Raw genomic sequence first — 115,343 nt, 5'->3', positions numbered from 1 at the left:
TCGCCATCGAGCGGTACAGCCACGTGATGCACATCGTGTCCACCGTCACCGGCGAGCTGGCCGAGGGGCGCACCGCGTTCGACGCCGTGGTCGCCTGCTTCCCGGCCGGCACCCTCTCCGGCGCGCCCAAGGTGCGGGCGATGGAGCTGATCGAGGAGCTCGAGCCGACCCGCCGCGGGCTGTACGGCGGCGTGGTGGGCTACCTGGACTTCGCCGGCGACGCCGACACCGCCATCGCGATCCGCACCGCGCTGATCCGCGACGGGGTGGCGTACGTGCAGGCCGGCGGGGGCGTCGTCGCCGACTCCGACCCCGACTACGAGGACAACGAGTCGCTGAACAAGGCGCGCACCGTGCTCTCCGCGATCGCCGCCGCGCAGACGATGCGACCCGCCGGTGCGCTGGACCCCGGTGAGGACCGGGCCGGTGTCTGACCCCACACCCGACCCCGAGCCCGATCCCGCTTCCGACCGCGCCGACAAGCGTCCACTCTGGATCGTCGTGGCGGCGCTGGCGCTGGGCGCCGCGGCGTTGTGGGGCGCGTCGCGGCTCACCTGGCTGGCCGAGCCGAGGGCGGCCGGGGTGCGCGGAACCGTGCTGCACACCGAGGACGGCGCGCAGGCCGCGGTCGCGCTGGTGCCCCTCGCGGTGCTCGCGCTCGCCGGCGTCGCCGGGATGGTCGCCACCGGTGGCTGGCCGCGCCGGCTGCTCGGCGCGGTGCTGGTGCTGGCCGGGCTGGCCGCGGCCTGGATCGCCGTTGACGGCGCGCGCACGAGTGGTTACCCCGCGGGTGCACCGGTCGGCGAGATGCTCGCCGCGCACGGATTGGCGCTGGTCGGCGGGCTGCTCGTCGCCGCCGGTGGGGCGCTCGGTCTGCGCTGGGCCGGCCGGATGCCGCGGCTGGGCGCCCGCTACTCGGCGCCCGGTGCGAAACACCGCCCCGCCGATTCCGATGCCCACCTGTGGGAGGCACTGTCCGACGGGGAGGATCCGACGATCGGTCGCTGAGTTGCTCGACCCGGCACCGGTGAAGCGGTGCGCCCGGGTTAGCATCGGTTCGGCGGGAAGGGGAAGGTTTTTGTGAGCGACCTGGAAAGTGACACGGTGAACGCGGCAGCGGGTGGGGCACTCCGGTGAGCGTTCTGGAGGACATCGTCGCGGACGTGCGGGCCGACCTCGCCAAGCGGGAAGCCGAGCTGCCGTTCGACGAGCTCAAGCGCCGGGCCGCCGCGGTCGCGCCGCCGCGGGACGCGAAGGCGGCGCTGACCGACCCCGCGATCGGCGTCATCGCCGAGGTCAAGCGGCGCAGCCCGTCCAAGGGCGACCTGGCCCCGATCACCGACCCCGCTGCGCTGGCCAAGGACTACGAGGAGGCCGGCGCCAAGGTGATCAGCGTGCTCACCGAGCAGCGCCGGTTCGGCGGGTCGTTGGCCGATCTCGACGCGGTGCGCGACGCGGTGAACGTTCCCCTGCTGCGCAAGGACTTCGTCGTCAGCCCGTACCAGGTGCACGAGGCCCGGCTGCACGGCGCCGACATGGTGCTGCTGATCGTCGCCGCGCTGGAGCAGAACGCGCTGGTGTCGCTGCTCGACCGCGTCGAGTCGCTGGGGATGACCGCGCTGGTCGAGGTGCACAACGCCGAGGAGGCCGACCGCGCGCTGGAGGCCGGCGCGAGCGTCATCGGGATCAACGCGCGCAACCTGCACACCCTCGAGGTCGACCGGGACGTCTTCAGCCGGCTGGCCCCCGGGCTGCCGATGGACGTCATCAAGATCGCCGAGTCGGGCGTGCGCGGGCCGGGCGACCTGATGGCCTACGCCGGACACGGCGCGGACGCGGTGCTGGTCGGCGAGGGCCTGGTGGCCGCGGAGGACCCGAAGGCCGCGCTGGTCCAGCTGGTCACCGCCGGGTCACACCCCGCGTGCCCACGGCCGAGCCGGTGAGGAGCGCGATCCGATGAACGAGCCTTTGAAGGCGGCCCCGGATCCCGAGGTCGACACCACCGCGAAGCCCGATCGGCACGACCCGGACGAGCGCGGGCACTTCGGCCCGTATGGCGGCCGGTTCATGCCGGAGGCACTGATCGGCGCCTTGGACGAGCTCGCCGCCGAGTACGACAAGGCGAGGGTCGACCCGGACTTCACCGGCGAGTTCGCCCGGCTGCTGCGCGACTACGCCGGGCGGCCGTCGCTGCTCACCGAGGCGCCACGGTTCGCCGAGCACGCCGGCGGGGCGCGGATCTTCCTCAAGCGCGAGGACCTCAACCACACCGGCTCCCACAAGATCAACAACGTGCTGGGCCAGGCGTTGCTCACCAAGCGGATGGGCAAGAAGCGGGTCATCGCCGAGACCGGCGCCGGCCAGCACGGCGTGGCCACGGCCACCGCGTGCGCGCTGCTCGACCTCGACTGCGTGATCTACATGGGCGAGGTGGACACCGAGCGGCAGGCGCTCAACGTCGCGCGGATGCGGCTGCTCGGCGCCGAGGTGATCCCGGTGAAGACCGGGTCGCGCACGCTGAAGGACGCCATCAACGAGGCGCTCCGCGACTGGGTGACCAATGTGGACACCACGCACTACCTGCTGGGCACGGCGGCGGGCGCGCACCCGTTCCCGGTGCTGGTGCGCAACCTGCACAAGGTGATCGGCGAGGAGGCGCGCCAGCAGATGCTCGACCTCACCGGCCGGCTGCCCGACGCGGTCGCGGCGTGCGTCGGCGGGGGCTCCAACGCGATCGGCATCTTCCACGGCTTCATCGACGACCCGGACGTCCGGCTGGTCGGCTTCGAGCCGGGCGGCAAGGGGCTGGACAGCGGTGAGCACGGGGCGACCCTGACCCAGGGCACGCCGGGCACACTGCACGGCGCGCTGTCGTACCTGCTGCAGGACGAGGACGGTCAGACCATCGAGGCGTACTCGATCTCGGCGGGGCTGGACTACCCCGGCGTCGGGCCCGAGCACTCGTGGTTGAAGGACACCGGCCGCGCCGAGTACCGGGCGGTGACCGACGACGAGGCGATGCACGCGTTCCGGCTGCTGTCCCGCACCGAGGGCATCATCCCGGCGGTCGAGTCGGCGCACGCGCTGGCCGGCGCGCTGCGGCTGGGCGCCGAGCTGGGGCCGGACGCGCACATCCTGGTCAGCCTGTCCGGGCGAGGCGACAAGGACGTCGACACGGCCGCCCGCTACTTCGGGCTGATCGACAGCAAGGGGAGTCCGTGAGACACCTTCTGTCAACCTCGGGAACCGTCACCTCAGGGGACCGTGACGGAACCCAGCCACAAGTACGTGATCGAGCCGAACGCTCACTGTCCAACGCGACCAACAGGGCTAATTCCGGGGAGGCGGCACTGTGAGCGAGCTCGACGAGCTGTTTCAGCGGACGCGGGCGGAGCGGCGGGCGGCGCTGGTCGGGTACCTGCCGGCCGGGTACCCCACGGTGGAGGACTCGAAGCGGCTGATCGCGGCGACGGTGGACGCCGGTGCCGACCTGGTGGAGGTCGGGGTGCCCTACTCCGACCCGGTGATGGACGGGCCGACCATCCAGGCCGCGGCCGACGCGGCGCTGCGGGCCGGGTTCCGGCTCAAGCACCTGTTCGAGGTCGTGGAGTCGGTGGCCGCGCGGGGTGGCCGAGCGGTCGTGATGACCTACTGGAACCCCGTGCACCGGTACGGGGTGGACGCGTTCGCCCGCGACCTCGCGGCGGCCGGCGGGCTCGGGATGATCACCCCGGACCTCACCCCGGACGAGGGGGAGGAGTGGCTGGCCGCGTCCGCCGAGCACGGGTTGGACCGGATCTTCCTGATCGCGCCGTCGTCGTCGGAGGAGCGGATCGCGTTGACCGTGCGGGCGGCGTCCGGGTTCGTGTACGCCACCGCGGTGATGGGCGTGACCGGCGCGCGGGACGAGGTCGGCGCGGGCGCCGCCGAGCTGGTGCGCCGCGCGCGGGCACACACCGACCTGCCGATCGGCGTGGGGCTGGGCGTGAAGTCGGGGGAGCAGGCCGCCGAGGTCGCCGGTTTCGCCGACGCCGTGATCGTCGGCTCGGCCCTCATCACCAAGGCCGACGAGGGCGAGGTCGCCCTGCGCGCCTTCGTCGGCGACCTCGCCGAAGGCGTCCGCAAGCGCTGACCCCTCCCGGCGTGTTTGCCGCTCCCGTCACCGTGTTCGCCGTTCGCGTCATGGTGTGATCACGCAAGGTGCCCCACCAACGGGTGGTTCGTTCGCCGGAGACTCCTTCACACGCCTGGATTGTCGGCAGGACTCACCAAGCTGACCTCGTGAATCGCTTCCGCGGGGGGTCAGCATGGCACACTGGGGCCCACCAGGCGATCGGGACGTGGGCGGAGGTGAACGGCTATGGCCGCTCCACTTCGTGTTGTCCCTGCACCAGCCCTGCACCGCCGAGCTGCGCCTCGACGGCTGAGCGACGCGAGGTCAACCCACCGGCGCGAACGGCCAACGCGTTGACGGGGATGGCGAACACGGCGACGGGGAACGTGGGACTGAGCGTCGGGCGGGTTGTGGTGCGCGCTACGGTGGCCCGGTGAACTCGGCCGCCGCTGTCTTCCTCGCGAACATCCCGAGCCCCGATCGCGGGGTCTGGCAACTCGGGCCCTTCCCGCTGCGCGCGTACGCCCTCTGCATCATCGCGGGCATCGTCGTCGCGATCTGGTGGGGTGAGCGACGCTGGGCGCAGCGCGGCGGCCGCAAGGGCACCATCGTCGACATCGCCGTGTTCGCCGTGCCGTTCGGCCTGGTCGGCGGCCGTCTCTACCACGTCATCACCGACTACCAGCTCTACTTCGGCGAGGGCCGCAACCCGATCAACGCGCTGAAGATCTGGGACGGCGGCCTCGGCATCTGGGGCGCCATCGCCCTCGGCGCCGTCGGCGGGTGGATCGCCTGCCGACGCAAGGGCATCCCGCTGCCCGCCGTCGCCGACGCCGTCGCCCCCGGGATCGTCGTGGCGCAGGCCATCGGCCGCCTCGGCAACTACTTCAACCAGGAGCTCTACGGCGGTGAGACCGACCTGCCGTGGGGCCTGGAGATCTACCGCCGGGTCGACCCGCAGACCGGCCTGGACGACCCGCTCGGTGGCGTCGCGGTCAGCGACGTGCCGATCGCCGTCGTGCACCCCACGTTCCTCTACGAGTTGCTGTGGAACCTCGGCGTCGCCCTGCTCGTGGTGTGGGCCGACCGCCGCTTCCGGCTCGGCCACGGTCGCGCGTTCGCCCTGTACGTCGCCGGCTACACCGCTGGCCGGTTCTGGATCGAGCTGATGCGCACCGACCCGGCCAACGAGATCCTCGGCCTGCGGGTCAACGTGTGGACCTCGGTCCTGGTGTTCGCCGGCGCGGTGGCCTACTTCGTGCTCGCCGCCAGGCGCGGGCCGCGCGAGGACCCGGCCGTCCTGCGCGGCAAGGAGGACCCCGACACCGACGGCACCGACGAGCCCGCAGCCGGCACGAGCGACACAGCCGACCCGGCCGACGGCTCCGACCAGGACGATACCGGCGCCAAGGCCGACGAGACCGGGACCACCAAGGCCGACGAGACCGGTACCGCCGAGGCCGACGAGACCGGTGCCGCGAAGGCCGAGGTGTCAGGGACGGACGAGACCACGACCGGTGACCAGCGGAAGGTCGAGCCCGGTCAGTAGCCCCGGCGGCGCCTGCACCACCGCCGGGATGGCGTTGACCAGCCGCATGGCGGTGGCCTTCAGCCCGGCCGTGTTGTGGTCGCCGTCGGAGCCGAGCAACCGTAGGTCCAGCGTGTAGTTCGGCTCGCCGGTGACCTCCACCCGGTAGCAGCCCTGCCCGGCCGGCCGCGGCCAGTCGGGTCCGAGGTCGGGTCGCAGCCGGGTCACGTGCTCCAGCACGCACACCGGGCGACCGCCGCGCATCCCGGCCACCTCGAACCGCAGTGCCGCGGCCGTACCCTTCTCGATCGTCCCGGACGCGATGGTGAACGTCTCCGGCGCCGGCAGCCGCTCGTGCCGCTCGCGCACCTCGTCCAGCTCGACGTCCAGCCCCGCGGCGAGCTGCCGCACCACGCTGCCCCACGCCAGGGTCAACACTCCTGGCTGCAGCAGCATCGGCGGCTCGTCCAGCGGCCCACCGAAGCCCATGATCTCGAACAGCACCTTCGCGTTGTCGTAGGTCGAGTAGTCCAGGATCTCCAGGCAGCGCACCTCGTCGATGCGCTCGCACACCCCGGTGAGCACCAGCGGCAGCCAGTCGTTGGCGAAGCCGGGATCGACGCCGTTGACCCACAGCGACGCGCCGCCCTCGGCCGCGGCCGTGCGCACCGGCCCGCTGACCTCGTCGGGCACCACGCCGTCCGGGAACTGCAGGAACACCGGGCTGCTGGACACCACGTTCACCCCGCCCCGCAGGATGCGTCGCAGGTCGCCCAGCGCCTCGGGGATGCGGTCGTCGGCCATCGCGGTGTAGACCACGCAGTCGGGCCGCAGCGCGAGCAGCGCGTCGGCGTCCCCGCTGGCGGCGACACCCAGCGAGCGACCGAGCCCGGCCAGCTCCCCGGCATCGCGGCCCACCTTGGCCGGGTCGGACACCCAGACGCCGACCAGGTCGAGGTCGGGCCGGGCGGCGATGCCGGCGATGGCGTGCCGGCCCACGTTGCCGGTGCTCCACTGCACGACGCGGTAGGTCATTCCGGCGTCCCTTCGAGGTCGGGCAGGCCGAGGTCGAGGTTGGGGGCCTGCAACCCGCCGTCCACCTCGAGGACCTTGCCGGTGAGGTAGCCGCCGGCGGGCGCGGCGAGGAAGAGCACCGCGGCGGCGACGTCCTCCGCCGCCCCGATGGTGCGCAGCGGCGTCGCCGACTCCATGCGGGTGCGCAGCTCCTCGTTGCCGAGCACGAGGTCGAGCGCGGACGTGGCGACCGAGCCGACCGCGATGGCGTTCACCCGTACCCGCGGCGCGAGGTCGGCCGCGGCGAGCCGGGTGTAGTGGGCCAGCGCCGCCTTGGCCGTGCCGTAGGCCAGGAAGCCGCGGCCGCTGACCCTGCCCATGATCGACGAGATGTTGACGACCGCGCCGCTGCCGGAGCTCAGCATCGCCGGCACCGCGGCACGGGTGAGCGCGTGTGCGGTGGTGACGTTGAACTCGAACGCCTCGGCCAGGAACTCCGGCGTGGTCTCCAGGAACGGGCGGGGCAGGGTGCCGCCGACGTTGTTCACCACCACGTCCAGCCGGCCGAACACCTCGACCGCGGTGCCGGCGAGGCTGGCCGCCGCGTCCGGGTCGCTCAGGTCGGTGGGCACGACGTGCGCCCGCCGGCCGGTCGCGGTCACCCGCTCGGCGACCTCGGCGAGCTGGGACTCGGTGCGGGCGGCGAGCACGACGTCGGCGCCGGCCTCGGCGAGGGCGACCGCGGTGGCGGCCCCGATGCCCCGCCCGGCACCGGTCACCACGGCGACCCGGTCGGGCAACCGGAAACGGTCCAGGATCATGCCAGGAAATGTAACACGTTCTAGTCCTCGGTGGGGCCGCTCAACCGACCCGCCGTTCCCGCAGCCGAGCGAGCCCGAGCTCGGCGGCGAGCTCACCGCGCGCCGCCGCGTTCGACTGGTAGAACCGCAGCGCGGCCAGCACCAGTGCCGGGTCCACGGCGAGCCACTTCGTCGAGATCGCGAGGTGCGGCGCGAGCCTCGCCTCGGCCTGCCGCCACACTCGACTGGTGGTGCGGACCGTGGCCGACGTGTTGGCGACGACCAGGGCGCCGATGCCGGGGCCGTCCGCGCTGACGGCGTTCACCGCGGTGAGGTCGGACCACGGGAAGAACGGCGCGCTCGCCGGTGGGCAACGGGGTCGAGCGGATACGCTCGGCGCCCTCGGGCCGTCCCCGAGCGCGGTTGACGTACACGAGCGCCGCCGCGAGCGCCAGGAAGGCCGCGTGGCCGGAGTCGGGGCCGGTGAGGCCGATGACGCCGACCGCGGCCACCCCGACCGCGGCCAACGCGAGAACGGCGACGACCACGAGCCACAACGGCCGACCGGCACGGCGCCACTGCTCCGGCCACTCGGTCGTCGATCGGCTGGAAGCCGTCATCACCGCTCCCGTCCCTCGACCGGCCTGCTCCGGCGGTGTGCAGATGCTAGAAGATCGAGTCCCAGACCTTCTTCGCGCCGCCGCCGACGGCCTTGCCAGCCGCGGTCAGCCCTTTGTCGATCGGGTCGGTGACGCCCTTGGGCAGCCGGTCCCACGCGGCGTCCACGGCGCCGCTCGCGACCAAACCGACGCCCGCGCCGACGACGGCACCGACGGCGGTGCCGGCCACCGGCACGACCGAGCCGACCGCGGCGCCCGCCGCGACACCCGCGCCGATGCCGGCCGCGGTGGACACGACGGCCTTGCCCGGCGGCTTGCCGTTGGCGATGTCGTAGCCGGCGCTGGTGATCGCGATCCCGGTCCCGATGACCGGCAGCTTGCCGCCGAACCGGGCGGCGATCCGCGCGCCGCGCGCGGCCTGCGACGCCCCCCGCTGCGCCGCGTCGACGTTGCGCAGCGCCCTGCCCGCGTCGCTGCCCGGGATTCCCCGGTAGACCGTGCCCGGCAGCCGGGACTGGGTCTGCCGGGCCAGGCCGTCGAACATCCGGGCCCGCTCGTTGAGGCGGGTCTGGGCCCGCTGGGCCGCGGACGCCGCGAAGGTCGCGTCGGCCAGCGCCGCGCCTGGAACCACGGCTTCTGCGTGACCTCGTCCTTCATGTTCTTCCAGGTGTCCTTGGCGTACCGCCAGATCGCGTTGCCCTCCTTGGCCTCCGCCTTGGCCTCGACGAACGCGGCGACCTGCTTGGCGTGCGCCTGCTGGGCGCGGGCCGCGTCGGCGTGCGCGGCCCGCTGGGTCGGGTCGGCGTCGGCGGGCAGCGTGCCGGGATTCGGTGGGGCCGGGTCGGGATCTAGGATCTGGGTGGCGGTGAGCGTCAGCCCGCCCTCGGCGGCGATCCGTCGCGCGCTGGCCATCCGGGTCTGCGCGGTCTGCAGGTCGTCGGCGTACTTCTCGAAGGACTGGCCGGCCCGGTCGGCGTCCTCGGCGAGATGGTCGGCCCGCTTGCCGCCGGAACTCATCTTCGCGCGGAACGCCTCGGCGGCGGGACCGGTCCAGTCGGCCTCGGTGTTGGTCCGCGCGTGGTGGATCTGGGTGGTGCAGTCGTAGATCCCCTTGGACAGCGTGTGCCGCAGCCAGCGCGCGGCGGCGCGGATGCTCTCCGGGTCTCCTTCGATCTTGGTGTCGATGGGCATGTGCTCGCGCTCCGATGTCGGCGTCAGGACGAGAGGTCGGCGTGGGCGGAGCGTTCCTGCTCCAGGTAGACGTTCCGGGCGTGCGCCACCTGGTCGCCGGCGGCGTTGACCCCGATCACCAGCTCGCTCGCGCCGCGCAGGAAACGGGCCAGCAGGCCGGCCATGTCACCACTCAACTCGCCGGCGTCCGGCGTCCCGGGGTCGCCCCCGAGGCCGTCCAGCGTGGTTCCCGCGGTGCGTAGCGCGCTCGCCGCCTGCTCCAGGGTCGAGGGGTTCAGCTCGTAGCCGTCGGGCATCGCCTCACGCCGCCTTCCGTCGCAGCTCTTCGGGCATCTCGATGTCGATGAGGATCATGTCGAAGTGGACGTGCTCGGCGACCCGCTCGAGGTTGCGGGTGGGCAGCACGACCCACCGTTGGTGCGGACCACAGCAGTTCAGCAGGCGGTCGTAGGCCGAGTAGACGAAGACCGCTCGCTCGTCGTCCTTCGTGGCGCGGACGTGCACGATGAAGTCGTCGCCGTCGACCGAGTCGCACGCCAGGTAGACCATCGGCGGGATGACCGGCCTGTCCTCCATCGGATCGCCTCCCTCGAGATCGCTGCTGTGGCATACCTTCGAGGGAGCGGCGCCCGGTTCGGTTCCCTTCGAGGAACGGGACCGTAGGAGGTGACCTCGGCTCAGGTCAGCCAGTGCGACTGGATCCGGTCGACCGCGGGGTTCCCGGCGAACTCCTGGCGGGCCCGCGGGTTCGCGTGGTAGAAGCGCAGTGCGGCCAGCAGCACCGCCGGGTCCACGCCCAGCCACCGGATGGGGATCACCACGTCGGGCCTGAGCGTGTACTCGCGTTGGTGCCAGACCCGGGTCGACGGGAGCCTGGTGCCCATGCGACCAGAGAGGACTCGCAGGACGATCCGCCCACCGCCCGCGGCGACCGCGTCCACCGCGGTGATGTGCTCCCACTTCACGGTCAGCGAGAACGTCCACGACTTGTGGTGCACCATGTCGGGCTGGAGCACCACACGCCCGGGTGTGACTCTGTAGCGCCGTGCTGCCACGAGGAACCAGCCCGAGTAACCGGTCAACCCGAGCGCGGCGAGCGCCAGCACCGGCCCTTCTGGCGCTTCCGGCGTCCACACCACCGAGCCGACCAGCGACACCGCCCCGACCACCAAGCCGCCCGTCGCCGCCGTGAGGTACGCCGGGTAGAGCCACCGCGCGTAAGGGAAGGCGATGGCCGGATCGTTCGGCCCGGCCAGAGACACCACTGCGACCTGACTGCTACTCCGCGCCCGACGCCATCGCAGGTAGGCCAGCAGCGCGGCGAAGGCCAGTACCGGGCTGGCCAGCGCCAGGAACGCACCCCACATGGCGGTGGCTCCGGACCGGGTCGCGGCGGTGAGAAAGCCACCGGCGGCGGCACCGGCCGCCGACATCGCGAGCGCGCCCGCGAGCACGAGCCACACGGGCCGGCCGCGGCGCCGCCACTGGTCGGGCCACTCGACCTCGTGCGGTGCGGGTGTCGTCATCGTCACCCCTTTCCGTCGCGCCAGCGTGCCAGAAAGCGGAGCGCCACGGTGCCTCCTTCCCGAGATGGAGTCGGGATGGCACCCAGGACGATCCGGGGGTCACGGCGGTCGTGGCTACGGTCCCGGGCAGAGGACAAGGGGGTCGGATCACGGCCGCCCATCCCGCCGCGCCGTACCGGGGACCGCGGTGGCAGGCACCAGGCTTTGAACGCGGTCCGGCGCGCGACACGCGGGACAGATCGACACAAATCCCGTGACACGGACCTGGCGTGGGCGGTATTCTCGCCAGCGATCCGGCCCTCCTCGGCTCTGGACTACCGCGCTTCTGGACAACTGCGTTCCCGGACTACCGCGTTCCCCGAGGACTCTCCGACAGGGGCCGACCAGCGTTCGCGGCGGCGCGCTGCCGCGGCTTCGCCATCCCAGTGGGTCTCCAGCGCCGACGCCATCGGTGTTCCCTCGGCGTTCGAGGACCCTTCCAACTCAGGAAGTCCAACCCAGAAAGGCTGAACGGCCGATGTCAGTACTGCCTCGAGTGACCACTGGACCCGAGCGTCTCATGTTGGAGCACATGCTCGACCGCAACCGGCAAGCGCTCATCGACACCGCACGAGGACTGTCCGAAGTAGACGCCCGTCGACGCCTGGTCACCTCACTGACCACTCCGATCGGGCTGATCAAACACGCGGCCGTCGCCGAGCGCATCTGGTTCCAACGCACCCTGCGCGGCCTGGACGCATCCGAGTGCGACGGCTACGCCACCCCGGACGAGGGCAGTTTCGTCGTCGCCGACGGCGAGACCCTGGCCGACGTGATCGCCGAGTTCGAGCGCGCCAGCGATCGTTCCCGCGAAATCGCCGCCGACCTCGAGCTCGACGACACCAGGACAAACCCCCGCGCCGGCGATGTCAGCCTCCGGTTCGTCTACCTGCTTCTGATCGAGGATTTCGCACGTCACGCCGGCCACGGCGACATCCTCCGCGAACAGATCACCGCCGGGCGATGAGCCTGTCGCACGGGTCCATGCCCGTGGCTCGACAGCCGGACCCGCCCTAGGCACCCCGGCGCGGGGCGACCACCGGGTGGCCGCCGGCGGTGGTGAGGATTTCCGTGGCCGCGTCGTAGTGGTGGGCGAGCCGCTCCGGGGTCAACACCTCGGCCGGGGTCCCGGCGGCGACCACGGCGCCCCCGTCGAGCAGCAGCAGCCGGTCGGCGTACTGGGCGGCGAAGGTGAGGTCGTGCAACGTGGTGACGACCGTGATGCCGTCCTCGCGACGCAACCGGTCCAACCGCTCCAGCAACGCCTGCGCGTGGCCGATGTCCAATCCGGTGGTGGGCTCGTCGAGCAGCAGCAACCGGGTCCGCTGGGCCAGCACCCTCGCGAGCACGGCCCGCTGCCGCTCACCGCCGGACAGCGTGCGCAGCGGCCGCCCGGCCAACCCGTCCAGGTCCAGCCGCGCCAGCACCTCTTCCACAACGAACATGTCGAGGGCGCTCTCCCTGGCCAGCGGGCCGAGGTGCGGGGTGCGGCCGAGCAGCACGTAGTCGGTGACGGTGAGCCCGTCGGGCAGCGCGGGGGACTGTGGCGCGTACCCCACCTCCCGCGCCCGCGCCCGCGGCGTCAACGACCCCGCCGCGATGCCGTGCACCAGGATCTCCCCCTCGGCGCGGACGACCCCCACCACCGCCTTGAGCAAAGTGGACTTCCCGGCCCCGTTCGGCCCGATCACCGCGAGCCATCCGCCGTCGGGCACGTCCACCGACACGTCCCGCACGACGGTCCGCCGGCCGTAACCGACCCGCACGCCCCGCAGCCGCAGTGCCGTCACGGCATCCGCACCTGGCGCGAGGTCCGCAGCACCAGCACGAAGAACGGCGCCCCGGCGAACGCCGTCACCACGCCGAGCGGCAGCTCACCCGGCATCACCGTGCGCGCGATGTGGTCGGCGATGATCACGAACACCGCGCCGCCGATCAGCGACAGCGGGATGATCACCCGGTAGCTCGCCCCGAACAGCAGCCGGATCATGTGCGGCACCACGATCCCGACGAACCCGATCAATCCGCTCACCGCCACCGCCGCGGCCGTGGCCAGCGACGCCGCGGTGAGCAGCAGCAACCGCACCCGCCCCGGCCGCACGCCGAGCGACGCGGCCTCCGCGTCGCCCAGGGTCAGCACGTCGAGCAGCCGCGCGCACAGGCACAGCACCACGGCCGCCGCCGCCACGTACGGCAGCGCCAGCCACACGTCCTTCCAGCCGGTGATGTTCAGCCCGCCGAGCATCCACGTGTACACCTGCCGAATCGTCTCGGTGTTGAGCTGCTGCACGAACGTCTGCACCGCGGTGAGGAACGCCGCCACCGCCACCCCGGCCAGCAGCAACGTCGCCGTTCCCGTCCCGCCGGCCGACCGGCCCAGCATCCAGCTCAGGCTCACCCCGCCGATCGCCCCGGCGAACGCCGCGATCGGCAGCGGCCCCACCACCCAGTCCGTGGTGGACGGTGCGGCGACCACCACGATCGTGGCGGCCATCCCGGCCCCCGCCGCGGCGCCGAGCAGGTACGGGTCGGCCAGCGGGTTGCGGAACACCCCCTGGAACGCCGCGCCCGCGCTGGCCAGCGCCGCGCCGACCAGCCCGGCGAGCAGCACCCGTGGTACCCGGAGCTGCCAGACGATCGCCGCCTCCCGCTCCGACAGCGGCGACGTGCCGCCGGTGAGCTGGGCGACGATCTCCGCGAGCACCCGGCGCCAGCCCAGGTCCCCGGCGCCGACGAGCACCGCGAGCAGCACGAACACCACCAGCACGAGCAGGCCGAGCAGCAGGGTGCGCGGCCGCAGGGACGTCGTGGCCCTGCCGACCCGTTCGGCGCGGCGGCCGTTCCGAAGCACCTACGGCACCTACGACCCGGCCCCGCGTACCGCGTCGGCGACCGCGTGGACGAGGTCCACCACCCGCGGGCTCCACCGCGACGCGACGTCGTCGTTCAGCGGGTACACCCGCCCCTCCTTCACCGCGTCGAGGGTGTCCCAGCCGGGGCGGGCGGCGACGGTCTCGGCGTTCTGGCCGCAGCAGTTCGTGTCCGCCAGGAAGATCAGGTCCGGGTTGGCCCGCAGGATCCGCTCCGCGGACAGCTGCGGGTAGCCGCCCGAGGCGTTCGGGTCGTCCCCGTCCGCGATGTTGACCAGGCCGAACAGGCCGTACACCTGGCCGATGAACGTGGCCGACGTCGTCGTGTAGTAGGTCGGGTCGAGCTCGTGGTAGTAGGTCAACGGCGGGTTCGGCTTCGGCGTGTCGGCCACGATCTTCTCGATGTCCTCGCGGGTGCGCCGGGCCAGGTCGGCCCCCTCGTCGGCGTGCCCGGTGGCGGTGCCGACCAGCGCGAACTGGTCGTAGGCCGCCTGCAGCGTCCGCGCGTCGGGCAGCACCAGGGTGCGCACGCCGGCCTTGCCGAGCGCGCCGGTGAGCTGGTTCTCCCGGTCGGCGCTGACCACCACGAGGTCGGGGGAGTGGGCGAGGATCGCCTCGGGGTCGAGGTTGAGGCCGGACAGGTCGGTGCGCGGGGCCTGCGGCGGATGGGTGGACTGGTTGTCCACCGCCACCACCTGCTGGCCGGCGCCGACGGCGAACAACGTCTCCGTGGCGGAGGGGGACAGCGACACGATCCGCTCGGGCCGCTTCTCCAGGGTGACCGCGGGCGCGCCCTCGGCCCGCACGGTGACCGGGAACGCCGCGTCCCCGGGAGCGGGCTCGGCGGGCTCCTCACGGTTGGCGCAGCCGGCCAGCACGGCGACCCCGAGCAGGGCCAGCACGGGCAGCAGCGCGCGCAGCGGGGCGGGACGGGACATGGTGACCTCGGACTCCTTCGGCCGGCGCGGGCCGGGCCGAACCGCGAGCGGATCCGGACGCCGCACCCCTGCGCCGGAGGCGGGTGGCGTCGGCGAGCGGCAGGCGACCTGGCTCGGCCGCGGGAGCTCCCGCGGGCCATCACAGTTGCGGCACAGCACCGGGTTCGCACCGGATTTCGCTGCCGGTTCGCGTCCGGTCAGCGGGCGCTGACCAGGACCGGGACGCTACCACTAGGCCACCGGGCTGCCGACCCGCCGGGTGGGCAACACCACGCGACACCCACGTTCGCGGCCCGTCTCGTCGAGGTAGGTGATCCTCCACCCCGAAGCGGTCATTGTGTCGACGACCGCAAGGCGGCTTCGGACCGGGGTGGGGGAGGGGAATGGCTGGTGTCCCGCGCCTGGTGGGGCGCCCCGAGTTGGGTGGAGCGGTGGGTGCCCGTGCTCTCGTGCTCAGGCGGTGAAGCGGTCGACCAGTTGGGTGGGGAGCACGACGGGGTCGGCGGCGGGGCCGCCGCCGATCTGGGTGAGCAGCAGCTCGGCCATGAGGCGGGCCTGGTCGACCACCGGCTGCCGGACCGTGGTCAGCGGCGGCTCGGTGTGCCGGGCCAGCTCGATGTCGTCGAAGCCGACCACCGCGACGTCGTCCGGGACCCGGTGGCCGGTGGCGCGCAGGGTGCGCAGCGCCCCGGCGGCCATCAGGTCGTTGGCGGCGAACACCCCGTCCAGGTCGGGGGCCCGCTCCAGCAGCGCGGCCATCGCCCGCTCGCCGGACTCGCGGGTGAAGTCGCCGTGCTCCACCAGCTCCTCGGCACCCTCGACAGCGCCGAGCGCCATCCGGTAGCCGGCGAGCCGGTCCGCCGCGGCCGTCATGTCCGCCGGCCCCGCGATGGTCGCCACCCGTCGCCGGTCGCCGGACAGCAGTCGCTCGGTGGCGAGCTGCCCGCCACCCAGGTTGTCCACGTCGACGGAGGTCAGCCCCGGCACCGGGCGGGCCGGCCGGCCGCCGACCACCACCGGAACCCCGGACTCGACCAGGATCCGTGGCAGCGGGTCGTCGCCGTGCATCGACGCCAGCAGCACCCCGTCGACGTGCCCGCCGCGCACGTAGTCGGCCAGCCGCGCGTGCTCGGCGTCGTTCTTCGCGTTCATCAGCACCAACTGCACGCCGGTGCCGGCCAGCGCCTGGCTGGTCGCGATGATCATGTTGCCGAGGTAGGGGTCGGCGAGCACCGTGGCGTCCGGCTCGCGCATCACCAGGGCGATCGAGTCGGTGCGGCGCATCACCAGGCTGCGCGCCGCGTGGTTGGGCACGTATCCCAGCCGCGCGATCGCCGCCTCGACCCGCGCCCGAGCCTCCGGTGACACCCGGGGTGAGCCGTTGATCACTCGGGACACCGTGGCCCTGGAGACGCCGGCGGCCGTCGCCACCGTGTCCAGCGTCGGTGGTCGCCGCGCGACCGCTGCCGGCCCCTCAGTCACCTCTGGCCACGCCTTTCCCCCGGCCCGCCCCGGCGGCGGGTCGATCCCGGTTGATGCCGGTTGATGCCGGTTGATGCCAGGTGATGCCATTGTCCCGGATCACGTCGCGATACCAGTACGCGCTGTCCTTCCACGTGCGGCGCTGGGTCGCGTAGTCGACGTGCACGATGCCGAACCGCTTCGCGTAGCCGAACGCCCACTCGAAGTTGTCCAGCAACGACCACACGAAGTATCCCCGAAGATCGACGCCGGCCTCAATCGCCTCGTGCAGCACGGCGAGGTGCTCGTGCAGGTAGGCGATCCGCTCGGGGTCGCGCACCGCCCCGTCGGACCCTGGCCGGTCGTCGAACGCCGCGCCGTTCTCGGTGACCACCATCGGCACGCGGTAGTCGTCGTGCACCCGACGCAGGATCCGGCCGAGCCCGCGGGCGTCGATCGGCCACCCCATGGCCGTGGTCGGCCCGGACGGCGGGACGAACCGGACGTCGGCGCAGCCCGGCCACGGCGAGGGGCCGGCGGCCGGTGGTCCGATGTCGACCACGGTGGGCGAGTAGTAGTTGATTCCGAGCACGTCGATCGGCGCGGCGATCACCGCCTCGTCACCGTCCCGGACGAAGTCCCAGCCGGTGATCGCGGCGGTGTCGGCCAGCACGGCGGCCGGGTACCCGCCGCGCAGCAGCGGGTCGAGGAAGAGCCGGTTGCCCAGCCCGTCGATCCGGTGCACCGCCTCGGCCGCCGCCGGCGTGTCCGACCCGGCGGAGACCGCGAACAGGTTCAGCGTGACCGACACCTTCGCGGCGGAGGGCGAGGACGGCAAGGCCGCGCGCAGGGCCCGGGTGCCGAGGCCGTGCGCGAGCAGCAGGTGGTGCGCCGCGCGCAGGGCGAGCGCGGGGTCCTGGTGGCCCGGCGCGTGCTCGCCGGAGGCGTAGCCGAGGAAGGCGGCACACCAGGGCTCGTTCAGCGTGGTCCACCACGGGACCCGGTCGCCGAGCCGGTCGGCCACCAGCCCGGCGAAATCGGCGAACCGGGCGGCGGTGTCCCGAGCGCCCCACCCGCCGGTGTCCTCCAGCTCCTGTGGCAGGTCCCAGTGGTAGAGCGTCACGATCGGGGCGATGCCCTTCCCGGCGAGCTCGTCCACCAGCCGGTCGTAGTGGTCCAGGCCCGGTCGGTTGACCGGGCCGCGCCCGCCCGGCTGCACCCGAGGCCACGACACCGAGAACCGGTACGCCGGCAACCCCAGCTCGGCCATCAGCGTCACGTCCCGCCGGAACCGCCGGTAGTGGTCGGCGGCGACGTCACCGGTGTCGCCGCCGAGCACCCGGCCCGGTGTGTGCGCGAAGGTGTCCCAGATGGACGGTCCGCGGCCGTCCTCGGTCACCGCGCCCTCCACCTGGTAGGCGGCGGTGCTCGCGCCCCACAGGAACGCCGGCGGGAACCGCAGCCTCCCGTTCGTCGACCCGGTCATCCCTTCACCGCACCCTGCATGATTCCTCCGATGATCTGGCGGCCGAGCAGCAGGAAGACGATCAGCATCGGAAACGTCGCGATCACCGTCCCGGCCAGCACCAGCGAGTAGTCGACCTCGATGCCGCTGGCCGTGTTCGCGATCGCCACCTGCACCGTGGGGTTGCGGGTGTTGAGCAGGATCAGCGGCCAGAATAAATCGTTCCAGTAGGTGATGAACGTGAGTAGGCCCAGCACCGCCGCGCCGGGGCGGGCCACCGGCAGCACGATGTTCCAGTAGATCCGCCACGTCGACGCGCCGTCGGCCCGGCCGGACTCCACCAGCTCCCCCGGTAGCGCCGAGGACAGGTACTGCCGCATGAAGAACACCCCGAACGCGCTGACCAGCGCCGGCACGATCACCCCACGCAGGTCGTTGGCCCAGCCGAACCACTGGGTGACCATGATGTAGAGCGGGATGATCGCCAGCTGGGTCGGCACCAGCATGGTCGCCACCACGAGGGTGAACAGCGCGCCGCGGGCGCGGAAGCGGAGCTTGGCGAAGGCGAACCCGGCCAGCGTCGAGGTGAGCACCACCGACACCGTGATCGCCCCGGCAACGATGGTCGAGTTCACCAGCGCGAGGCCGAAGTTGCCCTGCTCGAACGCCGTCGTCAGGTTGTCCCACAGGTTCCCGCCGGGCACCAGCGGCGGCGGGTAGCGGCCGATCGCCGACTGGTCGCGCGAGGACACCACCACCGACCAGTACAGCGGGAACACCGACATCAGCACGATGGTGCCCAGCAGGGCGTACACCGGCCACCGGCCGCGGTCGCGCGCCGATCTCGGCCGGTGCCGGGAGCCCGGGTCACGCCGCGGTGGCGGCGCGGCCACCGCGGCGCGCTGTTGCACGAGCGTCATCGACCTCCCCCTCTCACTCCGCCGACCGGATCCGCCGGACCAGCGCGAAGTTGATCAACGCGATCAGCACGGTGAGCAGGAACAGGCTCCACGCGATCGCGGCGCCGTAGCCGTACTGCCCGTTGGCCCAGAACTGCTGGTACAGGTAGAGCACGACGGTCTGGAACTGGCGCTGCGCACCGCCGTTGCTGTTGCGGGTGGTGTCGAACAGGTACGGCTCGGCGAACAGTTGCAACGCGCCGATCGTGGACACGATCACCGTGAAGATGATCGTCGGCCGCAGGCTCGGGATCGTGATGTGCCAGAACTGCCGCCACCGGCTCGCGCCATCGATCGACGCCGACTCGTACCACTCGTAGGGCACGGTCTGCATCGCCGCGAGGTAGATCAGCGCGTTGTAACCGGTCCAGTGCCAGGTGACCATCACCGACACCGCGACCCACGACGACAGCGTTCCGGCCCGCCAGTCGATCGGCTGCTCCACCAGCGGCTGGAGCACCCAGTTCAGCAGGCCGAAGTCGCGGGCGAAGATCTGGTTGAAGATCAGCGCGACCGCGGCCACCGAGGTGATGTAGGGGACCAGCACGCCCATCCGCAGGAACAGCCGGCCGCGCAGCCGGCAGTTCAGCAGGTGCGCGATGCCCAGCGCCAGCAGCAGTTGCGGCACGGTGGACAGCAGCCCGATCCCGAACGTGTTGACCAGCGCGTTGTGGAAGTTGTCGTCGCCGAGCAGGGCCCGGTAGTTGTCCAGCCCGACGGAGACGTCCTCGCTGCCCGCCCTGCGCGGGTTCCACGCCGTGGTCGAGATGTACGCGGTGTAGGCCAGCGGCAGCAGGCCGAACACCGCGAACAACCCGAAGAACGGCGCGACGTACAGGTAGGGCGAGGCCCGGACGTCCAGCCGGTGCAGCCGGGTACGCAGTGCCTGGCTCATGCGGCCCGGCCTACCCCGTCCCCGCCGCCGACTCGATGTCACTCATCACCTGCCGCCACGCGGCCTCCGGGTCGGCGCCCTGCTCGACGCTGTTCAGCGCGTCGGAGAAGGCGTTGCCGATGACCCCGCTCTGCGGCCCGGTCACCTGCACCGGGGCGTTCTCCAGCGACGCGGGAAAGATCCTGCCGGCCGGCGCACCGTTGAAGAACTCCGGCGCGTAGTCGGCCACCTCGGGCCGTGTCCACGTGCTCCGCTGGCTGGGGAAGTTGCCGAGCTCCCGGAAGATCGTCACCGCTTGCTCCGGTGCGGTCAGCCACGTCGCGAGCCTCACCGCGGCCTCGACGTTCTCGCCCCCGGCCGGCACGGTGACGTAGGAGCCGCCCCAGTTGCCGGAGCCGCCGGGGATGGTGGCGATGTCCCACGTGCCCCGGGTCTCCGGGGCATTGCCCTGGATGTAGCCCATCATCCAGGCGGGGCAGGTCACCGTGGCGAACTGGCCCTGCTGGAAGCCGGTGTTCCACTCCGGGGAGAACTCGGCCAGCGCGGCCGACTGGCCCTCCCGGATCGCCGAGACGGTCAGGTCCCACGCCGCCCGCACCGCGGGGTTGCGCTCGACGATGAGCTCGCCGGCGGCGTCGTAGAACGTCTCCGACTCGTTGCCGAGGACGCCGAGGAAGACGTGGCCACCGGTGTCGAACCACTTCACCCCGTCCGGGGCGGAGGCGAGGAACCGCTGGCCGGTGTCGACGTAGTCCCGCCAGGTCGGCCACAGCGCGGACACCGCGTCCCGGTCGGTGGGCAGGCCGGCCTGCTCGAACAGGTCCGTGCGGTAGCACACCGCCAGCCCGCCGACGTCGGTCGGCAGCCCGATCAGGGTCTGCCCGTCCGGCGTGGACGCCCGCTGGAGCACCGCGGGTGTCCACTGTGCTGTGTCCACGCCCTCGGCGGTGAAGTCGACGAACTCGTCCGGCTGCCCGGTGAACCCGGCGATCTGGCCGACCTCGATCAGCTCGATGTCGGCGGCGCCGCTACCGGCGGTGAGCCGAGCCTGCAGGTTCTGGTGGTGGGTGCTGTAGTCGCCGCGGTTCTCCACGATCCGCACCCCGGGGTTGAGCCGCTCGTACTCGTCGTAGAGCGTCCGGTTGTCCGGAAGGGAGAAGTTGTCGCCGAAGACGTTGATCGTGAGCGTGGTGGTGCCGTCCTCGGCGGGGTCACCACCACCGCACGCGGTGAGCAGCAGCGCGGTGGCGGCGAGCAGTGCCGTCTTTCGGGCCGCCTCGGGGGTTCTGCGCACGGGACCCTCCTGGGTTATCGGGCGAAGGTGAACCAGTTGACGTTGACGAAGTCGGCCGGCTGGCCGCTGCGAAAGGTCAGGTAGACGTCGTGCACGCCGGTGATGTCACCGATGTTGGCGGGCACGGTGCGCCAGCTCTGCCAGCCGTCGGTGTCGGCGATGGCGAAGCTGCCCACCGGCGGGTTGCTCCGACTGTCCAGCCGCACCTCGACCAGGCCGCTCACCCCGCCGGCCGCGCCGGAGGCGACCCTGGCCTGGAACTGGCGGGCGGGGGTGCCGCCGAAGTCGACGCCGCGGTAGAGCGCCCAGTCGCCGTCGGAGACCGCGCCGAGGTGCCGGCCGCCACCGGTGTCGGAGGTGTCGCCGAGCGAGGCGCCGGACTGCTGGTGGTAGCTCTCCGCCTGGATGGTGGAGTAGGCGCTGACGCCGCCGCCCGGCGGCGGGTCGCCGGGGTCTCCACTACCGGCGCGGCTCCACACCGCCACGTAGTCGACCACCATCGGATGCCCCGGTACGGTCGCCGCGGTGGGCGTGCGGAAGCCGGCGACACCGTCCGGGAACGCTCCGCCGATGGCGACGTTGAGCAGGATGAAGTAACCGGCGTGGCTGGTCATGTTCCGCCAGGTGTCGGCGGGCAGCTGGCCCTGGCTGACGCCGTGGAACTGCTGGCCGTCGACGTACCAGCGGAGTTGGTTGGGGGAGACGCTGGTGTCCCACTCGAAACGGTAGGTGTGGAAGTTCCCCGGACAGGGCGACCCGGGGCAGGAGCGGCTGGCGCCGATGCCGTTGTTCTCGTGGCACGGACCGCCCGGGCTCACTCCACAGTGGAGAACGCCCCACACGCTGTTCAACCCGTTGACGTTCTCCATGACGTCGAACTCACCGATGCCCGGCCAGTTCCAGTAGTTGCCGCGGTAGGGCGAGCCGAGCGCCCAGAACGCCGGCCAGTAGCCGAGCGCGGCCTGCCCGGTGACGTTCGGCAGCCGCAGCCGGCTCTCGATCCGCAGCACCCCGCCCGCCGGTGGCGTGAAGTCCGCGCGGCGGGTCTCGATCCGCGCCGACGTCCAGTTGCCGGCGCCGTCCCGGCGCGGGGTGATCCGCAGGTTGCCGGTGCCGTCGAGGCTGATGTTGGCCGGGTCGTCGGTGTGCCGGGCGATCTCCCCGGTGCCCCAGTTGGCCGGGCCGCCGGGATAGTTGTGGCCGAGGTCGAAGATCCAGTTGTTGGCCGAGGGCAGGGTGCCGGCCGCGCCGGCGAAGTCGTCGGCCCACTGGAGGGTCCAGCCCGGCGGGGTGGGCGGGACCGACGCGTGGGCGGGCGCGGTGAGCGGGACCGCGACCAGCAGCGCCGCGCCGGCACCCCCGAGCAGCCGCCGCCAGCGGCGACCACGGCGGGTGTCCGCGGTCAGCCGAGGCCGGTCGGGGGTGCCCGCCCGACCTCGGCTGGTCAGGGGACGGGTGTGCGGGGTGGGGACGGGCATGGCGGTGACCTCCTTGTCACGGCCCGGCTGGGTGCCGAGGACCCGACGTGCGTCGGGTGCCAGCGGTGCGGCGTTCCTCCACGAGGCCCGGTGTGCGGCTACCGGGAGTGATGGGCGCCACAAGATTTGCCGCGACTCATGGAAGCGCTCTCACACGCCGATGTCAATGGGCCGTTCGTCGGAAGGGGGTGCGCGGCGGGGCCGGGTCGGATCATCGGGAGCCGCTAAGCCGGTAGGGACCGATCAGACCGAAGGCGGCCGGTCGCCGCAGGTCGCACGCCCGGCGCGAGACAGCTGCCGTCGATCTCCTTGATATAGTGGACAGATCAACCAGTTGCTATGCTTGGCAGCTCGGACCACCGCACCCCATTAGATACGACGTCGTCGTCGGCTGCCAGATCGTTACGGTTTTCGCGCGGAAACCCTCGTTCGAGCAGGTGCTGCCCTGTTTCCCGGGTGTTAAAGTCGCGCTCACGAGCGGGCCATCGTCGTCCCGTGCGCAGCACCACCGAGCACGAGATGACGACGTGGGAGGTCTCGATGATCTTCTCCGCCACGCCCGGCCGGCACGGCCTCTACGACCCCAGCACCGAGCAGGACTCCTGCGGCGTCGCCATGGTCGCCGACGTCCGGGGCCGCCGCTCGCACGGCATCGTCTCCGACGGGCTGACCGCGCTGACGAACCTGGACCACCGCGGCGCCGCCGGGGCCGAGCCGACCAGCGGCGACGGCGCCGGCATCCTGCTGCAGCTGCCCGACGAGCTGCTGCGCGCGCGGGTGCCGTTCGCGCTGCCGGAGCCCGACGAGCGGGGCCGGCACCGCTACGCGGCCGGCATGGCGTTCCTGCCGGTCGACCCCGACCACCGCCGCGCGGCGGTGGAGCTGGTCGAGCGGCTGGCCGCCGAGGAGTCGCTCGAGGTACTCGGCTGGCGGGACGTGCCGGTCGACCCGGACGCCGCCGGCATCGGGCCGACCGCCCGGTCGGTGATGCCGCACTTCGCGATGCTCCTCGCCGCCGGCCGGCCGGACGCCGAGGGCCACCGGCCCGCGGGACTGGAGCTGGATCGGCTGGCGTTCTGCCTGCGCAAGCGGGTCGAGCACGCCACGCCGCCCGGCGGCGAGGGCGTCTACTTCCCCTCGCTGTCCGCGCGCACCCTCGTCTACAAGGGCATGCTCACCCCCGAGCAACTCCCGAGGTTCTTCCCCGACCTCACCGACTCGAGGCTGACCAGCGCCATCGCGCTGGTGCACAGCCGGTTCTCGACGAACACCTTCCCGTCGTGGCCGCTGGCGCACCCGTTCCGGTTCGTCGCGCACAACGGCGAGATCAACACGATCCGCGGCAACCGCAACCGCATGCGGGCCAGGGAGGCGCTGCTGTCCTCGCCGCTCATTCCCGGCGACGTCACCCGGCTCTACCCGATGTGCTCACCGGACGCGTCCGACTCGGCGTCGTTCGACGAGGTGCTCGAGCTGCTGCACCTCGGCGGGCGCTCGCTGCCGCACGCGGTGCTGATGATGATCCCGGAGGCGTGGGAGAAGCACGCCACGATGGACCCGGCGCACCGGGCGTTCTACCAGTTCCACGCCAGCCTGATGGAGCCGTGGGACGGGCCGGCCTGCGTCACCTTCACCGACGGCGCGCTGGTCGGCGCGGTGCTCGACCGCAACGGCCTGCGCCCGGCCCGCTGGTGGCGGACCGCCGACGACAGGGTGGTGCTGGCCAGTGAGGCCGGTGTGCTGGACATCCCGCCGGCCGAGGTGGTCGCCAAGGGCCGGCTCAAGCCGGGTCGGATGTTCCTGGTGGACACCGAGGCCGGACGGATCGTCGACGACGACGAGGTCAAGTCGGAGCTCGCCGCCGAGCACCCCTACGGCGACTGGGTGCACGCCGGGCTGCTGTCGCTGTCCGACCTGCCCGACCGTGACCACATCGTCCAGCCGCACGCCTCGGTGCTGCGTCGGCAGATCTGCTTCGGCTACACCGAGGAGGAGCTGAAGATCCTGCTCGCGCCGATGGCCGCCAACGGCGCCGAGCCGATCGGGTCGATGGGCACCGACACCCCGCCGGCGCCGCTGTCCCAGCGGTCCCGACTGCTGTACGACTACTTCAAGCAGAACTTCGCCCAGGTGACCAACCCACCGCTGGACGCGATCCGCGAGGAGCTGGTCACCTCGATGAGCCGGATCATGGGTCCCGAGCAGAACCTGCTGGAGCCGGGGCCGGCGTCCTGCCGGCACATCCAGCTGCCCTACCCGGTGATCGACAACGACGAGCTGGCGAAGCTGATCCACATCAACGACGATGGCGACCTGCCCGGCTTCGCCTGTACCGTCCTCTCTGGGCTGTACGAGGTGGACGGTGGTGCGAAGGCGCTGGCCGAGGCGGTCGAGCGGGTGCGCCGGGAGGCGTCGGCCGCGATCGCCGCCGGGGCGCGCACCCTGGTGCTCTCCGACCGCGACTCCGACCACCGGATGGCGCCGATCCCGTCGCTGCTGCTGGTGTCGGCGGTGCACCACCACCTGGTGCGCACCAAGGAGCGGCTGCGGGTCGCGCTCGTGGTGGAGACCGGCGACGCCCGCGAGGTGCACCACATCGCGCTGCTGCTCGGCTACGGCGCGGCCGCGGTGAACCCGTACCTGGCGTTCGAGACGATCGAGGACCTGATCGCGCAGGGCGCCATCACCGGCATCGAGCCGACCACGGCCGTCCGCAACTACGTGCGGGCGCTGGTCAAGGGCGTCCTGAAGATCATGTCCAAGATGGGCATCTCCACCGTCGGCGCCTACACGGCGGCGCAGGCGTTCGAGGCGTTCGGTCTGGCCCAGGACCTGCTCGACGAGTACTTCACCGGCACCACGTCCAAGCTGGGCGGGGTCGACCTCGACGTGCTCGCCGAGGAGGTCGCGCTGCGGCACCGGCGGGCCTACCCGGACAACCCGACCTCGAGGGTGCACCGCGGCCTGGAGACCGGTGGCGAGTACGCCTACCGCCGCGAGGGTGAGCTGCACCTGTTCACCCCGGAGACGGTGTTCCTGCTCCAGCACGCCAGCAAGACCCGGCGGGAGGAGGCGTACCGGGCCTACACCGAGGAGGTGCACCGGCTCAACCGCGCCGGTGGCGCGCTGCGCGGGATGTTCTCCTTCCGCGAGGGTGCGCGCGAGCCGATCCCGGTGGAGGAGGTCGAGTCCGTGGAGTCGATCTGCCGCCGGTTCAACACCGGGGCCATGTCCTACGGCTCGATCTCCGCCGAGGCGCACGAGACCCTCGCCGTCGCGATGAACCGGATCGGCGGGCGGTCCAACACCGGTGAGGGCGGCGAGGACGCCGACCGGCTGTACGACCCGGAGCGGCGCAGCGCGATCAAGCAGGTCGCGAGTGGGCGGTTCGGGGTGACCAGCGAGTACCTGGTCAACGCCGACGACGTCCAGATCAAGATGGCGCAGGGCGCCAAGCCCGGTGAGGGCGGCCAGCTCCCGCCGAACAAGGTGTACCCGTGGATCGCCAGGACCCGGCACTCCACGCCGGGCGTCGGACTGATCTCGCCGCCGCCGCACCACGACATCTACTCCATCGAGGACCTCGCGCAGCTCATCCACGACCTCAAGAACGCCAACGAGCGGGCCCGCGTCCACGTGAAGCTGGTCAGTTCGCTGGGTGTGGGCACGGTCGCCGCGGGGGTGTCCAAGGCGCACGCCGACGTGGTGCTGATCTCCGGGCACGACGGCGGCACCGGCGCCTCGCCGCTGAACTCGCTCAAGCACGCCGGAACGCCGTGGGAGATCGGGCTGGCCGAGACGCAGCAGACGTTGCTGCTCAACGGTTTGCGCGATCGGATCACGGTGCAGGTGGACGGCGCGTTGAAGACCGGGCGGGACGTGGTGGTCGCCGCGCTGCTCGGCGCCGAGGAGTACGGCTTCGCCACCGCACCGCTGGTGGTCGCCGGCTGCGTGATGATGCGGGTGTGCCACCTGGACACCTGCCCGGTGGGCATCGCCACGCAGAACCCCGATCTGCGCCAGCGCTACACCGGCCAGGCCGAGCACGTGGTCAACTACTTCCGGTTCGTCGCGCAGGAGGTGCGCGAGCTGCTGGCCTCGCTCGGGTTCCGATCGCTGGACGAGGCGATCGGGCGGGCCGACGTGCTCGACGTCGACGAGGCCGTGGAGCACTGGAAGGCGCACGGGCTCGACCTCGCACCGGTCTTCGCGATGCCGACCGACACCCCGTACGGCGGAGCGCGGCGCAAGGTGCGGGAGCAGGACCACGGGCTCGAGCACGCGCTGGACCGCACCCTCATCCAGCTCGCGGAGGCGGCGCTGGAGGACGCCCATCCGGTGCGGCTGGAGCTGCCGGTGCGCAACGTGAACCGCACCGTGGGCACGCTGCTCGGATCCGAGATCACCCGCCGGTTCGGCAGCGCCGGGCTGCCCGACGACACGATCCGGATCACCCTCACCGGCTCGGCGGGGCAGTCGCTGGGCGCGTTCCTGCCCCCCGGCGTCACGCTGGACCTGGCCGGCGACGCCAACGACTACGTCGGCAAGGGCCTGTCCGGCGGGCGGATCGTCGTGCGCCCGCACCCGGACGCGCCGTTCGCCGCGGAGCAGCAGGTGATCGCCGGCAACACCATCGCCTACGGCGCCACGTCCGGGGAGATGTTCATCCGCGGGCAGGTGGGCGAGCGGTTCTGCGTGCGCAACTCGGGTGCGCTGGTCGTGGCCGAGGGTGTCGGCGACCACGCGTTCGAGTACATGACCGGCGGTCGGGCCGTGGTGCTCGGGCCGACCGGCCGCAACGTCGCGGCGGGCATGTCCGGCGGGATCGCCTACGTGCTCGACCTCGATCCGGCGCAGGTCAACACCGAGATGGTGGACCTGATGGCGCCGGAGGCCGAGGACCTGGCGTGGCTGAAGGACGTCGTGCGGCGCCACCACGAGGAGACGCGCTCGGCGGTGGCGGCCTCCCTGCTCGGCGACTGGCCGCGCCGGTCGGCGTCGATCACCAAGGTGATGCCGCGGGACTACGCGCGGGTGCTGGCCGCGGCGCGCGCCGCGCGGGCGGCCGGCCGCGACGTGGACGAGGCGATGATGGAGGCAGCCCGTGGCTGACACTTGCGGAGCTTGCGGAGCGACGGCCACGGGTGCCGACCGGGTGCGGGTGTCCCGCAAGACACAGGAGGCAGCCCGTGGCTGACACTTGCGGAGCTTGCGGAGCGACGGCCACGGGTGCCGACCGGGTGCGGCGGTGCTCGTGCGGGGCACCCGCGCCCGGGCCACGCAAGACACAGGAGGCAGCCCGTGGCTGATCCGACCGGCTTCCTGAAGCATCCTCGTCGCGAGCCGCCGAAGCGGCCCGAGGACGAGCGAGTGCACGACTGGCACGAGGTGTATCGCGAGCTCGATCCGGCCGAGCGGGACGAGACGGTGCGGGTGCAGGCCAGCCGCTGCATGGACTGCGGCATCCCGTTCTGCCATTCCGGGTCGGCGGGTTGCCCGCTGGGCAACCTCATTCCGGAGTGGAACGACCTGGTGCGCCGCGGCGACTGGGCGGCGGCGGGGGAGCGGCTGCACGCCACCAACAACTTCCCCGAGTTCACCGGGAAGCTCTGCCCCGCGCCGTGCGAGGCCGGCTGCGTGCTGTCGATCTCGCCGGACGTCGGTGGGCCGGTGTCGATCAAGTGGGTCGAGGCCACGATCGCGGACAGGTCGTGGGAGACCGGGGCGGCGCGCCCGCAGCACGCGGCGGTGTCCACCGGGCAGCGGGTGGCCGTGGTCGGCTCGGGCCCGGCCGGGCTGGCCGCGGCGCAGCAGCTCACCCGCGCCGGGCACGAGGTGACCGTGTTCGAGCGGGACGACCGGTTGGGTGGCCTGCTGCGGTACGGCATTCCCGAGTTCAAGATGGAGAAGAAGGCGCTCGACCGGCGGCTGGCGCAGCTGCGGGAGGAGGGCACCACGTTCGTCACCGGGTGCGAGGTCGGGGTGGACATCACCGTGCCGGAGCTGTGGGAGCGGTTCGACGCGGTGGTGCTCGCCGTCGGCGCGCTGCGCGGTCGGGACGACCGGATCACGCCGGGCCGGGAGCTGGCCGGCATCCACCTGGCGATGGAGCACCTGGTGCCGGCGAACCGGGCCTGCGAGGGTGACGGGCCGCCGGACATCGACGCGGCGGGCAAGCACGTGGTGATCATCGGCGGCGGCGACACCGGTGCCGACTGCTACGGCACGGCGATCCGGCAGGGCGCGCTGTCGGTGACGCAGCTCGACCAGTACTCGCAGCCGCCGACCAGCAGGGACGACGAGCGCTCGCCGTGGCCGACGTGGCCGTACATCCTGCGGACCTATCCGGTGCACGAGGAGACCGGGGAGCGGAAGTTCGCGGTGGCGGTGCGCCGCTTCCTCGGGGACGGCGAAGGGCGCGTGCGGGCCCTCGAGCTGCAGCGGGTGCGGGTGCGCAAGGACCCGGCCACCGGGCGCCGCGAGGTCATCCCGGTGAGCGACGAGGTGGAGGAGCTGCCGGCGGACCTCGTGCTGCTGGCGATCGGCTTCGAGGGCGTGGAGCACATGACGTTGCTGGACGACCTCGGGTTGCCGCTGAGCCCGCGGGGCACCGTGCCGTGCGGCCAGGACTGGCAGACCTCCGCCCCTGGCGTCTTCGTCTGCGGCGACGCGCACCGCGGCGCGTCGCTGGTGGTGTGGGCGATCGCCGAGGGCCGCTCGGTGGCGCGCGCGGTGGACGAGTACCTGACCGGGGCGTCGGAGCTGCCGGCGCCGGTGCACCCCACCGCGCTGCCGCTCGCCGTGGTCTGACGCCGGTATCACCGGAGGCGCCCGCAACGGTGGATCGCGCGACACCCGCGGGGTGAGCAGTACGGTGGCGCACTCGTGCCGAACGCCTGTCGTGTGGCCGGGTGAGGCGCGAGCCTCCTCGATGGTCCTTGCTCGGCCTCGTCGATTGTCTGGGGAACAGCGGTGTGCTGCCGATGATCCGCCACGCCGCGACGCCGCTCGAAAACGACCGGACGAAGCGGATTCTGGCGCACCCTCGGTACGTAGCCGCGGCGTTGTCCTGTTCGAACTGACAGCGGAACGGCGAGAACGGGCGTGGGGCGGCACAAAGTAGAGGTTGCCCCAGTCGATCGTCGAGCCACACTTTCGGGTGAGCTGTGATCCAAGTCACATACATACGAGGTTTGATGGAGTGTGGCTGGCGGTAATTACGCGAGACATATCCAATTGACGGACAGTAATGACACCGACGCGGTAAGTGCCCTAGTTGGAGACAGAAGTGCACCCTTCCTGCTCACCCGCCAGCAGGTGGGTGCCGGCGGGAAGTGAGGCGTCATGGAGCGAGGAGTCCGGCGATCGGCAGTGATCACGGCCGTGGCCGCAGTGTTGTCGGTGGTCTGCGTCGTTCCCGTGGCGGCGCGATCGGTGCCCGACTCGGACGCGGTGCATGCTGTGTCGACCCCGGCCGAGGTGGTCACCGAATACTGGACGCCGGAGCGGATGCGGGCGGCGGAGCCGATGGAGCGGAGGGTCGCCGAGGACGAGGCCGCCCCGGTGGACGGCTTCCCGCCGGACCTCAATTCCGAGGCGGTGGTCACCGGCGAGGAGTGGACCAACAACGGTCTGGTCGCCAAGACCACCGGCCGCGTGTTCTTCACCTTCGACGGGCGCGACAGCTCGTGCAGTGGCAGCGCGGTGAAAAGCGACAACGGCAGTGTGGTGATCACCGCCGGGCACTGCGTGATGTACCAGGGGAGTTGGCACAAGAATTGGCTGTTCGTGCCGGGCTACTCGGACGGGAACGCTCCCTTCGGTGAATGGCCGGCCCGGCTCACGATGGTTACACCGCAGTGGGAGGCCAACGAGAACCTCACCTACGACATCGGCGCCGGCGTGGTGGAGCAGGTCGACGGCCGCAAGCTCACCGACGCCGTCGGCGGCCAGGAGATCGCGTTCAACCAGCAGCGCAACCAGCGGATGTACTCCTTCGGCTACCCCGCGACCGGTCAGTACGACGGCAGTGCGTTGATCTACTGCAGCGGCCCCACCTTCGTGGATGTGGTGCTCACCCAGGACCACGGCATGCGGTGCGGCATGACCGGTGGTTCCAGCGGTGGCCCGTGGTTCCTCGAGTTCGACGAGGAGTCCGGCACCGGGAAGGTGGCCTCGGTGAACAGTTTCTACTACTGGTTCCTGCCAGGCTTCCTCTTCGGGCCGTATTTCGGCGCTGAGGCCCAGGCACTGTACAACCGCGCGCAGTCCGCCTAGCCGAAAAGCTCCTGGGCGTTCACGCGGTCGTGGGCGGCGGTGACGGGTTGGGCGAGGATGTGGTGGGCGGTGCGCCGGGGGTGGGTGGATCCGTTCGCGCTCGGAGCTCCGGCTGGGTACGGCCGAGGTGATCGCCCTCGTCGTGGACGCCGGGCAGTACGGCGATCGCGCTGGACTCGTCGATCAGGAACTGGTGCGGGCGTCCTGTGCGGACAGCGACCGCCGCGCCCTCTGCTGCCGGCGAGCGCGGGTTCTTCCACGGTGGCGGGCCTCGCCGCGTCGCCGTGTTGCGGGTGATCCGGAGGCGCCAGTGCCCATGGCCGCGCCGCGAACGTCCGGGTGAGCAGCCGACGCGTCCGTGTCCGGTCCGGTTCCCGACCTTGAGCGGCCGTGCTCGCGCGCCGACTCAGGGTGGTGGTCCACTCGGCCCTCCCCGCGCCGCCACTTGGCTGATTGCCAGAAGGTAACCGTCTCCTTACTGTCGGTTTCTGCCCCGAGATCGGCGGATCGACATCCCTGCGACCAGGCCGGCGCGGGGGCGGCGCCGGCCGGAAGTGAGGCGTCATGAGGCGAGCAGCCCTGCGGTCGGCACTGATCACGGCCGCCACCGGTGTACTGACGGCAGCGTTCGCCCTCCCGGCGGTGGCCCAGTCGCCGGTGGCGGGTTCCGCCGAGGCGCCGGCCGTACACCCGGCGCCGGCCGCAGCCGAGGCGGTCGCGAAGTACTGGACGCCGGAGCGGATGCGCTCCGCGGTGCCCATGCAACGGCTCCTCGGCGCCCGCACCGCCCCGACCGGGTCCGCACCGGTGGCCGACGGCGCGGCCGCGGCCGTCCCGCCGGTGAGCCCGCTGGCGTTTCCCACCACCGGGGCCGACTGGACCGGTGGCGGCGCGGTCGCCAAGACCGCCGGCCGGGTGTTCTTCACCTTCGGCGGCCGGAACGCCTCGTGCAGCGGTAACGCCGTGACCAGCGCGAACCGCAGCGTGGTCATCACCGCCGGGCACTGCGTGAAGTACCAGGGAAGCTGGCACACGAACTGGGTGTTCGTGCCCGGCTACGCGGGCGGCAACGCCCCCTTCGGGGAATGGCCGGCGCGGGCCACGCTGACGACGCCGCAGTGGGAGGCCAGCGAGGACATCAACTACGACATCGCGGCCGCCGTGGTGGGCCAGCGCGACGGGCGCAGCCTCACCGACGTGGTCGGCAGCCAGGGCATCGCGTTCAACCAGCCGCGCAACCAGAACATGTACGCCTTCGGCTACCCCGCCGCCGCGCCCTACGACGGCAGCAAGCTGGTCTACTGCAGCGGGCGCACGTTCACCGACTTCCTGCTCACCCGGGACCACGGGATGGGCTGCGGCATGACCGGCGGGTCCAGCGGCGGCCCCTGGTTCCTCAACTTCGACGAGGCGACCGGCACCGGGACGGTGGCCTCGGTGAACAGCTTCGGCTACAAGTTCCTGCCGGGCAACCTCTACGGCCCGTACTTCGGCCCGGAGGCCAAGGCGCTGTACGACCGGGCGCAGGCCGCCTGAGCCACTGCCCGGACAGTGGGAGGCCGCTCCCACTGTCCGGGCGACGGGCGCGGCAGCCTATCCTGAGTGCCGTGAACTGGACTGTGGACGTCCCCGTCGACGCTCTTCCCCAGCTGCCCCCGCTGCCACCCGAGCTGCGCAGGCGGCTGGACGAAGCGCTGGCCCTGCCCGCGGCCCAGCAACCGGAGTGGCCCGACCCCGAGGCGACTCGTCGTGTCCGCACGGTGCTGGAGAGCGTGCCGCCGATCACCGTGCCCGCCGAGATCGACCGGCTGCGGCGGCGACTGGCCATGGTGGCCCGCGGTGAGGCGTTCCTGCTGCAGGGTGGCGACTGCGCGGAGACGTTCGAGTCCAACACCGAGCCGCACATTCGCGCCAACCTGCGCACCTTGCTGCAGATGGCGGTGGTGCTCACCTACGGGGCCAGCCTGCCCGTGGTGAAGGTCGGCCGGATCGCCGGCCAGTACGCCAAGCCGCGGTCCAACAGCACCGACGCGCTCGGGCTGCCGGTCTACCGGGGCGACATCGTCAACTCGCTGGTGGCGAAGCCGGAGCTGCGGGTGCCGGACCCGGGGCGGATGATCCGGGCGTACGCCAACTCGGGCGCGGCGATGAACCTGGTGCGGGCGCTCACCGGCGCCGGCATGGCGGACCTGGCGCAGGTGCACGACTGGAACAAGGACTTCGTGCGGACCTCGCCGGCGGGTGAGCGGTACGAGGCGCTGGCCGGTGAGATCGACCGCGGCCTGCGGTTCATGTCCGCGTGCGGGGTCACGGACACGTCGCTGCACACCACCGAGATCTTCTCCAGTCACGAGGCGCTGCTGCTCGACTACGAGCGGGCCATGCTGCGCCTGGACAACGCCGACGCGACCAACCCGAAGCTGTACAACCTGTCGTCGCACTTCCTGTGGATCGGTGAGCGCACCCGTCAGCTCGACGGCGCGCACATCGCGTTCGCCGAGCTCCTGGCCAACCCGATCGGGCTCAAGATCGGCCCGACCACCACGCCCGAACAGGCGGTGGAGTACGTCGAGCGGCTGGATCCGCGCAATGAGCCGGGGCGGCTCACGCTGATCTCCCGGATGGGCAACGGCAAGGTTCGCGAGGTGCTGCCGCCGATCGTGGAGAAGGTGGAGAGCTCGGGGCACAAGGTCATCTGGCAGTGCGACCCGATGCACGGCAACACCCACGAGTCGTCCACCGGATACAAGACACGGCACTTCGACCGGATCGTGGACGAGGTGCAGGGCTTCTTCGAGGTGCACAGGAAGCTGGGCAGCTACCCTGGTGGGATCCACGTGGAGCTGACCGGTGAGGATGTGACCGAGTGCCTCGGTGGGGCACAGGACATCTCCGACCTGGACCTGTCCGGCCGCTACGAGACGGCCTGCGACCCCCGGCTGAACACGCAGCAGTCGCTGGAGCTGGCGTTCCTCGTCGCCGAGATGCTGCGCGGCTAGGTTTCGCCGTGGGCGCCTCGTCCGGCACGGAGGTGTCAGAGAGGGCCCGCCCTGGGGGATGGCTCCCCGAGGTGGTCGTTTCCGGGAGGGTCTTCGCCGAGGTCGTTCGCTTCGCGCGGCGTCCCGTCCTCGTGATCGAGCGCTGCCTTCCGCGTTCCGTCGTGGCATACGCGCCATGTGCGGGCTGGAACTGTCTACAGTGGAGGGCCTCGTGAAGACGAGGATGGCCGGGTTGTGGCAGGCGGCGCAGCGGGACAACCGGTTCACCATGAACGTGTACGACCAGGCCCTGCACGGCGCGGACTACTATCTGGTCTACATCACTCGGCAGGGGTTCGACCCGACCCGGCAGAGCTTGCGCTGGTCGGATTTCGAGCTGGTCGAGGAGGTGGGCCGGACCGCACCCGCGAACAACACCCGGATCGACGTCGACGCGGGAACGCGAACGGGACGGCACATCGTCTACACGATCTGGCAGGCCAGCCACATGGATCAGTCGTACTACCTCTGCAGCGACGTGACCTTCTCCGGTCGTCGCTGAGTCGCTGACCCGCCCGACCTCTTCCCGCCCGGCACAACCGGGCGGGGAGAGCCCGCGGGGTCAGCAGGGCAGTACTCCACCGCGCGCAGCAGCGCGGCCGTCGACTTGGTGACCGCGTCGCCGAGCGAGCCGATGTCGGCCACCGCGACACCGTCCGCCTGAAGTCCGATGTGGATGATGTTGCGGTAGCACGCCACGGCGATGCCCACCGCGTGGTGCGGCGCCAGCGGCACGAACGGGTAGACGTCCCGCACCACCGCCCCGTCGAGGGCGAGCGGCACGCTCGGCACCGGCACGTTCGTCACCACCGTGTCGAACAGCAGCGGTGCGGCGTGCCCGGCCAGACGCGTCGCCACCCTGTGCACCCCGGGCGGCACCCGGTTGGCCAGCACCGGCAGCGCCCCGGCGCCGCGCGCCGGCCCGGCCTGCTTGTTCCGGAGCATGGCCGCCCGCACCGCGTCCAGCCGGTCCACCGGGTCGTCGAGATGCACCGGCAGGTCGCACAGGTACCCGGACAGCACGTTGCCCCCGGCCCGGTCGGCCTCGCGGCCCCGCAGGCTCACCGGAACCAGCACGCGCAGCGGGCCGGCGTCGGGACGCTGCCCCCGATTGAGCAGCCACTCGCGCAACGCCCCGGCGAGGATCGCGAGCACGACGTCGTTGGTGGTGCCACCCCTGACCCCGCGGATCCGCCGCACGTCGGCGAGATCGACCCGCGCGAACCCGAGCCGGCGGCTGGCCGAGCCGGTCGCCGCGATCGGCGACACCGGGTACGGCCGGGTGGCCTTCAGCACGGAGCCGGCGATCCCCGCGGACTCGGTGATCCGGCTGACGGCCTCGGCGGCCTCGGCCCGCAACGCGTCCACCGGCGACCGGCTCGGCGCGGGCCGCCCGCGCGCGGCTCCGGCCCTTCGCGCGGCCGGCACCTCGTCGAGCAGCCCGAGCACCGTCTCCACCGCGCCGGCCCCGTCGATGAGCGCGTGGTGCAGCTTCACCAGCACGGCGAACGAGCCGTCGGGCAGCCCGGTCACCACCCGGGCCCGCCAGAGCGGCTTGGCCAGGTCCAGCGGGCGGGCCAGCCAGCGCGACGCGTGGGTGGCCAGCGGGTCGGGGTCGTAGCGCGCGGTCAGCCGGTGCGTGTCGACGTGCTCGGCCGGGTCGACGTCGGCGTCCTCCACCCAGCTCGCCCCACCCAGCGGCCAGCCCTGCCGGACCCGGCGCCGCAATCTCGGGAGGCGGGCGGCGCGCTCCGCGAGCAGGGCCGCGATCCGGTCCGCCCGCACCGGCTCGGTGGCGCGGAAGGTCACCACCGCGCCCATGTGCATCGGGCTGGTCCTGCTCTCCAGGCACAGGAACGCGACGTCCAGCGCGCTCAGCCGGTCACCGGCCATCGACGACCTCCGAGGGGCAAGGGGTGGGCCGCTCTCCACTGCACCAGACGGACGTGACGGGCGCATGGTCGGGGTGTTACCGCGCCGCTAATGCGCAGCAGGGTTCACCCCATCCGGCGAGCCTGTCACAAGATGTGCAACTTCACCTTGCTGCCGGCCTGCACCATGGTTCCCGGCTCCGGTTCCTGCCGGATGACGAACCGCGGGAGGAAGCCGTCCTCGTCGTCATCATCATTGCCCCGGCCACGCCCCTTGACGTCCGGTTCGAGCCCGGCTTCCTTCAGCACCTGCTTCGCGTCCTTCAGGGTGCGCCCCACGACGACCGGCACCTCGACGGCGTTGGACACGTACACCCCGACCTTCCGCACACCGGTGGTGCCGGCGGCGGGGTCGGTGCGGGTCACCGCGCCCTTCGCGACGTCCGCGGAGAACTCCGTCCCGGCCTCGTACGGCTCGAAGCCCGCCTGGCGCAGGGCCTGGAACGCGGCGTCCTTCGGCTGGCCGACGACGTTCGGCACCGGCGTCGGCGGCGGTCCCTTGGACAGCCCGAGCCGGACGCGGTCGCCGATGTTGGCCTGTGCGCCGGGCTGGGGGTCGACCTTGAGCACCGTGCCCTGCGGGACGTCGTGGCTGTAGTCGTCCAGCGCGGGATCGTGTCGTGGATCCAGCTGCACGTCGCGGATCGCCTGCTCGGCCTGGTCCACCGGCGTCCCCGGGGCGATCGCCGGCACCGTGGGGCGGCCCGCGGACACCACCACCGTCACCTCGTCGCCGAGCAGCGCGTCGGTGCCGGCGGGCGGCTCGGTGCGGATCACCGTGCCGCTGGGGGCGGTGTTGTGCCGTTCGGTGCGCACCACGGGCACCAGCTGCGCCTCGCGCAACGCCTGCTCGGCCGCGGCCCTCGGCTCGCCGTCGACATCGGGCACCGCCACCCACCGGCCACCGTTGAACCACCACAGCGCGGCGCCGATCCCGGCGGCCAGCAGCACCGCGAGCGCCACCCACAGCACAGTCCGGCCGCGGGGACGCCCCGGCGCCCGCGGCCGCGATTCGGTCGGCGGGCCCTGGACTGGCGGCTCCGCCGGCGCCGGGACGGGCGCGACGCGGGACAACGCGCGGGTGCCCCGCGGGCCGGGGCCAGGGGTGACCGCCGGGATGACCGGCACCGTCCGCTCGACGTCGGCGACCGCCGTGGTCACCGTGGGCGCCTCCGCCGCCGGCACCGGCACGGGCACCGGCTCGATGCCCAGCTCGGTGCGCAACCGCTGCAGCTCGCGCAGGAAGGCGCCGGCGTCGGCGGGCCGGGCCTGCGGGTCGCGGCGGGTGGCGCGCAGGATCAGGTCGTCGAGTGCGGGCGGCAGGCCGGGCCGCGCCGCGCTGGGCGGCGGGACGTCGTCGTTGACGTGCCGGTAGGCCACCGACAGCGCGGTGTCCCCGGTGTAGGGCGGCTGGCCGGTGAGCATCTCGTAGAGCAGGATGCCGGTCGAGTAGACGTCGCCGCGCTCGCTGGTCGCGCCGGTGGCCACCTGCTCGGGCGAGAGGTAGGCGACCGTGCCGAGGATGACGCTCGAGCTGGTGGTGCCGGCGCTGGCCACCGCCCTGACCAGGCCGAAGTCACCGACCTTGACCACGCCGGACCCGTCGTTGCCGTGCCCGATGAGCACGTTCTCCGGCTTGACGTCGCGGTGCACCAGCCCGGCGGCGTGCGCGGCGGCCAGCGCCGCGAGCACCGGTTCGGCCACGCTGAGCGCGAGGTGGACGTCGAGCGCGCCGCGGGCGTCCAGCAAATCGCGCAGCGTGCCGCCGTCGACCAGCTCCATCACCAGGAACGCCCGGTCCTCCTCGGCGCCGGTGTCCACGCCCTGGTCGTGCACGGCGACGACGTTCGGGTGGTGCAGTCGGGCGGCCGAGCGGGCCTCCCGCTCGAAGCGCTCCACGAACGAGCGGTCGGCGGCGAACCGGGCGTCCATGATCTTGATGGCCACCGGGCGGTCCAGGCGGGTGTCCACGCCCCGGTACACCGCGGACATCCCGCCCCGGGCCAGCAGCCGGTCCACCCGGTAGCGGCGGTCCAGCAGGGCCCCGAGGAGGGCGGGATCGGTGCGTGTCACACGGCGAATCCTACGGACGGCGGCGAAATCCGTGGGCGGCCCCCGCGAAGACACCGGGCGTCCTGGGTCCGCGCCAGGTTAGCCCGCTCGAGCGAAGATCGTCCCGAAGCGGTGGAATATGGCAGGGTAAGAGGCGTGAGTGCGATTCCAGTCGCTGATGACGTGCTCGGTCCCGAGGTCGTCGTCCTCCCGTTGGACGAGGTGGCCAGGGTGCTCGGGATCTCGATGAACAAGGTGCGGCAGTTGTTGCGCGATGGGCACCTGATCGCCGTGCGGCGGAACGGCGAGCTGATGGTGCCGGCGGACTTCGTGAGCAAGGACGGGCTGGTGAAGGGGCTCGCCGGCACGTTGACGGTGCTGGCCGACGCGGGCTTCGGGCGCACCGAGATGCTGCGCTGGCTGTTCGCCGCCGATGACACCCTCCCCGGGGTCACGCCGATCAACGCCCTGCGCACCAGCCACGGCACCGAGGTCAAGCGGCGCGCGCAGGCCATGGCGTTCTAGCCGGCCCGCACGGGGGCCCTGCCGGCCCGGCAGGCCAGGAAGGTCAGCGCGGCCAGCAGTTCCACGGCCGCCGCGACGAGCAGGCAGCCGGGCACCGACCATGCCGCGAGCGGGCCGGCGAGCGCGGATCCGAGGGCGAAGCCGGTGAGCTTCACGCTCGCCCCGGTCGTGAACACCTGCGCGCGAACGGCGTCGGGCGCCTCCCGGTGCCGGATCGCGAACAGCGCGGTGAGCTGCGGACCCTCGCCGAGGCCGACGAGCAGTACGGCGGCGACCACGAGCGCCGGCGAGGTGGCCAGCGCGGTGACCGCGACGCCGGTGCCGATCAGCAGGCCGCTCAGCGGCACCAGCGGGTCCGGCCGATAGCCGCCCGGCCGCCGGGCGAGTGCCGCGTTGGCCAGCAACGCCGCCGCGGCCACCGCCGCGAGCAGCAGCGCGCCGCGGCCGGGGTCACCGAGGAGCCGGGCGCCGAGCAGCGGGGAGCACACCACGAACAGGCCGTTGCCCACCATCGACACGACCGACGCGGTGGTCGCGGCGAGCAGCGGTCGGCTGGCCGCGAGGGCCCGGACGCCGGCGCGCAGGCCGTGGATCAGCGGAGGCCGATCCGGGTGGGGCCGCCGGGGGAGCGTCACCGCGGCCGGCAGCGCGGCGGTCACCAGCGCCACGGCGCCGACCATGCCGGCCGGTGCGCCGGCGAGGTCGGCCAGCAGCCCGGCCAGCGCCGGCCCGACCAGGCCGGCGGCGTTGAAGGTCATGGCGTCCAGCGCGGTGGCCCGAGCGAACCGTGGGCCGGCGGCGACCAGGGGCAGCTGCGCGGTCCAGCCGCCGGACAGCGCCGGGTTGAGCACGCCGGTGAGCACGGCGACGGCGAGCAGCGCGGCCGTGGGCAGGTGCCCGGCGCCGGCCAGCAGCAACACCAGGCCGGTCGCGTAGGCGGCGAGCGCGCCGGCCAGGAGCCGGCCGGGCCGGGCGCTGCGGTCGAGCAACGCGCCGAGCACGGGGCCGCCGACCGCCGCGGCGACGGTCAGCCCGGCCAGCAGGGTCGACGCCGTGGCGACCGAGCCGGTCGCGGCCAGCGCGAGCACCAGCAGTGCCGGCCCGGACATCTCGTCGCCCGCACGGGCAGAGGCGGCCCCCGACAGGTAGCGCGTTAGCGTGTAACGTCTCGTCACTATATAGACGTTACACTAGGGTCGTGCCCGTGCCCCCGTTCCTGTCCGGTCGCTCGGCGCGGTCGGCCGCCCAGCGCGCGGCCGACCTCGTCGCCGTGTTGGTGCTCGCCGAGCCGACCGTGCCCGCGGTGTCCGAGGTCCTGCTCCGGCACGGCGAGCGGGAGCCGCTCGGGCTGACCGAGCGGGACCTGGTGCCGCTGCGGGCCGCCGCGGTCGACCTGCGCCGGGTGTTCGCGGCGGAGGACGTGGACGAGGCGGCGGCGCTGCTCAACGAGCTACTGGCCCGGCACGCCCACCCCCCGAGGTTGACCACGCACGGCGGTGCCCACGACTGGCACCTGCACGTGGACAGCCGCGACGACGCATCGTGGGACGAGTGGTTGCGGACGTCGTCGGCGCTGGCGCTGGCGGTGCTGCTGGCGGAGCGTCAGCAGGCGCCGGGCGGGATCTGCGCGGCGCGCGGCTGCGGCCGGCCGTTCGTGACCGCGGGCAGCGGGAGCCCCCGCCGGTACTGCTCGTCGCGCTGCGCCACTCGTGAGCGGGTGGCCGCCCACCGCCGCCGCGCCTGAGACGCGCGCCTGAGACGTCGATACGTTGGTGCGGACCGGAGCGCGATGTCTCGACCGCGTCAGGAGCCGTGGCTGGTGTGGCCGGCGTCGGCCGTCGTCAACCTCGTGCTGGGGTTCTTCGGGATCCTCCCGTTCGTACTGATGATGTCCGTCCTCGCCAAGGTGTTCGCGGCACTGGGCTGGCAGCCTCCGACCCGACGTACGAGGACGAGACCGCGATGCTGGTGGTCCTCGCCACGACCGGCACCGCGGGGGTGCTGCTCCTGTTCGGCCTCGTCAACCGCGCACTGGGGCGACGGTCCGGAGTGGCCGCCGGTGGTACTGGTCGATGAGCTCGGTGGTCTTCCTTGCCCCGTTCGTGGTGACCATGACCTGGCCGGAGATCACCGTGGACTGGTTCTGACGCGGCGGCGGAGATCAAGCCTCGCCGTGCTCGACTCGGTGTTGCTCGACCAGCGCCGGGAACTCCTCGGGGTCGCCGTCTCGCACCTGGACCGGGTGTCCCTCCCCGACGGTCGTACGCACTCGGTCGGCCAGCGCGGCGACCGCCGCCGGGTCGGCGTACACGCCGAGAACGAGAGCGACCGGCTCCGCGTCGGTGAGGGTGAACTCCCACGGCACCGCACACGGCCCGTTGTGCTCGGGATCGGGGCAGAGCAGCCGTGCGATCGGCTCCTGCGCCGCGAGTGCGTCCGCCACGCTCGGGAACCCGCCGACGTGGATCTCGTGGACGCGTGGCCCGTCGACAATCTCGTTCGAAGTCATCATGAGTCCGCGGACACGCGGCCGGAACCGGCCCGGCCGCGCGCCCGCTCGTCCTCCTGTCCGGGTTACTTGTTCTGGTCGTCGCGCCAGGCGAGCCACTCGCGGAGGCGGCCGAGATCGTAGTCCGGGCCGTTCGCCTCCACCGTGAACAGGCTGATGCCGAGCCCGCGCAGGGGCGCGCCGAGCTTCTCGGGCGAGCCCTGCACCCCGACCGACCGCTCGATCTCCGCGGGGTCGCGGCCCACGTCCGCGCAGTGCTGGTCGAGGATCCGCACCTTGCGCTCCGCCAGCTCCGGGTCGCCGAAGCCGTGCCAGATGTCGGCGTGCTGGGCCACCAGCCGCAGGGTCTTCTTCTCCCCGCCGCCCCCGATCAGCACCGGGATCTTGCGCGTCGGCGGCGGGTTGAGCTTGGCGAACCGCCGCTCGATCCGCGGTAGCGCCTCGGCGAGGTCGGCGATCCTGGTACCCGCCGAGCCGAACTCGTAGCCGTAGTTGACGTAGTCCTTCTCGAACCACCCGGCGCCGATCCCCAGGATCAGCCGGCCACCGCTGATGTGGTCGACGGTGCGCGCCATGTCGGCGAGCAGGTCCGGGTTCCGGTAGCTGTTGCACGTCACCAGCGCGCCGATCTGCGCCCGTGACGTCGCCTCGGCCCAGGCGGCCAGCATGGTCCAGCACTCGAAGTGCTTGCCGTCCGAGTCACCGAACAGCGGGTAGAAGTGGTCCCAGTTGAACAGGATGTCGACACCCAGCTCCTCGGCCTCCGCGGCGGCACGCCGGATGTCGGCGTACTCGGCGTGCTGGGGCTGGAGCTGCAGTCCGATCCGGACGGGCCTGTTCGTCGCAGTCGTCATGGCCGCACCCTATCGGCGCTTCCGGTGAGCGGCAGCTCAATACCCGCCGGTGATCCGTGCGGCGGCGAGCCGCCCGGAGATCAGCACCGGCGGGATCCCCACCCCGGGTGTGGTGCCGCAGCCGGCGAGCACCGCGTTGTCCACCCCGCGCACGAGGTTGGCCGGGCGGAACGGTCCGGTCTGCGCCAGGGTATGCGCCAGCGAGAACGGCGTCCCCGCGGTCATCCCACGATCGGCCCACCCGACGGGGGTCACCACCTCGTCGACGGCGAACCGCTCCGCGAACCCGGTCAGCCCGCGCCCGGCGAGCGTTGCCACCAGCTCCGCGCGGTACGCCGGCCCGACCCGCGCCCAGTCGACCCGCCCGGCGCGCAGGTTCGGCGCCGGCGCGAGCACCGAGATCACCTCGTGCCCGCCGCCCCGCCCCGGGTCGGTCGCGGTGGGTCGGGTGACCAGCAGCGACGGGTCGCTCATCAGCGTGCCCTCGCGGGTGATCTCGGCGAAGGTCCGCCGCCACGCCCCGCCGAAGAAGAGCGTGTGGTGGCCCAGCTCCGGCCATCCGCGCTCGGCCGTGCCGTGCAGCAGCACGGCTGACGGCGAGTACCGCGGCGGCACGACCCGGCGCGGCCGCATCCCCAGCAGCCGGTAGGCGGTGTCCAACTCGGTGGCCAGCACCACGGCGTCGCACGGCACCCGCTCGCCGGCGGCGGTCCGCACCGCGCGCACCCGTCCTGACACGCGCTCCAGCCACGCCGCCGTCGTGCCCAGCCGCACCGTCGCGCCCGCCCGCTCGGCGGCACCGGCCATCGCCGCGGCGACCGTGCCCATCCCGCCCATCGGGTAGTACACCCCGGCCACCGTGTCCATGTACGAGATCACCCCGTACGCGGCGAGCGCGCGCATCGGGTCGAGCCCGGCGTAGAGCGGCTGGAACGAGAACACCCGGCGCACCCGGTCGTCGCGCAGGAACCGGGCGATCCGCGGGCCGAGCCGGCCGAACCCGCCGAGCGCGGCCAGCCGCGCCAACTCGGGCCGGAGCAGGTCCCGCGGCCCGTCGAAGTTGCCGCCGATGAAGTGCTCGCGCTGCGCGGCGTACAGCTCGGTGAGCCAGCGGCGCAGCGCGCGGTAGCCGGCGGCCTCCCGCGGCCCGGCCAGTTCGCGGATCTCCGCCTCCATCGCCGCGGCGTCGGTGCGCACCGGCAACGTGCTGCCGTCGGCGAAGCGGGCCCGGTACGCCGGGTCCAGCCGGACCAGCCGCAGCCGGTCGGCGAGCCGCTCGCCCACCGCGGCGAACGCCTCGTCGAGCAGGTCCGGCATCGTGAGCACGCTCGCCCCGGTGTCCACCGACCAGCCGTCGCGCTCGCGCGTGCCCACCCGGCCACCGGGGTGGTCGGCGCGCTCCAGCACGGTGACCCGCCGGCCCGCGCCGAGCAGGTGCAGCGCGGCCGAGAGGCCGGCCAGCCCGGCACCGACCACCACCACGTGCTCGACCCGCCCGGGAACGGTGCGCATCAGAACGTCCGCTGGGTGGCCCTGGCGACGAGGTCGGCGAGCCGGTCGGTGGCGGGCTCGGCGAGCCCGGCACCGCGCAGCGTGCCCAGCGCGCTGCCGGTAAGCTCCTCGATCCGCCGCTCGACGGCCGCGACCGCGCCGACGTCGACCAGCGCCTGCCGCACCACGTCGACGTCGGCCTCGGTGAGCGCGCCGTTGCCGACGGCCGCGCTGATGATCGCGTGCTCGCGCGGGCGGTTCCGTTCCTCCGCGTGCCGCAGCCCGAGCGCGACCAGCAGGGTCCGCTTGCCCTCGCGCAGGTCGTCCCCGGCGGGCTTGCCGGTCACCGAGGGATCGCCGAACACCCCGAGCAGGTCGTCGCGCAGCTGGAACGCCACGCCGACGTCGCCGCCGAACGCCAGCAGCGCGCCGACGAGCCGCTCGTCCGCGCCGGCCAGCGCCGCGCCGAGGTGCAGCGGCCGCTGCACCGTGTAGGCGGCGGTCTTGAGCCGGTCGATGCGCAGCGCCGCCGTGGTCGACGTGTCCCCGGTGGCCTGGGTGTGCACGTCCAGGTACTGCCCGGCGAGCACTTCGGTGCGCATCGCCTGCCAGGCCGGCCGGGCGGCGGCCAGCGTGGCGGCGGGCAGGTCGGCGCCGGCGTACATGTCGTCGGCCCAGGCGAGGGCGAGGTCACCGATCAGCACCGCGGCGGAGAGGCCGAACGTCGCCGCCGAGCCAAGCAGGCCCCGGTCGGCGTGCCGCTTGGCGAACGCGACGTGCACGGTCGGCGCGCCGCGCCGCGAGTCGGACGAGTCCATCAGGTCGTCGTGGATCAGCGCGCACGCCTGGATCAGCTCCAGGCTGGCGGCCACCCGCAGCACGCCCTCCGCGTCGCCGCCCGTGGGATCGCCGCCCGCGCCGCGCCAGCCCCACCAGGCGAAGGTCGGGCGCAGCCGCTTGCCGCCGCCGAGCACGAAGTCGGTGAGCGCGTCGACGGCCGGTCCGAACGTCGGCTCCTGCCGCCGGATCGGGTCTCCCGCCGACCGCAGGAAGTCGGCGAGCACCCGCTCGACGTGGGCGGGCAGGTCGGCGTCGTAGGCGGTCATGCCGTCCATCGTCGCCGGTTCCCGGTGCGGCCGCGACGCAAGGGGGGCGGAATGTGGTGGACGTGGCACACCGACGCCGGGTGTCGGATTCGCGTAACTTCGAGGCATGGCCACGTTGGTGACGTTCCACGCCCATCCCGACGACGAGTCCATCTGCTGCGGCGGCGTCATGCGCAAGGCACACGAGGAGGGGCACCGCGTGGTGCTCGTCCTCGCCACTCGCGGCGAGCAGGGTGAGGTGCCCGAGGGGTTCCTCACCGAGGGCGAGGAGCTCTGGCAGCGCCGGGTCGCCGAGACCTACGCCGCCGCCGGGATCCTCGGCGTGGACCGCGTGGAGTTCCTCGGCTACCGCGACTCCGGGATGATGGGCGAGCCCACCAACGACGCGCCCGGCTCGTTCTGGACCGCGCCGGTGGAGGAGGCGGCGCGGCGGCTCGCGGCGATCCTGCGCGAGGAGCGGGCCGACGTGCTGACCTGCTACGACGACAACGGCGGCTACGGCCACCCCGACCACATCCAGGTGCACCGGGTCGGGATGCGCGCGGGCGAGCTGGCCGACACGCCGCGGGTGTACCAGCACACGATGAACCGCGACCAGATGGTGCTGGGCATGACGGAGTTCGCCCAGACCGCCGCGGCGGCCGGGATCGAGCTGCCGGACTTCGACGAGACCGCGGAGTTCGGCAAGCCGGAGGCCGAGATCACCGCCGCGGTCGACGTCACCGCCTACGCCGAGCACAAGCGCAAGGCGATGCGGGCGCACGCGAGCCAGATCAGCGAGCAGTCGTTCTTCCTGGCGATGCCGGACGAGGTGTTCCGGGCCGCGTTCGGTACCGAGTGGTTCATCCGCGCGGGGCAGGGGCCGGGCATCACCGAGACCGACCTGCTGGCCGGGCTGTAGGGCGGCTCGAGCCACACTCGCGGCACCGTCCACTCCCTGGGAAAGCGTCCCATTCCTCGGACGGTGCCCACTACCATGACCGGCATGACGACGGTGGTGGAGCGGCTACGTGGAGACAGGCCCGTCTTCTCGGTCGAGTTCTTCCCGCCCCGGGACGCCGCCGACGAAGCGGTCCTCTGGCGGTCGATCCGCGAGCTCGAGGCGTTCGACCCGGCGTACATGTCGATCACCTACGGCGCCGGCGGGTCGAGCCGCGACGGCACCATCCGCAGCATCGCCAGGGTCGCCACCGAGACCACGCTGGTGCCGATGGCCCACCTGACCGCGGTGAACCACTCGGTGGCCGAGCTGCGCAACGTCATCGGCTGGTACGCCGCGGTCGGCGTGCGCAACGTCCTCGCGCTGCGCGGCGACCCGCCCGGCGACCCCTACGGCGAGTGGGTCCCGCACCCGGAGGGCCTCAACTACGCCGAGGAGCTCGTCACCCTGGTGCGCTCGCTGGGCGACTTCTGCGTCGGGGTGTCGGCCTTCCCGTACGGCCACCCGCGCTCGCCCGACCTCGACACCGACACCACCTACCTCGTGCGCAAGCTGCGGGCCGGCGCCGACTTCGCCATCGCCCAGCTGTTCTTCGAGGCCGAGGACTTCCTCCGGTTGCGTGACCGGGTGGCCGGGGCCGGGTGCGACGCGCTGCTGATCCCCGGCGTCATGCCGCTCACCACGCCCCGCACCCTGCACAAGACCATCGAGCTGTCCGGTGCGAGCGCCCCGGACCGGCTGCTGCGGCGGCTGGAGCCGCTGGCCGGCGACCCCAGGGCGTTCCGCGCCGAGGGCCTGGACGTGGTCACCGAGCTGTGCGAGCGGCTGATCGCCGAGGGCGTGCCGGATCTGCACTTCTACACGTTCAACCGGTCCAAGGCGACCCGCGAGCTGGTCACCCGGCTGGGGCTGCTGCCCGCGCGTGCCTGACCGCCCCCGCGGCCGGTAGCGTGCAGCGCATGGCTTCCACCGAGGGCGTGCACCAGATCTGCGACCGGTTCGTCGACGAGTTCGCCGCGGCCCACCCCGTCGCGGCCACCGAGTTCGGCGTCACCGGGTACGACGACCAGCTCACCGACTACTCGCCGGAGGGACACGCGGCGCGGGCGGCGCTGGCGAAGCGAGCCCTCCGGGAGATGGCCGGCGCCGAGCCACGCGACGCCGGCGAGCGCGCCGCGAAGGCCGTGTTCACCGAGCGGGTCGGGCTGGACGTCGAGATCCACGAGGCGGGGTTGGACCTCGGCGCGCTCAACGTGATCGCCAGCCCGGTGCAGGACCTCAGGATGATCTTCGACCTGATGCCCACCGACACCGCCGAGCAGTGGGAGACCATCGCGGCGCGGCTGGTGCGGCTGCCCGAGGCGCTCGACGGCGTGCGGGCGTCGCTGCTGGTGGCCGCCGACGCCGGCCGCGCCCCGGCACTGCGCCAGGTGAGCAAGGTCGCCGAGCAGGCCGAGACCTGGGCGGGCCTGCACGGCAGGCTCGGGTTCTTCACCCGGTTCGTCGACACCGCCGACCCCGAGGTGGTGCCGGAGTCACTGCGCGAGCGGCTGCGCGCCGGCGCGCACGCCGCGCAGGAGGCCTACGCCGAGCTGGCCGGATTCCTGCGCGCCGAGTTGGCCCCGCTGGCGCCCACCAAGGACGCGGTCGGCATCGACTCGTACCGGCTGTGGTCGCGGTACTTCACCGGGGCGGCCCTGGACCTGCGCGAGGCCTACGAGTGGGGTTGGGAGGAGTTCCACCGCGTCGAGCGGGAGGCGAGGAAGGTCGCCGAGCGGATCAGGCCGGGGGCGTCGCTCGCCGAGGCGGCCGCCGCGCTGGACGCCGACGAGCGATACCGGGTGCACGGGCAGCGCGCGTTCGAGAAGTGGATGCAGGACCTGTCCGACGCGGCGCTGACGTCGTTGCGCGGCACCCACTTCGAGATCCCGGACGAGCTGATGGCGCTGGAGTGCCGGATCGCGCCGCCGGGCGGCGGCGTGGGCGCCTACTACAGCGGCCCGAACGAGGACTTCACCCGGCCGGGGCGGATGTGGTGGTCCGTCCCGCCGGAGAAGGAGGAGTTCTCCACCTGGCGGGAGGTCACCACCGTCTACCACGAGGGCGTGCCGGGACACCACCTGCAGATCGCGACGGCCGTGCATCAGGCCGCGACGCTGAACAAGTTCCAGCGGCTGCTGGCGTTCACCTCCGGGCACGCCGAGGGCTGGGCGCTCTACGCCGAGCGGCTGATGCGCGACCTCGGCTACCTCGACGACGACGGCGACCTGCTCGGCATGCTGGACGCGCACCTGTTCCGCGCCGCGCGCGTGCTGGTGGACATCGGCATGCACCTTGAGTTGGAGATCCCCGCGGGCACCGGCTTCCACGAGGGCGAGCGGTGGACCCCCGACCTCGGCCTGGAGTTCATGCTCACCCGGACCATCACCGACGCCGAGCACGTGCGCGACGAGATCGACCGCTACCTCGGCTGGCCCGGCCAGGCTCCGGCGTACAAGCTGGGGGAGCGGCTGTGGCTGGCGGCCCGCGAGGACGCGCGGCGCCGCGCCGGGGCGTCCTTCGACCTCAAGGACTTCCACACGAAGGCGCTCCGCATGGGCGGCATGGGCCTGGACACCCTCCGCGAGCAACTCGCCACCCTGGACTGAGCGCCGCCCAACCGCGAGTTCCCGTTGGTGACGGCGTCGGGAGCGGCCAACGCGCCGACGCGAGCGGCAAACACGCGCGCACAGTGGGCGGACACGCGTTCACAGCGGGCGGACACGCGGTCAGGGAACGCGGACACGTGGAACGTCGGTGCCCACGGTCCCGGTCGTGGGGTAGGGTGCCGATCATGCATCGGGTCTTCCTCGTCACCCCGCCACCACGCTCCTGAAGCGGGGTGTGTGACCTCACCGTGCGGCCCTGATCCGGGGCCGCACGGCCGTCGCGGCCTTCCCGCCGTCAACTCCGGCCGGCCGCGCTGACGATTCCTCCACGCCCCGCGTCGTCGTGTCCCCCTCCCTTCGACGCTGGAGCGTTTCTCCATGTCCACTTCCCTTGCCGTGCGCTCGCGCACGGGGTCCGCGGCGGCACTGGTCACCGCCGGTGTGCTCTGGGGCACCGGCGGCCTGGCCGGCGCGCTGCTCGCCACTCACGGCGACCTCCACCCGCTGTCGGTGGCCACCTACCGCCTGCTGCTCGGCGGTGTCCTCGCCGTGCTGTTCCTGGCCGCGACCGGGGGCCTGCGCGGGCTCGTCACCACCTCCCCCGTCGTCCGCAGGGTGCTCACCGCCGGCGGCCTGCTGGCGATGTTCCAGGCCTGCTACTTCGCCGCCGTGGCACTGACCTCGGTCAGCCTGGCGACGATGACCACGATCGGCAGCGTCCCGGTCTTCGTGGCGTTGGCCACCACCGTGCGCGAACGGCGCCGGCCGGCCACGCCCACCCTGGTGTCGATCCTCGCCGCGCTGGTGGGGCTGGTGCTGCTCACCGGCTCCCCGGACGGCGGCGACGACCGCGGGACGCTGGCCGCCGGCCTGCTCTGCGCGCTCGCCGCGGGGGCGGGCTTCGCGACGCTGACCATGGCCACCCGGCGCCCCGTCCCCGGCCTGGACCCGCTGCGCACCACGGCGTTCGGCCTGCTGACCGGGGGAGTGCTGCTGCTGCCGCTCGCCCTGTGGCTGGGCATGGCGCTGCCGTTGCGGGCCGAGGCACTCGCCCTCGCGGTCTACCTCGGCGCGGTGCCGACGGCGCTGGCCTACGCGGCGTACTTCCGCGGCCTGCGGGACGCCAGCCCCGTGCTCGCGGCGCTGTCCGCGTTGCTCGAGCCGCTCACCGCGGCGGTGCTGGCGGCGGCGCTGCTCGGCGACCGGCTCGGGGTGGGCGGCTGGTGCGGCGCCGCGCTGCTGGCCGGCGCGCTCGCGCTGACCTACCGGCGCGGCTCAGCCGAGCGGTAACGCCCGGCCGAGGATGGCGAACGGGCGCGGGTCACCGGCGAAGTGGTAGTGCCGCAGCACGTCGACGAAGCCCGTCCGGCGGTACAGCCGCCACGCCCTACTGGGTCCCTCCGGAGTGGACAGCAGCACGTGCCGGTAGGGCAGGCCGTCGAGCACGCGGCGCAGCAGCTCCTCGCCGATGCCCCGCGCCTGGTTCTCCGGGTGGACGTGGATCTCGGTGAGCTCGAAGTAGTCCGCGAGCCACTCCGCCGCGTCCACACCGCCGTCAACGAGACCGCGACGCACCTGCTCGTGCCACCACTGGCCGGGCCGGCCCTGGTAGCCGTAGGCGACGCCGAGCAGCCGACCGTCGTCGGCGAACGCCCCGATGCAGCGCCACCCCTCGCGCAGGGCGTGGGTCAGCCACATCGGGGCGCGCTGCTCGGCGGTCCCCGCCGGATAGCCCATCGCGGTGACGTACAGGTCGAGCGCCTCGCGCAGCCGCGCGCGGAACTCGTCCCCGGAGAGCTGGGCGAAGTGCGCGCGGCCGGCGGACATCGCGGTCACCGCTCGGCGCCTTCCCCCGGCGCCGCGGCGGCCACGTCGGCGGCCCGGGCCCCGGTGAGCTCGAGCAGCGCGGCGTAGGTCGTGGGGAACACCGCCTTCGCGTGCCCCGCGGCCGCCCACACGACCTCGTGGCGGGCGAGCGCGGTGTCCACGAGGGTGGTCAGCCGGGTCGGGTGGCCGACCGGGGCGACGCCGCCGATCGCCTGCCCGGTGTGCTGCCGGACGAACGCCGGGTCGGCCTTGTCGACCTCGCTCGCCCCGACGAGCCGGGCGAGCGTGCGGGTGTCGGCCCGGTGCGCACCGGAGGTCAGGGCCAGCAGGGGGGCGTCACCGGCGGTGGTCACCGCCCGGAACACCAGGCTGTTCGCGATCGCGCCGACCTCGACGCCGAGCGCCGCCGCGGCCTGCGCCGCCGTGCGCACCTCCGCGGGGAGGATCCGGATCCCGTCGGCGGCGGCGGACATGCCCGCCTCGGCCAGCGCGGCAGCGACCTTCGCGATCGAGGGGTGGTCGAGGGTGCTCATTCCGTTATGAGATCACGAACTCACCTGCCCGTCATGGCCGCACCGGGATTCCCGCTCGCCGGGGCGCGGGTGCGACGTGCGTCGCAGGTCCGGGGGTTGAGTCCGCGCCCGCCCCGAGCTAATCTCGAACTGTTCGAACACAAGTTCGAACCCGGAGGAGCGCTCGCCGGTCCGGTACCCGGCGAGGGGGTGGGGGAAGCACCTCCTCGCCGGGTGCCACCGGCGGTCCCGCCACGGCGGGCCGCGCGTCACCACGAGCACAGGAGGTCGCCATGGCGATCGCAGCCGCATCCCGCGCCCGCGGCGGGCAGCAGGCGCTGCCGTTGAGCTGGCGTCCGCCGGCGTCGCCGGCGGCGGTGTCCCTGCTCGCCGAGGCGCGGCACGGGCTCGGCGAGGCCCGCCGGGAGAGCGACCCGGCGCCGCGGTTCGTCACCGCGTACCTGTCGGCGTTGCGTGCCGCGGCCGCGGTGCTCGCCGCCCGCGGCCGCCCGCACCGCGGCCGGGCCCGCCCAGCGAGCGTGTGGGTGCTGCTCGAGAGCACGGTGCCCGAGCTGGCCGAGTGGGCGGCGTACTTCGCGGCGAACTCGGCGGCCAGGGCGGCCGCGCAGGCCGGGATCACCCGGCGGATCACCGCGGACCTCGCCGACGAGCTGGTCGAGCGCGCCGGCCAGTTCCTCGAGCTGGCCGGCCGGGTGGTGCACGCCGCGGCCGTGCCCGCGCCCCGGGCCCGGCACTGCCCGCCACCACGGCCGCGCCGGCCGCGGAGCTAGGGATGGCGGGGCAGGCGATGGTCGACCCCGGTCGGCTGCTGGAGGTGTTCGGGACCGAGGGCGAGCGGCTGGCCGCGACCGCGCACGTCACCCCGCCGGACGTGCCGGTGCCCCGGTGCCCGGGATGGACGTCCGGCGAGCTGGTCCGGCACGTCGGCAGCGTGTACCGCGTGGTGCTGGGCTGGCTGGCCGAGGGGCGGCGACCACGGGAGTGGCAGCACGCGCCGCGGCCAGGCCAGTCGGCGGAGGAGTACCTGCGGGAGGGGCTGGCCGCGCTGCGGACCGAGCTGGGCCGGCACGACCCGGACGAGCGTGCGGACACCTGGTGGCCGGCCGACCGGACCTACGGGTTCTGGCGGCGCCGGATGGCACACGAGACGACGATCCACCGGATCGACCTGCAGTACGCGGCCGGCGCCGAACCGGACGCCGTCGCGGAGGACGTGGCGCTCGACGGGGTGGACGAGGCGCTGGCGTTGTGGTTCGGCCAGCGGCTGCCGATGCTGGGACTCACCGGCACCCGGCCGGGCGCGGTGGCGGTGCGGACCGGTGGGCACACCTGGCTGACCAGGGCCGGGCCGACGGAGACCACCGCGTGGCGGTGCTCCGCGGCCGAGGCGCGACGGGCGGACGCGGTGGTAAGCGGCACACCACAGCAGATCTACCGGTGGCTGTGGGGCCGGGCGGGGCCGTGGTCGATCACCGTGGAGCGGGGTGATCACGACGCGGTCGGGCAGCTGTGGGCGCTGCTCCGGCTGGCCACGCGCTGACCGCTACCGTTGCCCGGTGGAACGGCGCCCCTCGATGGCAGGTCACTCCATGTCGAGCCGTGGGCGGGTGGCCCGATGACCGGGTGGAGGGCGTTGGAGATCAACACCGCCGACCCGCCCGCCGCGGCGCGGTTCTGGGCGGAGCTGCTCGGCTGGCCGGTGGCTCACCGTTCGGCCGACTTCGCCGGGCTGCGGACCCCGGACGGCCGGGGGCCGTGGCTGGAGTTCGTCCGGGACGCCGCGCCCTCCGGGCCGTCGCGGCTGCGGCCCGCCGGCGTCCCGGCGTCCCGGCGTCCGGGACCGTCCTCGGGCCGCACGGCACCGATCCGGAGGGCAACGAGCTCGTCGTGCTGCCAGACGAGGGCTGACCCGCCGTTCCCAGTGCGCCAACGTGCCAGGAAGGTGGCCCTCCTACGTTCCGGGACCCGTGTGGGCGGGTATCGGAAGCTGATCCCTTGGTTGGGACTGCTGACACGGGCGCAACACGGGCGTTCCGGATCGGCAACAACCGGGCGGGATCGTCGGGGGCATGGACGCGCGTGACGTTCCCCCCGCCCCCGACCCGGTGCTCGACTGGCCGCACACCGCGGGTGAGGACGATCCCCCTTCCGTCACCTGGCGGCTGCGGATCCGGGTGGACGACCGGCCCGGCACCCTGGCCCGTGTCGCCATCCGGCTGGCCGACCTGGGGTGCAACATCCTCGGGCTGACCGTGCTGCCGGTGCCCGGCGGGGTGCTCGACGAGGTGGTGCTCCGCCCGCCCATCGGGCTGACCCCGGCCCAGCTCGTCACCGCGCTCCGCGGCGAGGGATGCGACTGCGTCGGGCTCGTCGAGGCCGACCTCCGGGACCTGGTGGACGCCGGCACCGCGGCACTGGCCGCGGCGACCCGTGCCGTGGTCGACCCGGCGCACACCGTCGACGCGATTCGTGAGGTGTTGGCCGCCGACCTGGTGACGGTGGTCCCCGCGGACGAGGCGAACCCCGGGCGCACCGAAGGCGGCCACCGCGCCGTGCTCCCGCTGGGCCCGGCGCGGGTGCTGGTGGCCCGCCGCCGGTGGGCCCCGTTCGCGCAGCTCGAGCTGGCCAGGGCGCGGGCGCTGGCCCACCTGATGGCCGCCGTCGCGGACAACGCCTCCGGCCCGGTCGTGCTCACCTGCGCCGACGGTGCGGCGCTGGTGCTGCGGCTCGGCGGGCCGGCCGACGTCGACGCCGTGGCGGCACTGCACGGGCGATGCTCGGCCGGCACCCTGTTCCGGCGCTACCACACGGACACCCGCACGGTTCCCCGGCGCTGGCTGCAGCGGCTGCTGCTGCCCCCGCGCGGGCTGAGCGTGCTCGCCGGGTGCGGCCGGGACGTGGTCGGGCTCGGGCAGCTGATCCCGCGGCCGGGCGAGACCGTGGCCGAGGTGTCCCTGCTGGTGGAGGACGCCTGGCAACGCCGTGGGGTGGGCACCGGCCTCGTCCGGCGGCTGGCCGTCCTCGCGGCGGCCCGCGGCTACCGGGAGCTGCTGGCGGTGCACCCGCCGGACCAGGACGTCGTGCGCCGCGCGGTGCTGCGGGCCGGGCTGCCGGTCACGGCCGAGGCGGAGGGAGCCGTCCGCGTCACGCTTCCCGCACCGGGCGCCGGCGGCGGGTAGCGGGGCCGCGAAACCCGATGACCGCCCCGGGCCCGGCTGGCTACCCTGCGGCCCGTGGTCGGGGAAACGAGCGCCGAGGGGGCGGGCGCGGCCGCGCGGGTCCGCGCGTGGGTGCGCGCGGACTTCGCCGTGGACCTGGTGACCGTCGAGCCGGTGGGGCACGGCGAGGACCCCGCGGCCGAGGTGTGGCGGGCGGTGGCCGCGGATGGTGCGCGGTATGGGGTCAAGTGGACCTCCGGTGGCTCGCTGGCCGGGCTGGCCGTCCCCGCGCATCTCGCCGCCCACGGGGTATCGGGCGTTCCCGTGCCGGTGCCCACCCGGTCCGGCCGGCTGTGGAGCGAGCGCGCCGGGCGGCGGCTGGCACTGTTGCCGTGGGTGCCCGGTGTGGACGCGCTGCCGGCCGGGTTGTCCCCGGCGCGGTGGCGGTCCTTCGGGGCGTTGCTGGCCCGGGTGCACGCCGCCCCGGTCACCGGACCGCTGCGGGAGGTGCTGCCCCGCGAGGAGCACACTCGGCACCGGCACTGGCTCCGGACGCTGTGGACCGTCGAAAGCGGAATCGCCTCGCCCGGCCCCGCCGACCCGCCGGTGCGCGAGCTGGCCGAGGAGTGGCGCGCCGCCGCCGGCGCGGTGGCGCTCGTCGCCGACCAGGTCGAGGTGCTCGGCCGGGAGCTGGCCGCCCGGCCCGCCGAGAGGGTCCTCTGCCACGGGGACCCGCACCTCGGCAACGTGCTCCGCGGCTCCCCTGGCGGCTCCCCTGGTGCCGATCCGGTGGGTGATGACGAGACCCGCCGCCCGTGCAGCGCTCGCGACGTGGCCGCCCCGCTCGGGGGGCGTGAGGCGCGCGCCGACGCCGAGGTGGCGCACCGCGGCGACGCCGGGGTGTGGCTGGTCGACTGGGACGACACGGTCCTGGCCCCGCGGGAGTGGGACCTCATGTTCGTGCTCGGCGGGGTGCTCGCCTTCGCGCCGGTCGGCCCGCGGGAGCAGGCCGAGTTCTTCGCCGGCTACGGCGTGGTGGACGTCGATCCGGTCCGGCTGGCCTACTACCGCTGCGCCCGGGCCGTGGAGGACCTGGCCGAGTTGGCCGCGCGCGTGCTCGACCACCGACGTGCCACCGCGGATCGGGCGGCGGCGCTGTCGCTGGTGCGCGGGGTGCTGTCCCCGACCGGCCTGCTCGCCCGCGCCGTGTCGTCGCTGGCCGAGCTCGGCCGAGCGCCGGCGGACCCGTAGTGGTGGCGCCGCCGGACAACGGGAACGGGGCCCCGCCGGTTCGGCGAGGCCCCGTCGTCGACCACCCGGGGAGACTACGACCCGGTGACGTTGCGGACGATCACGTCACCGCTGCCCACCAGCACACCGCCGTCGGTGCGCACCTCGACCTGGCCGAGCAGCACCCGGCCGGCAGTCGGTGCGGTGTTCGCGGTCACCGTGCCGTTCACCGTCCACTGTGCACCCGCCGGCCGCAGCGCGTCGGTGTCGGACAGCGACACCGAGCCGAAGCCCGGGCCGCTGAAGACGTCCAGGTACTCGTAGGTCGTCGTGCCCGCCGGCACGGCGTAGCCCTGGACCACCACCCGCCAGTCACCCGCGGCCGGGTTGGCCACCGTCACCTGCTCCTCGGAGTCGCCGTCGGCGCTCTGTCCGGCGAGGACACAGTTGCCGCTGGTGCAGTTGAACAGGAACAGGTCCAGGTCGGCACCCACGTCGGACGGGCTGCCGATCCGCGCCTTGAGCTGGGTCGCCCCCGGCTCCACCCGCACCGGGAACTGCTCCTCGGCGCCGTCGGCGATGCTCGGGGTGTCGAGCTTCGCGCTGCCCACCGCCGTGCCGGCGGCCCGCCCGGTGAACGGGCCGAACAGGTTCTTCAGCGTGTACTGCCGCTCCACCGGCGCGCCCTTCGCCGCCGACTCGATCACGTCGGGGTTCGGGGAGACCTCCGCGCCGAGCACCGACGCCGTGATCGTATACGGGGCGAACTCCGCGTCGGAGGTCCGCCGCGCGTCGACCACGATCTCCCACACGCCCGGCGCCGGGTCGGCGACCGTCCGGCTGGTCGGGCTGCCGGTGGCGCAACTGCCGTTCGGCGTCACCACGGGGTGGTAGCAGCTCAGCGAGGAGTTGCTGTCCAGCCCGATGCCGTACGGGTGGAAGCGCAGGAAGCGGATCTGGCCCGCGCCCTTCGCGTCGCCGCCACCCTGCAGGTCCACCTTCAGCGCCGGCGTGTTCGGTTCCACCCGGACGAAGAAGCTGCGCGCCTCGTTGCGGCCGATCTGGCCGCCGTGGCGCACCGCGAACCCGTTCTGCGCGGTGAACTCCTCCGCCGCGATCACGGTGTTCAGCGTCCGGAAGTCCACTCCGGTGGTCGTCGGGCTGTCCAGGGTGAGGATCGCCGAGTGCGCGCCCGCCGACCGGGGGTTCACCGTGACCCGGAACTTCGCCGCGTAGCCCTTGCGCAGCTGCACGGTCGCCGGCGAGCTGAACGTTCCGTCGTTGCCGACCCATCCGACCTTGTAGGTCACCGGGTGGTTCGGCCCGGAGTGGCGGACGAACGTGTACTCGCGCACGTACCGCTCACCGGTCCGGACCCCCTCGCGGTCGTGAATGCCCACGCCGACACCCGGGGTGCCGAGGAACGGCGACAGCACGGTGTTCACCGGCACCGACGAGCTGATCTCGACGGTGTCCACACCGGACTTGAGCAGGTTCCACGCCTTGCCGACGTCGATCAGGCCGTTGCCCTGCTCGTACGCCTGGTAGCCGGGGATGAACCGGGCCGAGTCGCTCAGCGCGCCGCGCAGCTGCGCCGGGGCGTGCTCGACATCGCGGGCGCGGGCGGCACTCACCAGCAGCGCGGCCGCGCCGGCGGCCTGCGGTGCCGCCATCGAGGTGCCGTTGAACATGGCGTAGCCCGGCGGTAGCTGGTAGGTGCCCGCGACCGGTCCGCCGGCCTGCCAGGTCGGCACCGGCGAGATCGCCGCACCGGGCGCGATGATGTTCGGCTTGAAACCGCCGTCCTCGCGGGGGCCACGCGAGGAGAATCCGTGCAGGTTGTCCTGCGCCGCGGCGTCCGAGCCGTAGTTGCGCTGCCAGGTGGCCTTGGAGACGTACGAGCCGACGCTCATCACCTTGTCGGCCACCGAGGGGTCGCCGACGGTGTTCGACCCGGAGCCGGAGTTGCCCGCCGAGATGAACATCTGCACGCCGTAGGTGTCGATCAGCCGGTTGTACAGCTCGGCCCGGGCGTTGTTGCCGTCGTTGAGCGCGGGCAGGCCGCCGATCGACATGTTGATCACGTCGACGCCGGCGTCGCGCGCGGCGTAGATCATGCCCTCCAGCAGCGCGTGGCTGGTGCAGCCGGCGATGAACAGGCACACCCGCACCGAGACCAGCTTCGCGCCGGGGGCCGCGCCGCTCATCGCGCCGCCGAAGAGCTCGTTGCCCGCGACGATGCCAGCCACGTGCGAGCCGTGCGCGCCGGAGACGACGCCGATGTTCACCGACTTGTTGGCCGGATCGGTCTGCACCACGTACGGCATGGCCTCACGCACCGGGGTGGCCGGGTCGTCGGTGCCGAACGTGCCGACGTCGTACCGGACCTTGTAGTCGGTCATGGCCTTGTCGTCGGTGAAGTCGTGGTTCTGGTTGGCGTCCACCCAGACGGTGTTGCTGGCCGGGTCCCACAGCACGCCGAAGGTGCCGTCGCTGCCCGCCGGGTTGCCGTCCCGGTTGACGTCGTTGCCCAGCTCACCGCCGAGCCGCGGGTCCCGCTCGTTGAACACACCGAATCGGTAGGACGCCGTGCCGGGGGCGGTGTAGTTGCCGCCCGCCGCGCCGAACGTCCCGCCTGTCACCTCGATCGACATGTCGATCCAGGTGGGGTCGTTGTCGTTGTTGACGCCGTTGGTGAACCGGCTGTCGGTGTAGGTCACCCAGTCGGTGACCTTCCGCTCGCCCGTGCTCGTGACGTTGAGCGACGGGTGGTCGAGGTCGATGCCGGTGTCGACGATGCCGACGGTCACGTCGCGGCCGTCCCACTTCGGGTTGGCCTCGGTGAACTGCGCCGCGCCGGTCTCGCCGGTGGGCAGGTACGGGTTGACCCGTGGGGTGGCGGCGTCCGGCGGGGGCTGCGGCGTCGGGTCGACGGCGCCCTCGGGTCGCGGGTCGGGCAGCGGGATCTCGTCGTCGACGTCGACCGCGTTGACGCTGCCCAGCTCGGGCAGCTTCTCGACCTTGTCGACGGGCACCTCGGCGCGCACGTAGCCGAGCTCGTCGGCCCGGTACTCGACCTTGGCGCCCTCCCTGGTGAGCTCCTCGGCGCCACGCTCGGCGGCGCCGGGCTCGGTGGCCACCAGCACGGTGACCGTGCGCTGCCCGCGTTGCTTGGCCTCGAGGAGCCGCTCCTCGTCGTGCTTGCCGATGCCCGGGTCCTCGTGGGGCGCCGGGTCGGCGTTCGCCACCGCGGGCACGCCGGCGAGCACCGCGCCGGCCACCGCCGTGCTGAGCGCCATGCCCAAGGCCGCCCGGCCGCGCCGGCGCCAACTCCGTGGGGTCATGCCACGTCCTTCCTGATGAGTCGCTGAGCCGCTCGGGCGGACCGCTTCGCCCCGACCAGGCCCGACCGAAGACGACCCCAGCCACAACCCCTCTCGGCGATACCCGATCAGGTGAATGTGGCCAGGGCGTTCACGGAGTGTTATTGACGTGGCCGTGGAAGGCTAGCGTCCATTGGGGCTAATGGGCGGATGGTGTCCGGATCGAGATCCGACTTTCGTCGGTGGTGCTCAACGCTCCCTGCTGGTATATCCGCGTCCGCCCCGAACGGCCCGGCACTCAGCGGCGCCAGAACCAGTCCTTGCCGCGGGCCTCGCGCAGCGCGCCGCGCTTGCGGTCGGACTCCAGCCGGTCGAGGTAGAGGATGCCATCGAGGTGGTCGGTCTCGTGCTGCAGGCACTGGGCGAGCACGTCCCGGCCGCTGACGGTCACCGGCTCGTTGCGCAGGTCCACCCCGCGCAGCGCGGCGTGCGTGGCCCGCCGGGTCGGGTACCACAGCTCGGGTATGGACAGGCAGCCCTCGGGGATCTCGTGGGTCTCCTCGGACAACTCCACGATCTCCGGGTTGATGACGTAGCCGATCTCGGTGTCGACGTTGTAGCTGAACGCCCGCAGGCTCACCCCGATCTGCGGCGCGGCGAGGCCGGCGCGGCCGGGGGCGTCGACGGTGTCCAGCAGGTCGGTGATCAACGCCTCGAGCGTGCCGTCGAACCGGGTCACCGGGTCCGCCGGTGTCTTCAGCACCGGGTCGCCGAAGTAGCGCAGCTCCCGCACCGCCATGACGTGTGGTCCTCCTGCCGGGTTCCGCCGCCGACCTCGGACGGCCCGGGCCGCCCCACTCGGCGCGAAGTCGATCACACGCAGCATAGGACGACCGTCCCGGACCGGTTACGGGCGCCACTCCCTGCGGTAACCAGGGTGGCTGAGGTAGGGGCGGGCGAGCAGGCGCAGCGTGCGGCACCAGTTGTCGGCCGGTCGCGGGTGGCAGGTCCGGCACTGGTACTCGACCCGCAGCTCCTCGCCGTCCACCCGCGGGGCCACCGTGGTGAGGTGCTCGGCGACGAGGCGGCGCTTGGCGTCGATGTCGAGCAGGACCGACAGCGGGTTGTAGTGCACGATGTGGTGAGCGTTCTCGGTGCCCCGCCCGAACATCGGCTGGCACGGCACCGTCGCGATCAACTCCTCCTCGTTGTTGATGGTGACCCGACAGCCCGTCCGGTCCCCGCGCATCCGGTCCACGTGCCAGGGCCCTTCGCCCGCCGCGAGCGCGACCCGCTCGTCGACGTCGAAGCAGGAGAACAGGAACTCGACCAGGTCCGCCATAGCAGCATCCTGGCAGCTTTCCGGTGCGGACAGACGCCCCCGAACGGCGCGCGTCGGCCTTGCGGCCGGGGCAATCGGCCAGTGGCAGCGAACGCCGGGCCACCCACCGTGCCGGAGCGGGCGTCGCAGGGCGGGCCGTGGCTCCCGACGCGCCACCCGCGTTCCCGGCGACGCCATCCGCCGGCGCGCACGGCCAGCCATCGGAGCGGAGGAGCTCGCCGACGTGGGCGGCGAACACAGTGACGCGGACAGCGAACACAGTGACGCGGACGGCAAACACAGTGACGTGGGCGGCGAACACGGCGATGGGGCGGTGCGGCGGGTCAGGCGCGGAGGCGCAGGCCCTTGGGGGTCGCCCGGAAGCCCACCTCCCGCAGGATCTCGGCCAGCTCGGAGGTCAGGGCGTGCTCCCCGTCGGCGCGCCGCACCGCGAGCTGGCCGAGCCAGCCGTCCCGCACCGCGGTCGACAACGACCGCGCCGCCTGCCGCAACACCTCCTCGTCCTCGGTGAACGACAGCAGCGACCGCCCGCCGCGCTCGACGTACAACGCCGGCACCCCGTCGACCAGCACCGCCAACGCGCCGGCCTTGCGCGCGGGCCGGTGCCTGGTCTCGCCCACCACCGGCGGCCACGGCAGCGCGGCCCCGTACGGCTGCGCGGGATCGGTGGCCGCCAGCACCACGGCGGCCTGCTCCCGGCGCGGCCCGGCCACGTCGGCCAGCGCGCGCAGCCGGTCCACCGCGCCCCGCGCGGCGAACTGCGCCGCGCCCAGCCCTTCGACCACGTACCCGCGGACCACGTGCCCGGCGTCCTCCATGCCGCGCAGCACCTTGTAGATCCCGGAGAACCCGCCGGTGACCCGCTCGGTGTCCAGCGCGCCGCGGGTGAGCACGCCGTGGCGCTCCAGGAACGCCTCCGTCCTGGCGTGGGTGCGCCGGGTGGGGTCCGGCTCGCGGTCGGGGGTGAGCGTCCACCGCCCGGCGACGGTCGGTGGCCCGGTGCGCGACGGCATAGCCGGGCGGCCCGCGCGGAGCCGGCCGTATCGCCCCCGCGGCGCCGCGCGGCGCGGCTTGTGCGCCGCGCCCCGGCCGGACACCTGGGCGCGCAGCGGGGCCAGCGTGTCACTGGTGACCATCCCGGCCCACACCAGATCCCACAGCGCCGCGACCACGTCCCCGTCCGTGACCGGCGAGTCGACCAACGGGGTGACCCGGTCGACCAGCTGCCGGAAGAACAGCGCGCCGCCCGCCAGCGTGGACCGGACCGCCTCGTGCAGCGGGCCGGCGGGCGCCTCCTCGTCGACCTCCGGCAGCAGCAGGTCGGCCACGTCGGCGCCGGCCAGTGCCACCCACCCGTCGCCGCCGGGCAGCGCCCCGCACCCGCACCAGACGACCTCGCCCGCCGTGGTGAGCTCGTCCAGCAGCGCAGGGTGGTAGCCGGGCAACCGGTTGGGCAGGATCAGCGACTCCAGCGCACTGGCTGGCAGCGGCGCGCCAGCTAGCTGGTCGACCACGCCGAGCACGTCGTCGGCCATCGGCGCCGAGCGCATCCGCGCCCCGATGCCGTGCCACGCGGGCAGGAACCGGCCCAGCGCCGCCGGCTCCACCGGCTCGACCTCGGCCCGCAGCCGGGCCAGCGACGCCCGCCGCAGCCGCCGCAGCACCCCGGCGTCGCAGTACTCGACGCTGCCGGCCTCCCGCAGGTGCGGCGACCCGACCGGACTCAGCTCGCCGCGCACCAGTCGGCCCTCGGCGGTCAGCCGGTCGAGCACACCGGTGACCACCGCCTGGCCGAGGCCGAACCGTTCGGTCGCCTCCACCGCCGGGAACGGGCCGTGGGTGCGGGCGTAGCGGGCCAACAGGTCGCCGAGCGGGTCGGCCACCGGCTCGGTGAACACCTCCGGCACCCCGACCGGCAGGGCCACGCCGAGCGCGTCGCGCACCCGCCCGGCGTCCTCGATCGCGATGTACCGCTCCCGCCCGGCGATGCGCACCGGGATCGCCCGCCGCTGGTCAACCAGCTCGGTCAGCCATTCGGCGCGGATCCCGCGCTCGGCGGCCTCGGCCACGGACAGGTCTCCGAGGAAGCGGAGCAGGTCCGCCGCGTCCTCCATCCCCCTGGCCTGTCGGTCGGGATCGAGCCGCTGCAGCGACCGCTCCACGTCGGCCACCACGTCGGGGTCCAGCAGCTCCCGGATCGCCTCGGTGCCGAGCAGCTCCGCCAGCAGCGTCGTGTCCAGCGCCAGCGCGGCCGCCCGCCGCTCGGCCAGCGGCGCGTCCGTCTCGTACAGGAACATCCCGACGTAGCCGAACAGCAGGCTGCGGGCGAACGGCGACGCCGCCGGCGTCTCCACCTCCACGACGCGCACCCGCCGCGCTCGCACCTCAACCATCAGCTCGCGCAACCCGCCCACGTCGTAGACGTCCTGCAGACATTCCCGCATGGCCTCCAGCACCACCGGGAACCGTTCGTACTTCGCCGCCACCCCGAGCAGCTGGGCGGCGCGCTGCCGTTGCTGCCACAGCGGCGTGCGCCGACGCGGGTCCCGGCGGGGCAGCAGCAGCGAGCGGGCCGCGCACTCGCGGAACCGCGCGGCGAACAGCGCCGACCCGGTGACCTCACCGACGATCAGCTGCTCCACCTCGTCGGGGTCGAGCAGCACGTCGTCGACACCCACGGCGACCTCGGCGCCGTCGGCGTCGACCGCGTCCGGCAGCCGCAGCACGATGCCGTCGTCGGAGTGGGCGACCTGCGCGTCGACCCCGCGGTGCTCGCGCAACCGGGCCGCGATCGCCAGCGCCCACGGCGCGTTCACCTGCGCGCCGAACGGCGAGTGCAGCACCACCCGCCAGTCACCCAACTCGTCGCGAAACCGTTCGAGCAGCACCGTGCGGTCGGTGGGCACGTGCCGCGTCGCGGCCCGCTGCTCGGCGAGGTAGCCGAGCAGGTTGTCGCACGCCCGCTCGTCCAGCCCGGCCGCGGCGGCCCGCGCCCGCGCCGTCCCGGCGTCCGCGACGGTCACCTCGCGCACGAACGCGCCGAGCGCCCGGCCCAGCTCCAGCGGCCGGCCGGGGGCGTCGCCCTTCCAGAACGGCATCCGCGCCGGCTCGCCCGGCGCCGGCACCACGATCACCCGATCGTGGGTGATGTCGGTGATCCGCCAGGACGAGGTGCCGAGCAGGATCGTGTCGCCCACCCGGGACTCGTAGACCATCTCCTCGTCCAGCTCACCGACCCGGCGGCCGCCGGCTCCCTCCTCGCCGGGCGTGGTCACGGTGAACAGGCCGCGGTCGGGGATCGTGCCCCCGGAGGTGACCGCCAGCCGCTGCGCGCCGGGCCGGCCACGCAGCTCCCCGGTGATCCGGTCCCAGGTGATCCGCGCGCGCAGCTCGCCGAACTCCTCGCTCGGGTACCGCCCGGCCAGCATGTCGAGCACCGCGTGCAGCGCGTCGTCCGGCAACGCGGTGAACGGCGCCGCGCGGCGGACCGTGGCGGCCACCTCGGCCACCGTGCGCGGCTCGACCGCGACCATCGCCACGATCTGCTGGGCGAGCACGTCCAGCGGGTTGCGCGGGTAGCGCACCGCCTCGATCCGGCCGGCCGCCATCCGCTCGGCCACCACCGCGCAGGAGACGAGGTCGCCGCGGAACTTCGGGAACATCACCCCGGAGGACACCGCGCCCACGTGGTGGCCCGCCCTGCCGACCCGCTGCAGCCCGGAGGCGACCGTCGGCGGGGCCTCGATCTGCACCACCAGGTCGACCGCGCCCATGTCGATGCCCAGCTCCAGCGACGACGTGGCCACCACGCACGGCAGCCGGCCGGACTTCAGCTCCTCCTCGACGAGGGTGCGCTGCTCCCGGGACATCGAGCCGTGGTGAGCCTTGGCGACGGTGGCCGCCGCGCCGGTGGTCAGCCCGGACTCGCCGATCGCCTCCGCCGGGTACCGCTGGTCGGCGCGCAGCTCGGTCTGCTCGGCGGCCAGCTCGTTGAGCCGGGCGGTGAGCCGCTCGGTGAGCCGCCGCGAGTTGGCGAACACGATGGTGGACCGGTGCCGCCGGACGAGCTCGAGCACCCGAGCCTCGACCGCCGGCCAGATCGACGGCCGGCGGATGGGCAGCTCCGGGTAGGCGCCGTCCCCGCCGTCCCCGCCGTCCTCGGTGGGCAGTGGTGGCGGATCCGGGGCCGGCGCGTCCAGCTCGGCCATGTCCTCGACCGGGACCTCGACCCGCACCTCGACCGTCTTGCGCAGCGCCGGCTGCACCACCCGGACCGGCCGGCCGCCGGCCAGGAACGTGCTCACCTCGTCCACCGGCCGCACGGTCGCGGACAGACCGATGCGCTGGGCCGGGCCGCCGTCGAGCAGCTCGTCCAGCCGTTCCAGGGACAGCGCGAGGTGGGCGCCCCGCTTGCCGCCGGCGACGGCGTGCACCTCGTCGACGATCACCGTCCGCACGCCGCGCAGCGACTCCCTGGCCGCGGAGGTGAGCAGCAGGAACAGCGACTCGGGGGTGGTGACCAGCACGTCCGGCGGGGTGCGGGTGAAGGAGCGGCGCTCGGCGGCGGTGGTGTCGCCGGTGCGCATGCCGACGGTGATGTCCGGCGGGATGTCACCGAGCCGGCGGGCGGCCTGGGAGATGCCGGCCAGCGGGGCGCGCAGGTTCCGCTGCACGTCCACCGCCAGCGCCTTCAGCGGGGAGACGTAGAGGACCCGGCACCGCCGGGTGGGGTCGGCCGGCGGCCCGGCGACGGCCAGCCGGTCGAGCGCCCAGAGGAAGGCCGCCAGCGTCTTGCCGGAGCCGGTGGGCGCCACGACGAGCGCGTGCTCGCCCGCGTGCGCGGCCCGCCACGCGCCCTCCTGCGCGGCCGTGGGCGCGGCGAACGCCCCCGCGAACCAGTCCCTGGTGGCGGGGGAGAACAGGTCGAGCACGTCACCCACGCCGTCCATGGTGCGTCAGGGCACCGACAGTTTCCCGCCGGACCCGGTGCCCGGTTGCGCCCACATCGACGCGGTACCCGTCAAGTTCCGCCACCGGCGGCGGCGTGCCGCGGGCACCGCCCAGCCGTGCACCCAGTTCCGCCGCAGCTCCAGCTCCTCGACCCGCATGCGGCGATCACGACAGCCGCCACCGACGTCACCGCGAGTCCAGCGGTTCCAGCGGGGTGCGGAGCAGACAGAACTCGTTCCCTTCCGGGTCGGCCAGCACGTGCCACGACTCCCGCCCGGTCTGCCCGACGTCGGCCCGGGTCGCGCCCGCGGCGAGCAGCCGCGCGAACTCGGCCTCCTGGTCACAACCGACCGGGCTGACATCGATGTGCAGCGGGAGCTGTCCGCGCTTCGGCCGGTCGGTTCGGTTGAACACGATCGTCGGCTGCGGGCCGCCGAACCCGACCCCCGGCGGCCCGATCTCCACGTCGCCGTCCTCGGTGCCGAGCACGACGTACCCGAGCACCTCGCACCAGAACCCGGCCAACCGCTCGGGGTCGCGCGCGTCCAGTACCAACTCGCTGATCCGGCATCCCATCGGGCCACTCTACGGTTGCCGCCGACCCTCCGGGTTCCGTCCACCTCGGGACCATCGGCATGGCAGCATCACCGGCAGCGTCACGCGGCCGGTGATCGGCGCGACCGACACGGACAAGGGGAGAGCTGTGCGGGTCCTTTCGGTGGATCTCGGAACCTCGAACACGGTCGCGGTGCTGTCCGCGCACGGGCAGCCGCCGCGCGTGGTCGAGGTCGACGGCGCGGCCACCATGCCGTCCGCGGTGTTCGCCGAGGAGGACGGCAGGCTGATGGTCGGCCGGGACGCCGAGCGGCGCGCCCGGCTCGACCCCACCCGATTCGAGCCCAACCCCAAGCGGCGGGTCGACGAGCAGACCCTCCTGCTCGGCGACGACGTGGTGCCGGTCAACGAGGCGCTCGCGGCGGTGCTGCGCCGGGTGCTGGACGAGACGACCCGGCAGCTCGGCGGCGAGCAGCCGGACGAGGTGCGGTTGACCCACCCCGCGCAGTGGGGTCCGGTGCGGCGCGACGTCCTGCTGTCCGCGGCCCGGCTGGCCGGCATGGGCGCGGCGCTCTCGCTGGTCCCGGAGCCGGTGGCGGCGGCGGCGCACTTCGCGTCGTTCCCCGGCCGGACCCTGGCGCCCGGCCAGGCGCTGGCGGTGTACGACCTCGGCGCCGGCACCTTCGACGTCGCCGTGGTCGGCGCGACCCAGAACGGCTTCACCGTGCTCGCCGAGGACGGGCTGCCCGACCTCGGCGGGCTGGACGTCGACCAGGCGCTGCTGGTGCACGTCGGGCGCGAGGTGTCCCATCGCGACCCGCAGCGCTGGCAGCGGCTGCTGCGCCGGGAGTCGACGGCCGACCGGCGCACCCGGCGGGCGCTGCAGGAGGACGTCAAGGACGCGAAGGAGACGCTGTCCCGACACCCGCAGACCGAGGTGCCGATGCCCGAGCCGTTCACCGACGTGCTGGTCACCAGGGCCGAGCTGGAGGCGCTGGTCCGCCCCGCGCTGCTGCGCAGCGTCGAGCTGCTGGGCCGGACCGTGCACTCGGCCGGGTTCGCCCCCGACCGGCTCGCCGGCATCTACCTCGTCGGTGGGTCGAGCCGGCTGCCACTGGTCGGCACCATGATCGCGGAGAAGCTGGGCGTGGTGCCGACCAGCCTGGACCAGCCGGAGACGGCCGTGGCGATGGGCGCCCACCACGTCACCGCGGACGGCATCAGCATGCGCACGCAGAACGTCGCCCACCCGGTCGCGGCCGGTGCCGCGCGCCAGACCGGGCCGCACCCCGCGCCCGCCGGCTACGGTGGCTACCCGGCGCCGACCCCGGCGGTCGTACCGCCTCCGCCGCCGGCGAGCTTTCCCAGCTACCCGAAGGCGGAGGGCACCCCGCGGCGGGGCCGGCGCGGCCTGCTGGCCGGGGTCGCGGCGGCGGTCGTGCTGCTGGTCGGGACCGGCCTCGCCGTGTGGCTGCTGCCGTCGGGGGCACTGACGACACCCACCTACACCGCCGAGGAGTGCCGGCAGCCGGGGCAGCCCGACGAGCGGGGCTTCACCGGCTGCCTGCGTCAGCTCGCCGGCGGGGTCGCCGACGACGACACCTGCGGCCCCGGCATGGGCACGGGTCCCGCCGCGGCCGCCGACGCCGAGGCGCTGGGCGTCTCGGTGACCTGCTCGACACCGGGACTGGCCGGGGCGCAGGTGACCTACCTGCACGGCAGCTCGGTCGACGACCTCACCCAGTACACCAACGGGCTGCTCGACCGGACCGGCGGGGGTGAGGTCGTGCAGGCGGACTGGAAGGGCAACGGGCTGACCGGCCGGTACTTCGCCGCCGGCGGGCGGGACTCCTCGGTGCTGGTGTTCCGCGTGGCGGACCGGCCGCTGGTCGGGTTCATCTACCAGGTCAACACGACCGGGCAGGAGTCCGCGACCAGCCCCGCCGCGCTGGCCGACTACTTCGAGCAGAGCATCCAGCCGGGCGAGTAGCTCAGCGGTCGCGGTTGTTCCGCCACATCCGGATCACGACCACCAGCGCGGCGGCCACCACCGCGATGGAGGCGAGGCTGAGGGCCACCGGGGCCCACGAGGGCAGGTCCACCGTCACCATGCCACCCACCGTATCCGCCCGAGCCGCCCGGCGCCGGTGGTGGGCGGGCGGTCCGTACCCTCGGGGTGTGCGAATCACGGTATTCCGGCGGATGATGGCCGAGGAGTTCGGTGCCGTGCGCGCCGAGACGCTGAGCAGGGACTACGTGCTGAGCGGGCTCGGCGGGCGCACCGTGGAGCAGGCACTGGCCGGCGGAGTTTCCGCCAAGGAGGTCTGGCAGGAGGTCTGCGCCGAGTTCGACGTGCCGCCCGAGCGGCGCTGAGCGCGGAGCCGAAAAACCCTACCCGCCCGGTGTGTCAGTTTCGACCTCGAACATCTGTTCGTCTATCGTGTTGTCCACATCGGGGTCAACCATCCCCAGATTCGGCGCTCGCACACCGAACTGTCGGACCCCGCCCGTAACGTCGGACCCGACCGATCGACAACCGCACACAGGCTTCCGACCGGGCCCGCCACGGGCTCCTTCGACTCCTATCGACGAGGTGGATCCAATGCCAGCAGCACCGGACAAGGACAAGGCGCTCGAGCTCGCCCTCGCCCAGATCGACAAGCAGTACGGCAAGGGCTCGGTCATGCGCCTCGGCGACGAGGGGCGCGCGCCGATCGAGGTCATCCCGACCGGTGCCATCGCGCTCGACGTCGCGCTCGGCATCGGCGGGCTCCCCCGCGGCCGGATCGTGGAGATCTACGGCCCGGAGTCCTCCGGTAAGACCACGGTCGCCCTGCACGCGGTGGCCAACGCGCAGCGTGCCGGCGGCATCGCGGCGTTCGTCGACGCCGAGCACGCGCTTGACCCGGAGTACGCCAAGGCGCTCGGCGTGGACACCGACGCGCTGCTGGTGTCCCAACCGGACACCGGGGAGCAGGCGTTGGAGATCGCGGACATGCTGATCCGCTCCGGCGCGCTGGACATCCTGGTGATCGACTCGGTGGCGGCGCTGGTGCCGAGGGCCGAGATCGAGGGCGAGATGGGTGACTCGCACGTCGGCCTTCAGGCGCGGCTGATGAGCCAGGCACTGCGCAAACTCACCGGCGCGTTGCACAACTCCGGCACCACGGCGGTGTTCATCAACCAGCTCCGCGAGAAGGTCGGTGTCATGTTCGGGTCGCCGGAGACCACCACCGGTGGGAAGGCGTTGAAGTTCTACGCGTCGGTGCGGCTGGACGTGCGGCGGATCGAGACGCTCAAGGACGGCGGCGAGCCGGTGGGCAACCGCACCCGGGTGAAGGTCGTGAAGAACAAGGTCGCCCCGCCGTTCAAGCAGGCCGAGTTCGACATCCTCTACGGCCACGGCGTGTCCCGCGAGGGTTCGCTCATCGACATGGGGGTCGACCAGGGCATCGTGCGCAAGTCCGGTGCCTGGTACACCTACGAGGGCGACCAGCTCGGGCAGGGGAAGGAGAACGCGCGGAAGTTCCTGCGCGACAACCCCGACATCGCCAACGAGATCGAGAAGCGGATCAAGGAGAAGCTCGGCATCGGCGCCAAGCTCGACGCCGAGGAGACCGTTCCGGCGCCGGTCGACTTCTGAGTCGGGTTCCGAGGTGAGGCGGTGAGGCGGACCGCGGGTGGCCCGGTCGGTGGGAGCGGCGGGCCGGGCCGCCCCGTGCCCGCCATGGTGACCGAGGGGGTGGGGTGATGCTCGGGTGAGGGACTCACCGGTTGTGGGTTCGGAGACGGGTCGGGCGTCCGGACCGCCCGGCGTGCCGGAGGTCGGCGAGACCAGCGGCGGTGGGACCGGCCGCGGTGGGGCCGGCCGCGGTGAGCCGGGTGGTGGTGCGACGGGCGCCGTGGAGGCCCCGCCGGCCGAGGCGATGTCGCCCACCGCGGGCCCCGGCACGCCGCAGCCTCCCGCGTCAGAACCCGCTGTCCCAGTGTCCGTGGCTCCGGAGCCCACAGTTCCAGAGTCCGTGGCTCGGGAACGGGAGTGCGCTGTTCCGGAGTCCATGGCTTCGGAGTCCGCTGTTCCGGAGTCCGCCGATCGAGAGCCGGTTGTCGCGGGGTCCGGCGCCGTGGCGGGGTCGCTGGCGGCGCGCACCGGGGCGGGGTCCGGCTCAGGGAAGGCCGGTGCGGAGCGCACGCCGTTGCAACGGGCCAAGGCGATCTGCTTCGACCTGCTCGCGGCGCGACCGAGGACCAAGGACGAGCTGCGGCAGGCCCTGCGCCGTAAGGGTTTCGACGAGGACACCCGGGAGACCCTGCTCGGCAAGCTCGACGACGCGGGACTGGTCGACGACGCGGCCTTCGCCGAGATGTGGGTGCGGTCCCGGCACACCCACCAGGGTTTGGCCAGGACCGCGCTCGTCGCCGAGTTGAGACGCAAGGGTGTGGACGGTGCGGTCGCGGCGCGGGCGGCCGAGGCCGTCGACCGCGACGCCGAGGAGCAGCGGGCACGGGAGCTGGTCCGCAAGCGGCTCCGTGCCCTCGGTGGCGTGGACGAGCAGACCGCGATCCGCCGGCTGCTGGGGACGCTCGGCCGCAAGGGATACCCGCAGGGCCTGGCGTACCGGGTGGTGCGCGACGAGCTGGCCGCCGCGGGCGCCGACACCACCCCCCTCGACGACGCACCCCCGGACTGACCAGGACCGCGAGCGCACGCGTGTTTGCGCTTGGCGTCGCCGTGTTCGCCGCCCGCCCTCGCCGTGTTTGCGGTTCCCGGCGGCGTGTTCGCCGCCCGCGTCATCGTGTTCGCCGTTCCTGACGGTGGGTTGGCTGATGGCGTCGGGCCGGAGGGGTGCTGGTGCGTGGGGTGGCTTCCCGGCGCCGCTCGACACGCCGGGCTTGACAGGGGTGCCACTCGAGCGCGGGGCCGGCCGCGTCGCGATCTGGCCGCCGGCTCGTTGCCCGGCCACCCCTTGCCAACGGGGCTCGTGGCGGCGGTTCAGGCGACGGGCTCGGGCGTGCCGTCCGGGGACAGCCGGCAGGGGCGGACGATCGTCGGCCCGGGATCGCGGACCCACCAGGCGCCCGTCTCGCGCCGTTCGCGCGCCGTGGTGAAGCGATAGGTGAACAGGCGGGCCCGGACGAAGGTCGGCAGCGAACCGGGGAACGGGTCGCGCCGGAGCAGGCGCAGCGTCGCCCGATCGCCGGCGAGCAGCTTCGCCACCAGGCCGGGCAGCCACGTCCGGCCGTAGTGCGTGGAGATCCCGACGAACCACAGCATCCAGTCCAGTCGCAGGTGGTAGGGCGCCACCTGCGGCGGCCGCCGCCGCGGGTCGCCGGGCTTGCCCTTGAACTCGTACTCCCGCCATACCGTGCCCGGGGTGATCTCCGGGTCGTCCGTGCCTTCGATGATCACCTCGTGTCGCCGGCGGGTGATCCCGCCGAACGCGCCGTAGGTGTTCACGAGGCGCAGGCTGGTGAAGCTGTAGTTCATCAGTTGGCGGCGCGCCACCAGGTTGCGCACCGGCCGGTAGCTCAGCACGGTCACGAGCACGGTCAGCGCCACCACCAGCACCAGCTGCCACCCCGGCGGCTCGGTCAGCTCCGGCCGTGATCCCGGCAGCACCCGCTCCACCAGCCGCCCGTCCAGTACCGGCACCGCCAGCGTGATGGTCAGCGCGTTCAGCCACGCGAAGTTGCCGCTCAGCATGAGCCAGCCCTGGGTGACGATCACGACCCCGGCGGCGACCGACGCGACGGGCTGCGGCGCGAACAGCGCGAACGGCACGACCAGTTGCGCGAAGTGGTTCGCCAGCACCTCGACCTTGTGCAGGGGTTTGGGCAGGTGGTGGAAGTACCAGCTGAGCGGGCCGGGCATCGGCTGGGTCTCGTGGTGGTAGTACAGGCACGTCAGATCGCGCCAGCATCGGTCGCCGCGCATCTTGATCATTCCCGCGCCGAACTCGACGCGGAATAGCAGCCAGCGCAGCAGCCACAGCACGAGCACCGGCGGCGCGGTGTCCGCCGGCCCGAGGAAGATCGCCAGGAACCCGGCCTCGGCGAGCAGCGACTCCCAGCCGAAGCCGTACCAGACCTGCCCGACGTTGACGATCGACAGGTACAGCACCCACGGCACGGCCCACAGCAGCATCGACAGCCACACCGGTGCGGAGTCGGCGAGCCCGAGCAGCAGCGCCGCGGACAGCGCCGCGCCGGTCCACGCCACGGTGGCGAAGAGCCGGTCGGAGTAGCGCAGGTAGAAGATGCTCGGCGCGGCGCGAAACGGCGTGGCCGCCACGAAGCGCGGGATCGGGGTGATACCCCTTTCGCCGAGCAGCGGCCGGAACTGCCGGGCGGCGCACACGAAGGCGACGAGGTAGATGGCGGCGAGCATCCGCTGGAACAGCAGCCGGGACGCCCAGTAGTCCGGGTCGGTGAACCACTCCCAGGTCACCGTGGTCACTCCCTCGGAACGACACGTTCGCCGACGACGGCCGACGCCACCAACCGCGAACACAGTAGCCAACTTCGCCCGGCGGGACACGTCGAACCACCGCCGACCGGGCACCTCGAGGCATCACGGCACCGCCGGCCGACCGGGGTACGAAGCGACCGCCGCGAGCCCGGTGGCCGCGCCACCCTACGGGATGGCGCCGGTAATTCAGTGGACCGGAGTGGACGGACGGCCGAGCGTCCCGCGGTCGTCCGAACCTGGCATTGGCCTGGCTTGCCGCGGATGTGGGTGGTCTGGCGTGCGGATGGGGTTCCTCGGCGCGGGTGATCGCCGCCGGTGGTGGGGTGGGTTTCTTGCTGGCGGTATCGGCGGGGCCGCGGGCGCGGTGGCCGCTCGGGCGGGCTGCGGGACCATTATCGGCTCCGGGGCCTCGCCGTGGCCTCGAGCCGGGGGCGCCGCGCGGGTGGGGTTACGCCGACGTCGGCGGGTGGCGGCTCGACGCGGCGGTGCACGAGGAGAAGGAGCACTCGGCGCGGCGGTTCCGCGCCCAGTGGCGGGAGAGCCGGCACCTGCTCGGCGACGCGATCTCGCCGTACCAGGTGCCCTCGCTCACCCCGGACAGTCCGCTGTTCACCGACGGCGAGCTGCTGGCCGAGCTCGCCGCGCTCGCGGGCTCGGGCGTGCGTGTCGGGTTCCCCACCTCCGGCCCGCGCCAGGCGGACACGATCACCCGCGCGCTCGACCTAAAGGTGCTCCGTGCCGGTGCCCATCGGGGCACCGAAAGGCCTCGCACCGCCCTAGGATCGGGCCATGCGCGTTGTCGTACTCGGCGGGACCGGGCACATCGGCACCTACCTCGTCCCGCGGCTGGTCGCGGCCGGGCACGACGTCGTCGTGGTCTGCCGCGCCCGGCGCGAGCCCTACACCGGGCACGGCGCGTGGCGGCAGGTGACCACCGTCCCGATCGACCGCGACACCGCGGAAGCCGAGGGAACCTTCGGCGCCCGCGTCGCCGACCTCGCCCCCGACGCCGTGATCGACCTGATCTGCTTCACCCCGCCCAGCGCCCGCCAGCTCGTCGACGCCCTCCGCGGCCGGATCCGCCACTTCCTGCACTGCGGCACGATCTGGGTCCACGGCCCCAGCACCGTGGTACCCACCGCGGAAGACGGGCCGCGGCGCCCCATCGCCGAGTACGGCAGGAACAAGGCCGCCATCGAGGAATACCTGCACCGCCAGGCCCAGCTCGACGGCTTCCCGGCCACCGTCGTCCACCCCGGACACATCACCGGCCCCGGCTGGGCGCCGGTCAACCCCGCGGGCAACATCAACCCGGACGTCTTCCAGCGGCTCGCCGACGGCAGACCACTGCCGCTGCCCAACCACGGAATGGAAACCGTCCAGCACGTCCACGCCGACGACGTCGCGCGGATGTTCGTCGCCGCGCTGGCCAACCGGGCGGTGAGCGTCGGCGAGAGCTTCCACGCGGTGGCCGCCACCGCGCTGACCCTGCGCGGCTACGCCGAGGCGGTCGCCGCCTGGTTCGGCCGCCCCGCCACGCTGGAGTTCCAACCCTGGGAGCAGTGGCGCGGCGGCGCCGACCCCGAGGACGCCCGCATCACGTACGACCACCTGGCGCACAGCCCGCACTGCGCCATCGAGAAGGCCCGCCGGCTGCTGGGCTTCGAACCCCGCTACACGTCGCTGGAAGCCGTCCGCGAGGCGGTCGACGCGCTGGTCGCCGTCGGCCACCTCCGTCTCGGCTGAAGCGCACCACGACCGCGCCGACGGCGGACGGCCTTTCCGGAGCGCCTCGGCGCCGGGTGAGCGCACCGGAGCGGCGGCGGGTCGTGCCGGGGTGAGGGCAACGGGCGCGTTCGCCGACTCGGCGTACCCGATCTCGCATGCCAGGTCTCGCCGCGCGCGGGCCGGTGGCCGGGCGGGCGGGTGCCGCGTCGGCGCCGGCCGCGCCGCCGCGGCATCCGGGCAACCCGCCCCGCGGGCCGCGGACGCGTCGCCGATGACGGGCCGCACCGGAGTTCGGCCCCGGTTATCCGCATTCGGCCGGACGCTATGCGCAACCGGGCCCGCTCTGCCGCCGACCACACCGCCACCCGCACGCTCTGCCCATCGTCCGCGCGGCGATCGAGGACAGCTGCACGACCGTGCCCCGGCTGTCGAGCAGGTGCGGCAGTGCCGCATGGGTCAGGTACATCAGGCCGAGCACGTGATGTTGATCATCCGGGTCCAGTCCGCGGTGTCGGCCTCCAGCACCGGGGCGAGCAGCATCATGCCGGCGCAGTTCACCAGCACGTCCAGCCGGCCGAACATGTCTACAGTAGACTGGGTGGCGGCGCGGCCGGCCGGCTCGTCGGTGACGTCGAGCGTGACGACGTGCACCTAGGTGCCGCCGCCCTCCAGTTCGTCGCGCAACGCCAACAGGCGGTCCGTCCCGAGATCGGCGACGGCCACCGAGGCGCCTCCGCGGCCAGTGCCCGTGCTGGCCCTGCCGACCCGGAGCCCGCCCCAGTGACGAACGCGACCTTGCCGTTCAGCGCTACGCCCATGCCACCCACCCCACTCGACCCGGACCTCCGTCGGGAGGAGGACCGCCCACGCGGCCCGCCCGGTCCGCGGCGTAACGGCATGTCCGCTGCCCTCGGCGCCCTTCGGTTGTGCGTGCTCCCCAGGTATGCGGGTTCGCGCGACCGTCACGGGACGCCGGCCACCCACCGCACCGGCAGGCCGTGGCCGTCGGCCAGCGCGAGCAGCCGGTCACCGCCACCGGGCCAGCCACGCAACCGCACCTCGAACCGGTCGCCGACCGGCTCCAACGACAGCACCGCCAGCGGGGCGGTGGTGCTCGCCCGCCGCCCCGCCTCCGCGATCACCTCGCCGAGCGCGCGGCGGTCGGCGTCGGCGAGGTAGCCGAGCACGATCGAGTGGAAGACCACGGTGGCCGTGCCGGGCCGCGGGGACGCGAGGTGCTCCCGCAACCAGTCGACGGCGCCGGCCCGCTCGACCCGTACCCCCGGCGCCAGGCCGCGGACGACGTCGACGGCGGAGCGCAGCCGGTCGACCGGTCGGTCTGGTCGGGCCACACGTACGACAGCAGCGTCAGCCGCCCGTCCTCGGTGCGGGGGTCGATCGGGTTCAGGTCGCACCCGAGCCGCTCCACGACGGTGACCGGGGCGCCGGCCGGGGTGGCGCCGGTGAACAGGCCGGTGATCCGCACCGGGGAGGCGGGATCGCCCCACGACCAGCCTCCCGACTCGTACCGGTACCGATCCCAGCCCAGGTTCAGCCCGGCGCTGGCCCCGATCTCCAGCAGCCGCAGTGGAAGCCCGGTCTCGCGGGCGACCAGCAAAAAGCCACCGAGCAAGCCGGCGGAGCGGCCCACCTCGTTGGTCTGCGGCGGCTTGGTGACCAGCCCGGCGAGCTCGCTGGCCCGGTCCACCACCGTTGTGTGGAACGCCTCCCACAGTCCGGGGCCGGGCCGCCCACCCACCGAGGGGTAGTGCGCGGCCAGCACGGGGGCCCGACCGTCGAGCACGAGCCGGTGCACCGAGCCGAGCAACCGCAGCGCGGGGTAGAACTCCGCGGGGCAGCCGGCGAGGTCGCGCAACACCGTCCACACCGGACCCCTCGCCGCGACGTCCTCGGCGCACCGCGCCAGGAGCCCGGCGTAGAGCTCCGACCCGAGTCGCGCGCACAGCTCCGCCTGGGTGCGGCACAGCTCGGCCATCCGGCCCGCCGCAGGGTCGGCTTCGGCGGAGGTGATCGGCGCCGCCGACCGGTCGGGCATCGACATCGGGCCGAGCGTAGTGCACCGGGTGGGCGGCACCGGGAACGTCGCTGTGCGCCCTCCCTCGGCGAGCTGTGCGTGGACCTCCGCGGGCCCCTCCTGCTGCCTCGCCCGACCTGTCGTGGCGCCGGAGCCCAGGAGGAGCCGACAGTGGCCGAGGTCAGAGAACGTCCCCGCCAGGGGATGGCCGGGAGACCCTCGTCGAGCGCCGGATGCGCCGAATCGTAAACCTGCTCACGGCCAGGGAACACGTGGAGCCGGAACAGCACTTCGCCCGGTCCTTCCTCGAGCAGCCTCCCGATGGCATCGGCCCGTTCCTCGGCTCCTGGCGCGCGGGAGGACCCGTTCACCGTCGAGTCCTCCACCCCTGTTGCGCAGAGGAACCCGAAATCACCGGGCCAAGATCATGCGCATCCGTCGCGGCGAAGACACATAACTGTTCAGATACCCGAGTGCCGAGCCGTTGTGCCGCCGGGGTGGCACGCTGGCCATCACCATTCCGAGCCGGTACCGTCCCCGGGGGTCTCGCGCCGGTGGTCACCGACGGTCGGGCGACGGCTCAGTGACAGCTCGTGGCATTGCCGGGCCGGTGATCGGGACCCGGGGGGAAAGGGGAGACGAATCGATGACGGCCACCCTTCCGGGTCGTCGATCCGGGCGGATCGCCACCCGCTGCCTTCCGGTGCTCCTGGCCGGCGCGTTGCTCACCGCGTGCGACGACGGCGACACCGACGCCGCCACGCGGTCGCTGGAGGCGTTCCTCACCTCGTGGCGCGGCGGGGTGGTGCCCGGTCACGAGGCCGAGTACCGGGAGCTCACCTCCGGTCTCGGCGCGCGTGCCCCGGAGCTGAACCCCGCGGGCGAGGTCGACGTGGACGGTGACAGGGCGACCGCGCCGGTGACGGTCGCCTGGACCCTTGCCCCGACCGTGCGCTGGGAGTACCAGACCACCGTCACCCTGGCCCGCGCCGGCGACGACTGGCGGGTCGAGTGGTCGCCGACCACCGTGCAGCCGGACCTCGCGCCCGGCGACCGGCTGGCGCTGCGCCGCGACGACGACAGCCGCGCGGCCATCCTCGACGGTGGCGGCAAGCCGATCACCGAGCCGCGGCCGGTGGTCGTGGTCGGGGTGCAACCCGGCAAGGTCGAGTCGGCCGAGCGGCTGGCCGCCGACCTCGGGGCCGCGCTCGCGGCGGACGGCGTGGACACCACGGGGTTGCCGGACAGGATCGGCGAGGCCGGCCCCGACGTGTTCCTCTCGGTGGTGACCCTGCGCAAGGAGCGATACCTCGAGGTCCGGGACGCGATCCACGACCTTCCCGGCACGGTGTTCCGCGAGGAGACCAGGGTGCTCGCGCCCAGCCGCGACTTCGCGCGGGCGCTGCTGGGCACCGTGGACCCGGTCACCAGGGAGGACATCGACGCCGCTCCCGGTGTGTTCGCCGTCGGTGACGAGAAGGGACACAACGGGCTGCAGGGACGCTACGACGAGCGGCTGCGCGGCGCGCCCGCCGTGACGGTCACCGCCGAGGGGTCGGGCCGCGAGCTGTTCCGCGCCGAGCGCCGGCCGGGCGCGCCCGTGCGGACCACACTGGACCAGAAGGTGCAGAACGCGGCGGACGGGGCCGTCGCCGAGGGGGAGAAGAAGGCCTCGATCGTCGCCGTCCGGATCTCCGACTCCGCGGTGCTCGCGGTCGCGAACTCGCCGAGCGCGGGCGCGCAGAACCTCGCGATGGACGCGCACGTGCCCCCTGGCTCGACGTTCAAGGTGGTGAGCGGCCTCAGCCTGCTCGAATCGGGCGCCGTCGACCTCGACACACCGGTGCCCTGCCCGGCGACGGTGAACGTCGAGGGACGGGTGTTCAAGAACGCCTGGAACGGCGGGCTCGACAACGCCACGTTCCGGGACGCGGTCGCCCACTCGTGCAACACCGCCTTCGCCCTGCTCGCGCCGAAGCTCGGGCCGGACGGGCTGGCCAGGACCGCGGGCACGCTCGGCATCGACCAGCGGTGGGACCTCGGCATCGACGTGCACACCGGGTCGGTCGCGACGGATGGCGGGGCCGTGGAGCAGGCCGCGGCCGCGTTCGGTCAGGGCAGGACCGTGGTCAGCCCGATGGCCATGGCCGCGGCGACCGCGGGGGTGGCTCGCGGGACGTGGCGGCAGCCCGCACTGGTCACCGACCCGGCGCCGGCCGCGCCGGCAGCCGACGGTCCGGAGCTGGACCAGGCCGCGGTCCGCGCCCTGCACACCGCCATGCGGGAGGTGGTCACCCGCGGGTCGGCCCGCCCGCTGAACGGGGCGCCCGGTGGGCCGCTGCACGGCAAGACCGGCACGGCCGAGTACGGAACCGAGACCCCGCCACGCAGCCACAGCTGGTTCGTCGGCTGGCAGGGCGACGTCGCCTTCGCGGTGTTCGTCGAGGACGGTGGCAACGACGTCAGCCTGGCGCTGGCCGCGGCCCGGCGGTTTCTGGATCGGCTCCACCGGTAGCGGACGGTAACACGACGGATGATCCGACCTTTCCGGTTTCTGGGAATGATGCTTCCGGCTGTGCGACTTGTTGGTGCATGACACGATCGGGCTGGGCCGAACGGTTATTCGGCAGCCTGCGTTCCACCGAGTGCGGCTCCGCATTTTCCTATATTGTCTGAATCGCACTCCGGGGCGATGGACGCTGGAGACCGGGCACGGGATTAAGGCGCTGGGGGCTTTCCGAAATGGAGTTCGAGAGATCTGTAGCGCATTCTTTCTCTGGGGCGTGGGGCCCACCGGGCGCGGTCAGCCACCGGCGCCACCCGTCACGCGCGGGCCAACCCCAGCGAGGTCGCACTTGGCACGCTCGCCGAGTACCTGCGCGGACCGGAGGTGGTGATCGAGATCGACCTCGGCATCGCCGACGGCTCCTTCACGGTGTACGGCTGCGACCTCACCGAGGGCTACGTCCGGCTCAACTCCGCCTACACCACCTGACCGTCACAGCCGCAGTGTCCCCAGGTGCTCCGGGGCCAGCACCGTGCTGCCCGGGCTGGCCGCGGCCACGGTGCGGGTGAACTCGGCCAGCAGGTCGGCGCGCACCGCGGGTCCGGCGGCCAGCCGCGTCGCCAGGTCGTCGTGGTGCGACGGCACGACGACCGGTGGCCGGTCGAGTGCTCCAGCGCGCGCTCGAGGTAGCGGTGCGTGCCGGGCGCGGCGGTTGAGCACCCGCAGCCGGTCGGCGACGGTCACCTGGTAGGCGAGCGTGCCGCCCTAGGTGTGTCCGCGGTCTGTGTACGTGTGTCCGCGGTCTGTGCGCGCGTGTCCGCGCCGCACGGCGCCGTTACGTGGTCGTGGAGCGCGGACACACCCGGTGCGTGGGGTCACGGGCGCAGCGCGGCGGCCTCCTTCGCGAGCGCCGTGACGCGGGAGAAGTCCCCGGCGGCCAGCGCGTCCCGGGGGGTCAGCCAGGAGCCGCCCACGCACCCGACGTTCGGCAGGGCCAGGTAGCCGGGTGCGGTGGCGGCGGTGATGCCGCCGGTGGGGCAGAACCGCAGCCCGGGCAGCGGGCCGGCGACCGAGCGCAGGAACGCGATACCGCCGGCGGCCTCGGCCGGGAAGAGCTTGAGCTCGGTCCGGCCGCGCTCGGCCAGCCGCATCGCCTCGGACACCGTGCCGGCGCCGGGCAGGTACGGCAGCCCGGTGGCGTCGGCCGCGTCGAGTACGGCGTCGGTGCTGCCCGGCGTGACCAGGAAGCGGGCTCCCGCGTCGGCGGCTCGCCGCGCCTGCTCCGGCGTGGTGACCGTGCCGGCGCCGACCACGATGTCCGGCACGGCCGCCGCCACCCGCTCGACCGCCGCCAGCGCGACGGGCGTGCGCAGGGTCAGCTCCACCACCCGGACCCCGCCGGCCAGCAGCGCCTCGGCCATCGGCACCGCGCGTGCGGCGTCGTCCAGCACCACCACCGGCATCACCGGGGAGAGCCGCAGCAGCTCCGCCGCCGGCATCGTCCCGGTCATCGCCCCACCTCCACTGCCTTCGTCGGCGCCAGGTCCCGGTCCGGGCCCAGCGGCGCGGGGGCCGGCACCGGGCCGACGACGCCCGCTCCGTGGTCGGCCGGGCCGACCACGCGGCGCAGCGCGGCGAACAGCTCCCGCCCGGTGCCGGTCCACGCCGTGTCGTCCGGCGGGCCGTCGACCAGGGGCCGCGCGGCCAGCTCCGCCGGGTCGACCAGCACCTCCAGCCGGCCGGCGCCGGCGTCGAGCCTCACCACGTCCCCATCGCGCACCTTCGCCAGTGGCCCGCCCGTCGCGGCCTCGGGCGTCACCTGGATCGCCGCGGGCACCGTGCCGGACGCGCCGGACATCCGCCCGTCGGTGACCAGCGCGACCCGGTGCCCACGGTCCAGCAGCACCCCGAGCGCCGGGGTCAACCCGTGTAGCTCGGGCATCCCGTTGGCCCTCGGTCCCTGGTGCCTCAGCACCACCACGACGTCGCGGTCGAGCTCCCCGGCGCGGAACGCCGCGGTGAACTCCTCCTGCCCGGTGAACACCCGCGCCGGTGCCTCGACCACCCGGTGCTCCGGCGCCACGGCCGACACCTTGATCACCGCGCGGCCCAGGTTGCCGGACACCATCCGCAGCCCACCGTCGGGGGCGAACGGCCGGTCCACCGGGCGGAGCACCTCCTCGTCGAGGCTGCGCGGCGGCACCTCCCGCCAGGTGAGTCGATCGCCGTCGAGCACCGGCTCGCGGCGGTAGCGGTGCAGCCCGTCGCCGGCGACCGTGCGCACGTCCGGGTGCAGCAGCCCGGCGTCCAGCAGCGTGCCGGCGAGCGTCGGCACTCCGCCGGCGGCGGCGAAGTGGTTGATGTCGGCGGTGCCGTTGGGGTAGATCCTGGCCAGCAGCGGGACGACCGTGGACAGGTCGGCGAAGTCGTCCCAGGTGAGCTGGATCCTGGCGGCCGCGGCGATCGCCACCAGGTGCATCGTGTGGTTGGTCGACCCGCCGGTGGCCAGCAGCGCGACGACCCCGTTCACCACGGCCCGCTCGTCGACCACCTCGGCCAGCGGGGTGTACTCCCGCCCGCGGGTCAGCTCGACGATCCGCCGGCCGGCCTCCTCGGTGAGCGCGCGGCGCAGTGGCGTGCCGGGCGGCACGAAGCTCGCGCCGGGCAGGTGCAACCCCATCAGCTCCACGACGAGCTGGTTGGAGTTGGCGGTGCCGTAGAACGTGCAGGTCCCCGGCGAGTGGTAGGACGCCGACTCGGCGGCCAGCAGCTCCTCCCGGTCGGCCCTGCCCTCGGCGAAGCGCTGGCGCACCTTCGCCTTCTCCGCGTTGGGCAGCCCCGAGGGCATCGGCCCCGCGGGCACCAGGATCGCCGGCAGGTGACCGAAGGACAGCGCGCCGATCAGCAGGCCGGGCACGATCTTGTCGCAGACCCCGAGCAGCAGCGCGCCGTCGAACATCTCGTGCGACAGCGCCACCCCGGTGGCCATCGCGATCACGTCCCGGCTGAACAGCGACAGCTCCATCCCGGCGCGGCCCTGGGTGATCCCGTCGCACATCGCCGGGACACCGCCGGCGAACTGGGCGACGCTGCCGGCCGCGCGGGCTGCCTCCTTCAGCCACCCAGGGAACTCGTGCAGCGGCTGGTGCGCCGAGAGCAGGTCGTTGTAGGCGGAGACGATGGCGATGCCCGGTCTGATCGACCCGCGCAGCGCCAGCCGGTCCGGCCCCGAGCAGGCGGCGAAGCCGTGGGCGAGGTTGCTGCAGGCCAGCCCGGCACGGGCGGGGCCCTCGGCGGCGGCCGCGGCCACGCGGTCGAGGTAGGCGGTCCGGGTCCGGGTGCTGCGCGCCGCGACGCGCGCGGTGACCTCGGCGAGCACCGGGTGGAGGTGGTCCGTGCGGGGTTCCGTCATGCCTGGCCTTTCGGGGAGGTCGGCGGAGGGTGGCCCGGCGGACGGCGGCGCTGGCGTCGCTGGTGGGACGTTCGACACGCTACCTCGCGGCGGAGCTCGAATCAAAATCGATACAGATGATCGAGAAACGTGACCCCGATCACCCGCGAAACGGCGCGTGTGCTACTTGTCACAGTGCACACGGAAGGGCAGAGTCGGGCAGTACGGCGGCGCCGACCCCGCCCACCACTCGGCACAAGCCCACCACAACGGCACGCCCGACGGACGAACTGACTCGGAGGTATCCGATGACCGCCACCGAAATCACCGAACTGCGACGAACCATCGGGCAGTTGCGGCAGTGCGTCGGCGCGCTGCGGGCGCGGTACGGCGAGGCGCCGGCCGTCCGGCGGCTGGTCAACGACGTCGAGCGGCTGGACATCGACGCCGGCGAGCTGGACGAGACGCCCCCGGTGCCCGCGCAGCCCAAGCCGGTGGACCGCGCCAACGTCGTCGTCGTGCCGGACACCCCGTACGACCCGGCGCTCTGGCGGGACGCCGACGACGAAGGCGTTGGCGGCTACCAGCGTCACCAGCGGTGAGCCGGCCGGTCGGCAGCGTGGCGGGCCGGACGAGCACCGGAGTCGGCACGCCGGCGCGGGCGCGGATCGGCGCCCGCACGCTGCGGACGGACCGGTGGTGGCTGCCGCCACTGCTCACCACGCTGGGGCTGGCGGTGTTCGTCATCTACGCGACGTTCCGCTCGTTCACCCGCGAGCACTACTACGTCGCCGAGCACCACTACCTCACGCCGTTCTACTCGCCCTGCCTGAGCGACTCGTGCGTGCCGGGCTCGGCGCACTTCGGCACCCCGATCGGGGAACTGCCGGGAATCATCCCGCTGGCGTTCCTGTCCTTGCCGTTCCTGCTGCTGTTCCGGCTCACCTGCTACTACTACCGGAAGGCCTACTACCGGTCGGTGTGGTTGTCGCCGCCGGCGTGCGCGGTGGCCGAGCCGCACGGGAAGTACACCGGGGAGACCCGGTTGCCGCTGATCGTGCAGAACTCGCACCGATACTTCTTCTACGCCGCGGTGGTCATCGCGCTGATCAACACCTGGGACGCGATCCTCGCCTTCGGCGGGGAACGGGGCTTCGGCATCGGGCTGGGCAACGTGGTCCTGCTGGTCAACGTCGTGCTGCTGTGGTGCTACACGCTGTCCTGCCACTCCTGCCGGCACGTGGTCGGCGGCCGGCTGAAGCACTTCTCCCGGCATCCGGTGCGGTACTGGATGTGGTCGCAGGTGACCCGGCTGAACAACCGGCACATGGTGTTCGCCTGGGTGACCCTGGCCACCCTGGTGCTCACCGACCTCTACGTGTGGTTGGTCGCCAGCGGCGCCATCGCCGACCTGCGGTTCGTCAACTGAGTCGACCGAGCCGGCCACGCACGTTCCGAACAACCCCAGCGATCCTTCTCGAGGTGGCAACTTCATGACCGAGGTCGAACGGCACGGCTACGACGTCGTGGTGATCGGTGCCGGCGGCGCGGGCCTGCGCGCGGTGATCGAGGCACGGCAGCGTGGGCTGCGCGTGGCGGTGGTGTGCAAGTCCCTGTTCGGCAAGGCACACACCGTCATGGCCGAGGGCGGGTGCGCCGCCTCGATGGGCAACGCCAACGCCAACGACAACTGGCAGGTGCACTTCCGCGACACGATGCGCGGCGGCAAGTTCCTCAACAACTGGCGGATGGCCGAGCTGCACGCCAAGGAGGCCCCGGAACGGGTCTGGGAGCTGGAGACCTACGGCGCGCTGTTCGACCGCACCCCGGACGGCCGGATCAGCCAGCGCAACTTCGGCGGGCACACCTACCCGCGGCTGGCGCACGTCGGCGACCGGACCGGGCTCGAGCTGATTCGCACCATGCAGCAGAAGATCGTCTCGCTGCAGCAGGAGGACTTCGCCGAGCACGGTGACCACGAGGCGAACCTCAAGGTGTTCGCTGAGTGCACCATCACCGAGCTGGTCAAAAAGGACGGCCGGATCGCCGGGGCGTTCGGCTACTGGCGGGAGAGCGGCCGGTTCGTCCTCTTCGAGGCGCCGGCCGTGGTGCTCGCCACCGGCGGTATCGGCAAGTCGTTCAAGGTCACCTCGAACTCCTGGGAGTACACAGGGGACGGGCACGCGCTGGCGCTGCGGGCCGGGGCGAAGCTGATCAACATGGAGTTCGTCCAGTTCCACCCCACCGGGATGGTCTGGCCGCCGAGCGTGAAGGGCATCCTGGTCACCGAGGGCGTGCGCGGTGACGGGGGAGTGCTGAAGAACGCCGACGGCGAGCGGTTCATGTTCTCCTACGTGCCGGACGTGTTCAAGGGCCAGTACGCCGACAGCGAGGAGGAGGCGGACCGCTGGTACACCGACCCGGACAACAACCGGCGCACTCCGGACCTGCTGCCGAGGGACGAGGTGGCGCGGGCGATCAACACCGAGGTCAAGGAGGGGCGCGGCTCGCCGCACGGCGGGGTGTTCCTGGACATCGCCAGCCGGCTGTCCGCCGAGGAGATCAAGCGCAAGCTGCCGTCGATGTACCACCAGTTCAAGGAGCTGGCCGATGTGGACATCACCAGGGAACCGATGGAGGTCGGGCCGACCTGCCACTACGTGATGGGCGGGATCGAGGTCGACCCGGACACCGCGGCGTCGAGCGTGCCGGGGCTGTTCGCGGCCGGTGAGTGCTCCGGTGGCATGCACGGGTCCAACCGGCTCGGCGGCAACTCGCTGTCCGATCTGCTCGTCTTCGGCCGGCGCGCCGGGCTGGGCGCGGCGTCCTATGTGGAGTCGTTGGGGCAGCGGCCGGCGGTGGCCGAGTCGGCGGTGGAGGCGGCCGCGCGGGCGGCGCTGGCGCCGTTCGACCCGCCGGCGGAGGGTGCGGGGGAGAACCCGTACACGCTGCACATGGAGCTGCAGCAGACGATGAACGACCTGGTCGGCATCATCCGCAGGGCGGAGGAGATCGAGCAGGCGCTGGAGCGGTTGACCGAGATCAGGAAGCGGGCCCGCGACGTCACGGTCGAGGGGCACCGGCAGTTCAACCCCGGGTGGCACCTCGCCATCGACCTGCGGAACATGATCGTGGTCAGCGAGTGCGTGGCGAAGGCGGCACTGATGCGCACCGAGAGCCGCGGCGGGCACACCAGGGACGACTATCCACAGCTCGATTCGGCGTGGCGCAACCGGTTGCTGGCCTGCTCGGTCGCGGCAAACTCCCCGGCGGACGCGGCGATCCCGGACGTCACGGTCGACGTGCGGCAGCAGGAGCCGATGCGGCCGGACCTGCTGGAGCTGTTCGAGCTGGAGGAGCTCCAGAAGTACTACACCGACGAGGAGCTCGCCGCGCACCCGGCGAGGCAGGAGGCCTGAGATGGCGTACCAGGGGCGGTTCCGGGTGTGGCGTGGCGACGCCGGGTCCGGGGAGTTGGCCGACTACACCGTCGAGGTCAACGAGGGCGAGGTGGTGCTCGACGTGATCCACCGGTTGCAGGCCACCCAGTGCCCGGACCTGGCGGTGCGGTGGAACTGCAAGGCCGGCAAGTGCGGCTCGTGCTCGGCGGAGATCAACGGCAAGCCGCGGCTGCTGTGCATGACCCGGATGTCGGTGTTCACCGAGGACGAGGTGGTCACGGTGACGCCGATGCGCACCTTCCCGGTGGTGCGGGACCTGGTGACCGACGTGTCGTACAACTACGTGAAGGCGCGGGAGATCCCGTCGTTCGCGCCGCCGCCGGAGCTGGCGCCCGGCGAGTACCGGATGAAGCAGGAGGACGTCGAGCGCTCGCAGGAGTTCCGCAAGTGCATCGAGTGCTTCCTGTGCCAGGACACCTGCCACGTGATCCGCGACCACGAGGAGAACAAGGAGGCGTTCGCCGGGCCGCGCTACCTGATGCGGATCGCCGAGCTGGAGATGCACCCGCTGGACGTGGCCGACCGGCGCAACCAGGCGCAGACCGAGCACGGCCTCGGGTACTGCAACATCACCAAGTGCTGCTCCGACGTGTGCCCGGAGAACATCCACATCACCGACAACGCCCTGATCCCGATGAAGGAGCGCGTCGTCGACCGCCGCTACGACCCCCTCGTCTGGCTCGGCAACAAACTCTTCCGCCGCAACGACTCCTGAAGCTGAATCGACCTGACCCGGTCCGACCAGCCCCCACGCGACTTTGCCGGGGCTGGTGCTGCGGGCACGGGCCGGGCAGCGGGCCGGGGGTCTTGTCCTCGGCTCCGTAGTCGTGTAGGAAATAGGGTAAGCCGCTATAACCTTGGGAGAGGTTTTTCGGGAGGGGGGACTTCTTGATGAGATAAATTGGTAGAGATCATGGTGGTTCGCCCGTTCAATGCAGGGTGCACTTGAACCAGATTGATGCGAACAGCCCGTACGGTCCTTTATGTGGATTGTACGCACGGCCGCGCCAGCGTTTCGCAGTACGATCTCCCCCGCGGCTGCGGGACCCCTGCAATGGAAGCATGGGTATAATGTTTCCCACGACCATGTATTCAACGGCTCTTCAGGATCCAACATGGACTGCGTCATCCCACAAAAAGGGGTTACAGCGTGCGTTCGTTTCGACCGGCAAGCCATCTACGTTCGCAGCGATAGCGCCAACGGCTATTTCAAGCTAGGCCAGCTCACGAAAGTGGTCGGCGGCGACACCTACCGCTGTCAGAACAACAACACCAATAGTGCGGGCAACGGTACCTGGGTCGGTTGCAATTTCAGCTGGCCGAGGGCCTGCTACAGGATAAAATCCGGATACGGGCAGCACGATTGGTATATCATCAATGATGTCAACCAACTGAAGTGTTTATAAGGACCTTCTCCCGTTGGGTTGAGCGGGGTTCATGATCGATTAAGTGCACGCCGTGCCGTCTGCGTTTCTGGGTTGCGAAGCTCAGAAACGATCATGGACGGGACGGCGTGTGCCCTACGAGGCTATTACGAGACCTGCTGTGGGTCCAGGACGCGGTGGTGGAGTCGAGTCGCTGGGAGGAGGTGGGTGAGGACGGCTCGTCGGGGCTGGTGCTGCGGGCACGGGCCGGGCAGCGGGGCCGGCGCTCGCGCTGTGGGCGGCGGTGTGCGGGCCAGGATCGGTGTGGTTTCGGCTCGGCGGTGGCGCAGCCTGACTGGGGCGTCATCCCGAGTTCGTCAAGCTCGCCGCCACCATCCGCCGATACCTGCCCCTGATCCACAGCACCCTCGATCACATGGCCTCTGCCCACCACTACCCCAACGGTCCTAACAGACACATTGCTCGAAGTCGTGTTGTTTTCAGTCGAAGCTGATGCCTCGCTGCCGAGAAATAGTGTCGACGCCGCCAATGCGAGTGCGGTTAACCAACGACTGCTGGATCTCATTGGCGACATTCTTCCTCCTGTTATGATTTCGGAGTTCCTCCTTCCTGTGGAGTATTATGGTGGTAGCGCATTATCGCATATCGTAATGATCGTGGAAGTCACACCGCGATCCGAGTGGTTCCCAACATGGCTCAAACGCGTTGCTGTTCGGCATCAGGGATGTGTACGGCCCCCTCCTCCTTCGCCGGTACCACTCCGGGAGCGACCGGGGCCTTCTTGTTCCTCCGGTTGCGTTGCTCCAGGTACCGGGCCAGACCGGTCAGCGCGAGGCACATCGCGATGTACATGGCGCCGACGAGGAGGGTGACCGGCACCAGCGGACGGCCGAACTCGACCAGGCCGCCGAGGTACCGGGCGTACCGCAGCAGCTCCTCGTAGGTGATGAGGAAGCCCAGCGCGGTGTCCTTCAGCAGCACCACAAGCTGGCTGACGATCGCCGGCAGCATCGCCCGCAGCGCCTGGGGCAGCAGGACGAACTGCATCACCTGCGTCTTGCCCATGCCGACCGCGTAGGCCGCCTCGCTTTGCCCCCTGGGCAGGGACAGCACGCCGGCCCGGAACACCTCGGCCAGAACCGACCCGTTGTACAGCATGAGACCGAGCACCACCGAGTAGAACGGTGCCCCGAGGCTCAGACCGAAGTGGAAGAAGAAGATCATCACGACCAGCGGCACCGCACGGAAGAACTCGACGATGATCGTCGACGGCACCCGGAAGACGGCGTGGTCGGAGAGCCGGCCGGCCGCGAAGACGGCACCGAACGCCAGGGCCAGCACGGCGCCGACGGCGAACGCCTTGAGCGTGTTGCCCAGCGCGGCCAGCAGATCGAGCTGCACCTGCTCGTACTGGATCCAGTTCCACATCCGTGCGGCGAACTGGCCGGCCTCGGCGAACTGGTAGATCACGAACGCGAGGATCGCGGCGATCGCGGCGCCACCGACCACGGCGTAGACCCGGTGCCGAACTCGAGCCTTCGGCCCGGGGACGTCGAACAGAACCGAGCTCATCGGACCACGCTCCACCGCTTCTCGAGGCTGCGTTGCAGTTGGGTGATGGGGATGATGAGGATGACGAACCCGAGTGCCACCCAGAGCAACCCGATCATCACGCTGTACCCCCGCTCGGAGAGGTAGGCCGAGATGGAGCCGGCCTCGAACACCGAGAAGCCGGCCGCGATCGTGGTGTTCTTGAACAGCGCGATCATGGTGCTGATCATCGGCGGCACCACCGAGCGAACGGCCTGCGGGAGCACGATCGAGCCGAGGATCTGCCCGAACGTCATGCCGATCGCGCGGGCGGCTTCGGCCTGGCCGACCGGCACGGTGTTGATCCCGGAGCGCACGACCTCGCAGACGAACGCCGACGTGTACAGCGTGAGCGCGACGACCGCGGCGGTGAAGAACGAGACGTCGACGATCCGCAGCAGCGGGTACGCGAACGCGAAGAAGAAGAAGATCAACGTGAGCGGGGTGTTCCGGAACAACGTCACGTAGGTGGTACCGGCCGCTCGCAGAACGGGCACCGGGCTGACCCTCAGCATCGCCAGGATCGTGCCCAGCACCAGTGACCCGGCCGCCGAGATCAGGAACAGCTTGATCGTGTTCAGAAAGGCGGGAATGAACAGGTCGAGGTTGTCGAGTAGGACGTCCATAGTGTTCCTCGGAGTCGGTGGCGGCACCCGACGGTCTTCGCCCGGTTGGGCCGGTGCCGGTACGACCGGGCCGCCTACGACCGCGGCCGGCGGGGCACGGGGTGCTCCGCCGGCCGCGACGTGGAATCAGTACCGGTCGATGGTCGGCTTCTCGGCGGGCGCGCCGGACTTGCCGAGCGTGGCGTCGTAGATCTTCTCCCAGTCGCCGTTCTGCAGCGACTCTTCGAGGATGTCGTTCACCTTGTCCCGCAGCGCCTTGTCGCCCTTCGGCATGCCGATGCCGTACGGCTCCTCGGAGAAGGTGTCCCCGACGACCTTGAACTTGTCCGGCTCCTGCGCCGCGTAGCCCTTCAGAATCGCGTCATCGGTGGTCACCGCGTCGACCTGGCCCTGGACGAGCTGGTTGACGCACTGTGAGTAGGTCTGCAGCTCGACGATCTTGTCAGTCAGGTTCTGGTCGCGCACCCGCTGGATCGGGGTCGAGCCGGTCACCGAGCAGACCGTCTTGCCCTGCAGCGAGTCCTTGCCGGTGATGTCGGTGTTGTCCTCGCGAACCAGGAGGCCCTGCCCGGCGACGAAGTACGGGCCGGCGAAGGCGACCTGCTCCTTGCGCTTGTCGTTGATCGTGTACGTGCCGACGTAGTAGTGCACGTCCCCGTTGATGATGGCCTGCTCCCGACCAGCGGAGGGCACCGGCTTGTACTCGATCGTCCCGGGTTCGAAGCCGAGCTTCGCAGCCACGTAACGGGCGATCTCGATGTCGAAACCGCTGTACTCACCGGTCGTCGGGTCCTTGTACCCGAGACCCGGCTGGTCCTCCTTCACCCCGACGACGGGGTGGCCCTTGGCCTTCATGTCCTGGAACGTCGGCGAGCCCTCGACGCTGACGTTCTCGGCCACCTGGTAGGTCAGCGGCTGAGCGCCGCCGTTGCCGTCGCCGTCGCCGTTGCCCGCGTCGGTGGGGCCACCTTCCTTCCCGCACGCCGACAGGGCGAGGCCGCTGATCAGCAGACCCGCGGCGAGGGTACGAAACCTCATGAGTTCCTCTCCTGACTGGTTCATCGGCCGCGGCACGGCGGTGCCGCGGGGTGGAGCTAGTGCGTCAGAATCTTGCCGAGGAAGTCCTTCGCCCGGTCCGACTTCGGGTTGGTGAAGAAGTCGTCCGGGGTCGAGTCCTCGACGATCTCACCATCCGACATGAACACCACCCGGTGCGCGGCGCGGCGGGCGAAACCCATCTCATGAGTGACCACGACCATGGTCATGCCCTCCTTGGCCAGCCCGACCATGGTGTCCAGCACCTCCTGGACCATCTCGGGGTCCAGCGCCGAGGTCGGCTCGTCGAACAGCATCACCTTCGGGCGCATCGCCAGCGCCCTGGCGATCGCCGCCCGCTGCTGCTGGCCGCCGGACAGCTGCGCCGGGTACTTCTCCGCCTGGTCGGTGATGCCCACCCGCTCGAGCAGCTCCATCGCCGTCTTCCTGGCCTCCGCCGGGTTGACCTTGCGCACCTTGATCGGCCCGAGGGTGACGTTCTCCAGGATGCTCTTGTGCGCGAACAGGTTGAACTGCTGGAACACCATGCCGACATCCGCGCGCAGCGCCGCCAGCGCCTTGCCCTCCGCGGGCAGCGCCTTGCCGTCGACGTAGATCTCCCCGGAGTTGATCGGCTCGAGCCGGTTGATCGCCCGGCACAGGGTGGACTTGCCCGACCCCGACGGCCCGAGCACCACGACGACCTGACCCCTCGGCACCTCCAGGTTGATGTCCTTCAGCACGTGCAGGTCGCCGAAGAACTTGTCCACGGCCACCGCCTTGATCATCGGCGGCGAGGGCGTCGCATCGGTCATCTGGCCTCCATCGCGGCGGTCTGCTCGAGCTCGGGCCCACTTCCGGGCAACAACGGGATCTAACACCGAAGCGGCCCGGGAGAGACGCTCTTTGGTCAAAACGCAACCTAGGTGCTACTCGGGTCACCCCGAAAGGTGACCCGGAGCATTGTGGGCGAGACTCTAACGACTCGCCCGCCGAGCCGGCACGTCAGGTCGTGACGGCCCACGTCACCGGCCTGCCGGGGCCGCGGCCTACCCTGGAAGGTGACGTACCGCCATCGCACGCGACCAGGAGTTCGGGTGACCCGGAGTTACCAGATCCGCACCTTCGGCTGCCAGATGAACGTCCACGACTCGGAGCGGCTCGCCGGGCAGCTCGAGGACGCGGGCTACGAGCCGGCCGGCCCGGAGGGCACGCCCGACGTCATCGTGTTCAACACGTGCGCCGTGCGGGAGAACGCGGACAACAAGCTGTACGGCCACCTGGGCCAGCTCCGCCCGGTGAAACGGGCCAACCCGAACCTGCAGATCGCCGTCGGCGGGTGCCTCGCGCAGAAGGACCGCGGCGAGATCGTCCAGCGGGCGCCCTGGGTGGACGTCGTGTTCGGCACGCACAACATCGGCTCGCTGCCGGTCCTGCTGGAGCGGGCCCGGCACAACGCCGAGGCCCAGGTGGAGATCCTGGAGGCGCTGGAGACCTTCCCGTCCACGCTGCCCGCCCGCCGCGACTCGGCGTACTCCGGCTGGGTGTCCATCTCGGTCGGGTGTAACAACACGTGCACGTTCTGCATCGTTCCGTCCCTGCGCGGCAAGGAGCGGGACCGCCGGCCGGGGGAGATCCTGGCCGAGGTCGAGGCGCTGGTCGCCGAGGGCGTGCTGGAGGTGACGCTGCTCGGCCAGAACGTCAACACCTACGGTGTCGAGTTCGGCCGGCGGGACGCGTTCGCCGAGCTGCTGCGCGCGTGCGGCCCGATCGAGGGGCTCGAGCGGGTGCGGTTCACCTCCCCGCACCCGGCGGCGTTCACCGACTCGGTGATCGACGCGATGGCCGAGACCCCGAACGTGTGCCACCAGCTACACATGCCGTTGCAGTCCGGTTCGGACCGGGTGCTGAAGCGGATGCGCCGTTCCTACCGGGCCAGCCGGTTCCTGTCCATCCTGGACAAGGTGCGCGCGGCGATGCCGGACGCGGCCATCACCACCGACATCATCGTCGGCTTCCCCGGGGAGACCGAGGAGGACTTCCAGGCCACCCTCGACGTGGTGCGGCAGGCCCGCTTCTCCGGCGCGTTCACCTTCCAGTACTCCAAGCGGCCCGGCACCCCGGCGGCGGAGATGCCCGACCAGGTGCCCAAGGAGGTCGTGCGGGAGCGCTACGACCGGCTGGTCGCCCTGCAGGACGAGATCGCCTGGGCGGAGAACAGGACGCGGGTCGGGCGCACCGTGGAGCTGCTGGTCGCCGCGGGGGAGGGCCGCAAGGACGCCGAGACCCACCGGATGACCGGCCGGGCCAGGGACGGCCGGCTGGTGCACTTCACCCCGCGTGGCGCGGTGGTCGACCGCGCCGTCCGGCCGGGCGACGTCGTGGAGGCCGTGGTCACCTATGCCGCGCCGCACCACCTGGTCGCCGACGGTGAGCTCGTCTCCCACCGGCGCACCCGGGCCGGGGACAACACCGAGGCCGGGCTGCGGCCGAAGACCGGCGGGGTCAGCCTCGGCCTGCCGGGGTTCGGCACGCCACCGCAGCCGCCGGCCGCCGTCGGGGGGTGCGCGCGATGAGCGGCACCCCGAGCGGATCCGGCGACCGGGCCTCCTCCGACGTCGACCGGCTCGCCGCCGACGTCGACGCCGTGGTCAGTCGGGCCGCCCGCACCGTGGAGCTGGGCCGCCGCGGGTTCGTGATCGCCGTGGCCACGTTCGCGCTGATCGTCGGGCTGCTGCTGCCGTGGGTGGGCGACGTCGCCGGGTGGCAGGTGCTGGCCGGCGAGGGCGGTGCCGTGCCGCGGCTGTTCGCGGCGACGTCCACGGCGTTCGGGGTGATCGCCTCGGCGCTGGCGCTGGCCACCCGACGGTGGTGGCTGACCTGGGTGTGCGCCGTCGGCGGTTGGTTCGCCTCGGTGGACGGGGTGCTGGCGATCTGGTCGCAGCAGTCGTCGCCGGCCAGCGGCGCGCCCGGCGCCGGCCCCGGCATCGGGATGGTGCTCGCCCTGGTCGCGATGATCGTGCTCGCCGCGCAGTGGATGCGCACCGCCTGGTCCCGCACCTGACCCGCTCGTCCGGCGGCGACCGCGACCGGAGGACCCTCGCCGCGCGGCAGCGGTGAGGGTCCGTGCGTTGCGCGAGTGCGCCGGAGCCGGGTGACCCGCGCGGCGTGGCCTCCGACTCCGGGTCAGCGGTCGGCGACGGCGCGCTCCGCGGCCGCGAGCCACTCCCGCCACTGGGCGGCCTGCTCCTCGGCCTTGCGGGCCCTGCGCTCGTCGCCGGCGGCGCGGGCCTTGGCGGCCTGCGACTCGAACTGCTCGACCCGCTCGCGGAACTGCGCCGCCCTGGCCTCGGCCTCCGGGTCGGTGCGCCGCCACTTGCTGTCCTCGGCCTCGCGCACCCGGTCCTGCACGGCCCTGAGCCGGCCGTCGAGCTCGCGGATCCGCTCCCGCGGCACCTTGCCGATCTGGTCCCACGCGTCCTGGATCCGGCGCAGTTGCGCCTTCGCCCCCTCCAGGTTCACCGAAGGGTCGATCTTCTCCGCCTCGGCGAGCAGCTCCTCCTTCTTGGTGGCGTTGGCGGCGAACTCGGCGTCCCGCTCGGAGAACACCGCGGACCTGCGGGAGAAGAACCTGTCCTGGGCGGCCCGGAACCGCTGCCACAGCGCCTCGTCGGTGTCCTTGGGCGCCCGCCCCGCGGCCTTCCACTCCGCCATCAGCTCCTTGTACCGGCCGGCGGTGGGCCCCCAGTCCGAGGACTCCGACAGCTCCTCGGCCTCGGCGATCAGCTCCTCCTTGCGGGCCCGCGCGGCGGCCCGCTGCTTGTCCAGCTCGGCGAAGTGCGAGCCGCGCCGGCGGTTGAACGACTCCCTGGCCTTGGCGAAGCGCTTCCACAGCTCGTCGTCGGTCTTGCGGTCGACGCCCTTGATCGTCTTCCACTCGTCCAGGATCGCCCGCAGCCGGTCGCCGGCGGCCTTCCACTGGGTCGACTCGGCGGCGATCGTCTCCGCCTCCTCGGCCAGCGCCTGCTTGCGCGCGACGGCGGCCGCGCGGGCCTGCTCCCGCTCCTGCCGCACCTCGGCCAGCGCCCGCTCGGCGTGCGCGAGGACGTGCTCCACCCGAGCCCGCAACGCCGTGAGGTCGCCGACCACCGCGGCCTCGCCGAGGCCGTCCCTCAGCTGGGTCGCGCTGGCCAGCACCTGCTTCGGGTCGCCGGTCCCCGACGACAGCCGAGTCTCCAACAGCTCGGCCTCGGTGCGCAGGTCGTCGAACCGGCGCGCGTAGTGCAGCAGCCCCTCCTCCGGGGTGCCGGCCTGCCAGATCCCGATGACCCGCTCACCGTCCTCGGTGCGGACGTAGACCTTGCCCTCCTCGTCCACCCGGCCCCAGCGCTCGGGGCTGGCCTCGGCGTTCGGCACCGGGGGCGCCGGGGCGGCGTGCGCGTGGGGCACCTGGGACGGCGCCGGGACGTCGGTGCCGTCGGGTGTGCTGTGGTCGGCCATGGCCGGCTCCTTCTCGCCTGTCGGCCCGCCCGGTGGCGGGCGCCCCGCCGGGTGGCGGGGCCGGGTGGTGCGTGGTGCGGCGGGACCGCGATCCCTGGCGGGCATTCAAACAGGTCAGCGCCGTTCGTGGTACTCCGAGCCTGGGTCGGCGACCCGTTCCGGTGTGCCGGGTACCGTCGATCGGTGTGATCACCCATGCCGCCGTGGTGCCCCATCCTCCCCTGCTCGTGCCCGAGCTGGTGCCCGGAATGGTGGACGCGACCGCGGCCGTCCGTACGGCCTGCGTGGCCGCCGCCCGGCGGCTCGCCGAGGTGGCCGGGCACTGGCTGGCCATCGGCGCCGACGCCTGCCCGGGCCGGATGCGCCCGCCCGCGCGGGGCACGTTCGCCGGCTACGGCGTCGACGTGCCGGTGACGCTGTCCCGATCGGCCCCCGCCGAGCTCACCGACCTGCCGCTGCCGGCGCTGGTCGCGGCCTGGCTGCGGGAGCGGGCCGGCGCCGAGTCGGTGGAGGTCGAGTTGCTGGCCGTGAACGCCGGTGCCGCCGGCGACGCCGACCGGGACCGGCTGGTGGACCGGCTGGCCGCGGTCGACGGCGCGACCGACCCGGTGGGCCTGCTGGTGCTCGGTGACGGCGCGAACCGGCACGGGCCGCGCGCCCCCGGCGGGGAGGACGACCGCGCCCCCGGATTCGACCGGGCCGTCGGTGCCGCGCTGGGCACCGCGGACACCGCGGCGTTGCTGGCACTCGACCCCGAGCTGGCCGCCGAGTTGGGCGCCGGAGGGCGGGTGCCCTGGCAGGTGCTGGCCGCGCTGGCCGCCCCGGGCCGCTGGCGGGCGCGGCTGCTGTACTCGGCCGCCCCGTTCGGGGTCGGCTACCACGTCGCGGTGTGGGAGCGAAGGTGATCCGACCGGTCGCCGTCGTCGGCCCCACCGCCACCGGCAAGACCGCGCTGGGGGTGGAGCTCGCGCTCGCCCTGGGCGGCGAGGTGGTCAACGCCGACGCGATGCAGCTCTACCGCGGCATGGACATCGGCACCGCGAAGGCCACCGTCGAGGAGCGGCGCGGCGTGCCGCACCACCTGCTCGACGTGCTGGACGTGACCGAGACCGCGTCGGTCGCGGCCTACCAGCGCGACGCGCGGGCGTGCGTCGCGCGGCTGCTCGCGGCCGGCAGGGTGCCGGTGCTGGTGGGCGGGTCCGGCCTGTACGTCCAGGCCGTGCTCGACGACCTGCGCTTCCCCGGCACCGACCCGGCCGTGCGCGCGGAGCTGGACCGGGAGGCCGCCGAGCGCGGCGCGGCGGCGCTGCACGCCAGGCTGGCCGAGCTGGACCCGACCGCCGCCGCGGCGATCCTGCCGTCGAACACCCGACGGATCGTGCGCGCGCTGGAGGTCATCCGGATCACCGGGCGGCGGTTCTCGGCGAACCTGCCCACCCCGGGGGCTCCGCGCTACGGCGCGGTCCTGGTCGGGATCGACCGCGCGGTCGACGAGCTCGACGCGCGGGTGGAGCGGCGGGTGCGGTGGATGTTCGACGCCGGTTTCGTCGACGAGGTGCGCGCGCTGGTCGACCGTGGCCTGCGCGAGGGGAGGACCGCCTCCCGCGCGCTTGGTTACCAGCAGGTGCTCGCCGAGCTCGACGGCGCGGGCGACTTCGCGGCCGCCGCCGAGGCGACCGTGGTGGCCACCCGGCGCTTCGTCCGGCGGCAGCGGTCGTGGTTCCGCCGGGATCACCGGATCCGGTGGTTCGACGGCGGCCGGCCGGACCTCACCGAGCGGGTGCGAGAGGTGGTGTCCGTCGTCGACTGAGCGATCCGGGTTCCGCGCGCCGGCAGTGGATCCGCGGGCTGGGGGCGGAACCCGTAACCTGTGCGCATGGGCGGCATCGAGTTCCTCAAGGGGCACGGCACGCAGAACGACTTCGTGCTGCTCCCCGACCCGGCCGGGCGGCTGGACCTGACTCCCGAGCGGGTGGCCGCGCTGTGCGACCGGCAGCGCGGGCTCGGTGCCGACGGGGTGCTACGGGTGGTGCGGCCGGCGGCGCTGGGCGTGGAGTCGGCCGGCGAGTGGTTCATGGACTACCGCAACGCCGACGGCTCGCTCGCCGAGATGTGTGGCAACGGGGTGCGGGTGTTCGCCCGCTACCTCGTCGACGCCGGGCTGGTCACCGAGGCGGACTTCGCGCTCGGCACCCGGGCGGGCGACCGGAGGGTTCGGGTCCACCCGGACCGCTCCGTGACCGTCCACATGGGAGCGGCGCGGATCGTGGGCAGCTCGGTCACCGCGGTGGCCGGCAGGGAGTTCTCCGGCATCGCGGTGGACGTGGGCAACCCGCACCTGGTGTCGTTCGCCGACGACGACGTGGCCGACCTCGACCTGCGCGACCAGCCGGCGTTCGACCGCGACGTCTTCCCGCACGGCGTGAACCTGGAGTTCGTGAACGTCCTCGACGCCGACGCACTGCGGATGCGGGTCTACGAGCGCGGGGTCGGGGAGACCCGGGCGTGCGGCACGGGCACCGTCGCGGCGGTGGCCGCGGCCGTGCACCTCGCCGGCACCGACACCGGTTCCTCCACTGTGGAGCTTCCCGGCGGCACGGTGCGGGTCACCGTCGAGCACGGCGCGTCCACCCTGACCGGGCCGGCGGAGATCGTCGCCCGTGGCGAGCTGGACGAGGGCTGGTGGGCCGGCGCGGCCCGCCCCTGACCGCGCGGGAGCCGGACGCCCCACGCTCCCGCCGGATCCGACGACGCGAGGCTCGTTCAGGATCCGGACGGGACCACGCGGGCGGGCGTGGTGGGCACGTCCCGCATCGTGCGCAGCGGGGAGCAGAGCACCCATGCCACGGCGACGGTGCTCGCGGCGGCGGCCACCCACACCGTGGCCGGCACCCCGATCCACTCGCCGAGCAGGCCGCCGGCCAGCGCGCCCAGCGGGAGGGTTCCCCAGACCACGCACCGGATGCTCGCGTTCATCCGGCCGAGCAGGTGGTCCGGGCAGAGAGCCTGCCGGTAGCTGATCTGGGCGACGTTGTAGACGACGATCCCGTAGCCGGTGACGACGAGGCCAGCCACGACGAGGCCGATCCGCCAGCCCGGCGCGCTCAGCGGGACGAGGAACATCGCCGGCGCGGTCAGCAGCGGCACCAGCCAGATCGCCCGAGCCTGCCCGATCCGGCGGGTCCACCACCCGGCGGTGAGCGCGCCGAGCACGCTGCCCGCCCCGCCGGCGGCGAGCACCGTGCCGACCGCGGCGGCCGGAAGGCCCAGGTGCCGGGTCAGGAAGAGCACCTCGACCGCGGTGAACGCGGCGCCGGCGAAGTTCGCGGAGGCGGTGTAGCCGGTGATGGCCCGCAGCGCGCGGTCGCCGAACACGAACCGCAGCCCCTCGGCCACCTCGGTGCGCAGCCGGGTGCCCTCGGCGCGGACCGGGCGTGGCTCCCTGGCCCGGATCCGCAGCAGCCAGCCGGCCGAGGCGAGGTAGGACAGGCCGGTCGCGGTCACCGCGGTGGCCGCGCCGACCGCCTGGACCAGCAGCCCGCCGATGCCGGGGCCGGTGACCTGGGCGACCGACTGGCTGGCCTGCAGCTTGGTGTTGCCCTCCACCAGCCGGTCCCGCCCGACGAGGAACGGCAGGTAGGACTGATAGGACACGTCGAAGAACAGGGTGCACGCGCCCACCAGCAGCGCCACGACGACGAGGTGGGTCAGCGTGAGCGCACCCGCCCACCATGCCAGCGGCACGGTCAGCAGCAGCGTCCCGCGCACGGCGTCGGCGGCGAGCATGAGCGTGCGCCGGCGGACCCGGTCGACCCAGACGCCGGCGGGCAAACCGAGGAGCAGGAACGCGGCGTGCTCGGCGGCGGTGAGCAGGCCCATCTGCGCCGGCGTGGCGGCGAGCACGGTCGCGGCGAGCAGGGGCAGCACGGTGTGTCCGACGAAGGTGCCGAACTGGCTGACCGTGTCGCCGGCCCAGAGCCGGCGGAAGTCGCGGTGGAGCCACAGGGACACGCGGGGCATCCGAGCAGCATGCCGCCAGTGATTGGAATGTGTCAATCACTGCTCGTCGTAGGCTGTGCGGGTGGACCCACGACGGAAGGCCACCGAGGCCGAGGCGAACGCGCTCGCCTCGGGAATACGGCTGCGCATCATCCGGTTGACCTACGCGGAGGCACTGACCAACAAGGAGTTGGCCGAACGCTTGGGCCGCGATCCCGCGACGACGTTGCACCACGTCCGCAAGCTGGTGGACGCGGGCTTCCTGCGGCCACAACCCGCGCGCAGGGGAAACCGCGGCGCGAAGGAGATCCCGTACCGGTCCACCGGCCTGTCCTGGCGGCTGGACAACGCCGACAGCGACGGTGTCCGTGAGGCGATGCTCGAGGCGTTCCTCGCGGAGGTGGCGGAGACCGGTCCCGGTGAGCTGGACCAGTCCCGCCTGGTGGTGCAAATGCCCGCCGAGGAGCAGGAGGAGTTCCGACATCGGCTGCGGGAGCTGCTCGACGAGTTCGCGGCCCGCCCGCGACGGTCCGGCGCCGACCGCATGGCGGTGTACCTGGCGCTCTACCCGAGCCGGTAATTGGCTCGTTGATCCCCACCAACCGTGGGACGATAGGGAGACGATGACAGAACTGACACACAGGTCTTTCGACGACCAGGCTTTCGCCGACACCGATGTCGACGACGCCGCTCTCGATGCCGCGTTGCGGGAGGACGAGCTGCTGCTCGACGAGCCGGAGCTCTCGCCAGGCGAGCTGGAGCTGTCCGAGCGGGCGTCGCTGCGGCGGGTCGCCGGGCTGTCCACCGAGCTGGACGACGTCACCGAGGTCGAGTACCGGAAGCTCCGGCTGGAGCGCGTGGTGCTCGTCGGGGTGTGGACCGAGGGCACGGCCGAGCAGTCGGAGGCGTCGCTGGCCGAGCTGGCCCGGCTGGCCGAGACCGCGGGCTCGCAGGTCCTCGAGGGCATGGTGCAGCGGCGCGGTCGCCCCGACCCGGCGACCTACATCGGTGCCGGCAAGGTGCGCGAGCTGGCCGACGTGGTCAGGGCGACCGGCGCGGACACGGTGATCTGCGACGGTGAGCTCTCGCCGGGTCAGCTCCGCCAGCTCGAGGCGAAGCTCAAGGTGAAGGTGATCGACCGGACCGCGTTGATCCTGGACATCTTCGCCCAGCACGCGCGGTCGCGGGAGGGCAAGGCGCAGGTCGAGCTGGCCCAGCTGCAGTACCTCGTCCCGCGACTGCGGGGCTGGGGTGAGTCGTTGTCCCGGCAGGGCGGTGGCCGCGGTGGCAACGCCGGCGTGGGTCTGCGCGGCCCCGGTGAGACGAAGCTGGAGACCGACCGGCGACGGATCGGCAAGCGGATGGCCAAGCTGCGCCGCGAGATCGCGGCGATGGACACCGTCCGGGCCACCAAGCGCGGGCGGCGGACGGCCAACGAGGTGCCCAGCGTGGCGATCGTCGGCTACACCAACGCCGGCAAGTCGAGCCTGCTGAACGCGGTCACCGGCGCGGGCGTGCTGGTGGAGGACGCCCTGTTCGCGACGTTGGATCCGACCACGCGGCGGGCCGAGACCCCGGACGGGCGCGCCTACACCCTCACCGACACCGTCGGGTTCGTGCGGCATCTGCCGCACCAGCTGGTGGAGGCGTTCCGGTCGACGCTGGACGAGGCCGCCGACTCCGACCTGCTCCTGCACGTCGTGGACGGGTCGGACCCGGCGCCCGAGGACCAGGTGAGCGCGGTGCGCGAGGTGCTGGCGGAGATCGGCGCGCGCCGGTCCACGCCGCTGCCGCCGGAGCTGGTCGTGGTGAACAAGGCCGACGCCGCCGACGAGGTGACCCTGGCCCGGCTGCGGCACCTGCTGCCCGACGCGGTGGTGGTGTCCGCGCGGACCGGGCACGGCATGGCCGAGCTGTTGGAGGCCGTCGCCGAGCGGCTGCCCCGGCCGGAGGTCGCGGTGGAGGTCGTGGTGCCCTACACGCGGGGTGAGCTGGTGGCGAGGACCCATGCCGACGGTGAGGTGCTCGCCGAGGAGCACACCTCGGAGGGCACCCGGCTGGTGGCCCGGGTGCGGCCGGACCTGGCCGCCGCGTTGCGGGACTACGCGGTGGAAAGCTCCCGCGCGTAGCGCGTCGCGCGGGACCGGTGTCCCGCCGACTTTCAGTACGGTGGACGGGTGATCACGACCCGTCGGTGCCGTCCCGGCCGTGTCCCGGCGGGGGCGGCCGTGCTGTCAGTGCTGCTCGCGGTGCTCCTGGTCGGCTCGCCCGCGCTCGCGGCTCCGGCGGAGGTGCCCGCGCCGGAGCCGGTGTGCGCGATCGACGATCAGCGGATCGGTGAGCTGTCCGGGATGGCCGCCGACGGGGGGCACCGGTACGCCGTCAACGACGGCGGCCGCCGGATCCAGGTGTTCGTGCTGGACCGGAGCTGCCGGGTGCAGCGCGTGCTGACCAACTCCACGGATCCGTACGACGTGGAGGATCTCGCCCTGGCCACGGACGGCACGCTGTGGCTGGCCGACACCGGGGACAACCGCAAGCAGCGGGACACGGTCGCGTTGCACGCCGTCAGGTCCGACGGCCGCGCGACGCTGTACCGGTTGACGTATCCGGACGGGCAGCACGACGCGGAGGCGCTGCTGTTGGACCGGGCCGGGACGCCGTACCTGGTCACCAAGAACGTGCTCGGCCGGTCGGAGGTGTACCGGCCCGCCGAGCGATTGACCAGCCCGGGGCCGACGCCGCTGGAGAAGGTGGGCTCGTTGAGCCTCTCGGCCACGGACACGCCGGGCGGGCCGGTCGGGCCAACCGGTTCGGTGCTGGTCACCGGTGGGGCGGTGAGCGCGGACGGCACGGTGGTGGCGCTGCGTACCTACACGGATGCCTACCTGTACCCGGCGCCGGACGGTGACGTGGTGGCCGCGCTGGGGCGGCAGCCGGTGCGGGTACCGCTGCCCGACGAGCCGCAGGGCGAGGCCATCGCGTTCGAGCCGGACGGGACGTTGCTGTCGGCCAGCGAGGGGGTCGGGCAGCCGGTGCGGGCGGTGCCCGGCGCCGCCGGGCTGGTGGGCGAGGCCGGCACGGACGGCCCGAACGCGGGCCGGCCCGGCGGCGAGCCACCGGCCGACAGCCGGGCCGCCGACCCCGCCGGTGAGGAGTCGATGCCGGTGCTGCCCGCGGTGGCGGTGGTCGTGGCGCTGGCCGCCGCCGCGCTGGGCCTGAACAAGCTGCGGCGCCAACGGCACCGCCGGCCGGGTCGCTAGGGAAGCGCGCCGAGCCGGTTCGCACCGCCGGCACCCAGGCAGGGACAGGGCGAGGTCAACCCCAGCCACCAGGATGCGCCCCGCTCGCCGAGCCGAGTCGATCCGACGAGCAAGCTCACCGCGGGAACAACCTCTCCGCTTCCCCCGGTCTCCCTACCGGGACCACTTCCCTGCCGAGGCCACGTCCCCGCCGACTGCCACCTTCGCTGCCAAGCCGGCCGACCGACCACCGATCAAGCCACACGAACCCGTCAGGTCCAGAGGAAAGCCACCAACCCACTCAGGCGAGCACCTCTTCGAACCCAACCGCCTACGGACCACCCGACGCGTATCACCCCACGCCGGAACGCTCCACACGAACCACCCGACGCGGATCAGCCCCGCAGGTACCACCGAAGCGCGGGCCACGCGGCATCCGGCGTGAACCATCCGAGCACAGCACCTGGGCCGCTGACCACCCCGAAACCGGAGCACCCACGCCCCCGACGCCCCGACGCGAACCACCGAGGCGCCGAGCACCCCGCCCGCGCGAGTCGTGGTGTCAGAGTCGCCGCAGCACCGCCACGACCTTGCCGAGGATGGTGGCCTCGTCACCCGGGATGGGTTCGTACGCCTCGTTCTGCGGCATGAGCCAGACGTGCCCGTCCTTGCGCTTGAGGGTCTTCACCGTCGCCTCGCCGTCGATCATCGCTGCCACGATGTCGCCGGTCTCGGCGTCCGGTTGCTGCCGGACCACCACCCAGTCGCCGTCGGTGATGGCGGCGTCGATCATCGAGTCGCCGGTGACGCTGAGCAGGAACACGTCGCCCTCGCCGACGATGTCCTTCGGCAGGGGGAACACGTCCTCGATGGCCTGCTCGGCGAGCACCGGGCCACCGGCGGCGATCCGGCCGACCAGCGGCACGTAGGCCGGCTGCGGCATCTGCTCGTCCATGGTGTCCGGTGCCGCGCCGGCGGGGGCGCCGGTGACGGTGGCCGGGTGGGCCTGGGTGGCGAGCACGCCCACCGCCCTCGGCCGTTTCGCGTCGCGGCGCAGGTAGCCTTTCCGCTGCAGGGCGCGCAGCTGGTGGGTCACCGACGACGTGGAGGTCAGCCCGACGGCCTCACCGATCTCGCGCACGCTCGGTGGGTAGCCGAACCGGTCCACCCAGGCCCGGATCACCTCCAGGACCTGCTGCTGACGCGCGGTCAGACCGTCGTCGGGGTCGTCCACCTCGCGCAGGGCGTGCACCTTGCCCGCCCCGCGCTTGCTCTCGCTCACCACTGCGCTCCTCCCCGTCCTCCGGGCACTTGTCCTCCGGCCTCACTGTCACCGAGGTCCGGTGCCGGCCGGTCCGGCGCCGTGGCGTCGGACCGGTTCCGGACCGGCACCGAACCGGCACGGGGTCGATGCGTGGCGTCGTTCCGCCGGCGCCGTCGACCACCGGTCTACCCCTCGACGTTAGCCCTCCACTCGGGGGATCTCAAACAATTGTTCGAACGACACGCCGCTGTCACTCGATTTTGTCGGTCCCGGGTGGTACACATCGCACTGACGTTCGATAGAACGGCTGTTCGACCGGCTGGCCGGGAGGGCGAGACACGAGGAGGGTCGGATGTCGGTGCTCATGGACCGCGGGGCGCGCGGAACCGGGACGTCCGGGATCAGGACGACCGGGGCCAGGATGCCCAGGATGGCGAGGTCGGGGCTGGCGGTGCCGCCGCGGGTCGCGCCGGCGCGGCCGCGGCGGGGTGAGCCGCGCCGGCCACCCACCAGGGTCAGAGCGGTGGCCGGCCGCGGGCGGGTCACCACCGCCACCTGCCCAGCTCCCCGCCGGACGGTGCGATGGCCGTTGCTGGCGGCGCTCGCGGTCGCCGTGGCGTTCACCGTCACCGGCCTCGGACTGCTGGGTGACGGGGTGTCGACCGGGGTGCCGGAGCGGACCGCGCTGGTGTCGGTCGCGCCGGGAGAGACGTTGTGGGATCTCGCCGAGCGGATGGCGCCAGGCAGCGACACCGGCGCCGTCGTGCGGCGGATCCAGGAGCTGAACGAGCTCTCCGGTGCCGCCGTCCCGGCCGGGCTTCCGCTCGCCGTGCCGTACGAGCCGGGCGTCGCGCTGCCCTGACCCGGGCGCCGCGGGCCGAGGCGCGGGTGTCCTGGCCGGTGGCGGGAGCGCGCTTCCCGTGCCGGGGGTCGGCGACTCCTCGGTCCGACCTCGGAAGGCCGGTGGCCGGAGCGTCGGGTCGCCGAGCTCGCGGTCCCGATCCCATCCCGAGCGGTCCCTGAGCCCGCCCGCTGCGCGCTGGCAGTATGGTCGGCGCGCCGGTTCCCGGCCCGGTGATGCCGCGGCGCCGGTTTCCGGTACGCCGGTTCCGCCTCCCCGTGGCGGCGAAGCCGCTCCGCCCGGGCCGGCGCCGGCTGGTTGGCGCTCCGGTGATCTGCCGGCGCGAGGCCGATCCCCTTGCCGGGGGAGTGACGCGTCGCGAGCACGGGCACACCGCCCGCGACACTCCCAGGTGGACGCCGCCCCCGGCACGACGACCCTCACTCGGTCCGGTCGCGTCGCTTGCGTGGCCCGACGCCGCGACTTAAGGTCAACCCCTACATGTAGTAGTACACGCCTGTAGTTGGTCCACAGGTTGGGGTAGGATCCGAAGTAGGCTGTCGCAGCGGGCCGGCTTCGCGTGGTGGCTCGGATGGTCGGCCTCAGTGAGTCGAGCCCGTGTCGTGGGGAGGAAGGTGATCGGCCGTGCGTTGTCCCTTCTGCCGGCACGCGGACTCCCGCGTCGTCGACTCTCGTGAGGTCGACGAGGGGCAGGCCATCCGGCGGCGCCGCTCGTGCTCGAAGTGCGGTCGCCGGTTCACCACCTCGGAGCAGATGGTGCTCGCCGTGGTGAAACGGTCGGGGGTCACCGAGCAGTTCAGCCGGGACAAGGTGGTTCGGGGAGTGCGCCGCGCCTGCCAGGGTCGGCCGGTCGACGACGACGCGCTGCAGCAGCTCGCGCAGCGGGTCGAGGAGTCGATCCGGGCGACCGGCGTCGCGGAGATTCCGAGCCACGAGGTGGGGCTGGCCATCCTGGGTCCGCTCCGCGAGCTCGACGAGGTCGCCTACCTGCGCTTCGCGAGTGTCTACCGCTCCTTCTCGTCCATCGAGGACTTCGAGAAGGAGATCGCGGATCTTCGGCAGGCGATGGCGGAGTCGGCTGCGCAGGACGACGGTGAGCAGGACAGCTGACGCCGCCGCGGCGCTCGGGAACAGTGGAGAGGGAGTCATGACGGAGACCGTGGGAGTCGACGCGGAGGCCACCGGCAAGTCGGGCAAGCGGCGGCGGCGCGGCCTGAGCGTGCAGCGCGTGTTCACCACCAAGGGCGTGCACCCCTACGACGAGGTCACCTGGGAGAAGCGTGACGTCGTCATGACCAACTGGCGCGACGGCTCGGTGAACTTCGAGCAGCGTGGTGTCGAGTTCCCGGACTTCTGGTCGGCCAACGCCACCAACATCGTCACCAGCAAGTACTTTCGCGGGGCGCTGGGCAGCCCGCGGCGCGAGCACAGCCTCAAGCAGCTGATCGACCGGGTGGTCAAGACCTACGTCGCGGCCGGCGTGAAGCACGGCTACTTCGACACGAAGACCGACGCGGAGATCTTCGAGCACGAGCTCACCTGGATGCTGCTGCACCAGGTGTTCAGCTTCAACTCCCCGGTCTGGTTCAACGTCGGCACCAGCTCGAAACAGCAGGTGAGCGCGTGCCAGCCGTACGACGCTCTGGTCAGCACGCCGGGTGGGTTGGTGCCGATCGGCAAACTCGTCGAGGACGGTGCGGTCGGCACGAAGGTGTACGACGCGTACGGCCTCACCCGAGTCGTCGCCGTGAAGGCGAACGGCGTCAAGAACGTGCTTCGCCTCCACACGAAGGCCGGGTACGTCCTCGACGTGACGGCCGACCACCTCGTGTGGAAGTGCACGAGTGACCGGACAGGGCGGTTCGTCGAGGCGGGCGGTCTCCGACCCGGAGACCAGCTCCAGTGGCACCGCCGGGATGGTTTCGGCGAGGGGGAGATCAGCCCCGACGAGATCGCCGAAGCGGCGCTCGCGGGTTGGTTGCAGTCGGACGGCTTCGTCGGCCAGTACGAGGGAACGAACAAGTCGTTGACGATCGAGGCGATGACCGTCAACGACGACGAGTTCGGCTGGGTGATGTCCGCGATCGATCGGGTGTTTCCTGAGGCGCACCGTCATGTGCGGACGGTCGAGACGCAGCGCGACGACCTGGACTGCCGCCGGATCCGCCTCTACGGCAACCACCTCGCGTCCTTCGTCGAGAAGTGGGGACTACGCGCACGGGGCGTCGACATGAAGGTGCCCGAGCGGCTCTTCACCGCGCCGCTGCCCGTGGTTGCCGCCTATGTGCGGAGCATGTTCCAGGCCGAAGGTTACGTATCGGCGCGTGAGCGGTCGACGCTCGTCGCCATGGACATGATCTCCGAGCGACTCGTGCGCGGCGTGCAGTCGCTGCTGTTGAGGTTCGGCATCTTCTCGCGGGTGAGCTTCAAGCCCGATCCGCGTGCGGATCGGCACGGCTGCTGGAGCCTCCGAATCCAGAACGCCGGGGACCGGAGGACGTTCGCCGACGAGATCGGCTTTGTCGGCCAGGACAAGGCAGCCAAGCTGGCTCGAGGGTTCGACCAGCCGGGCCGCGCGGCCGGCCCGGTGAAGCGGTTGGAGATCGCCCGCGTCGAGGAGCTCGGTCCAATGGAGGTCTACGACATCCAGACCGAAAGCGGCGAGTACCTCTCCGGCAACCTGCGTGTCCACAACTGCTTCATCCTGTCGGTTGATGACACGATGGAGTCGATCCTGAACTGGTACCGGGAGGAGGGGTTGATCTTCAAGGGCGGCTCCGGCGCCGGGCTCAACCTCTCCCGGATCCGCTCGTCCCGCGAGCTGCTCTCCTCGGGCGGCACGGCGTCCGGCCCGGTCTCGTTCATGCGCGGCGCCGACGCCTCCGCCGGCACCATCAAGTCCGGTGGCGCGACCCGGCGCGCGGCGAAGATGGTGGTGCTCGACGTCGACCACCCGGACATCGAGGAGTTCATCCAGGCCAAGGCGCGCGAGGAGGAGAAGATCCGCGTCCTGCGGGAGGCCGGTTTCGACATGGACCTCGGCGGCGGCGACATCAGCTCGGTGCAGTACCAGAACGCGAACAACTCGGTGCGGGTGTCCGACGAGTTCATGCGCGCGGTGGAGACCGACGGGAAGTTCGGTCTGCGGGCCCGGATGACCGGCGAGGTGATCGAGGAGGTCGACGCCAAGGCGCTGTTCCGCTCGATGGCCAAGGCCGCGTGGGAGTGCGCCGACCCGGGCCTGCAGTACGACGACACCATCAACGACTGGCACACCTGCCCGGAGTCGGGCCGGATCACCGCGTCGAACCCGTGCTCGGAGTACATGCACCTGGACAACTCCAGCTGCAACCTGGCGTCGCTGAACCTGCTGAAGTTCCTGGGCGAGGACGGGTCGTTCGACGCCGAGCGGTTCGCCAAGGCAGTCGAGCTGGTGATCACCGCGATGGACATCTCCATCTGCTTCGCCGACTTCCCCACCGAGGCGATCGCCGACACCACCCGCAAGTTCCGCCAACTCGGCATCGGCTACGCCAACCTCGGCGCGCTGCTGATGGCCACCGGGCGGGCCTACGACTCCGCCGGCGGCAGGGCGCTCGCCGCGGCGATCACGTCGCTGATGACGGCCGTGTCCTACCGGCGCTCGGCGGAGCTGGCCGAGGTGGTGGGTCCGTACGAGGGTTACGCCCGCAACGCCGAGGCGCACCAGCGGGTGATGCGCAAGCACGCCGCGGCCAACGACGAGATCCGCACCCTGCACACCGACGACGCCAGGACGCGAACGTTGGCGACCCGGGAGTGGCAGCGGGGCATCGAGTTCGGCACGGCGCACGGCTGGCGCAACGCGCAGGCCAGCGTGCTGGCGCCGACCGGGACGATCGGCTTCATGATGGACTGCGACACCACCGGCATCGAGCCGGACTTCTCGCTGGTGAAGTTCAAGAAGCTGGTGGGTGGCGGCTCGATGCAGATCGTCAACCAGACGGTGCCGAGGGCGCTGCAGGTGCTGGGGTACCAGCCGGAGCAGGTCGAGGCGATCGTCGAGTACGTGGCCCAGCATGGCCACGTGGTGGACGCGCCCGGGTTGCGGCCGGAGCACTACGAGGTGTTCGACTGCGCGGTGGGTGAGCGGTCGATCGCCCCGATCGGCCACGTGCGGATGATGGCCGCGGTGCAGCCGTTCCTGTCCGGCGCCATCTCCAAGACGGTGAACATGCCGGAGTCGGCGACGGTCGAGGACGTCGAGGAGATCTACTTCCAGGGCTGGAAGCTGGGCCTCAAGGCGCTGGCCATCTACCGGGACAACTGCAAGGTCGGCCAGCCACTGTCCACGGCCAAGAAGGAGCAGGACAAGGCCGTCGAGGAGGTCGAGCAGCGGCCGGTGCGCCGGCGGCTGCCGAAGAAGCGGCCGAGCCAGACGGTGTCGTTCACCGTCGGTGGCGCCGAGGGGTACCTGACCGCCGGCTCGTACCCCGACGACGGGCTCGGCGAGATCTTCGTCAAGCTCGGCAAGCAGGGCTCGACGCTGGCCGGTGTGATGGACGCGTTCTCGATGTCCATCTCGGTGGGGCTGCAGTACGGGATCCCACTGGAGTTCTACGTCCAGAAGTTCTCGAACCTGCGCTTCGAACCGGCCGGGATGACCGACGACCCCGACATCCGGATGGCCACCAGCGTGCTGGACTACCTGTTCCGCCGGTTGGCGCTGGACTACCTGCCGTTCGAGAAGCGGGCCCAGCTCGGGATCTTCACCGCCGACGAGCGGTCCGCGCAGGTGCGGGCCGACCACGGTGAGCCGCCGGCCGAGCAGGTGGACCTGGAGGCGCTGCGCAGCACCGTCGACGCGAGCGGGTCGCGGGCCGCCGAGCGGGAGAACGCGGAGCCGTCCGAGTCCGAACGATCGGCGCACAGCACCGCCGAGCTGGTCGAGCTGCAGCTCGGCAAGGCGGCCGACGCGCCGCTGTGCATGACCTGCGGCACGAAGATGCGCCCCGCGGGCTCCTGCTACGTCTGCGAGGGCTGCGGCGCCACCTCCGGCTGCAGCTGACGGTCAGCGCTGGGTGACCCTGAACAGCCGCTCAGGTGGGGCACCGCCAGTCCTGGCGGTGCCCCACCTGCTAGCTCACGGCGCGAATCTCGGGTGCCTCGGTGGCAGGGCCCCGGGCAGGCTACGGAGATGACCAAGGTCCTGGCTTACCGGCGGGTGATCCTGGGGACGGCGGCACCCCGGCTCGCGGTGGACTGGACAGACCCTCCTGCCCGCTACCTGACCGTCGACGGCGTGCCACGAGTACGCGATCGATCCCGCCAACGTCGCCTGTCACCGGCTCGGTCACCATCAGGTCGACGAGCACGCAGTTGTTCCAGTTCGCCGTTCCCATCACCGATTCCGCGCTCGCCGACCCGGTCACGACCGCCCGCTACGGAGAAGCCTCCGGCCACCCGACCGCTGCCGCCCTGGGGCTGCTCGACATCGAAGGCCCGTGGTTTCGCCGCGTGCGCCACTGGGGGGCTGTTCCACTTCCTCCTCGACGGCCACCACAAGATCGCCGCGGTGAGGGGAGGGAGTGTCCGCCTCCTGACCTTTGTGTCGGTTGGTGAGTCCTGCGCCACCGAGGAGGAGATTCTCCGCCTCCCGGAGCTTCTCCGGAGCTGAGCAACAGCGCGTCCTGGGAAGCGCCCCGCCAGTTCCGCTCCGGTTGTTCAGGCCGGAGTACTGGCGGGGCGGCTCAGTCGTCGGTGCGGTCGCGCAGGCGGTGGACCAGCTGCTCCATGGCGTCGAGTTGGGCGCGGAGCGCGGCGCGGCCCGCGCGGGTGAGCCTGAGGTAGGTGCGGGGCCGCCGCTCGGCGAACGTCTTGCGCAGCTCCACCAGCCCGGCCTCCTCGAGCACCCGCAGGTGCCGGCTGAGGTTGCCGTCGGTCAGCTCCAACTGGTCGCGCAGCGCGGCGAACGTGCACTCCGTGGCCTCGGCCAGTACCGCCAGTATCGCCAGCCGCACCCGTTGGTGGGTCGTCTCGTCCAGCGCCAGCGCGGGATGCGGCGCCTCGTGCTCACTCATGCCGTGCCCCCGCGGGTCCGCCAGAGCTGCCGGCCGGCGACCAGCACCAGCGGGAGCACCATCAGCAGCAGGACCGGCCCCGGCCGGTGCAACCCGAGCAGGGTGAGTTGGCCGCCGTCGGCCGACCCGCCGTCGCCGCCGTTGAGCAGCCACGTCGCCCCACCGGACAACCCGCCCATTCCCGCCGTGCTGTGCCACGCCGTGATCAGGCCGAGCCACACCCCGCCGGCCATCAGCCCCGGGCTGCGCTCCACCGCGCCCAAGGCCACGGCCGCCACCGCCACCACGATCAGCGGCGTGAGCAGGCCCGCCCAGCCGGGGGGATGGTCGCCGTCGGGCGTGCGGGGCACGGCCGCCACGACCGCCAGCGACGCCAGCGCGCCCAGGGTGATCGCCACGTACCAGTGCCAGGCGACCCGCATCCCGACCCGGCCGCCGCGCCACCGGTACCACGCCCCCGTGGCGGCCACCACCAGCGGTATGCCGAGGAACCAGTACAGGTACGGCCCCACCTCGCTCCGGGTGACGTTGGGCAAACCGGCCCAGAAGGGGTGCGTGATCCACCCGTCCTGATCCGGCTCACCGAACGGCGCCTCGTACCACGCGGTGCTGCCCAGCACCAACGCGGCGAGCAGCAGGGCCGTCAGCCACGCCCCGCCGTGTGCCAGCCGGCGGGCCCGCTCCCGGACCCGTCGAACCTCCGCCAGGGTCCCCTCCGGGTCCATGCCCTGTGCGCTCTCCGTCATACCGCCCCCGTAACTCGTGTCCACCAACAACTTTGCTAGAAAAAGTACACGCTGAGGAGAAGCCCGTCGAGGCGGGCTTGACCCTTCCGTTACCCGAGGGTGCAGAGTGGGGGTAGCCGACCGAAGGGGGTCACCTGACGATGGCCGTGGACTCGCCCACCGACCGCCGCGCGTTCCTCACCTGGCTGGCCCGCTGCGGGGCCGGACTCACCGTCGCCGGCGGCACGCTGACCACCGGGCTCGACGCCGCGGCCGAGCCCGGCGGAGCGGAGATCACCATCCTCACCGGCGCCACGGTGATCGACGGCACCGGCCGGCCCGGGCGGCCGGCGACCGTGGTCCTGGTCGGCGACCGGATCGTCGCCGTGGGCCACACCCCGGCACGCGGCTTCCCGCCCGGCGCGCGGGTGCTGCGGTTGCCCGGCAAGTACCTGATCCCCGGCCTGTGGGACATGCACGTGCACTCCGTCCCGCTGGACCGGGTGTACCCGCCGCTGTACGTCGTCAACGGGGTGACCGGTGTGCGCGAGATGTACGGCTACTTCCACCCCGCGCTGCACGACCTGCGCGAGCGCATCGACCGCGGCGAGGTGCTGGGCCCGCGGATGGTCATCGCCAGCACGATCATCGACGGACCGCACTCGATCCACGCACCGACCGGCGCCGCCCAGGTCGCCACCCCCGACGAGGCCCGAGCGGCCGTCCGCGCCGCCGCCGCGCGGGGCGCCGACTTCGTGAAGGCCTACTCGTTCCTCGGTGCGGAGACGTTCGCGGCGGTCGCGGCCGAGGCCCGGCGGCAGCGGCTCCCCGTCGTCGGGCACGTGCCGGAGCGGGTCTCCGCGGGCGAGGCCAGCGACCAGGGCCTGCGCAGCATCGAACACCTCTTCGGGATGTTCCTCGCCACCTCCGCCGACGAGGACCGGATCCGCGTCGAGATCACCAGGGAACCGGTGGACCCCGAGCGGCCGATCGAGTGGTTCCTCCGGGCCAGGAGGCTGGAAGGGACGGCGGTGGCCGGCTACGACCCGGCCAAGGCGGACGCACTGTTCGCCCGGCTGCGCCGCAACGGGACGTGGCAGTCACCGACCCTCACCGTGCTGCGGTCCCTGTCGCTGCCGGTCGCGGCGTTCGACCCGGACGACGAGCGGCTGGCCTACTTACCGCCCACCATCGTGGACTACTGGTGGCGGCAGCTCGAGAGCACCGCGCCCGGCACGCCCGAGCAGATCGCCGAGCGACGTGCCTTCTTCGCCGCCCAGCGGCGGCTGGTCGGCACGCTGGACCGGGCGGGCGTCGGCCTGCTCGCCGGCACCGACGCCAACAACCCGTTCTGCTTCCCCGGTTTCGGCCTGCACGACGAGCTGGATCTCCTGGTCGAGGCCGGGCTGTCCCCGGCGCGGGCGTTGCGCGCGGCCACCCTCGACGCGGCCCGGTTCCTCGGCCTCGCGCACACCACCGGCACCATCACCCCGGGTGCGAGCGCGGATCTGGTGGTGCTCGACGCCGACCCGCTCGCCGACATCCGCAACACCCGGCGGGTGCACGCCGTGGTACTGCGCGGCCGCTACCTCTCACCGGAGGAGCGGCGGCGGGTGCTGGCCGACATCAGGGAGGCGGCACGCGAGCCCCTCGGGCCACCGCCGGCGGTCGCCGGCTGCGGCTGCTGGGGCTGATCACCCCGCTGAGGGCGTCAACCGAGCTGGGACCACAGGAACTCGAACACCAGCGCCCACTTGACGGCGAGCTGCGCGTTGTCCGCCGCCGCCCCATGGCCGCCCTCGATGTTCTCGTGGTAGCGCACCCGGTCCGGCCCGTACCCCAGCTCGCGCATCCGGGCGACCATCTTCCGCGCGTGCGCCGGGTGCACCCGGTCGTCCCTGGTGGAGGTCACGAACAGCACCGGAGGGTAGTCCCGCCCGGCCCGCACCTGGTGGTAGGGCGAGAACTCCCGCAGGTGAGCCCAGTCCGCCTCGTCGTCGGGGTCGCCGTACTCGGCCATCCACGACGCGCCGGCCAGCAACCGATGGTAGCGGCGCATGTCCAGCAGCGGCACCTGGCTGACGATCGCGCCGAACAGCTCGGGGTGGCGGGTCAGCATGACGCCCATCAGCAGACCGCCGTTGCTGCCGCCCTGGATGCCCAGTCGCTCCGGGGTGGTGATCCCGCGCTCGACGAGGTCCCTCGCGATCGCGGCGAAGTCCTCGTACACCCGGTGCCGGTCGGCCCGGACCGCCTCGCTGTGCCACCGGGGGCCGTACTCACCGCCGCCGCGGAGGTTGGCGACCACGTAGGTGCCGCCGCGGGCCAGCCAGCCGCGGCCGATCACACCGCTGTACGACGGGGTGAGCGACACCTCGAACCCGCCGTAGCCGGTGAGCAACGTCGGCCCCGGCCCGGACCCGGGACGGCCGACCACGAAGTACGGCACCTTCGTGCCGTCCGTCGAGGTCGCGACGTGCTGGTCGACGGTGAGGCCGTCGGCCGGGAAGAACGCCGGCGCCCGCTTGAGCACCTCCGTGTCCTGGCCGACCTCGCCGCGGACGAGGGTGGCCGGCTCGGTGAACCCGCTGGTGCTGAGCAGCAGCTCGTCGGTGTGCCGCGGGTCGGTGTCCACCAGCTCGATCGTGGCGGCCCGCTCGCCGACCCCGGAGAGTGGCTCGTCGCGCCAGCCGTCCCCGGTGGGGGTGAGTACCCGCAGCCGGGTCCGCACGTCGGACAGCGTGCCGACGACGAGGTGGTGCCGGGTCCACGCGTGGTAGTCCAGCGATGTGTGCTCGTCGGGCTCGAACAGCACGTCCCAGCGGTGCCGGCCGGCCAGGAACTCGTCGAGCCGGGCCGCCAGCAGCGCACCCGCCGGGTGCTCGGTGCCCCCGACCGCCCACGGCGACCGCGTCCGCACCAGCAGCCACTCGCGGTGCACCGACGTCCGCGCGTCGTCGGGGACGTCCAGCCGGACCAGCCCCTCGGCGGTCCGCAGGTAGCGCTCGGCCCGGTAGAAGTCGATGCTGCGGTGGACCATGTGCCGCTCGAACCCCTCGGTGGGGTCGTACAGCCCGTACACGGCCACGTCGTCCGCCTTGCCCTCGAACACCGTCTCGGCGTCGGCCAGCGGCGTGCCGCGCCGCCACTCCTTGACCAGCCGCGGGTAGCCGGAGGAGGTCAGCGACCCAGGCCCGACGTCCGTGCCGACGTAGATCCGGTCCTCGTCGATCCAGGTGACCGAGCTCTTCGCCTCGGGCAGCGTGAAGCCGTCGGGGACGAACTCCCGCCGATCGAGGTCGAACTCGCGGACCACGGTGGCGTCGGCGCCGCCCCGGGACAGCTCCACCAGTGCGCGCGAATAGCCCGGGTAGCGGACGGTGGCGCCCTGCCACACCCAGTTCTCGCCCTCCCGCTCGGCGAGGGCGTCGACGTCGAGCAGCACCTCCCAGTCCGGCCGCGGCGTCCGGTACTCGGCCAGCGTGGTGCGCCGCCACACCCCGCGCGGGCGCGCCGCGTCCCGCCAGAAGTTGTAGAGCAGCTCGCCCCGCCGCCGGACATAGGGGATGCGGTCGTCGGCGTCGAGCACCTCGCGGATCTCGTCCCGCAGCCGCCCGAACCGGGGCCGGTCGGCCAGCTCGGCGGTGGTCTCCGCGTTGCGTGCCCGTACCCAGTCGAGGGCCCGCTCGTCGGTGACGTCCTCCAGCCAGAGGTAGGGATCGGTGTCGGTCATTCCCCCAGTCTGGCCCATTCCCGACGGGTGCCGGCGCGGGAGGAGTTCTCGTTTCGTGATCCGGAGGGGAAGACCCCTGGATATGCTGGCCTTCGCCGCGAGCCGGGGGAGGATCGCAGGTGGGGGAGGAGACCGTGGACACAGCCGAGGAGGGCAGGCGCGAGGAACCGCCGGCGCAGCCCCCGCCGTCGCCCGGCACGGCGCCGAGTGACCCGCCGGATGACACCGTGCCGGCCGGTGCCGACTACGGGTCGCCACCGGGCATGGCCGCGCCACCCCGCAACTCGCCGTGGGCCCTGCTCGGCACCGCGCTGCTGGTGCTCGCCGTGGTCGCCACCGTGGTGCTGGTGGGCCGGGCCGGTGGGACGGTCGGCGGCACGCCGATCGCGCTGCCCGGGGTCGCCGCGAGCGCGAGCCCGTCGAGCAGCACCTCCGCGGTGGCCGCCCCTGTCCGCGCGCTCGGCACGAACCCGTTGCTCGCCGCGGACGTGGAGCTGCCGAAGGTGGCCTGCGACCTGCCCGAGCTCGGCCGCGCCGCGGATCAGCTGCGCGCGTTCTACACCGCCGGCGTGGCCTGCCTGGACGAGGTGTGGCGGCCGGCACTGGCCGCGGTGAACCAGCCGTTCGCCTCGCCGCGGCTGGACATCGCGGCCGACGCGAGCACCGAGTGCGGCGAGACACCCACCGCCGAGGAGGCCACCGCGTTCTACTGTGGTTGGGACGAGGTCATCTACATGCCCGAGGACCGGCTGCTCGACACGGTGGGCACCAACCCCGCCTCGCACCTGGCCGTACTCGCCCACGAGTACGCCCACCACGTGCAGACGTTGAGCGGGATCATGTACGCGGTGCAGGACGAGCTGGCCGACGCCGAGGAGGACGGCCCCGAGGTGAAGGCGCTGACCCGCAAGGTGGAGTTGCAGGCCAACTGCTTCGCCGGGCTGTTCCTGAGGAGCGCCGCCGGCCAGGGCTCGCTCACCATGCGGCAGGCTCGGGAGGCGGTCGACGACTTCGCGAACTCCGGGGACAGCGACACCCACGGCACGCTGGCCAACCAGGTCCGGTGGGCGGAGATCGGATTCCGGTCCTTCAGCACCGGGTCCTGCAACACCTTCACCGCGCCGGAGGACCAGGTCCGCTAGGCGATCAACGGCTTTCCCGGGCCCCGCCCCGACCGCTAGCCTGATGTGAGTCAGCTCACCGGGTCGGGAGGAGAACGCATGCGGATCGCCGACGTGTTGCGGAGCAAGGGGACGTTCGTGGCGACGGTGGATCCGGACGCCACCGTGGCCGAGCTGCTCGGCCGGCTGGCCGAGCACAACGTGGGCGCGCTGGTGGTCGCCGGCGGCGACGGCGTCGCGGGAATCGTGTCCGAGCGGGACGTGGTGCGGCGGCTGCACGAGCGGGGCGCGCAGCTGTTGGGGCGCCCGGTGTCGGAGATCATGACGAAGGTCGTCGCCACCTGCGGTCCCGAGGACTCGGTGGACGACCTGAGCGCGGTGATGACGCAGCGGCGGATCCGGCACGTCCCGGTGCTCGTCGACGGGAAGCTGGCCGGCATCGTCAGCATCGGGGACGTGGTGAAGGCCAGGATGGACGAGCTCGAGCAGAGCCGGGAACAGCTCCAGGCCTACATCTCCCAGGGGTGAGAGTGTTCTGGACTTGTTTCCCGTGGCGGTGCGGGTAGCGGTGCGAGGTGCGTGCCGCGCAGGACGCGGCTGCCGCCGCTGGGAGACGAATGGATCGGATTCGCCCTACTCCCGCCAGCCGGCGAGCTCGACGCCCTTGCCCACGTCCACCCGGAACGACAGGATGATCTCGGCGTCGGCGCCGGGCGCGAGTTCCAGCCGCCAGGTCAGCTCGCCGAGGTCGGACCGCTCGTCCGGCTCCGGGTGGGCGTGCACGTCGCGCACGACGACGGCGTCGTCGCGCGACACCGGCACCTGGTCGAGCACAGTCACGGTGGCCGGTGTGGGTCGGTGGTTGGCGACGGTGATCCGGTAGCCGACCTCGCGTCGCCGGGCACCGGACAGCGGGCCCCTGCCGGCGGTGCGGCGGACCAGCTCGCGCTCCACCTGGATCCGGTCGTCGATCCCGAGCGCGAGCTCGACCTCCGCGCCGGGTGCCCAGGTGGGCAGGCTGGTGGTGCCCACGAACTCGGTGTCGTGGAACAGCGCGGCCCGGCCCGGCCGCAGGGTGTGCGGGGAGCCGTTGGTGACCACCGCGCGCAGGTAGGCGTGGTCGTCGCGGAC

At 72.8% G+C, this 115,343-nt stretch carries 97 protein-coding genes and 3 pseudogenes (2 of these 100 cut by a window edge); 51 read left to right on the top strand and 49 right to left on the bottom strand.

Annotated features, from left to right (window positions below):
- The 6 genes from BM051_RS18900 to lgt form a co-directional block, all read left to right on the top strand.
- On the top strand, window positions 1-434 hold the final stretch of the coding sequence (locus tag BM051_RS18900; protein WP_092531826.1) for an anthranilate synthase component I. 1,129 nt of this gene lie to the left of the window's left edge; only the last 434 of its 1,563 coding nucleotides appear in the window; its start codon lies off the left edge, out of view; it ends in the stop codon at window positions 432-434.
- Window positions 435-495: 61 nt separating this feature from the next.
- The gene (locus BM051_RS18895; protein ID WP_092532178.1) at window positions 496-1,008 is read left to right on the top strand and encodes a Trp biosynthesis-associated membrane protein; all 513 of its coding nucleotides are present in this window, start codon (window positions 496-498) and stop codon (window positions 1,006-1,008) included.
- Window positions 1,009-1,133: 125 nt separating this feature from the next.
- Entirely contained in the window at window positions 1,134-1,943 is an 810-nt protein-coding gene (trpC, locus tag BM051_RS18890; RefSeq protein WP_092531823.1) for an indole-3-glycerol phosphate synthase TrpC, read from the top strand.
- Window positions 1,944-1,956: 13 nt separating this feature from the next.
- Window positions 1,957-3,222 carry a tryptophan synthase subunit beta gene (gene trpB, locus BM051_RS18885; protein WP_243859296.1) on the top strand — a complete coding sequence of 422 codons (1,266 nt, stop codon included), beginning with the start codon at window positions 1,957-1,959 and terminating at the stop codon, window positions 3,220-3,222.
- A 130-nt stretch (window positions 3,223-3,352) separates the two neighbouring features.
- Complete coding sequence (trpA, locus tag BM051_RS18880; protein WP_092531820.1) at window positions 3,353-4,132, top strand: tryptophan synthase subunit alpha; 780 nt, start codon at window positions 3,353-3,355, stop codon at window positions 4,130-4,132.
- A 415-nt stretch (window positions 4,133-4,547) separates the two neighbouring features.
- Window positions 4,548-5,663, top strand: a complete 1,116-nt coding sequence (lgt, locus tag BM051_RS18875; RefSeq protein ID WP_092531817.1) for a prolipoprotein diacylglyceryl transferase — start codon at window positions 4,548-4,550, stop codon at window positions 5,661-5,663.
- Here the strand turns inward: lgt and BM051_RS18870 are convergent.
- The 8 genes and pseudogenes from BM051_RS18870 to BM051_RS18835 all read right to left on the bottom strand — a co-directional run bounded on the left by BM051_RS18870 (window position 5,607) and on the right by BM051_RS18835 (window position 10,793).
- Window positions 5,607-6,677, bottom strand: a complete 1,071-nt coding sequence (locus BM051_RS18870; protein WP_092531814.1) for an NAD(P)H-dependent amine dehydrogenase family protein — start codon at window positions 6,675-6,677, stop codon at window positions 5,607-5,609. The two genes, lgt and BM051_RS18870, sit on opposite strands and share 57 nt — an antisense overlap.
- On the bottom strand, window positions 6,674-7,477 hold the full coding sequence (locus BM051_RS18865; RefSeq protein WP_092531811.1) for an SDR family oxidoreductase: 804 nt from the start codon (window positions 7,475-7,477) through the stop codon (window positions 6,674-6,676). The genes BM051_RS18870 and BM051_RS18865 overlap by 4 nt, the downstream gene beginning before the upstream one ends.
- A 40-nt stretch (window positions 7,478-7,517) precedes the next feature.
- Complete coding sequence (locus tag BM051_RS18860) at window positions 7,518-7,781, bottom strand: hypothetical protein (RefSeq protein ID WP_092531809.1); 264 nt, start codon at window positions 7,779-7,781, stop codon at window positions 7,518-7,520.
- A gap of 341 nt (window positions 7,782-8,122) precedes the next feature.
- The gene (locus BM051_RS29125; RefSeq protein ID WP_166677613.1) at window positions 8,123-8,707 is read right to left on the bottom strand and encodes a hypothetical protein; all 585 of its coding nucleotides are present in this window, start codon (window positions 8,705-8,707) and stop codon (window positions 8,123-8,125) included.
- Between the two features lie 329 nt (window positions 8,708-9,036).
- Window positions 9,037-9,267 (bottom strand): annotated as a pseudogene (locus tag BM051_RS30680) (hypothetical protein); the annotation flags it as partial.
- 23 nt (window positions 9,268-9,290) lie between these two features.
- Window positions 9,291-9,563 carry a hypothetical protein gene (locus BM051_RS18845; RefSeq protein WP_092531803.1) on the bottom strand — a complete coding sequence of 91 codons (273 nt, stop codon included), beginning with the start codon at window positions 9,561-9,563 and terminating at the stop codon, window positions 9,291-9,293.
- 4 nt (window positions 9,564-9,567) lie between these two features.
- Window positions 9,568-9,843 carry an SAV_915 family protein gene (locus BM051_RS18840; protein ID WP_092531800.1) on the bottom strand — a complete coding sequence of 92 codons (276 nt, stop codon included), beginning with the start codon at window positions 9,841-9,843 and terminating at the stop codon, window positions 9,568-9,570.
- 101 nt (window positions 9,844-9,944) lie between these two features.
- Window positions 9,945-10,793, bottom strand: a complete 849-nt coding sequence (locus BM051_RS18835) for a hypothetical protein (protein ID WP_134045968.1) — start codon at window positions 10,791-10,793, stop codon at window positions 9,945-9,947.
- 517 nt (window positions 10,794-11,310) lie between these two features.
- Here BM051_RS18835 and BM051_RS18830 point away from each other — a divergent pair.
- Window positions 11,311-11,799 (top strand): DinB family protein, encoded by a 489-nt coding sequence (locus BM051_RS18830; RefSeq protein WP_092531794.1) that lies wholly within the window; start codon window positions 11,311-11,313, stop codon window positions 11,797-11,799.
- A 46-nt stretch (window positions 11,800-11,845) separates the two neighbouring features.
- Here the strand turns inward: BM051_RS18830 and BM051_RS18825 are convergent, their stop codons facing one another.
- From BM051_RS18825 to BM051_RS18785, 9 genes are all read right to left on the bottom strand, one after another.
- Window positions 11,846-12,622 carry an ABC transporter ATP-binding protein gene (locus tag BM051_RS18825; protein ID WP_092531791.1) on the bottom strand — a complete coding sequence of 259 codons (777 nt, stop codon included), beginning with the start codon at window positions 12,620-12,622 and terminating at the stop codon, window positions 11,846-11,848.
- Window positions 12,619-13,683, bottom strand: coding sequence for a FecCD family ABC transporter permease (locus BM051_RS18820; protein WP_092531788.1), 1,065 nt, complete (start codon window positions 13,681-13,683; stop codon window positions 12,619-12,621). The genes BM051_RS18825 and BM051_RS18820 overlap by 4 nt, the downstream gene beginning before the upstream one ends.
- Window positions 13,684-13,692: 9 nt before the next feature.
- Window positions 13,693-14,640, bottom strand: a complete 948-nt coding sequence (locus BM051_RS18815; protein WP_092532172.1) for an ABC transporter substrate-binding protein — start codon at window positions 14,638-14,640, stop codon at window positions 13,693-13,695.
- A gap of 453 nt (window positions 14,641-15,093) precedes the next feature.
- Window positions 15,094-16,071: a LacI family DNA-binding transcriptional regulator gene (locus BM051_RS18810; protein ID WP_243859297.1), complete on the bottom strand. Its 978-nt coding sequence runs from the start codon at window positions 16,069-16,071 to the stop codon at window positions 15,094-15,096.
- 43 nt (window positions 16,072-16,114) lie between these two features.
- Window positions 16,115-17,587 (bottom strand): GH1 family beta-glucosidase, encoded by a 1,473-nt coding sequence (locus tag BM051_RS18805; RefSeq protein ID WP_092531783.1) that lies wholly within the window; start codon window positions 17,585-17,587, stop codon window positions 16,115-16,117.
- Window positions 17,584-18,486, bottom strand: coding sequence for a carbohydrate ABC transporter permease (locus tag BM051_RS18800; protein ID WP_092531780.1), 903 nt, complete (start codon window positions 18,484-18,486; stop codon window positions 17,584-17,586). Before BM051_RS18800 ends, BM051_RS18805 begins: the two co-directional genes overlap by 4 nt.
- Window positions 18,487-18,499: 13 nt before the next feature.
- Window positions 18,500-19,420, bottom strand: coding sequence for a carbohydrate ABC transporter permease (locus tag BM051_RS18795; RefSeq protein WP_092531777.1), 921 nt, complete (start codon window positions 19,418-19,420; stop codon window positions 18,500-18,502).
- Window positions 19,421-19,430: 10 nt separating this feature from the next.
- Entirely contained in the window at window positions 19,431-20,714 is a 1,284-nt protein-coding gene (locus BM051_RS18790; RefSeq protein WP_166677614.1) for an ABC transporter substrate-binding protein, read from the bottom strand.
- 14 nt (window positions 20,715-20,728) lie between these two features.
- Entirely contained in the window at window positions 20,729-22,192 is a 1,464-nt protein-coding gene (locus tag BM051_RS18785) for a glycoside hydrolase family 16 protein (RefSeq protein WP_092531771.1), read from the bottom strand.
- A 540-nt stretch (window positions 22,193-22,732) separates the two neighbouring features.
- On the opposite strand from BM051_RS18785, the gene gltB reads away from it, so the two are divergent.
- The 6 genes from gltB to BM051_RS29995 all read left to right on the top strand — a co-directional run bounded on the left by gltB (window position 22,733) and on the right by BM051_RS29995 (window position 34,009).
- Complete coding sequence (gene gltB, locus BM051_RS18780) at window positions 22,733-27,304, top strand: glutamate synthase large subunit (RefSeq protein WP_092532166.1); 4,572 nt, start codon at window positions 22,733-22,735, stop codon at window positions 27,302-27,304.
- 189 nt (window positions 27,305-27,493) lie between these two features.
- A complete protein-coding gene (locus BM051_RS18775; protein ID WP_092531768.1) occupies window positions 27,494-29,002 on the top strand; it encodes a glutamate synthase subunit beta in 1,509 nt (502 codons plus the stop codon).
- Between the two features lie 534 nt (window positions 29,003-29,536).
- On the top strand, window positions 29,537-30,469 hold the full coding sequence (locus BM051_RS18770; protein WP_092531765.1) for a trypsin-like serine peptidase: 933 nt from the start codon (window positions 29,537-29,539) through the stop codon (window positions 30,467-30,469).
- Between the two features lie 564 nt (window positions 30,470-31,033).
- Window positions 31,034-32,005, top strand: coding sequence for a trypsin-like serine peptidase (locus BM051_RS18765; RefSeq protein ID WP_092531762.1), 972 nt, complete (start codon window positions 31,034-31,036; stop codon window positions 32,003-32,005).
- 71 nt (window positions 32,006-32,076) lie between these two features.
- Window positions 32,077-33,468: a class II 3-deoxy-7-phosphoheptulonate synthase gene (locus tag BM051_RS18760; protein ID WP_166677615.1), complete on the top strand. Its 1,392-nt coding sequence runs from the start codon at window positions 32,077-32,079 to the stop codon at window positions 33,466-33,468.
- 175 nt (window positions 33,469-33,643) lie between these two features.
- A complete protein-coding gene (locus BM051_RS29995; protein WP_342351659.1) occupies window positions 33,644-34,009 on the top strand; it encodes a lytic polysaccharide monooxygenase in 366 nt (121 codons plus the stop codon).
- Here BM051_RS29995 and BM051_RS18750 read toward each other — a convergent pair.
- Both BM051_RS18750 and BM051_RS18745 read right to left on the bottom strand, forming a co-directional pair.
- On the bottom strand, window positions 33,970-35,400 hold the full coding sequence (locus BM051_RS18750) for a wax ester/triacylglycerol synthase family O-acyltransferase (protein ID WP_092531753.1): 1,431 nt from the start codon (window positions 35,398-35,400) through the stop codon (window positions 33,970-33,972). The two genes, BM051_RS29995 and BM051_RS18750, sit on opposite strands and share 40 nt — an antisense overlap.
- Window positions 35,401-35,525: 125 nt before the next feature.
- On the bottom strand, window positions 35,526-37,511 hold the full coding sequence (locus BM051_RS18745; protein ID WP_092531750.1) for a PASTA domain-containing protein: 1,986 nt from the start codon (window positions 37,509-37,511) through the stop codon (window positions 35,526-35,528).
- Window positions 37,512-37,646: 135 nt separating this feature from the next.
- Between BM051_RS18745 and BM051_RS18740 the strand changes: the two genes are divergently transcribed.
- The gene (locus BM051_RS18740; RefSeq protein ID WP_092531747.1) at window positions 37,647-38,015 is read left to right on the top strand and encodes an Rv2175c family DNA-binding protein; all 369 of its coding nucleotides are present in this window, start codon (window positions 37,647-37,649) and stop codon (window positions 38,013-38,015) included.
- Here BM051_RS18740 and BM051_RS18735 read toward each other — a convergent pair.
- Window positions 38,012-39,124 (bottom strand): MFS transporter, encoded by a 1,113-nt coding sequence (locus BM051_RS18735; protein WP_092531744.1) that lies wholly within the window; start codon window positions 39,122-39,124, stop codon window positions 38,012-38,014. The genes BM051_RS18740 and BM051_RS18735 overlap by 4 nt on opposite strands.
- Window positions 39,125-39,213: 89 nt before the next feature.
- Here BM051_RS18735 and BM051_RS18730 point away from each other — a divergent pair, with 89 nt between their 5' ends.
- Window positions 39,214-39,759 (top strand): CGNR zinc finger domain-containing protein, encoded by a 546-nt coding sequence (locus BM051_RS18730; protein WP_092531741.1) that lies wholly within the window; start codon window positions 39,214-39,216, stop codon window positions 39,757-39,759.
- A gap of 417 nt (window positions 39,760-40,176) precedes the next feature.
- Here the strand turns inward: BM051_RS18730 and BM051_RS18725 are convergent, their stop codons facing one another.
- From BM051_RS18725 to BM051_RS18710, 4 genes are all read right to left on the bottom strand, one after another.
- Window positions 40,177-40,524, bottom strand: coding sequence for a hypothetical protein (locus BM051_RS18725; RefSeq protein WP_208325860.1), 348 nt, complete (start codon window positions 40,522-40,524; stop codon window positions 40,177-40,179).
- Window positions 40,525-40,589: 65 nt separating this feature from the next.
- Window positions 40,590-41,378: an LLM class F420-dependent oxidoreductase gene (locus tag BM051_RS18720; RefSeq protein WP_092531738.1), complete on the bottom strand. Its 789-nt coding sequence runs from the start codon at window positions 41,376-41,378 to the stop codon at window positions 40,590-40,592.
- A gap of 36 nt (window positions 41,379-41,414) precedes the next feature.
- Window positions 41,415-42,890, bottom strand: a complete 1,476-nt coding sequence (crtI, locus tag BM051_RS18715; RefSeq protein ID WP_092531735.1) for a phytoene desaturase family protein — start codon at window positions 42,888-42,890, stop codon at window positions 41,415-41,417.
- The gene (locus tag BM051_RS18710; RefSeq protein WP_092531732.1) at window positions 42,890-43,975 is read right to left on the bottom strand and encodes a polyprenyl synthetase family protein; all 1,086 of its coding nucleotides are present in this window, start codon (window positions 43,973-43,975) and stop codon (window positions 42,890-42,892) included. The genes crtI and BM051_RS18710 overlap by 1 nt, the downstream gene beginning before the upstream one ends.
- A gap of 106 nt (window positions 43,976-44,081) precedes the next feature.
- Between BM051_RS18710 and BM051_RS18705 the strand changes: the two genes are divergently transcribed.
- From BM051_RS18705 to BM051_RS18690, 4 genes are all read left to right on the top strand, one after another.
- Complete coding sequence (locus BM051_RS18705; protein ID WP_092531729.1) at window positions 44,082-44,876, top strand: PIG-L family deacetylase; 795 nt, start codon at window positions 44,082-44,084, stop codon at window positions 44,874-44,876.
- Between the two features lie 84 nt (window positions 44,877-44,960).
- Window positions 44,961-45,845 (top strand): methylenetetrahydrofolate reductase, encoded by an 885-nt coding sequence (locus tag BM051_RS18700; RefSeq protein ID WP_092532161.1) that lies wholly within the window; start codon window positions 44,961-44,963, stop codon window positions 45,843-45,845.
- 29 nt (window positions 45,846-45,874) lie between these two features.
- Window positions 45,875-47,563, top strand: a complete 1,689-nt coding sequence (locus tag BM051_RS18695) for a DUF885 domain-containing protein (protein ID WP_092531726.1) — start codon at window positions 45,875-45,877, stop codon at window positions 47,561-47,563.
- 378 nt (window positions 47,564-47,941) lie between these two features.
- Entirely contained in the window at window positions 47,942-48,853 is a 912-nt protein-coding gene (locus BM051_RS18690; RefSeq protein WP_092531723.1) for a DMT family transporter, read from the top strand.
- Here BM051_RS18690 and BM051_RS18685 read toward each other — a convergent pair.
- Together BM051_RS18685 and BM051_RS18680 are read right to left on the bottom strand one after the other, a co-directional pair.
- The gene (locus tag BM051_RS18685) at window positions 48,839-49,399 is read right to left on the bottom strand and encodes a GNAT family N-acetyltransferase (protein ID WP_092531720.1); all 561 of its coding nucleotides are present in this window, start codon (window positions 49,397-49,399) and stop codon (window positions 48,839-48,841) included. The two genes, BM051_RS18690 and BM051_RS18685, sit on opposite strands and share 15 nt — an antisense overlap.
- Window positions 49,396-49,923, bottom strand: a complete 528-nt coding sequence (locus BM051_RS18680; protein ID WP_092531717.1) for a YbaK/EbsC family protein — start codon at window positions 49,921-49,923, stop codon at window positions 49,396-49,398. Before BM051_RS18680 ends, BM051_RS18685 begins: the two co-directional genes overlap by 4 nt.
- A gap of 272 nt (window positions 49,924-50,195) precedes the next feature.
- Between BM051_RS18680 and BM051_RS18675 the strand changes: the two genes are divergently transcribed.
- The 5 genes from BM051_RS18675 (at window position 50,196) to BM051_RS18660 (ending at window position 54,332) form a co-directional block, all read left to right on the top strand.
- Complete coding sequence (locus BM051_RS18675; protein WP_166677617.1) at window positions 50,196-50,693, top strand: SAV_6107 family HEPN domain-containing protein; 498 nt, start codon at window positions 50,196-50,198, stop codon at window positions 50,691-50,693.
- Between the two features lie 2 nt (window positions 50,694-50,695).
- Window positions 50,696-51,463, top strand: coding sequence for a maleylpyruvate isomerase family mycothiol-dependent enzyme (locus BM051_RS18670; RefSeq protein ID WP_092531714.1), 768 nt, complete (start codon window positions 50,696-50,698; stop codon window positions 51,461-51,463).
- A gap of 75 nt (window positions 51,464-51,538) precedes the next feature.
- Window positions 51,539-52,006 (top strand): VOC family protein, encoded by a 468-nt coding sequence (locus BM051_RS29120; RefSeq protein WP_166677618.1) that lies wholly within the window; start codon window positions 51,539-51,541, stop codon window positions 52,004-52,006.
- On the top strand, window positions 51,993-53,102 hold the full coding sequence (locus BM051_RS18665) for a GNAT family N-acetyltransferase (RefSeq protein WP_092531711.1): 1,110 nt from the start codon (window positions 51,993-51,995) through the stop codon (window positions 53,100-53,102). Before BM051_RS29120 ends, BM051_RS18665 begins: the two co-directional genes overlap by 14 nt.
- 54 nt (window positions 53,103-53,156) lie before the next feature.
- Entirely contained in the window at window positions 53,157-54,332 is a 1,176-nt protein-coding gene (locus BM051_RS18660) for a phosphotransferase enzyme family protein (protein ID WP_092531708.1), read from the top strand.
- A 74-nt stretch (window positions 54,333-54,406) separates the two neighbouring features.
- Here the strand turns inward: BM051_RS18660 and BM051_RS18655 are convergent, their stop codons facing one another.
- The 6 genes from BM051_RS18655 to BM051_RS18635 form a co-directional block, all read right to left on the bottom strand.
- Window positions 54,407-57,655 carry a S8 family serine peptidase gene (locus tag BM051_RS18655; RefSeq protein WP_092531705.1) on the bottom strand — a complete coding sequence of 1,083 codons (3,249 nt, stop codon included), beginning with the start codon at window positions 57,653-57,655 and terminating at the stop codon, window positions 54,407-54,409.
- Between the two features lie 277 nt (window positions 57,656-57,932).
- Window positions 57,933-58,433 carry a peptide deformylase gene (gene def, locus BM051_RS18650; protein ID WP_092531702.1) on the bottom strand — a complete coding sequence of 167 codons (501 nt, stop codon included), beginning with the start codon at window positions 58,431-58,433 and terminating at the stop codon, window positions 57,933-57,935.
- Between the two features lie 108 nt (window positions 58,434-58,541).
- On the bottom strand, window positions 58,542-58,976 hold the full coding sequence (locus BM051_RS18645) for a DUF6221 family protein (protein ID WP_092531699.1): 435 nt from the start codon (window positions 58,974-58,976) through the stop codon (window positions 58,542-58,544).
- A gap of 323 nt (window positions 58,977-59,299) precedes the next feature.
- Window positions 59,300-63,925 (bottom strand): ATP-dependent helicase, encoded by a 4,626-nt coding sequence (locus BM051_RS18640; RefSeq protein WP_092531696.1) that lies wholly within the window; start codon window positions 63,923-63,925, stop codon window positions 59,300-59,302.
- 6 nt (window positions 63,926-63,931) lie between these two features.
- Window positions 63,932-64,084: a hypothetical protein gene (locus BM051_RS28570; RefSeq protein ID WP_177216965.1), complete on the bottom strand. Its 153-nt coding sequence runs from the start codon at window positions 64,082-64,084 to the stop codon at window positions 63,932-63,934.
- 28 nt (window positions 64,085-64,112) lie between these two features.
- Complete coding sequence (locus BM051_RS18635) at window positions 64,113-64,502, bottom strand: VOC family protein (protein WP_092531693.1); 390 nt, start codon at window positions 64,500-64,502, stop codon at window positions 64,113-64,115.
- 127 nt (window positions 64,503-64,629) lie between these two features.
- On the opposite strand from BM051_RS18635, the gene BM051_RS18630 reads away from it, so the two are divergent.
- From BM051_RS18630 to BM051_RS18615, 4 genes are all read left to right on the top strand, one after another.
- A complete protein-coding gene (locus BM051_RS18630; protein WP_092531690.1) occupies window positions 64,630-66,471 on the top strand; it encodes an Hsp70 family protein in 1,842 nt (613 codons plus the stop codon).
- A gap of 188 nt (window positions 66,472-66,659) precedes the next feature.
- Window positions 66,660-66,854 carry a DUF3046 domain-containing protein gene (locus BM051_RS18625; protein WP_092531687.1) on the top strand — a complete coding sequence of 65 codons (195 nt, stop codon included), beginning with the start codon at window positions 66,660-66,662 and terminating at the stop codon, window positions 66,852-66,854.
- A gap of 229 nt (window positions 66,855-67,083) precedes the next feature.
- On the top strand, window positions 67,084-68,124 hold the full coding sequence (gene recA / locus BM051_RS18620) for a recombinase RecA (protein WP_092531684.1): 1,041 nt from the start codon (window positions 67,084-67,086) through the stop codon (window positions 68,122-68,124).
- Between the two features lie 553 nt (window positions 68,125-68,677).
- The gene (locus BM051_RS18615; RefSeq protein ID WP_243859369.1) at window positions 68,678-69,172 is read left to right on the top strand and encodes a regulatory protein RecX; all 495 of its coding nucleotides are present in this window, start codon (window positions 68,678-68,680) and stop codon (window positions 69,170-69,172) included.
- Between the two features lie 302 nt (window positions 69,173-69,474).
- Here BM051_RS18615 and BM051_RS18610 read toward each other — a convergent pair whose 3' ends face one another.
- Window positions 69,475-70,929: a lipase maturation factor family protein gene (locus tag BM051_RS18610; protein ID WP_092532158.1), complete on the bottom strand. Its 1,455-nt coding sequence runs from the start codon at window positions 70,927-70,929 to the stop codon at window positions 69,475-69,477.
- Between the two features lie 344 nt (window positions 70,930-71,273).
- Here BM051_RS18610 and BM051_RS29990 point away from each other — a divergent pair.
- Together BM051_RS29990 and BM051_RS18600 are read left to right on the top strand one after the other, a co-directional pair.
- Window positions 71,274-71,681, top strand: a pseudogene (locus tag BM051_RS29990) (aldo-keto reductase family protein); the annotation flags it as partial.
- Window positions 71,682-71,739: 58 nt separating this feature from the next.
- Window positions 71,740-72,696: an NAD-dependent epimerase/dehydratase family protein gene (locus BM051_RS18600; protein WP_092531678.1), complete on the top strand. Its 957-nt coding sequence runs from the start codon at window positions 71,740-71,742 to the stop codon at window positions 72,694-72,696.
- A 447-nt stretch (window positions 72,697-73,143) separates the two neighbouring features.
- Here the strand turns inward: BM051_RS18600 and BM051_RS29435 are convergent, their stop codons facing one another.
- Window positions 73,144-73,329, bottom strand: coding sequence for an SDR family NAD(P)-dependent oxidoreductase (locus BM051_RS29435; protein ID WP_218151699.1), 186 nt, complete (start codon window positions 73,327-73,329; stop codon window positions 73,144-73,146).
- A 311-nt stretch (window positions 73,330-73,640) separates the two neighbouring features.
- A pseudogene (locus BM051_RS18585) lies at window positions 73,641-74,674 on the bottom strand (DUF2332 domain-containing protein).
- A 685-nt stretch (window positions 74,675-75,359) separates the two neighbouring features.
- On the opposite strand from BM051_RS18585, the gene BM051_RS18580 reads away from it, so the two are divergent.
- The gene (locus tag BM051_RS18580) at window positions 75,360-77,228 is read left to right on the top strand and encodes a penicillin-binding transpeptidase domain-containing protein (RefSeq protein WP_092531669.1); all 1,869 of its coding nucleotides are present in this window, start codon (window positions 75,360-75,362) and stop codon (window positions 77,226-77,228) included.
- A 252-nt stretch (window positions 77,229-77,480) separates the two neighbouring features.
- Window positions 77,481-77,708 carry a bifunctional ornithine acetyltransferase/N-acetylglutamate synthase gene (locus BM051_RS30365; RefSeq protein ID WP_208325887.1) on the top strand — a complete coding sequence of 76 codons (228 nt, stop codon included), beginning with the start codon at window positions 77,481-77,483 and terminating at the stop codon, window positions 77,706-77,708.
- A 3-nt stretch (window positions 77,709-77,711) separates the two neighbouring features.
- Here BM051_RS30365 and BM051_RS18570 read toward each other — a convergent pair whose 3' ends face one another.
- From BM051_RS18570 to edd, 3 genes are all read right to left on the bottom strand, one after another.
- On the bottom strand, window positions 77,712-77,963 hold the full coding sequence (locus BM051_RS18570) for a hypothetical protein (protein WP_092531666.1): 252 nt from the start codon (window positions 77,961-77,963) through the stop codon (window positions 77,712-77,714).
- A gap of 131 nt (window positions 77,964-78,094) precedes the next feature.
- Window positions 78,095-78,718 carry a bifunctional 4-hydroxy-2-oxoglutarate aldolase/2-dehydro-3-deoxy-phosphogluconate aldolase gene (eda, locus tag BM051_RS18565; protein WP_092532155.1) on the bottom strand — a complete coding sequence of 208 codons (624 nt, stop codon included), beginning with the start codon at window positions 78,716-78,718 and terminating at the stop codon, window positions 78,095-78,097.
- Window positions 78,719-78,726: 8 nt separating this feature from the next.
- The gene (edd, locus tag BM051_RS18560; protein ID WP_092531663.1) at window positions 78,727-80,631 is read right to left on the bottom strand and encodes a phosphogluconate dehydratase; all 1,905 of its coding nucleotides are present in this window, start codon (window positions 80,629-80,631) and stop codon (window positions 78,727-78,729) included.
- 287 nt (window positions 80,632-80,918) lie between these two features.
- Here edd and BM051_RS18555 point away from each other — a divergent pair, with 287 nt between their 5' ends.
- The 5 genes from BM051_RS18555 to BM051_RS28565 all read left to right on the top strand — a co-directional run bounded on the left by BM051_RS18555 (window position 80,919) and on the right by BM051_RS28565 (window position 85,477).
- Window positions 80,919-81,212 (top strand): hypothetical protein, encoded by a 294-nt coding sequence (locus BM051_RS18555; RefSeq protein ID WP_092531660.1) that lies wholly within the window; start codon window positions 80,919-80,921, stop codon window positions 81,210-81,212.
- The gene (locus BM051_RS18550; protein WP_092531657.1) at window positions 81,209-82,039 is read left to right on the top strand and encodes a hypothetical protein; all 831 of its coding nucleotides are present in this window, start codon (window positions 81,209-81,211) and stop codon (window positions 82,037-82,039) included. Before BM051_RS18555 ends, BM051_RS18550 begins: the two co-directional genes overlap by 4 nt.
- Window positions 82,040-82,103: 64 nt before the next feature.
- Window positions 82,104-84,029 carry a fumarate reductase/succinate dehydrogenase flavoprotein subunit gene (locus BM051_RS18545; RefSeq protein ID WP_092531654.1) on the top strand — a complete coding sequence of 642 codons (1,926 nt, stop codon included), beginning with the start codon at window positions 82,104-82,106 and terminating at the stop codon, window positions 84,027-84,029.
- A gap of 1 nt (window position 84,030) precedes the next feature.
- The gene (locus BM051_RS18540) at window positions 84,031-84,786 is read left to right on the top strand and encodes a succinate dehydrogenase/fumarate reductase iron-sulfur subunit (RefSeq protein ID WP_092531651.1); all 756 of its coding nucleotides are present in this window, start codon (window positions 84,031-84,033) and stop codon (window positions 84,784-84,786) included.
- A 400-nt stretch (window positions 84,787-85,186) separates the two neighbouring features.
- A complete protein-coding gene (locus BM051_RS28565) occupies window positions 85,187-85,477 on the top strand; it encodes a hypothetical protein (protein ID WP_134045972.1) in 291 nt (96 codons plus the stop codon).
- A 675-nt stretch (window positions 85,478-86,152) separates the two neighbouring features.
- On the opposite strand, the gene BM051_RS18535 is transcribed toward BM051_RS28565, so the two are convergent.
- The 4 genes from BM051_RS18535 to BM051_RS18520 all read right to left on the bottom strand — a co-directional run bounded on the left by BM051_RS18535 (window position 86,153) and on the right by BM051_RS18520 (window position 89,495).
- Entirely contained in the window at window positions 86,153-87,028 is an 876-nt protein-coding gene (locus BM051_RS18535) for an amino acid ABC transporter permease (protein WP_092531648.1), read from the bottom strand.
- Complete coding sequence (locus BM051_RS18530; protein WP_092531645.1) at window positions 87,025-87,672, bottom strand: amino acid ABC transporter permease; 648 nt, start codon at window positions 87,670-87,672, stop codon at window positions 87,025-87,027. Before BM051_RS18530 ends, BM051_RS18535 begins: the two co-directional genes overlap by 4 nt.
- A 126-nt stretch (window positions 87,673-87,798) precedes the next feature.
- Window positions 87,799-88,710 carry a glutamate ABC transporter substrate-binding protein gene (locus tag BM051_RS18525; protein WP_092531642.1) on the bottom strand — a complete coding sequence of 304 codons (912 nt, stop codon included), beginning with the start codon at window positions 88,708-88,710 and terminating at the stop codon, window positions 87,799-87,801.
- Between the two features lie 56 nt (window positions 88,711-88,766).
- A complete protein-coding gene (locus BM051_RS18520; protein ID WP_177216968.1) occupies window positions 88,767-89,495 on the bottom strand; it encodes an amino acid ABC transporter ATP-binding protein in 729 nt (242 codons plus the stop codon).
- A gap of 309 nt (window positions 89,496-89,804) precedes the next feature.
- Here BM051_RS18520 and miaB point away from each other — a divergent pair, with 309 nt between their 5' ends.
- Both miaB and BM051_RS18510 read left to right on the top strand, forming a co-directional pair.
- Window positions 89,805-91,283, top strand: coding sequence for a tRNA (N6-isopentenyl adenosine(37)-C2)-methylthiotransferase MiaB (miaB, locus tag BM051_RS18515; RefSeq protein WP_092531635.1), 1,479 nt, complete (start codon window positions 89,805-89,807; stop codon window positions 91,281-91,283).
- A complete protein-coding gene (locus tag BM051_RS18510; protein WP_092532152.1) occupies window positions 91,280-91,771 on the top strand; it encodes an Rv2732c family membrane protein in 492 nt (163 codons plus the stop codon). The genes miaB and BM051_RS18510 overlap by 4 nt, the downstream gene beginning before the upstream one ends.
- Window positions 91,772-91,893: 122 nt before the next feature.
- Here the strand turns inward: BM051_RS18510 and BM051_RS18505 are convergent, their stop codons facing one another.
- Window positions 91,894-93,207, bottom strand: coding sequence for a DUF349 domain-containing protein (locus tag BM051_RS18505; RefSeq protein ID WP_092531632.1), 1,314 nt, complete (start codon window positions 93,205-93,207; stop codon window positions 91,894-91,896).
- A 185-nt stretch (window positions 93,208-93,392) separates the two neighbouring features.
- On the opposite strand from BM051_RS18505, the gene BM051_RS18500 reads away from it, so the two are divergent.
- The 3 genes from BM051_RS18500 (at window position 93,393) to dapF (ending at window position 95,914) form a co-directional block, all read left to right on the top strand.
- On the top strand, window positions 93,393-94,112 hold the full coding sequence (locus BM051_RS18500; protein WP_092532149.1) for a class III extradiol dioxygenase subunit B-like domain-containing protein: 720 nt from the start codon (window positions 93,393-93,395) through the stop codon (window positions 94,110-94,112).
- Window positions 94,109-95,017 (top strand): tRNA (adenosine(37)-N6)-dimethylallyltransferase MiaA, encoded by a 909-nt coding sequence (gene miaA, locus BM051_RS18495; protein WP_243859299.1) that lies wholly within the window; start codon window positions 94,109-94,111, stop codon window positions 95,015-95,017. Before BM051_RS18500 ends, miaA begins: the two co-directional genes overlap by 4 nt.
- A 66-nt stretch (window positions 95,018-95,083) precedes the next feature.
- On the top strand, window positions 95,084-95,914 hold the full coding sequence (gene dapF, locus BM051_RS18490) for a diaminopimelate epimerase (RefSeq protein ID WP_092531626.1): 831 nt from the start codon (window positions 95,084-95,086) through the stop codon (window positions 95,912-95,914).
- Window positions 95,915-95,970: 56 nt separating this feature from the next.
- Here the strand turns inward: dapF and BM051_RS18485 are convergent, their stop codons facing one another.
- Window positions 95,971-97,227, bottom strand: coding sequence for an MFS transporter (locus BM051_RS18485; protein ID WP_092531623.1), 1,257 nt, complete (start codon window positions 97,225-97,227; stop codon window positions 95,971-95,973).
- A 61-nt stretch (window positions 97,228-97,288) separates the two neighbouring features.
- On the opposite strand from BM051_RS18485, the gene BM051_RS18480 reads away from it, so the two are divergent.
- From BM051_RS18480 to BM051_RS18470, 3 genes are read left to right on the top strand one after another with little or no spacing between them, the layout of a single operon-like run.
- The gene (locus BM051_RS18480) at window positions 97,289-97,786 is read left to right on the top strand and encodes an ArsR/SmtB family transcription factor (protein WP_092532146.1); all 498 of its coding nucleotides are present in this window, start codon (window positions 97,289-97,291) and stop codon (window positions 97,784-97,786) included.
- A gap of 43 nt (window positions 97,787-97,829) precedes the next feature.
- On the top strand, window positions 97,830-99,335 hold the full coding sequence (gene hflX, locus BM051_RS18475; RefSeq protein ID WP_092531620.1) for a GTPase HflX: 1,506 nt from the start codon (window positions 97,830-97,832) through the stop codon (window positions 99,333-99,335).
- Between the two features lie 48 nt (window positions 99,336-99,383).
- Complete coding sequence (locus BM051_RS18470) at window positions 99,384-100,469, top strand: hypothetical protein (RefSeq protein ID WP_424923256.1); 1,086 nt, start codon at window positions 99,384-99,386, stop codon at window positions 100,467-100,469.
- Window positions 100,470-101,010: 541 nt separating this feature from the next.
- Here the strand turns inward: BM051_RS18470 and lexA are convergent.
- The gene (gene lexA / locus BM051_RS18465; protein WP_243859300.1) at window positions 101,011-101,730 is read right to left on the bottom strand and encodes a transcriptional repressor LexA; all 720 of its coding nucleotides are present in this window, start codon (window positions 101,728-101,730) and stop codon (window positions 101,011-101,013) included.
- Between the two features lie 334 nt (window positions 101,731-102,064).
- Between lexA and BM051_RS28560 the strand changes: the two genes are divergently transcribed.
- The 3 genes from BM051_RS28560 to BM051_RS18450 all read left to right on the top strand — a co-directional run bounded on the left by BM051_RS28560 (window position 102,065) and on the right by BM051_RS18450 (window position 107,621).
- A complete protein-coding gene (locus BM051_RS28560; protein ID WP_177216964.1) occupies window positions 102,065-102,574 on the top strand; it encodes a LysM peptidoglycan-binding domain-containing protein in 510 nt (169 codons plus the stop codon).
- 624 nt (window positions 102,575-103,198) lie between these two features.
- The gene (gene nrdR / locus BM051_RS18455; protein WP_092531614.1) at window positions 103,199-103,684 is read left to right on the top strand and encodes a transcriptional regulator NrdR; all 486 of its coding nucleotides are present in this window, start codon (window positions 103,199-103,201) and stop codon (window positions 103,682-103,684) included.
- A gap of 37 nt (window positions 103,685-103,721) precedes the next feature.
- Window positions 103,722-107,621, top strand: a complete 3,900-nt coding sequence (locus BM051_RS18450; RefSeq protein WP_092531611.1) for a vitamin B12-dependent ribonucleotide reductase — start codon at window positions 103,722-103,724, stop codon at window positions 107,619-107,621.
- 682 nt (window positions 107,622-108,303) lie between these two features.
- On the opposite strand, the gene BM051_RS18445 is transcribed toward BM051_RS18450, so the two are convergent.
- Entirely contained in the window at window positions 108,304-108,633 is a 330-nt protein-coding gene (locus BM051_RS18445; protein ID WP_092531608.1) for a winged helix-turn-helix domain-containing protein, read from the bottom strand.
- Window positions 108,630-109,379 (bottom strand): hypothetical protein, encoded by a 750-nt coding sequence (locus tag BM051_RS18440; RefSeq protein WP_134045974.1) that lies wholly within the window; start codon window positions 109,377-109,379, stop codon window positions 108,630-108,632. Before BM051_RS18440 ends, BM051_RS18445 begins: the two co-directional genes overlap by 4 nt.
- A 140-nt stretch (window positions 109,380-109,519) precedes the next feature.
- Between BM051_RS18440 and BM051_RS18435 the strand changes: the two genes are divergently transcribed.
- Window positions 109,520-111,052 (top strand): amidohydrolase family protein, encoded by a 1,533-nt coding sequence (locus BM051_RS18435; RefSeq protein ID WP_092531602.1) that lies wholly within the window; start codon window positions 109,520-109,522, stop codon window positions 111,050-111,052.
- A 17-nt stretch (window positions 111,053-111,069) separates the two neighbouring features.
- Here the strand turns inward: BM051_RS18435 and BM051_RS18430 are convergent, their stop codons facing one another.
- Window positions 111,070-113,091, bottom strand: coding sequence for a prolyl oligopeptidase family serine peptidase (locus tag BM051_RS18430; RefSeq protein WP_092531599.1), 2,022 nt, complete (start codon window positions 113,089-113,091; stop codon window positions 111,070-111,072).
- A gap of 119 nt (window positions 113,092-113,210) precedes the next feature.
- On the opposite strand from BM051_RS18430, the gene BM051_RS18425 reads away from it, so the two are divergent.
- Window positions 113,211-114,233 (top strand): neutral zinc metallopeptidase, encoded by a 1,023-nt coding sequence (locus BM051_RS18425; protein WP_092531596.1) that lies wholly within the window; start codon window positions 113,211-113,213, stop codon window positions 114,231-114,233.
- Window positions 114,234-114,311: 78 nt separating this feature from the next.
- The gene (locus tag BM051_RS18420; protein WP_092531594.1) at window positions 114,312-114,740 is read left to right on the top strand and encodes a CBS domain-containing protein; all 429 of its coding nucleotides are present in this window, start codon (window positions 114,312-114,314) and stop codon (window positions 114,738-114,740) included.
- A 105-nt stretch (window positions 114,741-114,845) separates the two neighbouring features.
- On the opposite strand, the gene BM051_RS18415 is transcribed toward BM051_RS18420, so the two are convergent.
- On the bottom strand, window positions 114,846-115,343 hold the 3' end of the coding sequence (locus tag BM051_RS18415) for a DUF4139 domain-containing protein (RefSeq protein WP_092531591.1). 1,047 nt of this gene lie beyond the right edge of the window; the window shows 498 of its 1,545 coding nt (coding positions 1,048-1,545); the start codon falls outside the window, past its right edge — the gene reads right to left on this strand; the stop codon is at window positions 114,846-114,848.

It is taken from the genome of Amycolatopsis arida, from assembly GCF_900115565.1.
Classification (GTDB): Bacteria; Actinomycetota; Actinomycetes; order Mycobacteriales; family Pseudonocardiaceae; genus Yuhushiella; species Yuhushiella arida.
Note: the sequence above shows the minus strand (reverse complement) of the source record. Positions and strands in the feature narration are given on the sequence as shown.

Coding starts and splice junctions, on each gene's coding strand:
- gltB (WP_092532166.1), top strand. CDS start 22,733: ATGATCTTCTCCGCCACGCCCGGCCGGCACGGCCTCTACGACCCCAGC.
- BM051_RS18865 (WP_092531811.1), bottom strand. CDS start 7,477: ATGATCCTGGACCGTTTCCGGTTGCCCGACCGGGTCGCCGTGGTGACC.
- BM051_RS18725 (WP_208325860.1), bottom strand. CDS start 40,524: ATGACTTCGAACGAGATTGTCGACGGGCCACGCGTCCACGAGATCCAC.
- BM051_RS18700 (WP_092532161.1), top strand. CDS start 44,961: ATGACGACGGTGGTGGAGCGGCTACGTGGAGACAGGCCCGTCTTCTCG.
- BM051_RS18750 (WP_092531753.1), bottom strand. CDS start 35,400: ATGGCCGGTGACCGGCTGAGCGCGCTGGACGTCGCGTTCCTGTGCCTG.
- BM051_RS18640 (WP_092531696.1), bottom strand. CDS start 63,925: ATGGACGGCGTGGGTGACGTGCTCGACCTGTTCTCCCCCGCCACCAGG.
- BM051_RS18655 (WP_092531705.1), bottom strand. CDS start 57,655: ATGACCCCACGGAGTTGGCGCCGGCGCGGCCGGGCGGCCTTGGGCATG.
- BM051_RS29120 (WP_166677618.1), top strand. CDS start 51,539: ATGACCGGGTGGAGGGCGTTGGAGATCAACACCGCCGACCCGCCCGCC.
- BM051_RS18675 (WP_166677617.1), top strand. CDS start 50,196: ATGGCGATCGCAGCCGCATCCCGCGCCCGCGGCGGGCAGCAGGCGCTG.
- BM051_RS28570 (WP_177216965.1), bottom strand. CDS start 64,084: ATGCGGGTCGAGGAGCTGGAGCTGCGGCGGAACTGGGTGCACGGCTGG.
- BM051_RS18665 (WP_092531711.1), top strand. CDS start 51,993: ATGGACGCGCGTGACGTTCCCCCCGCCCCCGACCCGGTGCTCGACTGG.
- def (WP_092531702.1), bottom strand. CDS start 58,433: ATGGCGGTGCGGGAGCTGCGCTACTTCGGCGACCCGGTGCTGAAGACA.
- BM051_RS18800 (WP_092531780.1), bottom strand. CDS start 18,486: ATGACGCTCGTGCAACAGCGCGCCGCGGTGGCCGCGCCGCCACCGCGG.
- hflX (WP_092531620.1), top strand. CDS start 97,830: ATGACAGAACTGACACACAGGTCTTTCGACGACCAGGCTTTCGCCGAC.
- BM051_RS18840 (WP_092531800.1), bottom strand. CDS start 9,843: ATGGAGGACAGGCCGGTCATCCCGCCGATGGTCTACCTGGCGTGCGAC.
- BM051_RS18645 (WP_092531699.1), bottom strand. CDS start 58,976: ATGGCGGACCTGGTCGAGTTCCTGTTCTCCTGCTTCGACGTCGACGAG.
- BM051_RS18510 (WP_092532152.1), top strand. CDS start 91,280: ATGAGCGGCACCCCGAGCGGATCCGGCGACCGGGCCTCCTCCGACGTC.
- BM051_RS18785 (WP_092531771.1), bottom strand. CDS start 22,192: ATGCCCGTCCCCACCCCGCACACCCGTCCCCTGACCAGCCGAGGTCGG.
- BM051_RS18580 (WP_092531669.1), top strand. CDS start 75,360: ATGACGGCCACCCTTCCGGGTCGTCGATCCGGGCGGATCGCCACCCGC.
- BM051_RS18770 (WP_092531765.1), top strand. CDS start 29,537: ATGGAGCGAGGAGTCCGGCGATCGGCAGTGATCACGGCCGTGGCCGCA.
- BM051_RS18710 (WP_092531732.1), bottom strand. CDS start 43,975: ATGACCGCCTACGACGCCGACCTGCCCGCCCACGTCGAGCGGGTGCTC.
- BM051_RS18835 (WP_134045968.1), bottom strand. CDS start 10,793: ATGACGACACCCGCACCGCACGAGGTCGAGTGGCCCGACCAGTGGCGG.
- BM051_RS18505 (WP_092531632.1), bottom strand. CDS start 93,207: ATGGCCGACCACAGCACACCCGACGGCACCGACGTCCCGGCGCCGTCC.
- BM051_RS18695 (WP_092531726.1), top strand. CDS start 45,875: ATGGCTTCCACCGAGGGCGTGCACCAGATCTGCGACCGGTTCGTCGAC.
- BM051_RS18690 (WP_092531723.1), top strand. CDS start 47,942: ATGTCCACTTCCCTTGCCGTGCGCTCGCGCACGGGGTCCGCGGCGGCA.
- BM051_RS18520 (WP_177216968.1), bottom strand. CDS start 89,495: ATGATCAAGGCGGTGGCCGTGGACAAGTTCTTCGGCGACCTGCACGTG.
- BM051_RS18845 (WP_092531803.1), bottom strand. CDS start 9,563: ATGCCCGACGGCTACGAGCTGAACCCCTCGACCCTGGAGCAGGCGGCG.
- BM051_RS18555 (WP_092531660.1), top strand. CDS start 80,919: ATGACCGCCACCGAAATCACCGAACTGCGACGAACCATCGGGCAGTTG.
- BM051_RS28565 (WP_134045972.1), top strand. CDS start 85,187: ATGGACTGCGTCATCCCACAAAAAGGGGTTACAGCGTGCGTTCGTTTC.
- BM051_RS18635 (WP_092531693.1), bottom strand. CDS start 64,502: ATGGGATGCCGGATCAGCGAGTTGGTACTGGACGCGCGCGACCCCGAG.
- BM051_RS18450 (WP_092531611.1), top strand. CDS start 103,722: ATGACGGAGACCGTGGGAGTCGACGCGGAGGCCACCGGCAAGTCGGGC.
- BM051_RS18540 (WP_092531651.1), top strand. CDS start 84,031: ATGGCGTACCAGGGGCGGTTCCGGGTGTGGCGTGGCGACGCCGGGTCC.
- BM051_RS18440 (WP_134045974.1), bottom strand. CDS start 109,379: ATGACGGAGAGCGCACAGGGCATGGACCCGGAGGGGACCCTGGCGGAG.
- BM051_RS18830 (WP_092531794.1), top strand. CDS start 11,311: ATGTCAGTACTGCCTCGAGTGACCACTGGACCCGAGCGTCTCATGTTG.
- BM051_RS18765 (WP_092531762.1), top strand. CDS start 31,034: ATGAGGCGAGCAGCCCTGCGGTCGGCACTGATCACGGCCGCCACCGGT.
- BM051_RS29995 (WP_342351659.1), top strand. CDS start 33,644: ATGTGCGGGCTGGAACTGTCTACAGTGGAGGGCCTCGTGAAGACGAGG.
- BM051_RS18530 (WP_092531645.1), bottom strand. CDS start 87,672: ATGGACGTCCTACTCGACAACCTCGACCTGTTCATTCCCGCCTTTCTG.
- BM051_RS18815 (WP_092532172.1), bottom strand. CDS start 14,640: ATGTCCCGTCCCGCCCCGCTGCGCGCGCTGCTGCCCGTGCTGGCCCTG.
- BM051_RS18795 (WP_092531777.1), bottom strand. CDS start 19,420: ATGAGCCAGGCACTGCGTACCCGGCTGCACCGGCTGGACGTCCGGGCC.
- BM051_RS18535 (WP_092531648.1), bottom strand. CDS start 87,028: ATGAGCTCGGTTCTGTTCGACGTCCCCGGGCCGAAGGCTCGAGTTCGG.
- BM051_RS18805 (WP_092531783.1), bottom strand. CDS start 17,587: ATGACCGGGTCGACGAACGGGAGGCTGCGGTTCCCGCCGGCGTTCCTG.
- BM051_RS18720 (WP_092531738.1), bottom strand. CDS start 41,378: ATGACGACTGCGACGAACAGGCCCGTCCGGATCGGACTGCAGCTCCAG.
- BM051_RS18435 (WP_092531602.1), top strand. CDS start 109,520: ATGGCCGTGGACTCGCCCACCGACCGCCGCGCGTTCCTCACCTGGCTG.
- BM051_RS18705 (WP_092531729.1), top strand. CDS start 44,082: ATGGCCACGTTGGTGACGTTCCACGCCCATCCCGACGACGAGTCCATC.
- BM051_RS18485 (WP_092531623.1), bottom strand. CDS start 97,227: ATGCCCCGCGTGTCCCTGTGGCTCCACCGCGACTTCCGCCGGCTCTGG.
- edd (WP_092531663.1), bottom strand. CDS start 80,631: ATGACGGAACCCCGCACGGACCACCTCCACCCGGTGCTCGCCGAGGTC.
- BM051_RS28560 (WP_177216964.1), top strand. CDS start 102,065: ATGTCGGTGCTCATGGACCGCGGGGCGCGCGGAACCGGGACGTCCGGG.
- recA (WP_092531684.1), top strand. CDS start 67,084: ATGCCAGCAGCACCGGACAAGGACAAGGCGCTCGAGCTCGCCCTCGCC.
- BM051_RS18545 (WP_092531654.1), top strand. CDS start 82,104: ATGACCGAGGTCGAACGGCACGGCTACGACGTCGTGGTGATCGGTGCC.
- eda (WP_092532155.1), bottom strand. CDS start 78,718: ATGCCGGCGGCGGAGCTGCTGCGGCTCTCCCCGGTGATGCCGGTGGTG.
- dapF (WP_092531626.1), top strand. CDS start 95,084: ATGGGCGGCATCGAGTTCCTCAAGGGGCACGGCACGCAGAACGACTTC.
- BM051_RS18525 (WP_092531642.1), bottom strand. CDS start 88,710: ATGAGGTTTCGTACCCTCGCCGCGGGTCTGCTGATCAGCGGCCTCGCC.
- BM051_RS18600 (WP_092531678.1), top strand. CDS start 71,740: ATGCGCGTTGTCGTACTCGGCGGGACCGGGCACATCGGCACCTACCTC.
- BM051_RS18445 (WP_092531608.1), bottom strand. CDS start 108,633: ATGAGTGAGCACGAGGCGCCGCATCCCGCGCTGGCGCTGGACGAGACG.
- BM051_RS18735 (WP_092531744.1), bottom strand. CDS start 39,124: ATGTCCGGGCCGGCACTGCTGGTGCTCGCGCTGGCCGCGACCGGCTCG.
- BM051_RS18870 (WP_092531814.1), bottom strand. CDS start 6,677: ATGACCTACCGCGTCGTGCAGTGGAGCACCGGCAACGTGGGCCGGCAC.
- BM051_RS18420 (WP_092531594.1), top strand. CDS start 114,312: ATGCGGATCGCCGACGTGTTGCGGAGCAAGGGGACGTTCGTGGCGACG.
- BM051_RS18430 (WP_092531599.1), bottom strand. CDS start 113,091: ATGACCGACACCGATCCCTACCTCTGGCTGGAGGACGTCACCGACGAG.
- BM051_RS18680 (WP_092531717.1), bottom strand. CDS start 49,923: ATGAGCACCCTCGACCACCCCTCGATCGCGAAGGTCGCTGCCGCGCTG.
- BM051_RS18670 (WP_092531714.1), top strand. CDS start 50,696: ATGGCGGGGCAGGCGATGGTCGACCCCGGTCGGCTGCTGGAGGTGTTC.
- crtI (WP_092531735.1), bottom strand. CDS start 42,890: ATGCGCACCGTTCCCGGGCGGGTCGAGCACGTGGTGGTGGTCGGTGCC.
- trpB (WP_243859296.1), top strand. CDS start 1,957: ATGAACGAGCCTTTGAAGGCGGCCCCGGATCCCGAGGTCGACACCACC.